Source organism: Streptomyces sp. NPDC007901 (genome assembly GCF_042959465.1).
GTDB lineage: Bacteria > Actinomycetota > Actinomycetes > Streptomycetales > Streptomycetaceae > Streptomyces.
This window is the reverse complement of record NZ_JBIBKW010000021.1, coordinates 114,065-201,047: the sequence shown is the minus strand read 5'-3', so window position 1 is coordinate 201,047 and position 86,983 is coordinate 114,065. Positions and strand designations below refer to the sequence as shown.

Below are 86,983 nucleotides of genomic sequence, written 5' to 3'. Positions count from 1 at the left end.
GGGGGGGCGGGGCCCGGGGGGGGGGGGTGGGGGGTGGGGGGTGCCGGTTGGTCGGGGTTGGTGCCCTCTCCCGGGGGGGGCGGGACGGACGCTGTCAGGGCGCGTCCGTACCGCCCGGCTGCTGGATGGCTACGACAGCGGGTAGCCGTCGTTGTCCGAGAAGTCCTGGTCGATGGCGCGGGCGGCCTTGGCCAGGGCGGTCTTCGGGTCGGCGCCGCCGTAGACGTCGCTCAGCGCCTGGCTGAACTTGGCGGTGACCGTCGGGTATCCGGCGGTGATCGGGCGGGTCACCGCGACGCAGGACTTGGTGATGTCGCTGGCACCGCAGGGCTTGGCGAGCTGGTCGGCGAAGAGCTGGAGCGGGCCGCCCTTCTTGTACAGCGTGCTCGCGGCCAGCGCGGACTTGGTGCCGGCCGGGGCGCCGTTGGCCGTGGTCATCGCGGTGACGTTGGTGTCGTTCAGGAGGGAGTCGAGGAAGGCGCCGGCGGCCTTGCCGTTCTTGGTGTCGGCGCCGATGCCCCACTCCCAGGAGCCCTGGCCGGTCTTGGCGCCGTTGCCGAAGTCCGGCAGCGGCAGCACGACCAGGTCCTTGCCGAGCGCCTTGCTGTACGCCGGGTAGTTCCAGTGACCGCCCCAGCTGAGCGCGACCCGGCCCTTGGCGAAGGCGTTCCCGTCGGTGTTGGGGTCGGTGTACTTCTTCCAGGACTGGAAGGTCTTCAGCGCCGAGGCCACGGCGGAGGTGTCGAGGGCGCCCGCCGCCTTGCCGTCCTTCAGCAGGGAGCCGCCGGCCGACCAGACCACGGGCGCGAAGGCGTAGGTGCCCCACTCGCTCGCGAAGCCGTTGTTCTCCTGGAGGTCCAGGCTCTTGCCGTCGGAGTCCTTGGCGGCGAGCTTCTGCACGGCGGCGGTGAACTCGGCCGCGGTCCAGTCGTCGGAGAGACCGGTGGGGTACTTGACGCCCGCCGCATCCAGCAGCTTCTTGTCGGCGTAGACGCCGAGCCCGGAGTCGTACATCCCGAGCCCGTACTGCTTGCCGCCGATCCGGCCCTCCGCCTTGATGGCGTCGGTGGCGTTGGACAGGGTCTTGGCGGAGACGTAGGTGTCGATCGCGGCGAGCTTCTTGTTGTAGACGAAGTTCGCCATCGTCGGGCCGTCGAACTCCATCACGTCCGGCAGCTTGGAGGCGTCGGTCGCGGTGATGGTCTTGGTGTAGTCGGCGTCGGGGATCAGCGTCAGCTTGACCTTGACCTTCGCTTGCGAGGAGTTGAAGGTCTTCACCGCGCTCTGCAGCGCGGCGGCCTCGCTGGCCTGGCCCTGGTGGGCCCAGACGGTGATGGTGCCCGTACCGCTGCCCTGCTCTGCGGACGTGCCGGTACCGCTGCCGCCACCGCAGGCGGCCACCGCGGTCAGGGGAAGGACGAGGGTCAGGGCGGTCAGGGCCGTACGGCGGGACCTTCTGCTGCCGGTGTTCATGAGCGGTGTGCCTCCGGAGTGCGGTGCGGGCGAGGGCGGGTGGTGCGGAGGTGCATGGGGGGTCTGTGGGATCGGCAGGTGGGGTACGGCGACATGGCCGACGGGTCGGTCATGTGCGCTGCCCCTGCTGCGGTTCGGTCTCGGCGCTCGGCTCCTTGACCACGAGCGGGAGCAGCTCCCAGGCGTCGACCGCGTACCCCAGGCGCGCGTCCGGCGCGGGGCGGGCCTGCAGTCGCCAGGGGGCGTCCCCGGTCGGGTAGAAGCGCAGGGTGAGCACCTGGCCGGTGGTGGTCAGGAAGAGCTCGGCGAGGGAGTGGTCGACGACCAGGCGCAGCTCGACCGGCCGACCGGCCGGGCAGGGCATCCGGTGAGCGCCGCCGCGGGCCCGGGCGTCCAGCGAGGCGTGGTCGCGGTCGACGACCAGTTCGCCGGTGGTGGCGTCGAGGCGGATGTCGAGATACTCGGAGCCATCCGCCTCGTCCGTGCCGGTGAGCAGCCGCAGGCCGGCCGTGCCGGTCGTCTCCAGGCGGGCCGTCAGATCGAAGGCACGGCCCACACCGCCCAGCTCCACGGGCTCCGGTCCGTCGGTCGTGCCCTCGGCACGGACGACGTGCTCACCCCGCAGGGCGAGCAGTTCGGCGGCGGGCTCCTGCCGCAGCGTGCCGTCGTCGCCGACCGCGATCTCGCGGGGCACGGTCAGCACGCCGGACCAGCCGTCCGCGACCGCCCAGGACTGCTCCCGGGCCTCCTCGGACCAGCCCCACAACAGCCACCGGTCTCCCGGTGCGCGCAGCAGCGCGGGTGCGTAGCAGTCCGGGCCGTGGTCCACGAGGACCGCCGGGCCGGCGTCGAGGGTGGTGCCGTGTTCCGCGCCGACCAGGGCCGCGACGCACCGTACGCCGTCGTGGTGGTTCCACGCGCTGAAGACGAGGGCGCCGGGCCGTCCGGCCTGCGCGGGCAGGTACTGGGGACACTCCCAGCCCTCGCCGGTGTGCAGTCCGGTGCCGGTGCCGACCGGCTGCTGCTCGCGGGCGTCGAAGGGGCCCAGGTACGTCCAGTCCTCCAGGTCGGGCGACTCGTAGAGCAGGGCCGCGCCGCGGCCGTCCGCGAGGGCGGCGCCGACCAGCATCCGCCAGCGGTCGCCGTCCCGCCAGACGTACGGGTCGCGGTACATGGTGCACTCGTGGGGCCATTCGGGGATGACCAGCTCACCCCGCGGGCCGAAGGTCCGGCCGCCGTCGAGGGAGGTGGCGGAGGTGACCGGCTGGTGCTGGGGCGAACGGTCCTCGCGGTGCGCGGAGTAGAAGGCGACCAGCCGGTCCCCGTCGGAGACGGCGTTGCCCGAGAAGCAGCCGTCGGCGTCCACGCCGCCCGGGGCCGGGGACAGGGCGATCGGCAGCTGCTCCCAGCTCAGCAGGTCGGGGCTGCGGAAGTGGCCCCAGTGCATGTTCGCGTGGGTCGAACCGTACGGGTTGTACTGGTAGAAGACGTGGTAGTGGCCGTCGTGGAAGACCAGCCCGTTGGGGTCGTTGATCCAGTTCCGGGGCGGGCGCAGATGCGCGACGGGCCGGTACGGATCGCAGGGCGCGGTGGACACACACGTGCCTTTCGGTATGTGCGGGGAGCAGGAGGGGACGGACGTCCACCGGACGGGGCCGGTCGTCACGATCCCCTCGTGGGACGTGATGAAGACGCCTTCCACCGGCACGGTTCGCGGGCCGCGGCGGCAGGGCGGCGGTGGCGGGGCGCGCGGAAGGCAGGGCGGAGTGCCGGCGAGGAGCGGGCGGCTCAGCACCCTCGCGGCGGGGCGGCCGGGGTGGTGGAGGAGCGCGACGGACGCGCGCGGACCGGCCCGGCCACGCCTATGCGCGCACCGGCGGCCGTAGGGGATTCAGCCGGCTGCGCCGGTGCCACGGCTCGCTGAACGTGTCGGCGGACATATGTGTACCCTCACTTTGTTCGAAGAACTGACAGGGATGACGACCGGTCGCAACGGTCGCCTGTCATGGTGTGAACTGCTTCGCCGTCCCGGGGTCAGAGTCGGGGCGGCGAAGCGACCGATGCCCGCGCCACCAGCGGGCAAAGCAGCTTCTCCTGGGTGTCCGGGCCCGGTGGCCGGCCCGGTGTCCTGGTGAGTGCGAGCAACTGGGCCACGGCCCGTGCCCCCATCTCGTAGTGCGGCAGCCGAACCGTGCTCAGCTGCGGGTGGACGGACTCGCAGACCAGTTCCTGGTTGTCGAACCCGATGACGGACAGGTCGCCGGGGATGGAGAGTCCCAGCTCGGCGGCGGCCCGGTAAGCACCCGCGGCCATCCGGTCGTTGAAGCAGAACAGCGCCGTCGGGCGGTGCTCCGCGGTCAGCAGCCGGCGGGCGGCCCGGTAGCCGGCGTCCACGTCACCGCCGACCGTGTTGAAGGGGACCGCGGTCTCGTCGGCGACCAGTGACGGGTCGTACGCCACCCCGGCCTCGGCGAGCGCCCTGCGGTAGCCCTCCAGGCGGCCCTGCCGGGCGGGGAGGTCGACGGGCTGCACGGTCACGCCGATCCTGCGGTGCCCGTGGTCGAGCAGTTCGCGCACCGCCGCGTACCCGCCCTGGACCTCGTCGGGCACCACGGAGGGGACGGCGGGGTCGGCGGAGCGGGCGTCGAGCAGCACGGTGGGCGTCGAGCGCAGGCTCTCCGGGAGTTCCACGACGCGGTGGTACATGGCCGCGTACAGGACGCCGTCCACCTGGCGCTGGAGCAGCATCTCGATGCTCGTGCGCTCCAGTTCGGCGTCGCCGCTCGTGTTGACCAGCAGCAGCACCAGGCCCTCGGCCGCGGCGGCCTCCTGGGCGCCGAGGATCATCCGGCCGGCGTGCGGGGTGGTGGCGATCTCGTCGCTGATGAGGGCGATGGTCTGCGAGCGCTGGGTGCGCAGTCCCCGGGCGAGTCCGTTCGGCGCGTAGCCGAGTTCCTCGGCGACCTGGAGCACCCGCTGCCGGGTCTCCGCGCTGGCCCGCTTGCCCTCGACGCCGTTCAGGATGTGCGACACGGTCGCGGTCGACACACCTGCCGCCGCGGCCACGTCCTTGATCCCGATCCGGCGCGCCATTGCCCCTGCCCAAAGTAGTGGATACCGGGTTGGTAAATCGTTTAGCCAACCGCGTTCCCATGAGGGTGCCCACGGCCGGGGCTCATGTCAATGGCTCGTTACGAACTCTTGGCCACGGGATGTCGGCCCCCTGGGCTCCGACCCGGCACCGACAGGCACCGGGGCCCTCGCACAGCCCGCGCGATCACCGACTGCCGGCCCGTCTCCAGGAGGGGGTTTCCCAGCAGGTCCCGCGGGGCTCAGCCCCAGGCCGGCCCGCATCCGCGACCGGGCAGTTCCGAAGACCGGCGCCGGCGCCGGACCACAACGTCCGCATGGGTGGGAGCGATTGGAATGAGAGCCGACGGCAGCGGCGTCGAACTCATGAGTAACGGATTCAGCCCGTTGGCCCGAAGCCCAGAACCCACGGCCGACGGATCACGAGTCCTTCGAGGATCTTGGCGGGCTTTGCCGATCAACGTCGATCCGTGAAGTATTCCCAGGTCAGACGCGTTGATCGCGGTCAGCCCCGCACGGTCTTTGTCTGTCCGCGCCTGCCCTTGTGGCCCCTGTTCGGCCCCTGAGGATGAGGCTCCGGTCCGAGTCGCTGGACTGGAGCCTCAACAGCCGTTCTGGCAGGGCAGGACGTCCGTGCAACGAGCTACTGCCCGGCAACGAGACAAGAGCTTCCTTCGGAGGCATCGAGGCGGGCGCGGACCTCAGCCGTGGTACAGCACGCGGACGGCGTAGGCGTCGGCCGGAAGCGCGTCCAGGTAGTCGTTGAAATAGTGGCGCCGCTCGGCGTTGGCGATGTCCAGCCAGCGTCCGTCCAGGGTCAGCAGGGCGTGGGAGGGCAGGGCGGAGTCCATGGCGTGGCGTACCAGGGCGTCGAGGTCGCCGCTCAGGCGGGCGATCGGGTCGCCGCCCACGATCTCCTCCAGTTCCGGGTTGTCCAGGAACGCCGCGATGACCGGCTGAGCGCGGTAGTCCTCCACGGCCTGCATCGGTGAATAGCTCCCGGGGTCGGCCAGGTGCCGGGCCCGGAAGTCCCCGAAGGCGCGGCCGGGCGGGTAGGCGGCGGCGAACTCCTGCCATGCCCCGAAGGCCCTGCGGGCCCGGGCGGCCGCCCGGGCCCGCGGCGTTTCGAGATCCAGCAGCGCTCGCGGGCCGCCGTCGCACAGTGCCGGCGGCACGTTGCGCGGCTCTCCGGACAGGGTCTTGGCACCCCGGAGGAGGCGCGGGTCGTCCTCGTGCCCCGGGACGACCAGGAACTCGCAGCCCCCGCCGTCGACCTGCCAGTAGTCCCACCAGGTCTCGCCGTCCGGATCGCCGACGCCGGCGTCACGGTTGTAGTCGTACGGCGCCATCGCCGCGGTGATGGCCCGGACGACGTCCCCCGGGTCGCCCGGGGGGACGCACACCGTCACTCGCTCTTTCGCCATAGCCCTTTCCTCGGTCTGTTCCCGACGCTCATGGTCACATCATCGGCGGCGGGTCACAGGACACGAGCCATCCGTCACAGCCCCGCTGCCACGACCGGGTGGCGTCCCAGATCATGTAGAGGTCACCGATCACCCCGAGACCGCCCATGAGCTTGCCCACCCGGCTTCCCGCCCCGCCCGTCCTGGGCTCGGACGGCGCATCGGGCATGCTGGGAGCCTTCTCGGTGACCTCGCCGGGGGTGATCCGGACGGTCCCGCCGTTGACCTTGCGCACCAGCGGCTGCACGCGTTGCGTGTCGAAAGCACCGTCCGGCCAGATCACGCGCACGTGCTTGTTGCCGATGAACCTGTCCCGGATCGCCTCCGCCTCGGCCTGGCTCTTGGCGACGTAGACGACGTTCTGGGTCTGCCCCTTGCCGGTGCTGGTGGTGTTCATCTTGTTGGAAACCGTCTTGGCGACGTCGTCGGCGTTGAACACCTTGGCGTTGCTCTCGTTGGCGTCCCAGGTGTCGACGGCCACGATCTTGCCGTTCTTCCACGTGACCTTGATGTAGTCCGCCGTGGTACCGGCCGCGACATGGTCGCCGTTGGGGCCGTGCATCAACCCCTTCCTGGGTATCACGCCCTTGTCGTCCTGCCACAGGTACCGGGAGCCGCTGCCGTTCTTGGAGCCGTCGTAGTACTTGCCGCCGTTGCGCAGGTCCGCGTTCATGTAGTCGAACGCGACCTTCTCCGAGGCGATCTTCGACTGCCCGCCCAGTGTGTGCGGGACGCCGCTGTCGTCGTAGATGACCTGGCGGCCGCTGACCGTGCGCTGGGTGAGCGCGTGAGCCGGTTTGATCTCCTCCGGGGGGTCTGCCGCGACGGGCACTCCGTTGCGGCACACCGCCGTGCCCTCCCAGCACTCGACGGCCTGCAGGCCGTCCGGGTCGCTCTTGGTGACCGGGTTGTTGTCGGCGTAGGAGTAGCCGTTGATCTGCAGCGGGTCGGACGGGTCGATGAGCGGGTCGGCGGAGAGGAAGCGGCCGGTGGACTGGTCGTACTCGCGGGCGCCGAGGTGGGTCAGGCCGGTGGCCGTGTCCTCGATTCCGGTGCGCAGGTAGGAGCGCCGGTCGGGCCAGCTGGACGGCTGGCTGCCGCGCGTCTCGCCGAAGGGCTTCGAGAAGCGGCGGGTGACGGGCTGTCCACTGGACTCGTCCACCGTGGTGGTGGCGGTGCCGAGCTGGTCGGTGAGCAGGATGCTCAGCCGGTGACCGGTGGTGCTGCCGTACTTGGTGGAGCGGACCACGGTGGGCGCCCCGGAGTGGGAGTAACCGCGCGAGGCGGCGACGATGTTGCCCTTGCTGTCCGCGCTCACCTCGGTCTCGCCGAGGTAGAGCACGCTGCCCGCGGCGGTGTGCTCCAGCAGCCGGTTGCCGGCGGCGTCGTACACGTACGTCGTGCGGTCGGCCGGCGTCCACTGCTGGGCGGTGCTGCCGTTGCAGGTGTAGAGCTGCAGGTCGGTACCGTCCGCGTCGTTGGAGCTGGGCACGTCGACGCACTTGCCGGAGGCGGGGTTGTAGAGGCTCTTGTCGGAGGTGCGGACGGTGAACTTCTGCGCGCTGCCGCCGTCGCAGGCGGCCAGCAGGATCTTGGTGCCGTTCGCGGTGCCGGAGGCGCTCGCGCACTTGCCGAAGATCCGCAGGGTGTCGCCGGTCGTCCGCCACTGCTGGGCGCGGGAGTTGTTGCACCGGTAGAGCTGGACGGGGTTGCCGTCGGCGGTGGAGGCGTTGGCGTCGTCCAGGCACTTGCCGGACAGGCCGACGACCGCTCCGGCGCCGTCGCCGAAGCCCTTGACCTCGGTGACCTTGTCCTCGGCGCTCCACAGGAGGCTCTGGGTGCCGCCGGGCAGAGTCCGGGTCTCGGCGTTGCCGACCGCGGTGTAGGTGTAGCTGGACGCGGTGCCCGTGGCCGGGGTGACCCTGGTCAGGGTGTGCGGCTGCGCGAGCGTGCCGCCGGTGCCCTGGGTGCCGTAGCCGTAGACGCTCTTGACGTCCTTGGCGGTGTCGGCGGGGTCGTGCTCGGTGAGGCTCGCCCGGTTGCCGATCGCGTCGAAGGTGAAGGACTGCCAGTAGCCGGTGGTGTCGGTGGAGACCGTGCCGGCGGCGGGTGCGGCGGCGGTCAGCGAGGCCGCCATGTCGCTGTCGGGCGCGGTGGCGTCCGCGGCGGAGTCCGGTGCCTCGGCGATGGGGCCGGCCGAGGACTGGCCGTCCTGCCGGTAGCCCCAGGCAGTGCCGCTCGCGGACTTGCAGCCGGTGCCCGCGGTGCCGCGCGCGGCCGCCGCGTACGAAGCCCATCGCGCCGAAGCCGAGCACTTCGGTTACGTCGGCGAACGCGCTATCGCCCCAGCCCACCGAGCCTGGGCGCCGGCATTCACCGACCCTGGCGTCGCCGACGACGAACTCGACCTCGCGCGACGGCTTCTGACCGGACACGACGAACGCGCCACCACCCTTACCGCTCAGATCGCTGTACTTGTCCGTGTCGCCGGAACGCGCGACACGGACGTCGAGAACCATGCCCAGCGGCTCCGCACGCAGATCCATAACGCCGGCATCAGGGCAGCTCAGACCTCCCTCGAACTCGCCCTCGGCTTCCACCACGCGGTGTGCGGCAATCCCGGTCAGGTGGAAGACGTCCTCGCGCGACTCCAAGTGCTGACCCATGGCGGCGACTACGCGTACTACATCGATCTCGTGTCCTTCATGGCTGGCCTACCGCTCGCCTCCGGCCGCCCCGACCCACCGCTCTGGCTCGATGGGAGACAAGCACGCGGGCACGATGGCGTTCGCTGGTCACGGCACGCCGGGAGTGGCACGGCATCACGTAGCTCCGCACCGTCGTCATGCCCGGTTCCCTCCGGAGAACGCAGATGATCCGTCTATGCACACTCGCCAAAACCGCCGACTGTCACACGCCCGTGGGGACTGGGCACCCGTCGACGGCCCTGTCCTCGTGGCCACCGACCTCGGGACGGCCCAGCAGAACAGGCCTCCCGAGCGGTCGTTTCCGCCAGTTCATAGGCCTAGTCGTGGTCAGAGCCCAGGAGTGAGGATCTCCGCGGGCGCGGTGCGGACGTCGTCGCCCGGTCGCGGGGGCTCGGCCGTCGGGCAGGGAGACGAAGGCGCTCTGCCCGCGCATCAGGATCATGAGATGTGCCACCGACCGCCCGGCGGGTGCGGATCGCACGGCCGCCGCACCGGGCGTCCAGGTCGTGTGCCGTGACCGCACCGGGGCCTACGCGCAGGCCCCAGGCGCAGTTGACGTCCCAACGTCCAAAAAGACGCTTCCACAGGTCACAGACCCGCACTGGTGGGGCGGGGGGGACTCGAACCCACGGCCGACGGATCACGAGTCCTTCGAGGATCTCGGCGGCCCTTGTCGATCAGTGCTCATATTGGCCGTTTTCCCAGCTCAGACTAGGTTTGACGCCTCAGTCCCTCTCGGCCCTTGTCAGTCTCTTCCGATCCTTGTGTCCAACCTGCGTCCCGAACGCGTCCCGGATGGACAAGTCAGGCCGCAGCGGGGTCCGTCCTCCCGGTTCGGCGCGAAGTCGTACTGGTGAAGAGGTGTTCTTGACGTGCGCGGTATTCCAGGCGCCGGCCGTCCCGGGGCGACGGCCGACGACCGTGCGTCACCCGTCGACGGGCTCGCGTCCGCCGCGTCGGGCTCGTCCGCATTCGGGCCAACCCACCGGTCGTACCGCAGCCTTTACGATGACTCCTGTTACCGCGGCGCAGAAGGAGACGCAGGGCATGCGACGGCTGGGTGATCTGGAGGCGGAGATCATGGACCGTCTGTGGAGGTGGAGGCGCTCGGCGACCGTGCGCGAGATCGTCGACGACATCAACCGGACCCGGCCCGTCGCCTACACCACCGTGATGACCGTGGCCAACATCCTCCACAGCAAGGGCTGGCTGGTGCGCGAGCAGAAGGACGGCCGGGCCTGGCTGTACGAACCGGTCCGCACCCGGGAGGAGTACGCGGCCGCCCTCATGGAGGACGCCCTGAGCGCCAGCGAGGACCGCCCGGTGGCGCTGACCCACTTCGTGGACCAGATGTCCTCCGCCGAGATCACCGCGCTCCGCAAGGCCCTGCGCAACGCGGGAAAACGCGCCGACACGTGACCGGCGCTGCCCGGAGATCGACCGCCACGTGGGCGTGCGCGAACCGCTCGGCATGAGTTGGCCCCGCGGACGGCCGTACCGCTGTGAGCCCGCCGGAGAGTCGTCGTCGCCGGCGGGATCACCCGGTGGGTCGAGCAGGACGAGATCCACCGGGCGACGCAGGTCCGCGGAGGCCCGGAGTTCCTCCCCCGGCGTCGACGCAGGGCATGCCGACCGATCCTGCGGCGCCGCCGGGAGCGGGGACCTGCCGACCCGGGGCGGGGTCGGGATCGCCATGCGCGAACGCCCGATGTTCGTCAGGCCTGGTAGGCCACCAGCGCCATCATCCCCGCCTCGCCGTGGTAGGCGTTGTGGCAGTGCAGCATCCACTGGCCCGGGTTGTCGGCGTCGAAGTGGACGGACACCGTCTTCTTCGGCAGCACGATGGTGGTGTCCTTGCGCGGGCCGTCGGTGCCGAGCTGGTAGGTGTGGCCGTGCAGGTGCATCGGATGCCACATCGTCGTCTTGTTCACGAAGTCCAGGCGGACCCGCTCGCCCTGCCTGACCAGGATGGGGTTCGCGGTCGGGTCGCTCATGTCGAACCGCTTGCCGTTGATGCCCCAGTTGTACTTGCCCATGCCTCCGGTCAGTTCGATACGGTGCACCCGGTCGGCCTTCTTCGTCGTCGGCCGGACGTCGTCCGCCGCCTTCAGCCGGGAGGCGGTCATGATCATGCCGTCGAGTTCCTCCGGGCGGACGGTCGGCATCGGGGCGCTGCCGGAACCGGTTCGGACCAGCGCCATACCGTTGGCATCCTTGCCCTCGGCGAGGGCGACCAGCGGGAAGACACCGTCCGCGAGGGTGACCAGGACGTCGTACCGCTCCCCCATGCCGACGAGCAGGGCGTCGACCTGCTGGTGCTGAACGGGGTATCCGTCGGTGTGGGTGATGGTCAGCTTGTGCCCGCCGAGCGCCACCCGGTAGGCCGTGTCCCCGCCCGCGTTGATGATGCGCAGCCGCACCCGCTTGCCCGGCTTGCCGGTGTACACGTCCGGGTCCGCCGGGACTCGTCCGTTGACCAGGTGGTACGGGTACTTCACGTCGCCCGCGTCGCCACCGAGCAGCTTGCTCCGTGCCCCCATGAGCGTGAACTTCATCGACATGCCGCCGGAGCCGGACGGCGAGGCGCTCGCGTCCGAACTCCCGCTGTTCATACTCATGTTGCTCATGCCGCTCATGTCCATGCCGTCCATGCCGTCCATGCCGTCCATGCCGTCCATGTCCATGCCGCCCATGCCCTGCTTGAGCTCGGCGTAGACCTCGTCGGGGGTGCCGGCGACTCCGTCGACCCAGTCGTCGAGTACGACGACCCACTCGTCGTCGTACCGGAGCGGTTCCCTGGGGTCTTCCACGATCAGCGGGGCGTGGAGACCCCGGTCGAGCTGGACGCCGACGTGCGGGTGGAAGAAGTAGGTGCCGGGGGCGTCGGTGACGAAGCGGTAGGTGAAGTTGCGGCCGGCGCGTACGGCGGCCTGGGTGGCCGGGGGTACCCCGTCCATGTCGGCACGCAGGGCTATGCCGTGCCAGTGGACGGAGGTGGTGGTCCTGTCCGGCAGCTGGTTCGACAGCTCGGCGGCAAGGGTGTCGCCCACGGACAGGCGCAGTTCCTTGCCTGGGGTCCGGCCGCTGAAGGCCCAGCTGTCGGCCATGACCCCGCCGCCGAGGTCGAGCATGGCGCGCGCGGCGGTCAGGGTCACCTGCTGCGTCCTGCCAGTGGTCTTGCGCTTCTTCTCGGCGGCGGCGACCGCCGCGTCATCGGGGCTGACCAGGGAGGGGGCGGAGCTGCCGGAGCCGCTGCTGCAGGCGGCGAGCGCGCCCGCGCCCGCGACGCCGAGCCCGGCCAGCAGGACGGAGCGGCGGTTGATGCTGTTCATGTGGTTCACGTGGGGAGTCCTCTACTCGATGTGCCGTCGGCCGGACCGCGCGCGGGCAGCACCGCTCACGTACCAGGGGGACGCGGCGGCGGCTCGCGGGATCCGGCCTAGATCAGCAGCCGGGAGAGGACGGAGAGATCGGGTGGCGCACGGTAGGACGTCCCGGTCGGATCGCGCTGGGCGGACACGGAACGGAAGGCATCCGACCGAAAGGCGGTGACAGCGGCAGGCGGCGGCAGGAGTTTCGCCATGCCTACGTCCCCGGCCGAGCAGTGCTGCATGCCGGGCCCCGAGCAGGCGCCGCCGTCATCGTCCATCGCCGTGTCCACGGCCTTGAGGACCGTGCCGTGCGCGGCCGGGGCGGCCGTCGGGGCCATGGCGGCGGAGGTGTGATCCAGGCCGGCCATCGCGCTCATGGAGTGGGCGGGCGTGACCACGGACGTCGTGTCGTGGTGGACGAGTACAGCGAGTGCGGCGAGCAGCGCGACGACCACGGCCCGCGCGCAGCGCGCTGCACCGCCTCGCGGTCCGGCCTGCCCGTCTGTCACTGTCGCCATCGCTTTCCGCGCTCTGTTCTGTCTGACACGACCCGCCCACTATACCTACTGGGGGTATATGGTTCTACTAAGTGAGCCACGTACACAACATCGGCCGATGACCGGCCTCCGCAGGGCACGCGGCAGCCGTCACCCCGAGGCGGCCGTGTTCTTGCCCGCCGGCGTCACGGCGAACCACGTGCCGTTCTTGCCCTGGCCGTTCATCTCGCCGGCCTTGGTGTCGCCCATGTAGCGGTACAGCGGCCAGCCGGCGAGGGTGACCTGCTTCATGCCGTCGTCGCGGGTGAGGACGCCGACCTTGGCCTGCACACCCATCCCCTGAGGGGTGCCGTCGGCCATGACCGGCATCCAGGTCTCCGCACAACTACCGGTGCACATCGACATGTTCACCTGGTCCTTGCCGTAGCGGTAGAGCGTGAAGCCCTGGGCGTCGGTGACCACCGCCCCCATGCCGGACATCGTCTTGGACATCAGCATGTTCGTGCTGACCATATGGCCCGTGCCGCTGCTCGCGGTGGACGTGCCGCCGTCGGCGGGTGCCGTGGTCTCGGCGGATGCGGAGGCCACCGGTGCGGCCGCGCCGGTGTTCGCGGAGTCGTCACCGGACGACCCGCACGCGGTGAGCAGCAACGCCGAGGCGACGCCCGAGGCCATGACGAGGGCAATGCGGTGCGGGGACACGGAGTTCTCCCTTGTTGTCGCGTGAGTTATCTACTGATGCCCTTAGTACGTTCGTGGACGGCGGACCGTTCAGGCACAGGAGACGCACATGGCGAGACCTTTACCGTTCCCCTTCACGACGCCACCGCCGTGAGCTCCCGTCCGGGACACGCCGCCAGGCGACCCGAGCGCGCCAGCAGTGCGACGCAGCCGGCGCAGAACGCGCCCGTCGCCGCGAGCACCCACCAGGTCAGTTCCGGACGTCCCAGACGGTCGGCGGCGTCCCAGACGGCGCCGGTGGTCAGGTTGCCCAGCGTGATGCCCAGACCGGCCACGGTGTTGTACAGCCCGTAGTGGGTGGCGACGAGGCGTCCGCCGGCCAGGGAGACGACGGTGTCCATCTCGAACGGGTAGACCAACGCTGTGCCCAGGCCCAGCAGGACCACCGCCGCGAACAGCGGTGCCAGTGCCACGGCCCAGGCCGCCGGGCCGGAGGTCCCGGTAGCCGTACCGGTGTCGACGAGCGGCGGGAGGAAGGCCGTACTCATGAGCGTGATGCCGTAGACGATGGCGCGCCGGGACGACCAGCGCGCCCGTGCCCATGCGGTGATCTTCAGCTGACCGGCCACGGCGACCGCGGCCGAGACCGCGAACAGGACGGTGGTCACCGCGTCACCCCGGTCCGGGGCGATGCGGTGCGCCTGCAACGGCAGTGCCAGGTAGACCTGGAAGGACAGGACGTACGAGCCGATCATGGCCAGGGCGAAGAGCAGGAACGGGCGGTTGGCGACGACCGTGCGCCAGTCGGCCGGCACCCCGCCGCGGTCGGCCCGCGATGTGCCCCCGTGGGCGGGCAGCATGCGCAGCTGAATCACCGTCAGGGCAAGGAACAGCAGGGCGGCCACGGAGCAGACGAGCCGGAAGTCCGCGGACAGCAGGGCGAGTCCGACCAGCGGGCCCACGAACATCCCGGCCTGGTAGAAGACGTTGAAGGCGGCGAAGGCCTCCACGCGCCGCTCCCCCGCCTCCTGCGCCAGATACGCACGGACGGCGGGATTGAACAGAGCGCCCGCGAACCCGGTCGCCGCCGACGCCGCGACCAGGGCCGGCAGTGAGCCGGCGAAGCCGAGCAGCCCGAAACCGGCGGTCCGCAGTACAAGCCCCGTCACGATCACGGGCTTGTAGCCGAGCCGGTCGGCGAGCGTGCCGCCGACGAGGAACATGCCCTGCTGGGCGAAGTTGCGCACCCCGAGTACCAGGCCGACCGCCCAGGCGGCCAGGCCCAGGCCGTCCGCGAGGTGGACGGCGAGGTAGGGCATGAGCATGTAGAAGGCGGAGTTGATGGTGAACTGCTGGATCATCAGCAGCCTGCTGCATCCGTTGAACGAACGGAACTGCGCGGCAAGGGACTTCATCGCGCCGCCCCTTCCGGCACGGTGACGTCGGTGCAGCGGGTCCACCGCTCCACCGTGCGCTCACCCGGGTGCGCGATCTCGTCCGGCTCGGCGGCGGGGTGGCCGCGGACGAGGTCGTGGGCGCGGCAGAACCGGTCGCTGTAGACGGTGTTCCAGTAGCGGTGCACGCCGTCGGGGAAGATCGCGGCGATCCGGGTCCGCTCCGGTTCGGTCCGGGCCAGCCAGTTCGCGACGAGTGCGACGGCGCCCACGCTCCAGCCGCCGCTGGCGTAGTGGCCGCGGGCCAGTCGGCGGCAGGCCCACACCGCCTCGCCCGGGGCCACCCAGTGGACCTCGTCGAAGGCCGCGTGGTCGACGTTGCCGGGGTGGATGCTGCTGCCCAGGCCGCGCATGAGACGGGGTCCGGCGGGCTGGCCGAAGACGGTGGAGTTCACCGAGTCGACGCCGACGAGCCTGAGTTCCGGGATGAAGCCGCGAAGGGTGCGGGCGATGCCCGCCGAGTGGCCGCCGGTGCCGACTGCCGCGACCAGGACGTCGATCCGTCCGAGCTGCACGATGAGTTCCAGTGCCAGCGAGGCGTAGGCGGCGACGTTGTCGGGGTTGTTGTACTGGTCGGGACACCAGGCCGACGGGGTACGGGCGAGCAGCTCGCGCACGCGCTCGCGGCGCGCCTCCTGCCAGCCGCCCACGGGACGCGGCTCGGTGACCACGTCGACGTGCGCTCCGAGCGCGCGCAGCTGGTGCACCATCAGCGGCTCCATGCCGGGATCGGTGACGAGGGTGACCGGATGGCCGTACGTGATCCCGGCCAGGGCCAGGCCGAGGCCGAGGGTGCCGCTGGTGGACTCGACGATCGGCGCCCCTGGCCGGAGGCCACCCCGTTCGCGGGCCGCGGCCACCATGTGGAGCGCGGGGCGGTCCTTGATGCCGCCGGGGTTGGCGCCCTCCAGTTTCGCCCAGAAGCCGCGGCCCGCCGGGTTGAAGGGCTCGCCGATCCACAGGACGGGGGTGTTGCCGACCATGCCGGCCGGTGAGCGTCGCGGCGCCCCGGCCGGTTCGGGAAGTTCGTGTGCCGCGAGGAACGAGGTGATGTCGTGCGACGTGACGTCGCGCAGGGCAGTGCTCATGTGGGGGTCCTCTCGCGGCCCCGCTCGCGCTGGGGCCGCGTGTCCGCCGTACGGGTGGGTGTGCCGGAGGGCCCGGCGGTGCGCGCCGGGCGGCACGGTCACGTACGGCTGACGCAGACCAGGTTCAGCAGATGGGGGCCGGCGGAATGCGGCACGGCTGCCGGGTCGCCGCCCCCTGGCGGGCCGCCCGACGGCACGGGATCCACCACGCGGTGCCGCAGGGAGAGCAGCGCGAGCAGCGTGAGCGCCAGAACCAGGGTCTGCGCGGGCACCCGCGGGCCGGCGGGCCGGTCAGCCGGATCGCAGCACAGGGTGCAATGCCCGTCGTGTTCGTCCGCCCCGTGGTCCGAGGCACAGTCCGCCACCGCCCACGCGGAGCGCGGGCTGTTCGCTCCGGCCTCCGGATGCACCGCCGGCGCGGCCACGGTCGTTGCGTGCGGATAGCCGTCATCCAGGTCCGCGGCGCACGCGACAGCGTGGGCCAGGAGCATCAGCACCAGACCCACGAGGAGGGCGAGGGCCGGCCTGCGCACCCTCGCGCAGCCGGCAGATTCCTGCGGCATGCGACAGATGGTAAGCACATCGTCACGATCCGGCAGCTTTCCTGCGCATATGGGCGAATCAGCCGGAGGCCACAGCGCGGGTACGCGTATCCGGCCACCGTCCCGGACGAGGCCGTGATCGCCGTGCGTGAGGTGTCGCGAGCCCGGCAGCAGGGGCCCGCCTGTCCCCCCGAAGAGCCGCCCGAGCAACTCGTCGAGGCCGCCGAAAACCGGCGAGTTCGGCACCGACGTCGCCGCGGGAGGACTGACGATCTACCGCCTGCACGCCCACACCGCGGGCGTCGGACCGGCGCCGCCGACCACGCAAGAGGATCGCCTGCGAGACCTCGAGTGAGCGCCGGAGGTCCTGGTTGTTCGTGCGCTTGGGCCGGTCGGCGTCTTCAGAATGGCGGTGGGGACCCGGCCAGGCGTTCCTGCCGCGCCAAACGCACAACCGTCGCAAACGGCGCGGGCCTTGTCGGAGTCATGGCACGCACGCCACCGTCAGGGGCAGCAGCGGAGCCACGACCGTGGCCACCACGATGCCCAGCCGGGCCACGCGGTGCGGCCGGGGCTGCGGCGCAAGGACGCGCCGCAGCCGGACGAGAACTCCCGATCCACCCGCCCCCAGGGCCGCCGCCGGCGCCCGTCCCGCCGCGACCTCGCACATCGCCGTCGCCAACGCCGCCCTGGAGTGATGCCGCAGGGCACGGTCGTCCGCGATCATCTCCAGCAGCAGGTTCGTCTGCTCCTTGGCGTGCCGGGCGAGCGGCAGACCGCCGAACGCGCGCGAGAACGCTGCCACCAGGATCTTCAACAGGTGGTGCCTGCCGGCGATGTGGGCGCGCTCGTGGTCCAGTACGGCGCGTAGTTGTTCCTCGGTGAGGACGTCCAGCGCACCGCTGGTGACGACCACGCGGGCGCGGCGTCCGCCCAGGCAGTACACGGCGGGAATGCCGTGGTGGACGATCGTGGCGCCGTGCTCGGGCGCGGGTTCGCCGACGAGTGTGAGCATGTCCAGCTGCCGGTTGCGGGCACGTCGCGCCCGCCAGGCGCACCGGACCAGCCATCCGGCCGGCAGCAGGACGACCACGACGGGTGCCGCGATCGCCAGGGCGTCGTCGAAGGTGGGCGGCGCGTCGCCCGCCGAGGAGGCGTCCGCGGGCAGTCCACACGCGGTGAGCAGCCCGATCACCCCGTCGTGCACGTGCTGTTCGGCCGTCACCACGTGGTACACCGAGAGGGCGGTGGCGACGACGAAGGTGACCATGAGGCCCTGCCACGCCAGGACCGCGGCAGCCGGCGCCCGGTGCGCCCACGGGGCCCTGGCCAGCAGGGGCGGCGCCACGGCACCCACCAGGGCCGCGTATCCGGCCAGCCCCGCGGCTGTGATCATGCGCTGCTCCGCCTCCTCACCGCTCGGAGCGCCGAGCGTAGCGCGCCTCCGCTTCCACCGTACTCATCTGCTCCACGAAACCGGCCGACGCACCCGCCGGGTCCGGCTTGTTCGGCTTGTTCGGCTTGTTCGGCTTGTTCGGCTTGTTCGGCTCCGAACCTCCGCTGCCCGCCGCCCTCGCCGGGGTCTCAGTGGACGTGCGGCCCTCCGGTCGTCTGCGGCTTCCCGCGCGGTACGAGCGCCAGGGCGGCCAGCGCGGTCGCCGCGGCCGCGACCGCGCTGAGCGTGAAGGCGTCCGGGAAGCCGCCGACCGCTCCGTGCTCGATACCGGCCGCGGCGACCGTCGACATCACGGCCACGCCGATCGAACCGCCCACTTCATGGAAGGTGTTGACAACGCCCGAGGCCAGTCCGCGTCGGCACGGGCACGGCGTCCGAGGGGGCCCTGGGCCGCACGGTGAGGGCGAACGGAACTTCGCAGAGTGGCGCACCGGCGTGCCGCGGTGCGATGGCCGAACGGGTCACCGACGGCATCGGCCCTCCCCGGGCTCGACGAACGGATGGCCGCGGAGTGCGACCGGTCCGGGCACACGGCCCGTCGCACCACCACAAGAAATGAACTGTACGGCACAGTTCATATGAACTGAACCGTTCAGTTCAGATGCGAGTACACTCCTGCCATGAGTCCCGAGAACGCCGTGCCACCCGCCAAACAGCCGCCCGCCGGACCACGGGCCGAAGCCAAACGCCGAGCCATCGCGAAGGCGGCCCGCGAGCTGTTTCTCCGGGACGGGTTCGACGTCAGCGTCGAGGCCATCGCCGACGCGGCGGGCGTGTCCAAGGTGACCGTCTACAACCACTTCGGCACCAAGGCGGACCTGTTCATCGGCGTCGTCAAGGACGCGCTGGACGCCCCGCTCGGCGGCACCCTCACCGAGGCGATCGACCGGATCATCGGCGCCGACGACCTCGGCGAAGCCTTCGTCGCCACAGGCCGGGCCTGGATCGAGGGCACCCGCGACAATCCGGACGTCCTCGCCCTGCGCAACCTCGTCGCCCGCGAGCTGCGCCGCTTCCCGGAACTGGGCGAGGCATGGCACCAGGCCGGCCCCGACCGCCACCACCCCGCGGTCTCGGAAACACTCAGACAGCTCACCGAACAAGGACGCCTCGACATCCCGGACATCGACGTCGCGGTCCTCCAGCTCTACTCGCTGCTGCCCTTCCCCCACCTGGTCTTCAGCGCGTACGGCACCGGCATCGACGACGACCTCACCGAACGCCTGCTCATCAGTGGCGTCGACATGTTCCTCGGCCGCTACGCACCACACCCGACCCGGGCGTAGCGGACCGGCCCCCCGCCACCCGCGGAGCCCTGCCCGACGACAACGGCGTCGAACCCACGAGCGACCCTTGCCGGCAAACGCCCTTCCCCATGCTCCCGAGATTCCCTCCCGGGCCCGGATTCGCCCGCCCGCTTCAAAAGCTTTCGCACGGAACACGGATCGGTACACACCGTCACCCGAATTCCCGCCGCAGAGGCCTCATCGAATATCCGCGTCCTTGTCCATCCGCATCCTTGTCCACCGGCCCACCTCCATCGCATCCGTGGGGATTGCAGCGCCGACGCGGACGCGACTAAAATTCAAGATCATCGGTAGCCGACCGTTTCAGCCTGAGCGGCGGCCCCATCGATGGAGGACGGCCATGGCGAAGATCCTTGCGGTGCTCTATCCCGACCCCGCGGGTGGTTATCCTCCCGATTACGCCCGCGACGAGATTCCGGTCATCACCGAATATCCGGGCGGTCAGACAACGCCGACCCCGCACACCATAGATTTCGTCCCGGGACAGCTCCTCGGCAGCATCTCGGGAGAACTGGGACTACGCCGGTTCCTGGAGGGCCGAGGCGACACCTATGTCGTCACCAGCGACAAGGAAGGGCCGGGCTCCACCCTGGACCGCGAGCTGCCCGACGCGGACGTGGTGATCTCACAGCCCTTCTGGCCCGCTTATCTGACCCCCGAGCGGATCGCCTCCGCTCCCCGGCTCAAACTCGCGATCACAGCGGGGATCGGGTCGGACCACGTCGACCTGCCGAGCGCCATCGACCACGGCATGACGGTGGCGGAGGTGACCTACAGCAACAGCATCAGCGTGTCCGAGCACGCCGTCATGCAGATCCTCACTCTGGTCCACAACTACATGCCGGCCCACGACTGGGTGACCGCCAAGAAGGGCTGGAACATCGCCGACAGCGTCTCGCGCGCCTACGACCTCGAAGGCTGGGACGTCGGCGTCCTCGGCGCCGGCCGTATCGGCCAGGCGGTGCTGCGCCGCCTCAGGCCGTTCGACGTCACGCTGCACTACTGCGACGTACACCGGCTGCCCAAGAACGTCGAGGAAGAGCTGGAGCTGACCTGGCATCCCGACGTTCGTTCGCTGGCCACTTCGGTCGACGTGCTGTCGATCCACACCCCCCTGCATCCGCAGACGCAGAACCTCTTCGACGACGACCTGATCGGTGCCATGAAGCGCGGTTCGTACATCGTCAACACCGCACGCGCGCTCATCGTCAACCGGGATGCCGTGGTGCGGGCCCTCAACAGCGGCCGGCTGGCCGGTTACGCCGGTGACGTCTGGTATCCGCAGCCGCCACCGCCCGACCATCCCTGGCGCACCATGCCGTACGAGGCGATGACGCCGCACGTGTCCGGTTCGACCCTCTCGGCGCAGGCCCGCTACGCGGCCGGTACCCGGGAGATCCTGGAATGCTGGTTCGACGGGCGCCCCATCCGTCCGGAGTACCTGATCGTCGACCGCGGTGGGCTTGCCGGGACGGGAGCGCGCTCCTACACGGTCGCCGGATAACGCATGTCGAGCCGGAGCGGCGCAGTTGCCCCCCTCGCGCTGGTCTTCTCGGTCGCGGTCCTCGCTCTCGCCGGTCCGCTCGCGGTCAAGGCCTCTGGGTGGCCCGGTGCACGAAAGCGGGCGGCAGATTCGCCCACACCGTCCTCGAGCGTCCCAACCGGTCGAAACGGCAGGCCAGTTCGGCGGTGAAGTGACGGGCGGGCGGGGTCCAGGCCGCGTGCAGGTGGGCGAAGGTGGTGAACCGGCCACCGGGCGCGAGGACTTCGGTCACGGCATCCAGGATGTACCCGCGCCGGTCCTGCGGCATGACCGTCCACGGCAGCCCGGAGACCACCGCGTCGACCGGTTCGCCCACCGCGGCGGCCAGCTCGGCGGCCGAGCCCTGGACCACGGTCAGCCGTGTGTCGCGCCGGGTGGCCGACAGCCGGGCCGCGAGCACCGGGTTGAGCTCGACCGCGACGAGCCGTGCGTCGGGTGCGAGCCGGGCGAGGACCGCGTCGGTGAACGCCCCGGTCCCCGGGCCGAGTTCGACGACGAGCCGGGCCCGCTCCAGGCCGATGCCCTCGGTCATCGCGTACGCCAGCCGCCGTGAACCGGCCGCCACGGCACCGGTCATGAGGGGCCACCGGCCCACTGACGTGGTGCCTTTCCCGTACGAGGACCTGGGCTCCCTCCTGCTGACTGTGCGGCGCAGAGGCCGGCGTTTCCGCCGCCGACCACGATGACGTCCCAGGGCGCCGCCATGAGTGGGGGTGCGCCTGAACACGAGAAGGGGCCGGTCCGGAGCCCACGGCTCCGGACCGGCGGTGAGGGGTGTGTCAGCCGGCGGCGGGCACCGGCTCACGGCCGCCCCCGGTCGCCGCCTTCGGGGCGGCCTCTTCGACCGCCTCGGGTTTCGCGTCGAGTGTCGGTTCCACCTGCGGCTCGGGGGTGTGGTCGTCCTCGGGCGCGGCGGAGAACGGGAGGTCGCCGCGGAAGACGGCCTTGGCGCGCTCCTCGTCCAGCTGTCCCTCCCACTTGGCCACCGCAAGAGTGGCGACGCCGTTGCCGACCACGCTGGTCAGGGCGCGGGCCTCGGACATGAACCGGTCGATGCCGAAGATCAGGGCCAGGGCGCCGACGGGCACGTGCGGTACGGCGCTGAGGGTGGCCGCCAGGGCGATGAAGCCTGAGCCGGTGACACCGGCCGCGCCCTTGGAGGTGAGCAGCATGACGGCGAGCATGGACAGCTGCTGGGTGAGGCTGAGGTCGATGCCGAGGGCCTGGGCGAGGAAGACCGAGCCCATGGTCAGATAGATGGCGGTGCCGTCGAGGTTGAAGGAGTACCCGGCGGGCAGCGTGATCCCGACGACCGGCTTCGAGGCGCCCGCGTGCTGGAGCTTGGCCATCAGACGCGGCAGCACCGGCTCGGAGGACGAGGTACCCAGGACGATCAGCAGTTCCTCCTTGATATAGCGGAGGAAGGGCAACAGGCGCAGGCCGTTGACGCGCATGACGGCGCCGAGCACGACCAGGACGAAGAACAGGGCGGTGAGCCAGAAGGAGCCGACCAGCAGGAACAGGTGGCGCAGGGTGTCCAGGCCGTAGTTGCCGATGGTGAAGGCCATGGAGCCGAAGGCGCCTATGGGAGCGAGCCGCATGATCCAGCGGATGAGCGTGAACAGGACCTTGGACAGCTTCTCGATGCCCTGGGTGATTCCCGCGCCCGCCTCGCCGGCGGCGTTCAGGCCGAAGCCGAACAGGACCGAGACCAGCAGCACCGGCAGGATCTCGTGGCCGGTCAGCGCGCTGAGCAAGGTGTCCGGGATCATGGCGAGCAGGAACGCAGAGAGGCTCTCGTGGCTCGCGGTCGCCTCCGGCGGCAGCCCTTTGGTCGACAGGGTCGAGGGGTCGACGTGCAGCCCGCTTCCGGGCTGCACGACGTTCACGACGACCAGCCCGATCACCATGGCGACGGTCGTCAGGACCTCGAAGTAGATCAGCGCCTTGAGACTGACCCGGCCGACGGCGCGCGCGTTTCCCATGGAGGCGATGCCGTGGACGACGGTACAGAAGATGACCGGCGCGATCATCATGCGGACCAGCGCGATGAACCCGTCGCCCAGGGGTTTGAGATCGGCTCCGAAGGAGGGCCACAGCCAGCCGACGGCAGCCCCGGCCAGGACGCCGATCAGGCACTGGACATAGAGCAGGGACAGCAGCCTGCGAGGGCGGCTCGGGGGAGCGTTGACGGTACCCGGGGCAGCGTCGTTGCGGCTCATACGGGGCGTCCTTCCAGGACGGGAACGAGGAGTTCGGCTCGGGCGATGCGGCGGGCGGCGCGGTGCAGCAGCACCGTGGGGGACGCGCCTTCCTTCGCGGGGACGGCTCGGGCGGTGATGACACCGGCCGGGGTGCCCAGGCGCAGCGTCCCGTCGGCGGTCTGCCGGGCGACACGGTGGGCGAGGGTGCCGGGGGTGGCGGCTGCGGTGGCCAGGGCTACGGCCGAGGTGAGACCGATCGCCGGGTGGGGTGCGTGCATGGAGACCATGCGGACGGCCAGGTCGTACTCGTCCTGTGGGACGAGGGTGCCATCGGTGGTGCGGTAGGCGACAGGGCGGGCGACCACTCCGACCTTCGGGACGGCGTGGCTGATGGGGTCGCTCTCCCGGACCAGTCCCATGGCCAGGGCGGCCTGCCGGCGCAGCACGGTGAGGGCGGGCACGGCGGTGGCGAAGTCGGCGAGGGACTCGGTGCCGTCGAGTCCGAACGCCTTGGCCTCGAACAGCGCGGCCGGGGCGCCGGCGTCGACCAGCGACGCCTCGACGGTGCCGGTGGGCCCGGTCAGTGTGTCCAGGGCGTGACCGGTCGGCAGGGTCCGGCCGGTCGAGGTACCCGCGGGGTCCTCGAAGCCGAGGAGCACCGGTACGCCGAGCGCGGCGGTGCCCGGCACCCGGGCCGTCCCCGCGTCGGAGGCGGTCCGCCCCGGGGTGGGGATGGTGCCGCTGAGCCGGGCTCCGGTGTTGATGTTGAGCATCCGCACCGTGGTCGAGTCCGACGTGAGAGGCACAAGGTGGTTATGGACGGCGTACAGGGCGACTGCGGTGGCGCAGTTGCCGCAGTTGCTGGTCCACTCCACCCGCGCGTCGCCGATGCCGACCTGCGCGAAGGCGTACTCGACGTCGACGTCCGGCTTCGCGGAGGTCCGGACGATCGCCGCCTTGGAGGTGGTGGAGGAGGCACCGCCGACGCCGTCGATCTGGCGGGGGTCGGCGGCGTTGTAGGCAGCGAGCAGCAGGGTGTCGACGTCCACGCCGGTCGCCACCACGTCGTGGTGGTCGAAGATCCAGCACTTGCTGGTACCTCCGCGGATCATCTCGCCCTGCAGACACAACACAACAGACTCCTCGTGAGAACCCGGCCCCGACGGCACTTCCGTGCGGGGTGCGATCCACAGTGGACGCGAGCAGCGTGAAGTACAATCTCGTAAATCTGCATGGGTATTAAGCTGTACTGAACGCTGGAGGTGGCGAGATGCTCGACATCCGGCGCATCCTGCTCTTCGCCGAGGTCGCCCGCCGGGGTTCGGTCACGGCGACCGCACGTGCCCTCAACTACACGCCTTCAGCGGTGTCGCAGCAGGTCAGCAGGTTGGAGACAGAGGCAGGACAGCCCCTCCTCGAGCGTCATGCGCGGGGGGTCACGCTCACCGACGCCGGGCGCGCGCTGGCCGAGCGGGGAGAGCGGATCAAGCGCGAACTGACGGCCGCGGAGAACGAACTCGCCGACTTCGCCGGACTGCGAGCGGGCACGCTCCGGGTCGGCACCTTCCCCACCGTCGGCGCGTCCCTCCTCCCCCGCGCCGTGATCGCCTTCCGCCACACGCACCCCGACGTACGGCTGACGGTGCGCAGCGCCCGGATCGCGGGGCTGTGGGCGATGCTGGAGAACCGCGAGATCGAAATGTCCCTGATGTGGGACTACGACTGGAACCGCATCGACCGCGAGGACATCGTCGTCACCTCTCTGGTCAACGACCCGCCGGCACTCCTCGTCGGTGCGGACCACCCCCTCGCCGGCCGTGCTTCGGCCGCCCTCGCCGACTTCGCCGACGACACCTGGATCACCCGTGCCGAGAACCACCCGGTGGCCGAGGCCCTCGCCCGCAGCTGCCGCACGGCCGGTTTCGAGCCACAGATCGCCTACGAGGCCCACGACTACCAGGAGGCCCAGGCCATGGTCGCCGCCGGCATCGGCGTCGCCCTGGCCCCCACCCTGGCCCTGGAGGGCATCCGAGGAGGCGTCAGCGTCCTGCCGCTGCTGCCCCCGGCCCCGGTGCGCCGCATCCTCCTCGTCCGCATGGGCGACCACGCCCTGACCCCGGCCGCCGAGGCCTTCACGGACTACCTGCGGGACAGCGCGGCGGTCGCCGGGGGGCGATGAAACGCCGTGCCGGTCACCGGCCGCGCTCACCGAGCCGTCCGCGTGCCGGTGCCGTAGGTGTGCGGGTCGACAGGCTGGTCGGCCTTGGGCAGGGGCAGATCAGAACCTGGTGGCTGAGCGCGGGAAAGGCGCGGTCGCGGGCGAGCAGTGCGGTCCCCGCCGCGAGGCCGCCGCCGGCACTGATTCCGGTGATCATGAGTCGCTCGGGGTCGATACCGAGCTCGGCCGCGTTCTTCGCCGTCCACGCCAGTCCCGCGTAGCAGTCCTCGACCGGCGCGGGGTCGGGGTGCTCCGGCGCCGGTCGGTACTCGACCGACACGACGACCGCGCTCCCGTCGATCACATGGGTGAGGAGATGACTCAAGTGCGCCCGGCGGTCCCCCGTGATCATCCCGCCACCGTGGATGTGGACGATGCCTCCCTTGGGGCCTCGGTCCTCGACGGGGCTGAGAATCAGCAGAGTGATGTCCGGCGCGCCTTCCGGCCCGGGTACCTGGCGCTCCTCCACCCGAACTCTGCCGCCCGCCGTCAAATCCTCCGGTTCCACCCCGGGGAGTCCCTCGGTCACCTGCCGTCGGATCTCTGGCAGGGTCTCGTCCGACACGGGCGGAAAACCGCGCCCAGCGTCTCCTCGACGGGCGCGAGCTCCGGGTCCGACGGAGGCCGGATGGTCGTGGCACCGAAAAAGTCTGCTGCTGTCTGGTCCGTCATCTGTTCTCGCCTGCTCACTGCGCACGATGTGCGGGTTCGAGTGGATCGACTCGTTGTGTGCGATGACCTTGTCGCGTCCCACGACCAGTTCCTCGAGGCCGGGTCGAAGTAGCTGACTTCTCGGCGCAGTTGTGGAGGCAGCCGCGGTTGTCGCCGACGCTCCACCGTTCGTCGAAGGACTTCTTCAACTCCAGGATGACCGTGCTGATCTCCACCTCGTCGGCGCCCGTATTCGGTTCCTGCGCCGGTTCCTCTGCCGGTTTCTCTCACGGATTCCGTGGCCGGCCGTTGTCGGCCGTCGCGCATCGGGGGTGGTTGGTTGCCGTTTCTCGTTGCCCAGGTCTCAGTCGTCCAGGACGACGACGTGCTTGCCCGGCGTGGTGCCGGACTCGACGTCGGCCTGGGCGTCACGGACCTGTTCCAGGCCCTGGTAGACCTTCGCGACCGGGACTTTGAGGCGCCCTGTGGCGATGGCCCGGAGCTGGTGGGCGAAGACGTCGGCCGGGAGGTCGGCGGCCTGACCGCCGTAGGACGTCAGCCGCACCCCGCCCGGGATCATGAACGGGGTGAAATCGGGGATCGTCCACTGGCCCGCCAGGGCTCCGGTGAAGCAGACCGTGCCGTGCCGGCGGACGGCGTTGAGGGTGTCGGCGAGGACCGAACAGCCCACCAGCTCCAGTACGGCGTCGACGCCCTCCGGCATCAGCTCGCTCACCTGGTCGGCGATCGTGCCGCTGTCGACGAGGGGATGGTCGACGCCCGCGGCCCGCAGTTCCCCGGCTCTTCCCGGGGTGCGGGTGGTGGACAGCACGGTGGCTCCGAGGTCCTTCGCGATCGTGGCCGCGCTCAGCCCGACCGTGGAGGTGCCGCCGCGGAGCAGCAGCGTCTGCCCGGCCTTGAGGTCCAGGCCGGTGGTCAGCGTCAAGATCGATCAGCTTGTCGGGGTTGCCCGCGACACCGAGTTCGGTGACGAACCGCTCCGCGAGCTCCTCGGCCCACCAGGCCGGGACGAGACGCGAGGGCGCGCCGGAGAACCCGGCCAGCCGCCGGTACAGGCCGTCCGCGGAGGAGGCCCCGAGCAGCCGAGGGTGGAGTAGGCGCCGGCGCTGTGGCCGAAGACGGTGACGTTGTCAGGATCGCCACCGAAGGAGGCGATGTTCTGCTTGATCCAGGTGAGCGCGGTGATGACGTCCTGCAGGCCCAGGTTGCTCGCCTCGGCGAGCCGCCCGCCGTACTGCGACAGCGAGAGAGCGCCCAGCGCGCCGAGCCGGTAGTTGACCGACGCACTCACCACGCGCCCCGTCGCAGCGAGACCGGCGGCGTTCGAGGTGGTCTGCGTGTTCGCACCGAACTCGAATCCGCCGCCATGGATGTACACGGCCACCGGCAGCCTCTTCCCGGCCGACTCCTCCGGAGCCCACACGTTCAGGTTCAGGCAGTCCTCGCCCGTCCCGCTGTCCGCTTCGAGCCAGTCGCCGCTGTCGGGCTGGACAGAGACGACACCCTTGCGGTCATAGGGACGGTCCGGATCGAAATCCGCGACCACGGGGCGGCGGTATCGCTCGGCGGTGGCGTACGGGATTCCCCACCAGGACCGCACCCCTGGTGCACTCGGAGCCTTGGGCGCGGTCATGGCGTGAGATTCCTTCCGGTGCGGTTCGGGTGTTTCACACGGCGTGTCGGCGGCTGATCGCTCGCGGGGACGCTCTCCAAGCATTCCCTGGACTCCGGTCAATCGCCGGACGGACAGCGGTCACCTGATGGTCACCAGGCGACAGCTGCCTGCCCCTCCTCTTCTCCTGGCCCGTCGCCGAGCAGGCGAGGGCGACCTGAGGCACTGCCGTCAGCGGGTTCCCTGACTCGACACGCCGACTTGCCCAGGAAGGCCGGTGCAGCTCGCGGGCCCGAGCATGCCCGCTGATCATGCTGTCGCATCGGGCGGTGGTCTTCTTGGCCTCGCCCAGGAACGCGAGCCGGCTACAGAAGGCGACGGGTGTGGTGTGACATGGCAGGGGAGGGCTTCGTTGATCTTCTGAGGTTCGTTCCCGGGGGGCCTGTCCCTGCCCTGGAAACAGTGCGGGGGCGACTGGCGGTTTCCTCTTGGGGTAGTTTCCCCGCCCCTGGACGTCATCGCAGATCGAACTACGCGAGGGCGACAGTGTCTGCACAGCGCGATGGCGGCCCCTGCCGCGCAACCGGCACATGGGACAACGAATCGCCCCGTAGACACCGTCGACTGGACACGACCGCGCCGTCCCGGCCCCTGTACGGCCCCTGGGACTTGTCCGCGGCCTCAAGGCAGCCCGCCCGTATCCCGAGCGACACCCTCGATCATCCACTCCGCCACAGGTCAGAGGGTTGGAGCTACCACGACCACCTCCGGACCCCACACCCACGAGCAGCGGATTCAGTCCGTCCAGGCAAAGTTGACGATCCGACACCCAAAATTGAACGTTCCCGCAGGCCGGAGACCTGTACAAGTGGGGCGGGTGGAACTCGAACCCACGGCCGACGGATTATGAGTCCTTTGAGGATCTTGGCAGTCCTTGCCGATCAGCGCCGATCCACGCCGTCCTCGCAGGTCAGACGTGCCACCCGAGGCCGAGCCCCACGGCTGAGGTTTCCTGCAGTCGGCCGGCCACACCATCGCGCGCTGCACCTCCATCCGCCAGGTGTATCCGGGGGACTGCTCTTCCACGACCGTCGACACCACCCGCCGGTCGTAGACCTCTGTGTGGAGGAATTGCCGCAGCCCTGCGCGCGGGTTCAATTTCGACCCTCCTGGTCAAATCAGGCCATGAAATCCTTAAGTAACAATCATGGAATGGCTGGGCAATTTGTGTAAGCCACTCTCGGCTTGGTCGTCCGGCGAGTCGCAGTCGGCGCTGAGCATGGAGGGAAGTGCGATGAGCTTCGCCAGCAAGTGCGTCACGGATCTCCGTTGCCGTGTCCATCAGTCGGCCTGGACGCGTGGGCGTGTGGCGCACGGTTCACATTCGGCATCCGAGCGGTCTGACGCCTGACCGCGTACCGATCGACCACGTACCGATTGTCTGAGGCCGGAGCCCCGCCCGGTCAGCGGCTCCGCAGGTGTCGCTCTTCTGACATCGGCCTGCCACCCGCCGCCTGTTCCACGCGTCTTCCTGTGCCGCCGACCTGGACTGTGCGCCCTGCGCGCGCCTGCCAGGCCGTGCCGGCCGCGTATCCGTAGAAGGACCTTCCGCATGACCACTGCTCTTCCCCGTCCCGCCCCGCCCCGGGACTGCACGTTCGACCCCGACGACTGGGCCGTCCTTGCCCGACACTGGTATCCGGTCGCCCTGTCGGGCGAGGTCGGCGACGCACCGACCGCCGTACGCCTGCTCGACGAGCCCCTGGTGGCCTACCGAGTGGGCGGCAACGTGATCGTGGCCCACGACATCTGCCCGCACCGGGGCGTACCGCTCAGCCTCGGCGGCGGCGACGGGAGCGGCATCACCTGTGCCTATCACGGTCTGCGCTTCGGTGACGGCGGGCGGTGCGTGCATGTGCCGGCGCATCCCGAGTCGAAGATCCCGTCGCGGCTGAACCTGCGGACCTATCCCGTCGTCGAGCGGTACGGGCTGGTGTGGACCTGCCTGCGGCCCGCCCCGGACGCCGACCCGGTGATCCCAGCCATGGCCCACTGGGACGACGAGGGATTCCAGCGGATCAACTGCCCCAGCATCGACATCGCCGCGTTCGCCGGCCGCCAGCTCGAAGGCTTCCTCGACGTCGCCCACTTCGGCTTCGTGCATCTGGACTCCTTCGGCGACCCCGACGACACCGTCGTGCCCGACTACACCCCGGTCCGCCACGATCACGGTTTCTCCGTCGACTACTGGAGCACGGCATCCAACTACCCGCACGGCAGCGACAAGCAGGCCCCGCCCGGCTTCCGGTGGCTGCGCCACTTCGACGTCCACCTGCCCTTCACCGCCACCCTGGTGGTGCACTTCCCCGGCGGCGGGCGGCTGAACATCATGAACGCCGCCTCGCCGGTGTCCGCACGCCGGACCCGTATGTTCGCCCCGATCGCCCGGGACTTCGACACCGATCAACCCGTCCAGGCGGTATACGACTTCAACCGGACGGTCTTCGAGGAGGACCGGGCCATCGTCGAGGTCCAGAAACCCGAGAACCTCCCCCTGGACCCCAGGCTCGAAGTACACATCCCGGCCGACCGCAGTTCGATCGCCTACCGGCGCGGACTGCGCGACCTCGGCCTGAGCCACTTCTTCACCGCGTAGGCGCCGGCCGTGAAGAGCATGCAAACCCTCGACGTCATCGTCCACGCGATCTCCCTCGCCTCCGCCACCAGCCGCAGCTACGAACTCCGGGCAGTGGACGGAGCCCTACCGCCCTTCGACGCCGGCGCTCACATCGACGTCCATCTCGGCCCCTCCCTCGTCCGCCAGTACTCCCTGTGCAACTCCCCCCAGGAAAGCGGCCGTTACCTGATCTGTGTGCGGCGCGAGGATGCCGGACGGGGCGGCTCCCGCACCCTGCACCGCGACATCACCGTCGGCCGGCGGCTGCGGATCTCGCCCCCGCGCAACCACTTCCCGCTCGTGACGGCGCAGCGCCACGTGCTCGTGGCGGGCGGCATCGGCATCACGCCCCTGCTGTCCATGGCCGAAGCCCTGGCCGCGCGGGGAGCCACGTTCGTCCTGCACCACTACACCTCCAGCACGGCGGAGTCCCCACTGCTGGAACGGCTCCAGGTCTCCGCCTTCGCCGAACGGACGACGGTCCACCACAGCGACCAGGGAGACACCATCCGCACCGGACTGCCCACGGAGCTGCTGACCCCGGCCCCGGACACGGCCGTCTACGTCTGCGGGCCCGACGGCTTCATGACCCACGTCGTGGCCGAGACAACCGCCGCCGGCTGGCAACCGGGGCAGATCCACACCGAACGCTTCGCCCCCAAGGCCCCCACGGCCGCCGGAGACGAAATCGCGACCGAATTCACCGCCGAATTCACTGTACGGATCGCGAGCACCGGCATCGGCTATCCCGTCCCTGCCGACCGCACCATCGCCGACGTCCTCACCGCCAACGGCGTCGAGGTCGAACTCTCCTGCGAGCAGGGCATCTGCGGCGCTTGCCTGACCCCCGTCCTGGCCGGCGAACCCGACCACCGCGACGAGATCCAGACCCCCGACGAGCGCGCCGCAGACAACCAGATCACCATCTGCTGCTCCCGCGCCCGCACCCCCGAACTCCTCCTCGGCCTCTGACCTCGGTCTCCGGCCGGCCCGAGGCCAGCCCGGCGGCGCTCATGCCCCGCCACATCCGTGTTCTTCATGTCCGCCATGAGCCGGGGCCCACCCGGCCAGGTGAAAGGAAAAGCGCACCATGACCAGAATCACAGGCAGCGACGACAGCGCGTTCGCGGCCACCGACCGTCGTCTCTTCCTCAGACGGGGACTGCTGCTCGGCGGTGCCGTGATGCTCGGTGGCCCGCTGCTCGCCGCGTGCGGCGACTCCGACTCGTCGTCCTCGGCCTCGTCCTCGGCCTCGGGTTCCAAGAGCTTCGGCGAGCTGACACTGCGCCTGTCCTGGATCAAGAACGTCGAGTTCGCGGGCAGCTACATCGCCGACAGCAAGGGCTTCTACACCGCCGAGGGCTTCTCCAAGGTCACCCTGATCGGCGGCGGACCGTCCGCGACTCCGATGGAGACCGACGTCGTCACGAAGAAGGCCCTCGTGGCGATCAGCGCCCCGGACATCACCGGCGCGGCTGTCGCCAAGGGCGCGCCGCTGAAGATCATCGGTGCGCAGTACCAGAAGAACCCGTTCTGCATCATGTCGATGGCCAAGGACCCGATCACCAAGCCGGAGGACATGTACGGCAAGAAGATCGGTGTCCAGGCCGGCAACGAGTCCGTGTGGGCGGCGTACATCAAGGCCACCGGACTGGACGAGTCGAAGATCACCAAGGTGCCGGTGCAGTTCGACCCGCTCCCGCTGACCCAGGGCACCGTGGACGGCTGGTTCTCCTTCGTGACCAACGAGCCGAACACGCTGCGGCTGAAGGGCTTCAAAGTCTCGACGATGCTGCTCGCCGACACCGGCTACCCGCTGGTCTCGGAGACCTACTGCGTCCGCCAGGACACCATCGACAAGCAACGCGACCTGCTCAAGGCATTCCTGCGCGCGGAGATCAAGGGCTGGAAGGCGAGCATCGCCGACCCTGCGCTCGGCGCGAGGCTCGCGGCCGAGACGTACGGCAAGGGGCTCGGGCTGACGACCAAGGAGCAGACCCTTGAGGCCGTGGACGAGAACAAGCTGCTCGTGAGCGCCGATACCAAGAAGAACGGCCTGTTCACGATCACGCCCGAGCTGATCGAGGAGAACATCAAGACGCTGAAGTACGGCGGCCTCGACATCACCGCCGCCAAGCTCTTCGACCTCTCGATCATCGAAGAGATCTACAAGGAGAACCCCAGCCTCATCTGATGCTCCGGCGTTACCGGTGCGGCCCGTCGGCCCGCCGGTACCGGACTTCCCCTACCCGCACCCCACCGCACACCGCACACCGAGGTCGCCAACTGATGAGTACCGCAGCCGCTGTTCCCGACGCATCCGACGGCTCCCTGCCGTCCGGCACCGGGCTGTCCCTACGTGGGCTGAGCAAGGAGTTCAAGCTCGGCCGGAACCGCGTTCCCGCACTGGCCGGCGTCGACCTGGACACGGCCGAGGGCCAGTTCCTCGCGCTGCTCGGGCCGTCGGGCTGCGGCAAGTCGACCGTTCTGCGGATCCTCGCCGGGCTCGACAGCCCCACCTCCGGTACGGCGCTCGTACACGGCGAGGACCCGGAGGCGGCCCGCAAACGGCACCACCTGGGCATAGCCTTCCAGGACGCCGCGCTACTGCCGTGGCGCTCGGTCGCCGCCAACATACGGCTGCCGCTGGAGATCAGCGGCATCAAGGCCGACCCGGCGGCGATCTCCGACCTCATCAGGCTGGTCGGCCTCGAAGGTTTCGAGAAGGCCCGCCCCGCCCAGCTCTCCGGCGGCATGCGGCAACGCGTCGCCATCGCCCGCTCGCTGGTCGTCGACCCCAAGGTGCTCCTGCTGGACGAGCCGTTCGGCGCCCTGGACGACATGACCCGCCAGCGGCTCAACCTCGAACTCCAGCGCATCTGGCAGGCCCGCGCGGTGACCACCCTGCTGGTCACCCACTCCATCAACGAGGCCGTACTGCTCAGCGACACCGTCGCCGTCATGTCCCCCAGGCCCGGCCGGATCGTGGAGGTTGTCACCATCGACCTGCCCCGGCCGCGTACGCCGGAGATGATGCGCTCGGCAGAATTCCACGCGTATGCCGACCAGTTGTCGGAACTCCTGTTCGGCCGCGCTGACGCCCCCGCCGGGGAGGCGTCATGAGTGCGCCGCGTTCCGCCTGGACCGGCGGGGCCGTCGGCATCGCGGCTCTGATCGGGGCGTGGTCGCTGCTGTCCACCACGGTCTTCGGCCCCGGGGACGGCGTGCCCACCCCCTGGGCGGTGGTGGCGAGCGTGCTCGACGACGGCTGGACCTTCTACAGCCCGCATGTCACGCAGACCGTGGGCGAGGCCCTGACCGGGTATCTGGTCGGCAACGCGCTGGCGCTGGGCTTGGCGGTGCTGGTTCTGCTGGTGCCCGTACTGGAGCGGGTGATCACACAGATAGCGGTGGCCTCCTACTGCCTGCCGATCGTGGCGATCGGCCCGATCCTGTCCCTCGTCCTGGACGGGGACAAGCCGATGTCGGCGATGGCCGGGCTGTCGGTCTTCTTCACCACCCTCATCGGCGCGCTGCTCGGGCTGCGCTCGGCCGACCCGGCCGCGCTCGACCTGGTACGCGCCTACGGCGGCGGCCGCTGGCAGCAGATGCTGCGGGTCCGCCTGATCGCCGCGCTGCCCAGCACGCTGGCCGCGCTCAGGATCGCCGGGCCGGCGGCGCTGCTCGGCGCGATCATCGGCGAGTACCTCGGCCGCGTCGACAGTGGGCTCGGCATCGCCATGACCATCGCCCAGCAGCAGCTCGACGTGCCCCGCACCTGGGGCATCGCCTTGGTCTCCGGCGCGGTGGCAGGCATCGCATACGGCGTGGTCGGGCTCATCGCCCGCTACGCCCTGCCCTGGTCACGCACGACGACAGTGGAAGGCGGAGGCGCATGAGCACCGCGACGGAGACGGGGACGGCCCCCGCGCTGCGCTTCGCGGCAGGCGTGCTGCGCCCGCTGATGAACGTGGTCGTGACGATGACGGCCGTCGTCGTCCTGTGGGTGATCTTCCTGCAGGTCTACGACCTGGACCCGCTGGTGGCCAAGTCACCGGTCGACATCTACGACTACCTGTTCACCGGCGCGGACGCGGGCGCCCACCGCTCCCTGGTCGCCTCGGGTCTGGGCCGTACCCTGCTGGACGCCGGGCTCGGCTTCGTCGCCGGGCTGGTGGCGGCGGTCGCGGTGGCGGTCGTCTTCGTCCTCCTGCGGAGCGTCGAGCAGGCGCTGCTGCCGATGGCGGTGGTCGTACGGTCCGTACCACTCGTCGCGATGACCCCGCTCATCACCCTCGTCTTCGGCCGGGGCCTGATGGCCACCACCGTCATCAGCGGTCTGATCGTCTTCTTCCCCGCCTTGGTCACCATGTCCTTCGGCCTGCGATCCGCCTCCCGGCAGGCGGCCGACCTGTGCCGCGCGTACGGCGCCGACGGCTGGACCGTCGCCCGCAAGGTCATGCTGCCCAGCGCGGTGCCCGCGTTCTTCGCCAGCGCCCGCGTCGGCGTGCCGGGCGCGCTGATCGGCGCGATGCTCGCCGAATGGCTGTCGACGGGACAGGGCCTGGGCTACGCGATGCTCAAGGACTCCTCGACCTTCGACTACGACCACCTGTGGGCCTCCGTGGCCGTGCTCACCGCCGTCTCCGCGGTCTGCTACAACGTCATCGCCGCCATCGAGACCGTTGCCCTGGCCCGCTTCGCGCCCAACATCCGCACCGGTGTGTGACGCAGGCCGCCAGGGCAGCCCGTTCCGCTGCCCTGGCGCCTGAACTCCTTCTCGGCCTCCGACTCCGTTCTGCCCAAGATGGGAACCCCGCCCCATGGATACTTCCGCCCTCGCGACCACCTTCGGCGCTCGACTCCCCGCATGGGTGCTGTCCGAACTGGCCGACGTACCCGAGACGCTGCCGACCGACGAGGACCGTGTCCGGCTCGCCAACCGACTCGCCGAACGCAACCACCGCGAGAACACCGGCGGCCCCTTCGCCGCACTGGTCGTCGAGACGGTGACCGGACGGCTCGTCTCGGCCGGGGTCAATGTCGTCCTGTCCTCCGGGCTCTCCTCCACCCACGCCGAGGTCGTCGCGATCTCCCTCGCCCAGACCCGGTTGGGTGCATGGGACCTCGGCGCCCCCGATGGCCCCGATCTCGAACTGGTCGTCAATTGGCGCCCCTGCGCCATGTGCTACGGCGCCGCGATGTGGTCCGGGGCCCGGCGTCTGGTCGTCGCCGGAGAGGGCCCCGAGCTGGAACAGCTCACGGGCTTCGACGAAGGCCCCATGCGCGAGGACTGGGCGGAGCAGTTCGAGCGGCGCGGCATCCAAGTCGTCTCCGGCGTGCTGCGTGACGAGGCGGTCGCTGTCTTCCGGGCCTACGGCGAACGCGAGGACGCCGTCGTCTACAACGCGCGCGGAGCAGTGACCGTCACCTCGTAGCCGGTCCGGTCGGCAAGCACTCCGACCAACAGGCCGACGGCGACAGCACCGTGCCCGGCCACCCAGCGCGGGCATGCAGTTCGGCATGAGAAGGCCCACGGTCGGTGGGGGTCCCGTGTACGCCGCAGCCTCTGGCGCCCGAGGCTGCCACGCAACGAGTGCCCGGCCTCAGCCACCTCCCCCTGCGGAAGAGGCCGAGGGCCTCGCGGAGGGCGGTTCGTCTGCGTTCCGGGCCATTTCCTCTTCGTACTGTTTCCTGACCCCTTGGCCATCGCCAGACGCTCTCTCAGCGGCCACCTGCTGCCACTGAACACCAGGTGCACTACCGGCCCGGGGGCACCGTTGGCCGGGACACGGCTGCGCCGTCCCGGCCCCCGCACGGCCCCTGGGTCTTGGCATCGGCCCTCAGTGCGCTCGCCCGGAAGGCGAGCGACGACCTCGATCGATCACTCCGCTGCAGGTCAGACGCGTTGCCGCTGTCCCGAGCACCGCCGAACTCCAAACCCACGAGCAGCGGATTCAGTCCGTCCAGCAAAGTTGCCGCTCCGACACCCAAAAAAGAACGTTTCCGCAGGTCACAGCCCTGCGCAAGTGGGGCGGGTGGGACTCGAACCCACGGCCGACGGATGATGAGTCCTTCGAGGATCTTGGCGACCCTTGCCGATCCATGCTCATCTTGGCCGTTTTCCCAGGTCAGACGAGGTTTGGCACATCAGTCCTTCTCGGCCCTTGTCCACGCACACCCGGTTCAAGGACCCTCTCCCCAGTTGGGGAGAGGGTCGCGAAACCATGCGCAGCGGATTTCCTTTCCAACGCGCAGCGACTCAAAGGCAGGTGGATCGACTCCCAAGCACGCGGGGACAGGGTGCCAGGAACCAGTGGTACAGCCGTTGGCTCCACGCATTTGATCTTGATCTTGGGGACTCGGAAACCCGGCTGAAGCACTGGCTACCCATTCCTGCCAGGCCCTTCACGTGTGTAGGAGGGCCTTCAGTCGTGCTCTTCCTCCTCGGTCTTCGTGTGCCGGATTCCCTTGCGCCAGGTGATGCCGACGAGGCGGTGACCGCGTCCTTCCCCCTGTGCGGGGGTGGGTTCCGGGGCCCGTGGGGGCCCGTGGGGGGGCTCTCAGGTCTCGTCGGCGTGGGCGCCGGTGCCGACGGAGCTCCGGCTGGCGGCCAGCCAGGAGCGGGCGGGGCCGGCGGGTGCTGCAGTGTCCACGGTGAGGTGGAGGCGGGTGGCACCGTCCAGGCCGGGATAGCTGCGCTGTTCCGCTCCGGCGAAGCAGTGGCGAAGCGCCTCCGCGACCGCTCGGGCGGCTTGGGGCGTGTGCGCGATGATCCGTACCTCGGCGTGCCCGAGCGAGGCCAGTGTCTGGGTCTCGATGTACTTCACGTGGGCGGATTCCCTTCGGGGTGGGGAAAGCCGGGAGGTCTCGGCAGGGGGTTGCTGAAGTGGTAGGCCGCGATCCGTGCGCCGTGCTGGGCATTGAGCAGGTGGATAAGGCGCATCCCGATGCCGATCGCGAGGACGATCACCGCGATGATGACGAGGGTCTCCACAGAACTCACCTCCGGCCGTTTCCGGACAGTGGGAGAGCGCTTCGCCTCATTGGCATCCCGAAGGGGGACATGCAGGCCCCGCCTTCGTCCTCCCAGGTGGCTTCCCGGATCACGGCGTCACGGATGCCGCGCCCCATGACGGATTCGTTGCTCATCAGGACGCCCGCGGTGAGGACGCTGCCTGGGATCGCTGCGGCGGACATCAGCCGGGCCGCTGCTGCGGGTGCAGTCTCGGGCGGGACGACGAGGAGGTCCCAGCGCCCGACGGTGTAGGAGAGCAGGATGAGCTTGTCGGGGTCCTGTTCTGTGAACCAGCCCACGTGCAGCTTGCGCCCGTCAACGGCAACCGTGTGCGGGACGACGGGCCAGCGGGTGGGGTTCACGGTCACGCGCGTGATGCGCCCCCAGGGATTCTCCACGGCGGCGGCGAGCGCTGGGAGCTCGGCTTCGAGGTCGCGGGAGTAGGGCCACCAGGCCCCGTCCAGCTGGCCGGCGAGCGTGGTCTTCGGGGTGAGGGACAAGCGTGCCGGAAGCTCTGGGGCGAGGTCGCGGGGCGCAGTCCGGTCGAGGGTCGTGGTCATGATGCGGACCTGCCCCCGGGCTGCCCGTCGACAGCCCGGTTTTTCGTGATCGCCGGAAATGACACCCGCGTGAAAGCCGGTGCGCGAAGTACCTCCGGTGCTTTCACTGTACGCCTGTTCGGCGGACCTTGACCGCCGTGACCAGTTATTTTCCGGCGGATGCCGGATCGGGCGGCGGGAGTATCGTGAAACGACGGCGGGCTCGTGCACGTCGCCGGGCAGACACCGGCGTCGGCCGCGCACTGCGACGACGCACGGCCGCACCCCGTAGACGGGCAGACTCACATGGCTGACACCGACCTTCCCCACCCGCCCCGACTGCTGCTGCCGGATACGATCCAACAGGCGGTCAAACCGGGTACGGCCCTGCTGCGGCTGGAGACCACGCGGTCCCGAGAGGGGCTCCTGGACGGCGCGTGGTGGCCCCGTACCCGCGACATCGAGACCGAGCTGCCCGCGCTGATCAGCGTGTTGACCGGGCATCTTGGACCGATCACCCGCGTGGGCGTGGACGCGGCCGCCTGGAACGGCCTCCCGACTCGCCTGGTCATCGACGACCAGGTCGTGCACCTCGACTCCGACCCGGTCGGCGACAGCACCGTCCTCATCACCCGCGGCCACAACGACCACTTCGCCCTGTTGGTGGTTCCCCCGGACACCACCGCCGACGCCGCCCGCGAAGCGATGGCCCGCGCCGTCCGCGCCGACAACATCACCGAGGCCGCTCAGATCCTCATCGCCACCACACCCAAACCTGAATAGGACATCCGGGAGAAGAGCCTCGAAGGCCAGGTCACCTCAGCGGCCAAAGGAAACCACGGCGGACGCCCGAAGGTAGTTGCACTCGATCTGCCCGGCGACGGCGAGGACGGCGAAGAACACAGTTCGGTCAGTTGTGACGCTCTACCGCCAATGCGGCCTGATCGGCGTGAGATCCATGGCGGCAGTCTCTCAGAAGTGCCTCGTACAACATGTCGGTTTCGAGAGGACTTTCGCAAACGGCGACCTGCGGAAAATGAGATCACTTCCCGGGCTCTCGCAGAACTCTCGCAGATACCGTTTATGAGAATGACCGTGCGTGACACCTGTGGCCCGGGGGGGCACCCGGTGGCTGGCCGCAGCACCGGTTTTCGTTCCGGTTACCCGCTCACCGTGAGAATGACGTCCTCTGTGGCGGGGCCGGGCCCGGTGGGACACCGCGGCGGTGTCGGGATTGGCGAGGGATGCGAAGTACTACGGCGACCGTCTCGTGTACGAGGCTCACCGCCCATGCCATCCCTGCCGGGTCCACCGTGCCGCCCGGGGCAGGACCGGCTCCTACGGGCTGGTGAGGTCCCGTGACGGAGGGCGTCCACGAGAGCGTACTGACCGCCGACGCCCTTTGGGCGGCGGTCACCGGTAAGCCCGGCACGGGCTGGACGGAGACTGTGCAGGTCACCGACCGTCGGCCGGGATCGAGTGGTTCGACGCCGAGTCGTGACCGCGCCGGCACGCTCAGCGCGATCCCCCAAACGGCCCCGGTGAAACCGCCGGGGCCGTCCTTTCAGGCGCAACACGTGAGAGTGCGCAACCCGCAATCCACGGTACTCCTAGGTAGTTTCCGACGCGATTCCGTAGGATGACGCGAAGCATGAGCACATTCTGCTCGGACCTCAAGCACCGACGACCGGGCCCAGAAGCCGGCACGCGCCCAACCGTCGCAAAGGTGCTTGCTATTCCGCATTGATGCGCCACTGCCCCCGGACACGGAACCAGAGTCCGGGAGCGTAGATCGATTCGACGACCGCGGCTTCGCCTTTGGTCACCCTGAGGATCCGCAATGCGCCGCTCGGAAGCAGGTCGTACTCGTACGTGGCGGGCGACTCACCTTCGGTGATGTCGTCGTAGGAGATATCCGCAGCCGCCGGCTCCGCGTATTCCTTGGGGGGCCGGTTCTCCACCAGTTTGATGAACACGCTCATACCTTCACGATAGACCTCGCGGCTTTCTCGCGTGACATGCCAGAGCCATCGCCGACGGCGCACCACCAGTCGGGCGGTATCGGCTCATTCCAGGTCTTCGAAGTCGAAGACACCTCATGCCAGGGTGGCAAGGTGGTCGGCGGCACCCCCGCGCCACTCGATCAGGAAGAGGGTCGCGTCGTCGCTGGTGACCCCGCCCCGCTCCCGGATCAGGGTGCGGGAGAGGGAGCGCACCACCGCCCGAACCCCTTCCTCGGCGTGCTCGATGCGGTTGACCCAGGTGATGAGTTGCTCCTCGCCGAACTGCTCGCCGCGGACATCGTGCTCCTCGATCAGGCCGTCGGTGAAGCACAGCACCCGGTCGCCGACCTGGAGCGTCTGCTCGCTGAGCTGGGGCTCGTCGCCGCCGAAGCCGACCGGCAAGGTGGTGGGGCTGTCCAGTTGCCGGACGACCTGGTGGTTGCGAATCAGCAGCGGCGCGGGGTGACCGGCGTTGACCCATTGCAGCTGGCCTGTCGCAACGTTCAGGCGCATCATCTGGGGCTTGACCACATGCGCAGCGGACTTCCTTACCTTCCACCATTGCCGCTCGGCCTTGCCCGCCGACTCACAGCGGACCAACCCACAAGCGGACAGCAGGGGTTCCCCGGTTCCTGCCGCGGTTGCCGTCAGCTCACGAGTGCTGTCCCCTTGGTTCGTTCGATCGGTACGCGGCTGCTCAGCGCGGTCTGTAGCTGTTCGTCAAGGAGTGTGACGGCCGGGCCGACCGGCCGTCAGTCGTCACACGTCACGCCGGCCGCCACGCCGCTCATCCGGTGATCGCCTCGGTCCCCACCAATTCCGCGCCGGCCTGCCGGGGGGCGCACGCGAACCGGGCGCCGCCCAGGGGCTGGCTGGTCAATGCCTGAAGGCTTCCTTGACCTTGTCTCCGGCCTGCTCCAGGCTCCCGGAGACCCGGTCGGTCCTGCCTTCGCGCTGCAGTCGCCGATTGCGGGTGATAAGGCCGATGCGTGCGGTGATCCGGCCCTTGATTTCCTGTGTTCTGTGCTTGATCGTCTGTCCGACGCTCATGACGGTCCTCTGCATGTCGACAGGAAGGGCCCCCGCGCGATCGTCGTACAGGCCGTCGTTCCCACGAGGCGAGATCGGGCGTGGTGCGGATTACCTGCGACCCCGGCTGTAGCGGCGGCGGCCACCGCTCCGCCCGCGCTTGGCGAAGCCGACGATCCAGACGACCAGCAGAACGGCCGCGACCCACCACAGGATCTGCATCGTGAAGCCGAACCCGAAGACCACCAGGATCAGCACAAGGAGAAGAATCCAGATCATTGCCGGGCCTCCAGATCGCGGGGATTTCCTGGTTCCGCGGGGTCCGGGCGAAGCGGGAAGGCGGAATGCTGCGCCCGAATGATCCGGAGTGGCATGGCCCTACGCCGTGTTGCCAGTCAACGCCCGGCATCCGCCCTTGTCAACGCAGCGTCGACACTGCCGGGTTCTGGGAGCGGTACTGGGGCCACCGGGGTGAACGGAGCCTCGGCAAGGGCTTCGACCGGCCCGGCCGGTGGTGTCGGCAGGATGTGGTCCTCCCACCAGGACAGGCCCAGCACGGTGGCGAGCAGTACGAAGGGGGTCGAAGCGGGAATGATCAGCGCATACATGTGTACCGCCTGGTGTGGGACGCGTGCGACGCGGCAGGCAGCAGATCGATGCCCGCTCGGGGTGCGCCGGGGTGCGCCGGGATCGTGATGATGGGCGCGCGCGGGAACGGCCTCGCTCGTGACGCGGCGGGTTCCGGCACCGATGCGCGGTGCGCCCCCTGGGGAGCGCGCTGGCGGTGCGACGCTGCCGGGGGCAGGGGCGGCATGGCGCACGCTAGCCCTCGCAGCAGTTCCCCGACAGGTGTCAAGCAGCCATCCGTGCCGGGCAGGCAGAACGCGCTGACGCCACACGGTATCCGCAACCTTTGGGCAGGACTACGCTGCGGGGTGAGGCCCCAGTCCCCGGTATCGAAGCTGTGTCCCGCTCCAGGGGAGGCCCGTCGTGTTCGTCCTGCTCCTCATCCTCATCGCGGTCTTGTTCGGCTTCGGCTTCCTCCAGCCCATCTGGTGGGTGGCCGCGGCGGTGCTGGTCTACGGCGCCACCCGCCACGGCCGCGGTCGCGGCGGAGGCCGGAGCCGTAGCGGCGGTTCCGACCTCGGGGATTACCGGGACTACCGGGAGCGCCGGGACCGTCGCGAACGCTGGGACCGTCGCTACAGCCGCCAGAACCGGGCGCGCTGGCGGCGCGAGGACCGTCGAGACCACGAACACCACAGGTGACCGTGAGGTGGACCGGCAGCCACGGCTTCCGGGACGGCTCACGCCAGGCCGGACACGTCGCGATCGTCAAGGAGTTCATGCCTGCGGCGGGCGCTGGCCGGGCGCGCGGTCATCGACCAGGCCCGCGGCATGCCGATGGTCCTGGCCCTCTGCCGCCGTGGGCCGGCCAGGATGCTTCTGGTGGATGTCACGGCAGTGCGACGCCGGACTTCCGGAGGTGGCCGCGGCCCTGGTCGCCGCCTGGGAAGGCAAGCCGCCCCCGGAGCACATGCAGCGGGCAATGTGCCGTACGCTGCGGCGATTTCACGCAGAAAACCAGGGGTGCAACTCGCGCCTCAGGCCAGTCGCCCAGGTAGGGAGAGGCCATGATTCACACAGCCGACGTCCGAGAATGGCGCGACCGCGACGTCCTCGACACCGAGTCGCACAAGATCGGCGTCCTGGAGGCCGTCTATGTGGACACCACCACCGACGAGCCGGCCATGGCCACGGTACGGACCGGACTGCCGACCCGGCACCGCCTGGTCTTCGTCCCCCTTGAGGACGCGATCGCCGGACCCGACTATCTCAAGGTCGGCTATGTCAGAACGCTGGTGAAGCAGGCCCCTTCGATCGGCACCGACGACGTCCTGCCCGCCGAACAGGAGGAAGCGATCTTCAAACACTACGGACTGCCCTACAAGCCCGGCGCGGCCGGCGAACGGCAACTGGCGCGCCGCTGACCACCTACGGACAGGATGACTGCCCTGTGAGGTACGCACTGTGAACCAGGTGATCACGCCCCGCAAGGAACAGCGACCGTTGAGAACCGTGCCTCCAGCGGGGGACGCGGCCTTGCTGGCCGAGGTCCTCGAACTACGCGCCAGGAACCAGCAGTTGGGGCGGGCACTGGCCAGCCGCGCGGTGATCGACCAGGCGCGCGGCATGGTGATGGCCCTGGCGCCATGTCCCAGCGACCGGGCCTGGGACCTGCTCGTGGACGTGTCGCAGCACTGCAACATCAAGCTCCGTGACGTGGCTGGGGCTCTGGTCGCCACGACGAAGGAACGGACGCTCCCGGAACCGATACAGCGGGAGCTGTGCCGAGCACTGAGGCGCCGCCACGCGGCGGACCGGAGATGACGGCGCACGCGCCCAGCGGACGGCACCGGAAGCTGTGAGCTCAACTCTCCGGCGACTTCGTCCAGAACGGCCGTCGGACGCCCTCGTCGTGCAGCCCGCGTCGTGGAACTCAAACGCCGGCCTGACTCCACCACTCGCCAGCCATGGAGGACTGATCCTGATCCTGTGGATCGTCCTCCACCTGTTCGACGCCCCGCCAACACCGCCAACACCGCCAACACCGCCAACAGCACGGTCTCCTGGGTCCACAACACGGCGAACCGGCTCTCGGGCTGTCGCACCATCTGTTCACCGTCCGCTCGGACGAGGGTGGATCGGGCCGCGCATGGCTCGTCACACTCTTCCGTCTCACTCGCGCCACCGTTCCGGGACTGCGCGAGGTCTTCTAGGCGCATGTCACAGTCCCGGCCGTACGGACTCTGCCCAGCTGTCGCGGTGAGCCGGGGCCGGTTACCCGAGTCGACCGGTCCAAGATGGCGAGTTGATGAACAGTTCCGGCGGGCCGTTCCCCGGACGCCATCCGTGCAAGTGTGGGAAGCGGACGGGCCGCCGCCGAGCACCCGAATACCGAACGGCTGCCGCGGTCGGCCGTCCGTAACAGTGAGGAGCGCGCCATGGGCGCGAACACGGCCGACACCGCGTTACCCGACACCCTTCAAGAGCTCACAGACCATCTGACGGCCACCTATGCCGGCCTGCTGACGCCCGCGGTCGTGCGGGAGGTGGTGCAGGACTGCTACCGGCCGCTCAGCAACGCCCGTATCGCCACCTACGTGCCGATCCTCGTCGAGCACAACAGCCGCACCAAGCTACGACAACTCGCACGACGCCCCGATCCCACGGCTCCCCTTCGCGAGAAGTCCGATGGGGCACGACGCCACTTGGTCACCACGGCTCTGCGAAGGCTTCGCATTGCCCTGACCCGCTCCTCGGCATAGACACCGCGCCGTTCAGGGCACACCGGCCGACTGCTCCCGCCGACCCCACACCCGTTCCAGCGAGGCGGACGCCGCACCCGTGATCAGTACGACAACGGGTTCTCAGGACAACGCCGCCCGCTTCCCCGGCGGGGGCAGCCGCTGAAGCAGCTCCCAGAACGGCCGTGAACCTCCCGCCCACTCCGCGAGCGTTCCCCGGTCGGCCAGATGCAGCTTCTGGGACTCCGCTAGATGATCTGTTCCAAGGTGTCAGTGGTCATACGAAGTCAGCGGACGGATGGTGTCTTTTCCGGTGTGGTCGTTGTGCCAGACCACGGCGGTCAGCGCGAGTATGCGCTGCATGACACGGGCGATGACACCGCGGGGTGTGCGCCCTCGAGTGCGGCCGCGGGCGGGTCGAGGGCGGCCGTCGCGGGGCCGTGAGAGGCCGTACGACGGGCGCCCTGCCCGCCTTCGGAGTCCCGGACTCGCTCCCGGGTCGGGTGCTCGGCGGGCAGGATGTCGTCCGTGCCGATCGAAGGAGCCTTCCTGACCAGGCTCCTGGTGTAGGCGATCTTTACGTAGCCCGGCCCCAGGAGTGCGTCGTAGAGGGGCAGGAAGACCAGGCGCGGGCGAGTGGGCAGCCCGGTCCGTACGGTGACCACGGCCGGTTCGTCGGTGGTGGTGTCCACGCACCGCTTCGAGCACGCCGATCCTGTGCCCCTTCGGGTCGACGACGTCACAGGTGCCGCCGCTCGCGGACGTCGGCTGTGTGGATCATGCGCTGTCCCTCCTGAGCGGGACACCGGTCGACGCGGGCGGCGTCCCTTGGAAGGCGCCGACTGGCCGGAAACGGCACTACGGCTGTGTCAACGACTCCGGCGCAAACACGCCGGAGTCGCCCTTCCGGGCGGCTGCACGTGAGAGTGAGCCAACCCACTGTCCACGGTACTGCGGCTTGCGCTTCTCCGCCTCGTGCCCGCGCCCGTCAGCCGATCCAAGCCCTGCGACGCCGGGACCCGTCCGGCACCGAGTGACGCAGGACCCGGCCCCACATGGACGCGTACTGGTGCCACAGCGGCCCGCTCACGTACGTGATCCCGTGCCGGGCGCAGATCTCACGCACCCTTGGCGCGAGTGCGGCGTAGCTTGCTGGGCAGGTCGGGGAAGACGTGATGCTCGATCTGGTGGCTCAGGTTGCCGGTGAGCACGTGTAGGTGGGAACCGCCCTCGATGTTCGCCGAGCCCTGGAAGGCGGTGACCGTCGCTGGTGGTGATCGGGGCGGCGGCGTAGAAGCGCACCCGGGCCGGACCGGTCACCAGGGAGTGGGCGCGGGCCACTGGGTCGTCGAGTGTGTCGGGGACGGCCAGAGGGCCGCCGGTGAGGATCGTCCAGGTGCACTGCCCCGGGTCCCGGCCGATCTGCGTGACCCCCGCCAGACCATACGCGGCCTTGCACCAGACCCGGTCGGTGTCCACGGTCGTCACCGTGGCGGCCGGCGCGGCGATCCGGTCGAAGGCACCGTCGGGTGGAGTGTCCAGGGATGTCGCAACGACGCACCGCGGCGATCCGCCGCGCCTCCTGCTCCGGAGACAGATCCACCCGCTCCTCCGCGCCTCGGTACGCGCCGTGTCCGGCCGCTGCGGGCTGCTATTCGGGCCGTTGGGTGCGGTCGTTGTGGGCGAGGCCGTCCGGATGGTCCTCCGTGCGCTCGCCAAGGGGAAGAACCAGTACGCTCAAAGCCGTTGGGCCAGGTGGGCGGTGGATCTGCCCCGCCTCCTGCCAGCCCCAGTCCCTGAAGGCGGCACAGGCCGAGCGGGCGGACCGATCCACCAAGGTGACACCGAGCGAGGACTGGTGGTCGGCGAGCAGCCGCTCCTGGAGCCGGCGGGCGAGCCCGTGGGCGTGCCGGTGCGGATGGACGACGGTTTCGAGAATCGCGAAGACATGCCCGGACGCGGTCAGTTGCTCCAGGTTCTGCGGCATCGGCCCGTCGAACCCCTCCCACCAGGAGCCGTCGCGCGGCACGGGGATTCCTGAGACACAGCCGGTCAAGCCCACTGCCTCGGCGACCAGCATGTCGAATCCCGGCAGTTGTACATGGTGCTCCAGTCGGCGCAGGAACTCCTGCCGGCCGCGGAACTCCTCGCCGGGCGGGGTGACGGACGATTCCACGTACAGATCCGCCAGGTCCTCCCGCAGGCCCTCGGCCTGCCAGCGGTTCAGCCGGCGCAGCCGCACCGTGTCCAGGACGGGAGGCTCTGAGCCTTCGGGGTCGTGCGGGTGCCGCGGGCTGCTCATGGGGCGCCTCGGTTCAGAAGGCCGGGAGATGTACGGGAGCACCATCGTGGCCGATGGGCGGTGCGGCGCCTGGGTCCGGGACGTCTGTACGCCAGCATAGCCCCGGATCGGCGCCGCGCCGGGGTCCGTTGGGGGCACGGGGCCGCTGTGGCCCAGGCAGCTGGACGGTGAGTGGCCGACCGGGTGTCGCCGCTCGCGTCGCCTTCCCCGTACGCCCTCCGTGGGCACCCGCGGTGGTGTCGCGGAAGCCTTGTTCGAGAGCGGGCTGTCCGGGAAGCCGTTCGCGGTGCTTCAGATGCACGTCTCCCGCCTGATCACCCGCACCTGTGCACGTCTGCACGACCAGGTGATGGCCGACCCGCGTTCCGAGGAGGACCGCGTGACGACGTCCCGGGTGCACGGGCGGCGGCTTCGAACGGCCCTGTTCCGCTTCGCCTGTATCTGCTCTAGGCTCCACACAGGGAAGACGGGACTGCGACCGTGTCAGGTACCAGCAAGTCTTCCCACCCAGGCTCCCAGCCCCCGAGCCGGAAACCAGGCCCGGCCGGAGCCGCATCGCCGCAGTGCGCGGCTCCAGCCTCCGTCCTCCAGGCATTTCCAGACGGGGTGTTCCCACCAAGTCCCGCCGCCACGGAGGACAGCGCGCGAGGACACGGTGGAGGGGGGCCTCCCATCCTCGCGCCACGTACGGCCGCCGCCGCAGTGCGGCGGCGGCCGTACGGACCGCAAGCCCGGGTGCGGGGGCCGCGTGCGGCGCGGAGTGGGTCAGGATCCCAGACCGGGGAGGGGTTCGGAGTCGTGGATGAAGGCGCGGGCCAGGTCGGACAGGCGCCGGTTGTGCGCGCGGGCGTAACCGCGCAGCGCGGTGAACGCCTGCTCCATGTCGATGCCCTGGCGTTCGGCGAGTTTGCCCTTGGCCTGTTCGATCAGTACGCGGCTGTTCAGCGCGGTCTGCAACTGCTCGTTGAGGACGCTGCTGCGCTGAGCGGTGCGTTGTTGCAGGAGGCTGATGGTGGCGACGTCGGCCAGGGCCTGGGCGATGTGCGTGGCGAGCGTGTCGAAGGGGCCGGGGGCGGCGCGGAAGAGGTTCAGGGCGCCCACGGTCTCCTCCCGCAGGCGCATGGGCAGCGCCTGGACCGCCCCGAAGCCGCTGCGGTGGGCCGCCGTGACGAAGCGCGGCCAGCGGTCGATCTCCCGGGTCAGGTCGGGGACGACCACGGGGGTGTCGGTGTGGAAGCACTCCAGGCAGGGGCCCTCGTCATTCTGGAGCTGGAAGAGTTCCAGCAGCCGTACCTGTTCGTCGGAGGCGGCCATCACGCGGAGTTCGCCGTCGCGGTCCGCGAGCAGCACCCCGGCGGCACTCGCGCCGAGCAGCCCTACGCAGCGGTCGGTGAGCAGGCGCAGGAAATCGATGAGGTCGAAGTCGGCGACCAGGTTGTCCGCCAGCTCGACGAAGGTCTTGGCCAGGAGCTGCTGATTCATCGTGTCACCCTCGATGGAGACTATTCCCGCCGGGAAGGGGCGGGAAATGCGGCACGTTCGTCGGATGGCACCCGTACATCAGGGCTCCTCGTCGGTCCGTCTGAGTTCCGTGTCCGGGGAGAAGCGGAGCCGACGGGCCACCACGTCGGCGGCCACGTCGGCGAGCCGGCGTCCCTGTAGGAAGGTGTAGGCGCGCAGCCGGACGAAGGCCTCGTCGATGCCGACGCCGAGCTGGACGGTGAGCATGCCGGTTGCCTGGTCGGTCTCCGCCCGGTATCCGCCCAGGTCCTCGAAGCCGCGGTCCGGCGACGGTCCGCCGGCCGGCGCGCCCGCCTCCTCGATCCGCGCATCGAGCAGGAGCAGCGTCGCGAGATCGGCGAAGGCCAGCGCGTCGGCCAGTTCCTCGGCGTCCAGTACGGTCGGCACGTCGGCGTACAGGTCCAGGACTCCCGGGCTGATCGCCCCCATCTGCAGAGGGAGCGCGAACACCGCGCGTGCCCCGGCCTCCAGGGCCGCATCTGCGAACACCACCCAACGGTCCTGCAGGTCACGGATGAGCAGATCGGGTGTCAGGACAGCCGAGCCGTACAGAAAGGCGTCCACACAGGGCCCCTCACCCAGCGTGAGCTGGAGCTCTTCCAGTTGCTCGCTGATGTCGTCGGTGCTGCACAGCGGATGGCTCGGCGCGGCCTTGGACATCGCCGACAGCCCGGCCCCGCCGACCGGCAGCGCGGCCACGGCCGCGGTGCACACGTCCACCACACCGACCCGAACACCGCGCCGGGCCGCCTGCTCGGCCACCAGCACCCGAATGCGGGCCGAGCGGCTGTCGGACCTCATCCAGGCCACCGTGTCCAGGCATCGTGCGCAAGTTCCTCCAGCCGCGCCGCGGTTCGCTCCCCGACCGGAAGGACTGGCACCCGGAGCAGCGTGGCGCTGATCGGCCTCCAGATCTCTCCCACGTCCAGCCATCCCCAGGAACGGAGCGCAGCGAGGACGAGGTGATCGGCCCGGTGCACCAAGGTGGCGCCGAGTGACGCCTGGTGGTCGGTCAGCAGCCGCTCCTGCAACCGGCGGGCCACGTCATGCTCCTGGTTTCGCGGGTGCGGGCGGACCAGGATGTCGGTGACCGCGAAGGCTCCGCCCGGCTCGGTGAGTTGCTCGATGCCACGCGGCAGTGCTCCTTCGAAGCCAAGCCACCAGAAGCCGTCGCCGCGCACCGGAAATCCGAAAGCGCATCCCACCAGGCCGTCCGTCTCCGCGATCACCATGGCGAACCTCGGCCGACGGATCTCGGTGGTGAGACGGTCCAGAAAGTCCTGGCGGCCGAGGGCGGTGCGGCTCACGGGGAGACGTCTCGCGGGAGTCCACGTTCAGATCCGCGAGCTCCCGGCTCACGGCCTGCGCCTGCGCCTGCGCCTGCCAGCGGTTCACCCGACGCAACAGGACCGCGTCCATGGCGGCCGACTCACTGCCACGGGGCTCTCGTTGCTGCCCCCGCTCCGACCGGGCCGTCACCACGCATCACCCGAGAGGACGGAGTCCAGCGGAATGAGCCGGTGTGGCGGGGCTTGGGTGGTCGGGGCTGCGACATCCCCGAGAGGAGGTGCCAGCTGCCCGGGCGCAGGGCCGAGGAGCAGGAACCCGGAGCCGGTGAGGTCGAGTATCAGGCCCAGGGGCGGTGGCGGGTGGTGCAGTCGCAGGGTCCCACCGGCCTCGGCGGCCTTCTGCGCGGCGTACAGGAAGACGTTGAGGCCGCTGCAGTCGCAGAAGGTGACGGGGGTGAGGTCGACATCGACGGTGCGAATGCCGTCGCTCAGGCACCCCGCAAGTGCCGTGCGCACCAGCGGGGCCGATTCCAGGTCGATCTCACCGGCCAGGGTGATCAGCGCCCCGTTCCGTCGATCACGGCGGTAGATGGTGAGCTGTGGGAAGGGCATGACGCCTCGGTTCAGAAGACCATCCGGCAGCGCACGCGGTGACGCCGGCATTCCCGGGCCTCCAGGCGCGCCCCTGACAGGGGCGTACGTTCGACGGAGACGGAGCAACGGCCGACCCGGCAGCCTGTGCGACAGGACAGCGGACCCACCCAGTTCCCTCCAGGGATGCGCCGGGTGACGGACGAAAGATCCGCTCCCCGCAGCCATCTGTATCGAGCAACGACAAGCCGCCGGGGTCTGGGACGTCCGTACAGCAGCATAGCCCTCAACCTGGTCCGGCGGGCGGCCGGAAGCCGTCCGTTCCTCGTACCCGAGAGCGACGCCTCGACCCTCCGCTGCGTGAGGGGTGAACACGGCAGTCTATGAGGTTCCCCCGCCTCACGTGGAGGCTGGGCCTCGAGCCGCTCTTGGCCAGCGGCACGGAAGCCGGCCCCGGTATCAGCCGGGGCCGTGACACCGGGGCGGCGGCAGACTGCCAGCGCATTGAGGCAGGTCATTCCAGACAGGCAGTTGGGGGTTGAACTCCCTCGCAGCGGAGTGCCCCGTGCGGGCGCCCTGATGAGCGTACGGCCCGCACCCTGCTCCCCCGGCCCTACGCCGCGTCCCGCGCCTTCGGCCATGTCGGCACACCGGGTGCCCGTCCGGCCTGACGAACCTCGGTTCCGTCGTGAGCGATCAGCTTCGGCTCCCTGCGAAGGGCGAACACCGCAGCGCGGGCCCCATCGATCTCCTCGTCGCCGCTGCCGCCGAAGAGGCGGGACTCACCCTGCTCCACTACGACCGCGACTTCGAAACCATCGCCCGGACGACGGGGCAGCCGGTACGGGCGATCGATCTCAAGTAGCAAAGCCCCGTGGGCGCTCGCTGGGATCTGGTGGGTCGGCTTCCGCGAGCACCGACGCCTACAACACCCAAGAGCAAGAACGGCCCCGACGCCGCCCAGGCCGACGACATCGTCACCGCGCGCCTCGGCAGGAACTGACGCTCACCACATGCAGAGGCCGACGAGGCAATCATGCGCGAACAGCCACGACCTGACGAAGAGACAGTCGCCGACACCCAACGCGCCCACTGGCAGGCCCGCCGGCGCCCGCACCGTCCTCGGACTCAGCGCCGCGGCAAGAAAGTCCGGCCTCGCCGACCGGGTCACGGCCACCGGCCACGACGCACGCGACCCGCTGCCACGAACTGCCACGTCGACCGTGGCGGATCATCCAGACCAAGCGACAGCCGACGACGTTGTACGAAGGGGCGGGCGCCCGGCGGCGCCTCCGGGTCAGGTCGCCCGACCTCCTGCGACCCGTTCCATTTCCTCGTGTCCACTGAGCGTCCACTGGATCGTGCTTTTCGGCTTCACCACGTAACTTCCAGCAGCCGAGCTTGTTCCGCATCGCCGCAGGTCAGAGCTTCGTCAGGAGCACCCAGGCACCCACCGCGACACCTCAACCAGCACTCGTGAGCAGCGGATTCTCTCCGTTGGGCTCGAGTTGTGACTCAGAGCCGCCGAAGATGCGTTTGCGCAGGTCAGGGCACGTTACTAGTGGGGCGGGTGGGACTCGAACCCACGGCCGACGGATTATGAGTCCCTTGGGGATCTTGGCGGCCGTTGCCGATCATTGCCGATTCACGCCGTTCTTGCAGGTCAGACGCGCTGATCCGTGTCAGCCCTTTGCAGTGCTTGTCGGCCTGTTCCTGTCCTTGTGGCCCCTCAATGGCCCCTGGGGGGCGATGAGTCAGACGGCTTCTACGGCAACGGCCGCGTCCGCCCATTCCAGCCAAGGGGACAGAACCCCGCACAGCGGATTCCCCTTCCACCGCGCAGAGGCTCCGCACGCTCCAGTTCCAGGTCAGTTGGTACGCGTATCCGGCGCCGCATCAGCGGCCGGACCGGCGCGGAGCATGGCCCTGTAGAGGGCGTCATGCTCGGTTGAGGCGGGCAGGGCGCCGCGGGCGGGGGCCTCGAAGGACTGGATGAACAGGGCGACAACGCGACGCCAGGCGTCGGGGGCCGCGTCGCCGGTGGCGTTGACGACACCAGCGTTGGCCATGTGCAGCAGCACCAGGTCCGAGGAGTCGAAGTCCTCACGCAGCCGACCCGTCGCCTTGGCCCGGCCGATGAGCTCCACCATGCCCTCATAGGCCTCGTTGCGCCGCCGCTCCAGCGCCTTGGCGGTCGGGAAGGTCGTGATGAGGACGTCGGCGAAGCCGCTGTCGGCGGCCTGCATCGCGCAGGCGGTCTCGATGTAGCCGACGAACCCGTTCCAGGGGTCGGGGTCCTCCAGGGCGACGGCGACGGCATCGGCGTAGGCGTCCATGCGGTCGATGAAGACGGCGTCGACCAGCTCCTCCTTCGTGGGGAAGCGGCGGAACATGGTGGCGATCCCCACCCCCGCCTCACGGGCCACGGAGGCCATCGAGGCACCCAGACCGTCACGCGCGAACACCTTGCGTGCCGCGGCGGCGATCCGCTCCCGGTTGCGCTCGGCGTCGCTGCGCAGGGGCTGGCCGGCAGGGCCGTCGGGATGCTGGGCGGCAGGGGTCATACCGGGGAGTCTAGCAATCGGATTGCCCTATCCATTTTTGGTGATACGGTGGCAGCAGCTAACCGGAGCGACCTATCCGGATCTTGATATGGATAGACCTATCCGGATGGCTTTCCTCCTTGACCAGCTTTTTGGAAAGGATCGCTGTGACCAGCATCGCCATCGTTGGAGCCGGCCCCCAGCTGGGCCTGGCCATCGCCCGCACCTTCGGCTCCCAGGGCTTCGACGTCGCCCTGATCTCCCGCAACCGCGAGAAGCTCGACGGTCTTGTCGGCGAGCTCGCCGCCGACGGCATCACCGCCGCCGCGTTCTCCGCGGACGTGCTCGACCGCGACGCGCTCACCCAGGCACTCAAGGACGCCGCCGCGCGGTTCGGCGGGATCGACGTCCTGGAGTACTCCCCGGTGGGGTCGTTCGGTGTCATAAAGCTGACCGCTCCGGCCGAGACCGAGCCGTCTCATGTGGAGTTCGAGATGAACTTCCAGCTCTACGGAGCCATCACCGCCACCAAGGCGGTACTGCCGGCGATGCAGGAGACCGGCGCGGGCACCCTGCTCTACACCACCGGCGCCGGCTCGATCTGGCCCGACCCACGGGTCGCCAACGTCAACGCCGCCGCAGCGGCGCTGCGCAACTGGGCGATGAACCTGCACAAGGAGCTGGACGGCACCGGCATCCAGTCCGCCCACGTCGGCATCGACTCGTCGATCGGCGTCTCCGTCATCCCCGGCGTCGAGGCGGCCAAGCCCGAACAGATCGCCCCCCTCTACTGGGACCTGCACACCACCAAGCGCGACGAGGCCGAGCTCGTCTTCCGCCTCGATGCCGAGGGCTTCTCACGCGCCTGACACCACGCCGGCTCTGCCGACTCGGCCCCTCGCCGAACCCCGATCGCGTCGCGGCGCCCCAGCGCCGCGACGCGACTCTGAACCCAGCTGCAGGGGAAGGCCCGTACACCAAGCGTCGGCCGCCTGTCGCGGCCAGGGCAAGACGGCTGAGAAGGATGCGTTCGCCATCGCCGACCAGGCACGCATGCGCCAAGATCTTGGTCGCCTGCGGCAGGGCGACGAGATAGCCGTCGACCTGCGCACTCCGCCCCCCGTCTCGACCTGGTCAACGACCGGACCCGTCAGACCACTCAGATCCGTTCGCACCCGCAGACCGTCCGGCCGGCCGGCGCCGCGAGGCTTCAGTTACTCGGCCAGGTGCTGAGTGCCTGGTCGGCGACGCGGTGCATGTCTTCTCGGCCGGCGCCACCGGCGGCCTGTACGGCGAGGCCCTGCCCGACGGTGTGCACATAGCGGGCGAGGGTTTCCGGGTCGGCGGTGAGGGGCAGGTCGCCCTCGGCCTGGGCTTGTTCGAACCGTTTCCGCAGGGCGGCTACTCCGGCCTCGCGGCGTTCGGCCAGGTCGCGGCGGACCGGTTCGCTTTCCGGGCCGGCGGCCAGCGCGGACTGGACCAGCAGGCAGCCGCGCGGGCAGCCGGGCGCGGTGTGGGCCTCCACGCCTCCGTGCAGCATCGCCTCGGCCACCTGCCGGGCGGTGGGCAGCTCAAGTGCCGGGGCCACAAAGGCTCCCGGGCCCTGCACATAGCGGTCGACGGCCTTGCGGAACAGCTCCTCCTTGTTGCCGAAGGCGGCGTAGATGCTGCGCCGGTTGATCCCCATGGCCTCGGTCAGCGCGGCGAGCGAGGCACCTTCGTAACCCTCGGCCCAGAACACCCGCATCGCCACCTCCAGCGCCTCGTCGGTGTCGAAGGACCGGGGCCGTCCCGTGCTGGGCATCGAAGCCTCCTTGAGAAAAGTTCGCCGCCACGGAAGGAATCCCGTGGTTGCTCAGGTTAGTGTCATCCTGGATATAGTAACCGAGCGGTTCGGTTCGTAAGTGAAGTGCTGAAGAATCGGAGACACCTATGGGCACCCAGCTCGCCCCCGGCACCACCCGGTCCGGCGTACGGCCCCTCGACGGCAAGACCGCCCTGGTCACGGGCGGGTCCCGGGGCATCGGTGCCGGGATCGTGCGCCGTCTGACCGCCGACGGCGCCCAGGTCGCCTTCACCTACGCCAGCGCCAAGGACCAGGCCGACGCCGTGGCCGAGGCGACGGGCGCCCTGGCCGTGCAGGCGGACAACGCGGACCACGAAGCCGTCCGGGCCGCGGTCAGCCGCACCACGGAGCATTTCGGCGGACTGGACATCCTCGTCAACAACGCCGGTGTCTCCCACGCCGCGCCGATCGAGGACTTCCCGCTGGAGGAGTTCGACCGGCTCATCGCGGTCAACGTCCGGGGCGTGTTCAGCGCCGTCCAGGCCGCCGCTCCCCACCTCGGCCAGGGCGGTCGCATCATCACCATCGGCAGCGTCATCGTCGACCGCGTCCCCTTCCCCGGCGCAACCGTCTACGCCCTGACCAAGGCCGCCGTCGCCGGCCTCACCCGCGGCCTGGCCCGCGAACTCGGTCCGCACGGCATCACCGTCAACAACGTGCAACCCGGCCCCACCACTACGGACATGACCCCTGACTCCGGCCCGTACGCGGAATCCCTGAAGCAGCTCATGCCGCTCGACCACTTCGCCGAGCCTGCCGACATCGCCAGCGCCGTCGCCTATCTCGCCGGCCCCGAAGCCCACTTCATCACCGGCACCAGCTGGAACGTCGACGGCGGCATCGCCGTCTGACCGCCCACCCCGGGCGGCCGCAAGCAGGCGCGGCCCACCGGCCTCCAGCCGCACCGCCGTGCACGACGACACCCTCTTTCACAAAAAGGACGTAACACCACCATGAACGCCATCACCACAGCCTCCACGACCGCCGCAGCCGTCGGGGCGGAGGAGCCGCTCAGCCCCGGCTACGACGCGGCGACCAGGGACGACGCCGAGTTCAACAAGCTCTTCCGGCACGGCTTCACCACCATCGACGACGTGCAGATGCACTACGTCATCGGAGGCGACGGCCCGCAGGTCATGGTGCTGCTGCACGGCTGGCCGCAGAGCTGGTACGAGTACCGCCAGATCATGCCCTCCCTGCTGCCCGGCCGCACCGTCATCGCCATCGACCTGCCGGGCATGGGCGACTCGACCGGGAACCCGCACTCCAGGACCAAGGCGGTCCTGGCCACCTACGTCCACAAGCTGCTCGACCGTCTCGGCCACCGCGAGAACGTGCACGTCGTCGCCCACGACTTCGGCGTCAGCGTCGCCTACCCGCTGGCCGCCCAGTACCGCGAGCAGGTGTCGGGGCTGTTCCTCATGGACTACGGCCTGGTCGGCAAGAACCTGAAGTTCGCCACCATCGAGTCGATGTTCTGGCACTTCTCCTTCAACAAGCAGAACCCGCTCGCCGAGGAACTGGTCACCGGCCGGGTCGAGACCTTCCTCACCCACTTCTTCCAGGGGATGAAGACCGCCGGCGAGAACATCTCCGACGACGAACTGGCCGAGTTCGTCCGACTGTTCTCCCGCCCTCAGGTCCTGCACGCCGGCTTCGAGCTCTACCGGACCGAGACCCAGGACGAGGCCGACAACACCACATTCCAGGAGACCCCGCTGACCATCCCGGTCCGCATGATCACCCAGGCCGGCCTCGCCGAGATGGTCCTGCCGCCCCTCCAGGACGCCGCGCCCCACGCCACCTCCGCCGACGTCCCCGGCGCCGGACACTTCCTCCTCCACGAAGCACCCGACCGCGTCCTGGCCGAGATCAACGCCTTCTACCCCACCCCCACAGCCTGACCGACTTCGAAAGCCGGCACACCGAAGTGAAAGGAAAGCCCCTGATGAACAGTCACATCACTTCCGCTCGCGATGTTCCTGCCCGCCTGTTCGCCGCCTTCGACGCGGGCGATATCGATGCGCTGGACACCCTGGTCTCGCCCGATCTCGTCGACCACAACCTGCCCCCAGAGGCTCCCTCGGCGATCGAGGGGATGAAGGGGATGGTCGCTGCCATGCGCGACGGGTTCACCAACCCTCACCACGAGATCGTCTACCAGGCCGAGACGGATGACGGCTGGGTCGTCTCCCAGTGGGTGGTCACAGCGACCCACACCGGTCCTTGGTTCGGACTGCCCGCGACCGGCCGTGAGGTGACCTGCTCCGGCATCGACCTCGCGCGGGTGGTCGACGGCCGGATCGTCGAGGTCCGGCACGTCGAGGAGCTGCTGCAACTGCAGATGCAGATGCAGATGCAGCTCACCGACTGAGGCAGCAGCAAAGACGCATCAGCGCGGCGTGAGCCGACCAGACAGGGGACCCCCGGCGAAGAGTCGAAGTTGATCGCTTCACAGACCCTTCGCCGGGGGTTCTCATGGCTCACGCTGTTGCCCCGTCGGCTCCTGAAGGCCGTCTGACGACATACCGGAGGCGCTCGCTCGATTGACATGGTGCAGAGAAAGATCAAGGGGCGGTCCCGCACACCATCACCGGCACGAAGCTCCAGGTCCCGGTCAAGCGCATCATGCAGGGCACCGAGATCGAGCAGGCGGCCGACCGCGGCTCGGCCGACAATCCGTCCGCACTCCAGCGGTTCGCCAGGTACCGCGCCGAACGCGCCCGCAAAGGCCGTATGGCTGAGGCCCGGCGCTGAGCCCCAGCCATAAAGACCTGGACCCAAGTCCAGGACGCACTGCCGCACCGCGCGGCCAAGAGAACCGAGGAAAGAGATGTCGGGCAAAGAACCGGATCCCACGGACTTCAGCGTGGTGAACACCTTGCTGGCCGCGATCGAGAAGGGCGACATGGACGAGGTGCGCCGCTGCTTCGCACCCGACGCGCTCACCTGGCACAACTTCGACGAGATCGAGCAGGATGTCGATGCCATGGCTGCGATGCTCGGTCACCTCTGTGCCCACTCGACGAGCCGCAGCTACGAGGACCGACGCATCACGACAGTCGGCTCGCAGGCGGTCCTGCAGTACACGCTGACCGCGGCGCTCCACTCCGGAGGCCGGTTCCGAATGCCGGCGATGATGCGACTGGAGATCGACTCCGACGGGCTCGTGGCACGGATCGAGGAGTACTTCGACTCGCGCGTGCTCGACAGCCTCGCCGAAGTGTCGTGACGGCCTCCGCGTTCAGCGAGAACGAGAGCGTGCTCCCCGGGGGCCCGAACCTCGCCCGCCTCGCCACCGTCATGCAGAAAGGACGGCCCCACGCCGGTCCCGTCATTGTCGGCTTCGACGCCGACTCCAACACCCTGCCGGCCATCGAGGCGGGCGCAGGTCAACTGCTCAAGGACGCCCCGCGCGACGAGTTCTTCACGGCCGCCCGCGCTGCGGCCTACGGCCGCACCGTTGGCCCAGGATCGCGATCCATGGCCCACGACAGAACTGACTCACCCGTCTGCGATGTCCTCACACGTGCATGATCGGCTCATGGACCGCCGCGGGCCATGTCCACGGGAGGGGATGCCAGTTCGCAGCGACAGCTGGTTCAGACCTCCTGTGCGGCCCCAGCCGGCTCACCGGGCGGACACATCGGAAACAGGCCGCCGACGACCCTGCAGGGCCGTTTCCCCTTCGGGCAGTTTCCTTGTCCCCCACCCTGCGAACCAGACGTACCGGTGGCGGCACCCTCTCTACTGGTCCGGCATGCGAGTGGCCGCGCCAAGGACGTCGACCCGATGCCCACACAACAGGTAAATCGGACAACGAATCGCCCCGGAGACACCGTCGCCCCGGACACGCCCGCGCCGCCCCGGCCCCTGTACGGCCCCTGGGTCCTGGCATCGGCCCTAAGGGCAGCCGCCCAGACCGCGAGCGAGACCCTCGATCATCTACTCAGCCGCAGGTCAGATGGGTTGGATCTCCCCCGACCGCCGCCGGACTCCAAACCCACGAACAGCGGATTCAGTCCGCTCAGGCAAAGTTGACGCTCCAACACCTGAAAATGAACGTTTCCGCAGGCCAGAAGCCTGTCGAAGTGGGGCGGGTGGGACTCGAACCCACGGCCGACGGATTATGAGTCCCTTGGGGATCTTGGCGGCCCTTGCCGATCATTGCCGATTCACGCCGTTCTTGCAGGTCAGACGCGCTGATCCGTGTCAGCCCTGTGCAGTGCTTGTCGGCCTGTTCCTGTCCTTGTGGCCCCTCAATGGCCCCTGGAGGTCTATGAGTTGGACGGTCGTCACGGAAGCAGCCATGTCCGTACAGTTCAACCAAGGGGATAGAACCTTCGCACAGCGGATTTCCCTTCCAACGCACAGAGGCTCCGCCCCTCCACTCCGGGCGGAGCCTCTGCGGCCATTTCCGCAGACCAAACGTTGCCTCGTCACCCTATCCAGCTCAGTCGCCTTCTCCCAGAGTGAGCTGAAGGGATCGGGCGGACGTCGTCTTCGAGCGCGCGGTGTGGAGGTTACCCCTCCGCCGGGGACTCTCCCGGCTTCATGCCGATCAAAGGGCGGAGCGACGTACGGGCGGAGAAGTTGCCGGGCTGCCAGCGGTCGACGTTGCGCATGTCGGTGACGTCGCATTCGCCAGCGGGTTTGGCGGTGCCGCTGATGAAGCCGCGGCTGAGAGGTGAGTAGGCGACGAAGCCGACGCCCAGTTCGTCGAGGATCGGGAAGAGCTGCTCTACGTCCCGCTCGAACAGAAGTACCCGGCCTGATGGACGGGACCGGCTGTACAACTTGCGCCCTGCGGGTGGTCTGCGGGCCGGTCTCGCTCAGGCCGAAGCACTTGGCCTTGCCCGCGTCGATCAGCTCCTTGACGGTGCTCCGGCAAGGTGCCCGGCGCAGCGTCGTTCACCAGGCGGATTGGTTGCGATCACTGACTCAACCTGCTTACTATTACGAACGTAATTCAATAGATCTGAGCCACGCCATGCCACGCCATCCGTGCTCTGGTCATCTCCTCTCCACTTCACCGGGAACCGTTATGGACCTCTCCGCCAGCACCGCCCTTGTCACCGGAGCGAACCGGGGCTTCGGCCGGGCCCTCGCCGCCGAACTGCTCAGCCGTGGCGCCACCGTCTACGCCGGCGCCCGCAACCCCGACCAGGTCGACCTGCCCGGCGCCAGGCCGATCGCCCTCGACATCACCGACCCCGCCTCCGTCGCGGCCGCCGCCGCGGCCACCGGCGACGTGACCATCCTGGTCAACAACGCGGGCTCCTCCACCGGCGCCGACCTGCTCACCGCCGACCTGGACGACATCCGCCTGGAGATGAACACCCACTACCTCGGCACCCTGACGGTGGCCCGCGCCTTCGCACCCCAGATCGCGGCCAACGGCGGCGGGGCCATGCTGAACGTCCTGTCCGGCCTGTCCTGGGTCAGCTTCCCGGAGTTCGGCGCCTACTGCGCCGCCAAATCCGCGGAGTGGTCGCTCACCAACACCCTGCGCGTGCAACTGGCCGACCAGAACATACGGGTGGCCGGACTCCACGTCGGCTACATGGACACCGACATGGTCCGAACCGTCGACGCGGCCAAGTCCGACCCGGCCGACATCGCCCGGATCGCCGTGGACGGCATCGTCGCCGGCGCCTACGAGATCCTCGCCGACAACGCGGCCCGCCAGGCACAGGCAGCACTGTCCGGGGGCGTCTCGGCGCTCTACCCGCAGCTCCCCTGAGGAGCACCCGCCCCACTGGCCAACCGCCAGGCACGTCCGCCAAGGGAACGCCACGGCACAGCATCTGCGATTCGTCGGTCGGCCAAACGTGCCAAACGGCCGGCGATGGTTCCCCCGCGTGTCGGGTCTTGCCTGCTGAGCGTTTCTCGGCCTATTGTATTACGACCGTAAGGTAAATGGTGGGGACCGAGCGGTGGCACGCCATCAGTGCGAACGAACGGAGCCCCCACCATGCCGCACAGGTGCAGGCGGGACCGGCCCAGCCAATGCCGCTCCGACGGACAAGTCGGCGACACCTGCACCCCACCAGGCACAACGGCTCCGTGGTCGCCGGACGCGATCACGGCCACGCAAGCCCAAGCCCAATCCCCCTACGAAACACGAAACGGAAACCACGCCATGAGCCAGCCCAGCACGATCCGCCTGGAGCGGACGACCCCGCAGACCGCGAGGATCACGTTCTCGAATCCCCCCGTGAACCTGGTGGTTCCCGAGTCCATCGTGACCCTGCACAAGATCGTCTCGGAGCTGGAGAACGACCCGGACATCCAGGTCGTCGTCTTCGCCAGCGAACTTCCCGACTTCTTCATCAACCACTTCGACGCTGCCGCGGCCGCCGACCTTCCTTTGCCCGAGCACGAGGACGACAACCCGTTGTGGACCGACATGGTCCTGCGGCTGAGCAAGGCTCCGTTCGTCAGCATCGCGGCCATCCGGGGCCGTACCCGCGGCGCCGGCAACGAGCTGGCCCTCGCCTGCGACCTGCGCTACGCCAGCCGCGAGAAGGCGTTCTTCGGCCAGCCCGAGGTCGGCCTCGGCCTCGTCCCCGGCGGAGGCGGCGGCGAGCGGCTTCCGCGCTCCATCGGCCGCGACCGCGCGCTGGAGGCGATCCTGACCAGTGCCGACTACGACGCCGACCTGGCCGAACGCTGGGGATGGGTCACCCGCACCCTGCCCGACGCGGAACTCGACGCCTTCGTCGACGCGACCGTCGCCCGCCTCGCCTCCTTCGACCGGCAGGCAATTGCGACCGCGAAGTCCCAGGTCAACCGGGCGACACTGCCGCCGGACGCCCACCTGGTCGCCGCCTTCGGCGAGTTCGCGGGCACCCTGACCCAGCCCGGATTCGCCGCACGCGCGGTCGGGCTCGGCGCCCTGGCCGCCGAGAAGGGCCTCGACGTGGAATACCAGCTCGGCGAGTACATCGGCCGGGTCAACGAAGCCCTCTGAACGCCCCCGGCCGCGCCCACGACCGACCACAGCGCCCCACAGGGCGCCGCGCGTGCCACGACACCCTCGGCGGGTTCCATCTTCACGGCCAACGCCCCACCCCGCAGGGTCGTGACGTGCAAGTCGACCGTTCTCGCGTCCGGTGGTCCGCGGTGGTGCAGCCGTCGCTCCGCCCGTCGCGATGCTCCCCGGAGACATAGCTCTTGGCGGGGCCCAGACCTTCTGTCCGTGCCGCGATCCGCGAGAGCCCCCTCGCGGACCCGGCGACTCAAGCACACATGGATGTCGGTCGACATCTAAGAGATTGACTTTTTATTACGACCGTCATCGTGTTGCTCGCGGCCTCTGGAAAAGCTCAGGCCATGAGTGACACGCGTGTGACCGCACCGACCCAGTACATCGAGGTCGACGGCGACCGGTTCGCCTATCGGCGCTGGGGCAAGCCCTCCGGGGTCCCGATCTTCCTCGTCCAGCACTCCTGGATCTGGCCAACGCCAGCGCCGACGGCGCGATCACCAAGGCCCCGTGCGGCGGCGACCGGGCCGGTCAGTCCCCGGTCGACCGCGCGGCGGACGCGGGCGGGAGTCAGCCGCCCGGGCGGGGCGGGCTGTTCCCAGGGCCGTCGCAGGGGTGAGTCAGGTCCACCGGTCAGCGGCCTGAGGTCACGGCGAGCGGGCCGAACAGGTTGGCCTCCAGTTCGAGACGCAGACCGGAGGTGTCGGTGTCGAGCACGGAACCGACGCGGGCGATCCCGGCGTTGTTCACCATACGCTCACGTCCTGCGCGATCCCGGCGGCGCGGGCCACCTAGGCGGGGTCCGTCACGTCGAGGTGCAGCGGGAGCAGCCGGGGGTCGTCGGCGACGATCGGGCGAGGGTCGCGGGCGGCGGCGTAGACCTTCGCGGCACCGCGGTCGAGCAGTTGCCGGACGAATGCGCGGCCGAGGCCCCGGTTCGCGCCGGTGACCAGGGCGATCTGGCCGCCGAGCTGAGTCACGAGACCTTCTCCGTGAGTGAGGGCGCCGGTCGGGCGCTGATGTGACGATCACGCCGCTGTACGGGTTGTGGGGCGGTATCCGGCGCCACGATCCACCTGCGGTTGGTGGGAAGCGTGACGCCGGATACGGCCGGCTGGGCGTGGAATCCGGAAGATCGCCTGACGGTGACGAGCGAAGTCTGGTACTCAGGCGCCGAGATGCCGGCGCAGCCACTGGCCCATCTGCTCGATCGCCTGGTCGACCTCGGGCACGCGTCCGGCGCCGAGGACGAAGGAGTGTTGTCCCTCGGGCATCGGGTGGACCTCGGAGGTGACCTTGAATTCGGTGAGCGGTTGTGCGAGTTCGGCGCCGTCGCCGGCGAGGGTCTCGTACTCGCCGTAGTGCACGACGGTGGGCGGGAGGCCGGTCAGGTCGGCGTTGACGAGGCTGATCCGCGGGTCGGCGAAGTCCAGGTCCGGGTCCTGCAGAAACGCTGCCCGCATCCCCTCGAGGGTGTTGCGGCTGAGCATCTTGTCGTGTTCCTCGTTCTCATCCACCTTGGGGTTGGCGAGGGTGAAGTCGGTCCATGGCGAGATGCTGACGATCGCACCGGGGGTGGGCTCGCCCTTGGCGAGCAGCCGCAGGGGCAGCATGACGGCGAGGGTGCCGCCGATGGAGTGGCCGGTGCTGCCGATGTGCTGCGGCTGGTAGCCCTGTGCGAGCAGCCATCGGTAGGCGGTCTCGACGTCGTCGAGCTGTGCCGGGTAGGGGTGTTCGGGGGCATGGCGGAAGTCCACGACGAGCGAGCGGATCCCGGCGGCCTTCGCGATGTGCCCGGCGGCCTTGCGGTCCGAATGCATGGAGGCGGTGACTGAGCCGCCGAAGTGGAAGTGCAGCAGCGCCCGGTCGAGGTCGGCGCCGGCGGGGATGGCCCAGAGGGCGGGGACGCCGTCGGCGTCGACCTCGGCGTAGGTGACGCCTTCCGGTTCGGTGGACGCCAGGTGGTACGTCTCGGCGATGTCGCGCACGATGCCCAGGTCCAGGCCCGGCGTCAACCACTTGGCGCGCACGCTTTCCAGGAACTGCGCGAACTGCTGCGCCTGCGGACTGATCCCCTTGATGACACTCCTGTCTGTGCTGGTCACGCTCGTCGTGCCCAGCCGGTTCGGTGACGCGACAAGGTGCTGGTGTGCCGCACGGTCTTTTGTATTACATTCGTACGTTAATAGGGTGAGGCGAGCCGGTCGGCAAGAGGTCGGCGAGAATTAAATTATGGTCGCACGCTCAATGGGGGCCCGGAGGCGGCGGCCGGCGGCCGGCTGGACGAGTGAAGGAGAGTGCGGGGCCCGATACGGGCGAGAGCGCAAGCAGGAGACGCGGCGGCGGATCATCGAGACGGCTGGGCGTCGGTTCAAGAGCGACGGGATCGACGGTTCGGGGATCGCCGCGCTGATGGCCCAATGCCGGTCGCTCTTGTGGGGGCTGGACACGATTCGCCCCGCCCCCGGCGGCTGTCAGAACATCGTGTTGTCGTTGGCGGCGGTCTCGGGCACGGCCTGTTCGGAGCTCCAGTGCTCGACGATCCTGGCATCGCGGACCCGGAAGAGGTCGATGACCGACCGGCCACGCTCGCCCGGCGTGTCGACGTAGTGGCTGTGCACGGCGACCAGGTCGCCTTCGGCGATGACGCGTTTCGGTGTGACACTCGACTGCGGGAACTTGTCGAAGTAGCTGCCCAGGTCGGCCTTGAGGCCGGCCGCGCCGTCGGAGATGGTCGGGCTGTGTTCGTGGTAGTCGGCGCCGACGTAGGCGTCGATGGCGGTCAGGTCCTTGCGGACCAGCAGCTGGTCGACGAACGCGGTGACCAGTTCCTTGTGGTAGGCGGTGAACCAGCGCTGCCCGACCGCGTCGGTCCGCGGCTCGCTGAGCGTGGCGAACATGTCGTTGCCGCTGGCCGTGGTGGCGGGCACTTCCTGAATGACGTCCCAGTGCTCGGCGATCTTGCCGTCCTGGAAGCGGAACAGGTCGAACACGGCCAGACCCTCGGTGCCCGGCACCATGACGTAGCGGGAGTGCAGCAGCACCAGATCGCCGTCGGTGATGATCCGGCGGGGCTCGAAGGCGGCCTGCGGGAACTGCTGTCGCATGGCGCCGCTGAAGTACTTGAGGGCGTCGGCTCCGTCGGGCGCCAGGGGGTTGTGCTGGATGTAGTAATCGGGCCGCACGACCCGATCGACGATGGCCGTGTCCCCGAGGACGAACACGTCATGCAGCAGTTGGCTGGCAAGGTGTGCCTTGCTGTCTCGGACGGTCAGCACGATCTTGCCGGTGGTGCGGCCGGTCTCGCCGAGCGTGTGCGCCTTCGCGGCCTCGGCGAGCGGGAAGGTGGCGTCGACGTGGGCGCGCAGTGCGCCGGTCTCGACGAGGGCGGCGATGGCCTGCATGCCGGCGTGGTCGGCCTCGACCAGCAGCGACTCGTAGCGGATCCCCCGCTCGGCGATCGCCGCCAGTTCGCCGGCGTCGACGGGTACCGGAAGGATCGAGACGAGGGTGCCGCCCGGGCGCAGCACGGCCACGGATCGGGCGCGGGCGGCGGAGTCACGGGAGACAGGGTCGAGGACCACGTCGATGTCGCTGAGCACCTCGGTGAAGTCGACGCTGTGGTAGTCGATGACCTCGTCGGCACCGAGGGATCGCAGGAAGTCGTGTTTGGCGGCGCTGGCGGTGCCGATCACGTACGCGCCGCGGTCTTTGGCGATCTGCACGGCGAGGTGACCGACGCCGCCGGCCGCCGCGTGGATCAGGACTCGCTGCCCGGCCCGGACACCGGCGGTGTCGACCAGTGCCTGGTAGGCGGTCAGCGCGGCCAGCGGCAGCGCACCCGCCTGGACGTGGTCGATGCCCGCGGGCTTGTGCGTGAAGACGCGGGCCGGCCCGGTCACGTACTCGGCGTGCGAGCCGACTCCGCCCGGGTAGGGCAGCATGCCGAAGACCTCGTCGCCGGGCTTGAACAGGGTGACGCCCACGCCGACGGCCTCGACGACGCCGGAGACGTCCCAGCCGAGCACCAGCGGCAGCCGGGCGATGGTCGCGGACTGGGCACGGTTCCCCCAGTCGGTCGGGTTGACCCCGGCCGCGTGGACGGCTACCAGGATCTCGCTCACCCCTGGCGCCGGTTTGGGCAGCAGGGTCTCCTTCAGAACGTCGGGGGTGCCGTAGGTGTCCTGGCTGATGGCTCGCATGGTTTCGGTGTCCGTCATGGGCCCAGCCTGGCCGCCGGTCACAGGCCACTACAATGGCGTGATCGCCAATTTTCGACGGGATCCTGCCGTGATCAAGGTGCACCGCGTCGTTGTCCTCGCCTCACACGGGGTGTACCCGTTCGACCTGGGCATTCCCCACCGCGTCTTCGGCGCCGCGGACGGCCGCTACGAGGTCGTGACCTGCACCATCGACGGTCACCCGGTGCGCACCAACGCGGACTTCTCCATCACCGTCGATCATGGCCCGGAGGCGTTGCGGACCGCCGACACCGTCATCATCCCACCGTTCCACACCGGCAACCCCCGCCGTCAAACGCCGGTCGACCTGGCGCAAGTCCTCGCGTACGTGGCCCCCGGCACCCGGATCGTGTCCACCTGCACCGGCGCCTTCGTGCTGGCCGCGGCGGGGCTGCTCGACGGGCACCGGGCCACCACGCACTGGCACGCCACGGGCCTCTTCCGGGAGTGGTACCCGCAGGTGGAACTCGACCCGAACGTCCTGTTCGTCGACGAAGGCGACGTGCTGACCTCGGCCGGTGCCGCTGCCGGCATCGATGTCTGCCTGCACCTTGTCCGCAAGGACCACGGCAGCGAGATCGCCAACCGTGTGGCCCGCACCTGCGTCGTCCCCCCGTGGCGCGACGGAGGCCAGGCGCAGTACATCGAACACCCGGTTCCCGATGCAACGGCGAACGACACGTCCGCCGCCCGGCAGTGGGCGCTGCAGAACCTGCACAAGCCGCTGACTCTGAGCGACCTTGCCGAGCAGTCGAACATGAGCCAGCGCACCTTCGGCCGCCGCTTCAAAGAAGAAGTCGGCTTGAGCCCCGGACGCTGGCTCATCCAGCAACGCGTCGACCGGGCCCGGCAGTTGCTGGAATCCACCGACCTGCCGGTCGACGAGATCGCCGGCCAGGTCGGCTTCGCCGGCGGCACCTCGCTGCGCGAACACCTGCACGCCGCTATCGGCGTCACACCACTGGCCTACCGGCGGACCTTCCGAGGCGCACCGGCAACGAGCCGTGCCGCCGCGGCGGATGCTCGGCGGGACGGGCAAGCATGTCGCCCTGGACCGTAAAATTATGTACGTCATACCATCGGCTGTGCTGGGGACCGGTATCGGTCGCGGGTATGACAGCAAACGCACCCGTGAGTTGCTCGACGAGATCGGCTTCGACGCCCAGATCGCCTGCAAGGGCATGCCCGCCCCGATCCAGATCGGCAAGAGGTGGGTGGTGGAGCGGACCAACTCGTGGATGAACGGCTTCGCAAAATCCGCCGCTGCACCCGACCGTAACGCCCAGGTCATCGACTTCTACGGGTGGGCTCGATGGCACTCGCCAACCCCGACCCGGTCGAGCGCATACGCGCGGGCGCACCCCTGAACACCCCCGACCCCGCGACCTTCTGCGGCGGCGGCGCGGCCGGCTACACCGACTACCCCACCCACACCGCCTGACCAGGACGCCCAGCGCCCGGGGGAGTCGCCTCCCTCGGGCGCTTTCGGCGTACGCACGGCACAGCCAGGCAGCCGTGAGCATGCGCTCGCGACGCCGGCCGTGTGCCGGTGATGACGACGAGGTCCCGCCCCACGGCTCGGAATCCGGACTCGCCGCACCGGACGTGGACTCGGCTCACTTCCCATGACGACTCTGCGGCGAGGGTCTCTCCCAAGATCACCTGTCGACCGTAATATTACGTACGTCAGACCATAGATTAGGATGAGAGGCAATGGCCCGGCAAAGATGAGGGAGGAACCCTGTGGCGCGCTACGCCAAGGAGCACAAGCAGGTGACGCGGCAACGGATCATCGAGACCGCCGGCCACCGGTTCAAGCAGGACGGCATCGACGGCTCCGGCATCTCCACGCTGATGTCCGACGCCGGACTCACCAACGGAGCCTTCTACGCCCATTTCGAGTCCAAGGACGACCTCGTCGCTCACGTCGTCGCCGATCAGCTGCGCGCGCAGGTGGAGCAGTACGGCACGCTGCGGCCCGGCCGCGAGGGACTCGAGGATTTCCTTCGCTGGTATCTGTCGCCCGAGCACCGGGACAACCCCGGCGACGGTTGCCCGTCCGCAGCCCTGCTCGACGAGATCGGCCGCTGCGGTGACGCGACCAAGGACGCCTACACCGACGGCGCCAAAGCCATCGTGGACGAGCTCGCCGCCCGCCTGAATCCGGAGGATCCGCAGTCCGCCCGCGGCCAGGCCATCGGGCTCTACGCCATGGCGGTGGGGACATTGCAGCTGTCCCGGGCGCTGTCCGACCGGAAGTTCTCCGACGAGGTCCTCGAGCAGGGAGTCGAGAACGTCCTCGCCTTGGCGCGTTGCCGGTCGGTACCGGCTGGGTGACCACCCGGCAAGGGCCAGGATGCTGGTGCCGTGCACCCGCGTTTCCGTCGTCAGCGTGAGTGGGTGGCCCCGGCGGTACCTGCGATCTCGGATGCGACACCGACGCGGCGCTCCTGCGCCCGTACCGCGGATGGCGCTCCGCACATTCGACACGCCGGGGCGGCAGCTCAGGTCCCGGACCTGGGTCCTGGCGCCCGGACGGGGCGTCGACCACACCGTTCTCCGCATCGTTGTCCTGCGCGACAATCGCCTCGGCGCCGTATAGCCGGGAAATGGGCAGGCCGGTTACGTCGAACAGGTGACGAGAGCCGTGACGCCCGGCGGGCGTCACGGCTCTAAGTCGGCGTCCTCGGCCCGAGTGCCGATCACACCGCGCCCCTACGGTCGGCCGAAGAACTCGAGAGCCGTCGGCACGAACTGCTCGTGGTACTGGAAGATGCCGCCGTGACCACCGTCGGGGTAGATCACCAGCTCGGCGTTCGGCAGTCGCCGGTCCAGGTCGTACGAGTTGGACGTCGGAACCATCCTGTCGTCGTCACCGTTGGCGACGAGCACGGGCTGCTTGATGACGGACAGATCCTGCGGCTGTGCCAGCCCCCAGCGGTGGATGGCCTTGAGCTGGGAGAAGTAGGACTTGAGAGCGATCGCCTTGTCCCGGTCCTGGGTGCGCTCCTTCAGACGGGCCAGGAACTCCTTGCCGGCCCGAATCCCGTTCGGCGTGCGGGTGAAGAAGAGGAACTGCTTCACGTCCTGAAGGGTGAGCAGTGCCCGGACGGTGTCGAAGTGGGAGATCCGGGTCACGTTCTTGATGCCCTCGCCGCCGGCCGGACCGGTGCCCGCGAGGATCAGCCTGCGGATGAGCTGCGGGTCGGTCTGGGCGATCACCTGGGCGACCATGGCGCCCATCGAGAAGCTGAGGACGTCGACCTGCTCGAAGCCCAGCGCCCGGATGAAGGTGACGGCATCCTTGGCCATCTCCTCGATGGTCTTCGGCGTCACACCGGTGGACGCGCCCACACCCCTGTTGTCGAACGTGATCACCCGGTGCTTGGCGGCGATTCCGTCGACGACCCGGGGGTCCCAGTTGTCCAGGACCGCGGCGAGGTGGGTGATGAAGATGACTGGCATGCCGGTCCGGGGGCCGAGGTCGCGGTAGGCGAAGGTCACTCCGTCGGCGGTGACGGTGCGGGTCTGTGCGTTCTTGTACGAGGTCACCACGTCGCCTCGCGTTTCGTGTGCGTTCACGGTCGTGCCCTTCGATGTGTGGGTGACCGCCAATGTGCGCCAATTTCTGCTTCCTCGCAGGTGGGCGCAGAGCGGTTCCCGGTCTCCCGGCTGCGACTGCAGTCCGGAGTCGGCGGCCAGAGGAGGCCCCGGAAGTGGGAAACCCGTTGGATCAGGTCCCTGAACAACCCGTCGACCATTGAAGTATGACCGTACTTTCATCAGGGTGCAAGTGGTGGGGCCGAACGAGATGCGCAGCTGTGGAATCACGGGTTCCGCCGAGCGTCGCGGCGCACAGCACAGCGCACCCCCAGGGCAGGAGCGGCTCAGCTACGCCGACGGCCACGAGCTGCTGGTCGTGACCGACAAGTCATGGACGTCCGACCCCGGACCGGTGACAGCCGACGATCTCTACAGCAGTCAGGACATCGATGCCGGCATGAGGACGACGCCTGGCTGCGCCCCGGATTCCAGGACGAGAGCCGCGTCCACACCATCGACCTACGACAACGCCCGCCTCACCCCCGATCCCGCGCCGCCGGTACAGCGCATCGCCCACCTGTACCCGCAGTGGACCTGACGTGGCGCTTACGGCGCCCTTCTCCTCGACTTCGTACAGAACATCGTGGGCTGGCTCAAGCTCCGTGCGCGCGGAGTGGCCGGGACGGCATCACGGCGCGGCACCCGGGGTCCTTCAGGACGGCGAGCTGTGCGTACGGTCGCTGCGTTCGGCCCTGGCGACCGACCCCTTCATCTCGAGCGGCGGCGACACACCTTCGAACCAGCCATGACCTTCCACGGGTTCCGCTGCGCCGAGCTCACGGGCCGGCCCAGAGGCTTCCCGGCCGGTGACGCGAGTGAGCGCCGTCGTCATCGACGTCCGCCCTGTCCTCGAACTGTCGTGGTGTTCACTCGTGCTCCTGCGCAACACCGTCGTGGTGCGCAGATCGGCCGGCTGATCCCCGATCCGGTCGACCCTGCCCGCCAAGGTCGGCGAAGCCGAACTGCCTGAGGCGATGGCGGTCGCGTCCCAGGCGGACTACGTCGTCGCGGCCGTCGGCGACACCGCCGGCCTGACCGGGGAAAGGCCGCTCCACGGCGACGCTGGAGCTCATGGTGAGTCAGATCGCGCTCCTCGACGCCCTCCAGAAGCTCGACCGGCCCCTCGTCGTCGTCCTGATCCAGGGCAAGCCCTCGACGCTGCCCACCTCGGAACACGGCGCGGACGCCATCGTCCAAGCCTTCACCCCGGGGATGCAGGGCGGTCGGGCAATCGCCGAGCTCCTGCTCGGGCGCATCGAGCCGAGCGGGCGGCTGCCGCTCAGCATTCCCCGCCATGCCGGACAGCCGCCGGTCAACTGCGGCCAGTTCCGGGGCATCACGGCCGCTTCGGCGAGGGCCTCAGCTGCACGACGGTGCACTGCTCGGAACCGACAATCCAGAATCCCGTCATGTCACCGGTACGCACCGACTGCCCAGCCTCGATGGTGATGACGGCCGGCAGTCGTGCAAGTGCCGCCTCACGACTGTGAGGCGGCACTTGCACGATGGTTGACCGGCCAGCCGCCGGGGTTCGGGATCGGCGGCGCGGTCGGCGTGCTCAGGCGGCGAGGAAGTCGGTCACCTGCTTGGTGAAGGCCTTGGCGTGCTGGAAGAGGAAGGCGTGGCCGGCGTCGCCGTAGAGGAGGAGGGTGGCGTCGGCCAGGTGCTGGACGGCGACGTAGGACGCGTGGGCGGGGACCATCACGTCGTGCAGGCCGTTGGCGTACAGGACGGGGTGCTTGATGGACTCCAGTTCGGCCCGTACCTCGTCGAAGGGGGCCGCCAGGAGCTGGCCGATCGCGGCGAGCATGCCCTGCGCCGTCGCCTCGGTGACCGCGGGGCCGCCGGCGGCGAGCCGGGTCGCGACGTGGGCGAAGTGCTCGTGACCTGAGGCGCGGGCCGCGTCCGTCTCCGGGTAGAACAGGTACAGCATGTCCTCCTGGTCGGCGTCGGGCTTGGCCATGATGCCCAGGACCTTCTCGCTCGCCTCCGGCGCACCGGGCACCCAGCCGGTCGGGCCGCTGCCCGCCACGATGATCTTGCGCACCAGCTCCGGGCGGCGCGCGGCCAGGCGCTGGGCCACGAAGCCGCCCAGTGACCAGCCGAGCAGGTCGGCCTGCGTGAGGCCGAGGGCCTCGATGAACTCGGCGGCGCCTTCGGCGAATCCGTCGAGGGAGTCGCGCGGCTCTCCGGTGGTGTAGCCGACGCCGGCGTTGTCGAAGACGATCACGTCGTGGTCGGCGGCCAGGTAGTCCAGGAACTCCGGGTCCCACCAGTCGATGGTCGCGCGGAAACGCTGCAGCAGGACCAGCGGGACACCGCCCTGCGGACCCATGCGCCGGTAGGTGAAGGTCGCGGAGGGCCCCTCCACGGTGAGGTTCTCGGCCTTGTCGGCCAGATATGTGCTCATGACGTCCTTCTCTTGTCGGCGGGTGCCCGTCAGTTCTGGCGGGTCTGCTCACGCAGCACACGGGGAGACGTGCTGGGCCTGTGGGGCCGCTGCCGTTGGCCGGCGCTCGAAGAGGCGAGCCGGAGGTGTGGATCAGGCCGACGATCCGATCCGCTCGGATCGCTCGATCACCTCGGAATCCACCGCACCGAGCCGCGAGCCAGTTAAATTATGACCATAATACTAAGCGGCGCAACCTTGGCGCGCAAGGGGGGGTTTCCGTGGTGGGCGCAGTTCGCGGCCGGCCGGGCCGCAGGCGGTCCAGCGCGGCGGAGGCGCAGGGGGCGGCAACCGGGCCCCGACTGTGAGGCTGCCGGAATCCGGGGCTATTGAATTACGTTCACAATACAATACATTGGAGGAGCCGCTGGAGGGCGAGCAGCCCTCCCGGCACGCAGAGGAGTGTGTGGTGCGATACAGGAAAGAGCACAAGCAGGCCACCCGGCAGAGGATCATCGAGACGGCGGGCCGCCGCTTCAAGGAGGACGGCATCGACGGCTCGGGCATCGCGGCGCTCATGAGGGACGCCGGGCTGACCAACGGCGCCTTCTACACCCACTTCACGTCCAAGGACGACCTGGTGGCCACCACGATCGCCGACCAGCTGCAGGCCCAGAACGCGAGCATCGTCGCGCACGCGGAACCGGGCCGCGCCGGCCTCGAACAGATCGTGCGCTGGTACCTGTCCCCATGGCACCGTGACAGCCGTGACGTCGGCTGCCCGTCCGCCGCCCTGCTCGACGAGATAGGGCGCTGCACGCACCCGACCAAGCAGGCCTACACCGAGGGCGTACTGGTGGTCGCCGACGGCATCGCCGCGCGCCTGGCGCCGGACGACCCGCTCTCGGTCCGCCCCATGGCACTGAGCTCGTACGCCATGATGGCCGGCACACTCCAGCTCTCACGGGCCCTCGCCGACCCGCAGCTCGCTGATCAAGTCCTCGAACAGGGCATCCACAACGCCCTTGCCCTCCTGGGCATCGAGCACGAAGGGGACACCAGGACGGCGCACTGACTGGCGTACACACGGACACTGCGGAGCGCGCGCCGCGCCCTCCGCCTGCCGGTGACGCTGCACGAATGGCCGTCAGAGCAAGGGCATGAGGACGCCGTCGACGATCGCCGCGATGTCGTCGCCGCTGACCCGCCGGTCACGGACAAGCCCCCAGTGGAGCAGCAGAGCGACGGCGGCGGAGACCGCCATCGAGTGACCTCCTGATGGATCGGCCTGGCGCGGGGGGAGATCGCCGCGCTCCACCGCGTGTGCCAGCACGCCCTCGATGGCCTGGTGCAGGGAGTCGACATATCGCTGCCTGACGAGACCGCACAGTTCCGGCTCCTGGCGAGCCGAGTCATGCAGGGCCGTGAGCAGGTCGACGCGGGAAGTGTTCTGGCTCCCAAAGGGCGCGGGTCATCGTCGCAACGAGCTCCTCGCGGAGTCGGCCCGGACCGATGATGACCGGCACGAGGCAATCGGTGAGACCGGCGTGGTCCAGCGCCTCCGCGGCGAGCTCCGCCCGGGACTTCCAGCGCCGGTACACGGTCGCATCGCGGACCGTGATGTGGTCCGGCCGTGCCACGCCCCCGCCCGGAGGGATTCCAGCGGTCGTTGCAACACGTGGTCAGTGTGAGGCGGTCGTGAGGAGTGTATGCAGGCGCTCGGCTGGGGTTTGCTCCATGCCGCCGAACCAGCAAACGGGACAACGAAATCGGCCCGGAAACCCTCTCGGCCTGACCCCGGCCGCGCCCTCCCGGCCCCTGTATGGCCCCTGGGTCTTGGGGACGACCCGCAGCGCAGTCGCCCGGACCGAGAACGGCAACCTTGCACAACTACTCCGCCGCAGGTCAGAGGGGTTGGATCTCCCCCGAACGCTGCCGGCCCCCAAACCTACGAGCAGCGGATCCAGTCCGTTCAGGCAAAGTTGACGATCCAACACCTAAAAATGAACGTTTCCGCAGGTCAGAGACTTGCACAGGTGGGGCGGGTGGGACTCGAACCCACGGCCGACGGATTATGAGTCCTTTGGGGATCTTGGCGGTCCTTGCCGATCAACGCTCATCCATGACGTTTTCGCAGGTCAGATGGGTTTATCCAGGTGGGTGCTCCTCAGTCCTTGTCAGTCTGTTCCTGTCCTTGCGGCCTCAACTCGGCCTCAATGAGGCCCGACAGGATCGCGCTGAAGACATAGAGGACGTTCGCGCCAGCTCAAAGACGGGATTCGAACTCACCCGCAGCGGAATGTCCTTCCGACGCGCAGAGGCTGTGTCCCCGAGTACCGAGGCAGAGCCTCGCGGCCGGTGTCGCCGGCCAAGACGTCTGCACCGGCCTTGAGCACCGACGCAGGGTGGGGTGGTTGCCCTTGCGGGCGGTGCGTCAGCAGCCCATTCCGCGATTGCGGCCACGGACTTCGCCCCGGCCAGTGCCAGGCCAGGACAAAGGCGAGCTGGTGGTGGCGACCCGGACAGGCAGGTCTTACACCCCGTATGAGCCTCACCCTTGCCCCGAAGCCGCATTAATCCGGACACAGCGCCCGAACCATGCCACCCTACGGCTGAGACTGCTCAGGCATGGGAGACGGAGAGTGCGCTCGTTCCCTTTCGTCAGCGCGGGCGCGGATCCCTTCATCCGAACAGTAGCCGCTTCCGTCTCGCTTCAGACAGAGCAGCCCGAGCAGTCGACCGGAATCGTCGACCACCGCCAACCGACGTCGCGCCTCGAATATCATCACTGTTGTAGCAGCCTCAAGTGGGTACGACGCCTGCACCGTTCTGCCGACAAGAGTCCCGAACCCCGTGACGGCCGCGGAATTCGAAGCGGATTCGGGGATATCCGGTCGCTCGATCGTCGTTATGAGCCGTCCGTCCAGGTCGACGACCAGGGCCATGTGGAGGTGGTCGTCGCTGAAAAGAGCTCGGAGGTCGTCCACCCTGGAGAGCGGTCCCAGGGTCTTGGGACAGGTGACCATGACATCTGCAACGCGATTCCGTACAGCGGCTTCACTGCTCATGGATCTGCCCGGGACACTGCTCATTACGGGTACCTTTCTTTCATCTTGGATTCCTCACCTCACGGGCCTTGATTGAGGAGAATCGGCGACTTCGGAGCAGTAGACCCGCCCGCGGCAACGGTGTGGGCGCGGGCACGAACTGGTCGAAGCGGCCAGGACGTTGAACGGAGCCACCGCGGACAGCTGCAAACCCGTCGGACACGTCCTCGGTCATGACCACGTCCCACGGACCGGGTCCGGCGGCCGGGCGACCCGGGGTCGCCCGGCCGGGTAGCGCCGACAGCGCGGCGCGGTAACCGTCGGCGGAGAGCAGGACCATGTGCGGTCATCCACCGCTGATCGGTGGCAGCACGGCGATCTCGTCGCCGTCCTCGCATGGGGCGCCGCGCATGTCGTCGTACGGCGTCTCTCCATTGAGCCACACCCGGGAGTTCGCCAGCACTTGGGCGAACTCTCCGCCGTAGCGCCGGCGTGCCTCGTCGAGAACCTCGCCGAGCGTGCTGCCGGGAATCACGTCGCAGGCTCGGCCTGCCGCCTCCCGCGCGGCCGCGAACAGCAGCATTGTGGGCATGAGGCGATCCACCTTTCTCCAGTTCACCCGCCGATGTAGGACATCTCGACCCGATCGCCGCGCGCTCGTGTGCGGCGCCCGCGCAACTCCGAATAGCGGTCCTCCCGGGCGCTCCAGAGTGCGCCGACGGCCTGGCGCAGTTCCTCGTCGGAGGCGCCCGCTCGCAGCAATGCCCGCAGGTCGGTCCCGCCGGAGGAGAACAGGCACGTGTGCACCTTCCCGTCGGCGGACAACCGGGCTCGCGTGCAGTCCCCGCAGAACGGCCGCGTCACGGAGCCGATGACACCGATCTCCCCAGCGCCGTCCCTGAAGCGGTAGCGGGTGGCCACCTCGCCGGGGGCGGTCGCGCCGAGCGGTTCGAGCGGGTAACGGTCGTCGATCAGGCGCACGATCTCGGCGGCGGGCAGCACCTCGCCGAGTTGCCACTCGTTCGTGGCCCCCACGTCCATGTACTCGATGAAGCGGAGGATGTGGCCGCTGCCCCGGAACCGCTCCACCATCGGCAGTACGCACCCGTCGTTGACCCCCCGCTTCACCACCATGTTCACCTTGACGGGGATGAGGCCGGCCCGTGCGGCGGCGTCGATGCCGTCGAGGACCCGGCGCACCGGAACCGCGGTGTCGGCGAGCGCCCGGAACACGGCGTCGTCGAGCGAGTCCAGGCTCACCGTCACCCGGCGCAGCCCGGCTTTCGCCAGACGTTCCGCCATCGCCGGTAGCAACAGCCCGTTGGTCGTCATCGCGAGATCGAGCCCGGGTACCGCGGCGAGCAGCGCCACGAGGTCCGCGACGCCCCGACGCAGCAGCGGCTCGCCCCCGGTGAGGCGGATCTTGCGCACGCCGAGGGAGGCGAACACCCGAGCCAGGCGCGCGATCTCGTCGAAGGTCAGCAGGTCGGCGGGCTTGAGGTATGGGTGCCCCAGGCCGAAATGCTCGCGCGGCATGCAGTACCGGCACCGGAGGTTGCACCGGTCAGTGATGGAAATCCGCAGGTCGCGAAGCGGACGGGACCGGCGGTCTGCGACAGACGGAATCATCACGCCGCCGGCTCCGGGTTACGGGCGAGGCACCAGCGGCGCGCTGAGGCGGTCACGTTGTCGATCTGGTTCCCGGTCGCCACCCAGCCGCTCGTGCCGTCCCCGCTGTGTTCGCGTTTCCACACCGGAAGGGACTCCTTGAGGACGTCGATGCAGAAGCGGGCCGCGGTGAACGCCTCGCTGCGGTGGGGTGCGGACACCACGACCAGGACGCTCGCCTCGGTGACCGGCACCGGCCCGATGCGGTGGAACAACGCCACGCGCCCGAGGACGGGCCACCGGTCTCGGGCGGCGAGGGCGATCTGGCGAAGTCGCGGCTCGACGTGCCGGTCGAACGCCTCGTAGTCGATCCCGACGATCCCGGTATGGTGCCCTGCCAAGTCGTCGTTGTTGTCGCGTACCGTGCCGGTGAAAGTGACGACCGCGCCACAGTGCGGCACGGTCGCCCACTCGATCGCCTCGGCGACCGGGACGCGGTTCCGAGTCAGACCCACTCGGATGTTTTCGATCGATTCTTCCCGTTCTTCCGGACAGCGGATCTGATCATTCACGACGGCTATCACGATGCGTTCCCTCGGGTTCTTGATCGGCACTGGCGTTCATCTTCACCGGCCGAGGCCGCCCGCACAGGACTCCGTGCGACAGGCTTTTGACCAGCGGCGACCGGAAAGCGTCACTGAGCGGGGGTTTTCCGGCTTTTTACATTGCGACAACGATCCGCCTATGGAAATGGCCGAGAATCTCCCCCACCAGCACTCGTCCAGCGCCGGGTGGGCACCGGATACGAGCGAGGTGGAGCCATGACAGCAGGGGGGTCGAACGAGACGAATACCAGTCGGCGGGAGGTCTGGCGGGACCTCCTTCGGGACCATTTCGTCAGCCTCGACGTGGACGTCGAACGGGACTGTGGCACGTTCGACGGCGCCGTGCGCAGCGACTTCCTCGGTCACCTCCGGGTGTCGGGAGTCCGCTCGGTGGACCAGGACGTCGTCCGCACGCAGGAACTGCTGCGGCGCGATGGCGAGCGATACTTCCAGGTCTGCCTGGTCCGCCGAGGTGAGGCGCATGCCGCGCAGGACGGGCACGAAGCGACCCTTCACCCCGGCGACTTCGTCATCTACGAGACAGAACGACCCTTTCACTGGGCGCTTCGTTCGGGTGCCGCCTCCCCCTACTGGGACCTCGCTGTCTTCACCTGGCCTCGCGACACCATCCAGCTCAGCGACAGCGAGTCCGTCTCGCTCACCTGCCGGACGCTGGACGGCGGCAGCGGCATCACCGGGGTGCTGAGCAGGATGCTGACCGACCTGCTCGTCGAGAAGCCGGCCATCAGCGAAGGGGGCGCCATCCGGATCGCCGACGAGATCGGCGACCTGGTGGCGACCATCGCGACAGAGGCACATGGCTTCGGCGCCGGCACCGACCGCCACGCGAGCCTGCTGCGGCAGATCGACACCTACATCGCGGAGCATCTCGGTGATCCGGACCTGTCCCCGGAACGCGTCGCGCAGGCGCACTTCGTGTCAACGCGCCAGCTCCAGCGGATGTTCGCCGGCCGGGGACAGATGGTGTCCCAGGTGATCCGGCGGCAGAGGCTGGAGCGGTGCCGACGCGACCTGCTGACCCACCGGGGAGGCGAAGCCACCCTCACCGAGATCTGCGTCCGCTGGGGGTTCACCGATCTCGCCGTGTTCAGCCGGGCGTTCCGCGAGGTGTACGGCACCTCGCCGACCGCCTACCGCGCTCGGGCCCGGGCGTAAGGGCCGCTCACAGGCCGTCGCTGGAGTGCCCCGGCACGGTGCCCAGCGTGGGATCGACCACGGGGGCGAGGTGGTTCACCGCGAGTGCGGCCTCGCCGAAACCGACCGAGATCAGCGCGACCTTGCCGTCGTAGTCCGCGATGTCGCCCGCGGCGTACACGCGCGGCCGGCTGGTGCGCATGGTCCGGTCGACCGCGATGTGCCGGCCCCGCATCTGAAGCCCCCACGTCGCGAGCGGGCCGAGGTTCGCGACGAAGCCGAGCGCGGCCACCACGGCGTCCGCCCGCAGGCTCTCGGTCGCGCCGGTTTCGAGGTTGCTCAACTCCACCTGTTCCACGCGCGTCTCGCCGCTGATCCGCTGTACCTCGTGCGGGGTGTACAGCCGCACCGACGACGTGCGCAGCAGCCGGACGCTGTGCTCGTGTGCCCGGAACCGCGGCCGGCGGTGGACCAGCGCTACCGAGCGGGCGAGGGGTTCGAGCGCCAGCGCCCAGTCCACCGCGGAGTCCCCGCCGCCGACGACCACCACGTCGGCGCCGGTGAGTTCGGCCGGCTTCGGCACGAAGTAGCGCAGGCCTCGGTTCTCGTACTCGGAGCCCGCGGGCAGCGGGCGCGGCGTGAAACTGCCGATCCCGCCGGTGACCAGCACGGCCCTCGCCGTCACCACGATGCCCCGATGGGTGGTGACGGCGATGCCGTCCGCCGTGTCCTCAAGGGTCCGCGCGGTGTGGCCCAGCAGGTACCGGGGCTTCGCCTGCGACGCCTGCTGGACCAGGGCGTCGACGAGGTCCTGCGCCTTCACGGCGGGGAATCCGGCGACGTCGTAGACCTTCTTCTCGGGATACAGCGCCGCCATCTGGCCGCCGGGCTGGTCGAGCGCGTCGATCACCGTGACCGACATGCCCCGGAACCCGGCGTAGTAGGCCGCGTAGAGACCGACCGGCCCGGCGCCGACGACCAGCAGGTCGCTGTCGTATCCGTCGTCGCCGCAGCCGGTGTCGTACTCAGCCTTCACCGGTGGCACGCCTTTCCCGCAGCAGGGGGTGGTCGACACCGACCGGTCCGCGCGAGGACGCACCACCGGCCGCGTCCTCGTGCTCTTCGAAGAACTCGACGGCGGCCGTGGTGAACGGGGCCAGTTCCACGGGGATCTTGTGTTCCCAGTGGATCGCGTCGCTCGGGCAGACGGCCATGCACTTCCCGCAGTCGACGCATTCGTCGGGGTGGATGTACATCATCCGGTCCCCCTGGTAGATGCAGTCCACCGGACATTCCTCGACGCAGGACTGGTCGAGGATGTCCACGCAGGCGTCGGTCACGATGTAAGCCATGGGTCAGGCCTTCTCTATCTGGACGAGGGTGTCGGAGAACGTGGGCGCGTTGCCCAGGTCGGCGAAGGCGGTGGGGTTCAGGGACGCCATCGTGGACAGCGACTTCGTGTGCATGCGCCAGCCGCCGTACGCCGACACGGCGACGCCCGCCAGGACGGACTTGTCCGCCTTCGCCTTCACCACGAACGAGCCGCGGTCGTTGAACACCCGCACGTCGTCGCCGGTGGCGATACCGCGCTCGGCGGCGTCGTCGGGGTGGATGAGGACGGTGGGCTCCCCCTGCACGCGCCGGTGGAGCGGCAGGTTGGCGCTGCTGGAGTTCAGGTAGGCATGCGGCTTCGGGGTGACCAGGTTGAGGGGGTGCCGCGCAGCCAGCGCGGGGTTCGCGCGCGCCGATTCGCGAGGCGGGATGTAGTGCGGCAGCGGATCGACCGGCGTGCCCGGCTGGTGGTCGTTGGAGCCCTGCCGGAACAGCGGGACCACGAAGTTCCCGACGGCTTCCGCGATGGAGGACTTGAGCTCCACCTTGCCGGACGGGGTGGGGAAGTTGCCCTCCGCGTACGGGGCGTACTGGTCCGGGGGCGGCACGGTCAGCCGCTGCCAGCCCTTCTCCTGCAGTGACTCGAGGGTGATGCCCTGCATGGCGGGCGCCGACCAGTCGAACGCCTCGGCGATCATCTCCTCGTCCGTGCGCCGGAACACCGGCTCGGTGAAGCCCATGCGCACCGCCAGCCGCCGGAACAGCTCCGTGTTGGGCACAGCTTCGCCGAGCGGCTCGATCGAGCGGTGGTTGTAGGTGACGTAGAGGTGGCCCCAGGAGAACATGATGTCGTCCTGCTCCAGCTGAGTGGTGGCGGGGAGCACGATGTCGGCGAACTGCGCGGTGTCGGTCATGAACTGCTCACTGACCACGGTGAACAGGTCGTCCCGCTGCAGCCCCTCGATCAGCCTCTCCTGGTCCGGGCACACGACCACCGGGTTGGAGTTGTAGACCACCAGCGCCTTGATGGGCGGGTCCAGGTCGAGACCGCCGGTCAGCGCCTGCCCCAGCAGATACTGGTTCACGACCCGCTTGCCGGGCTCGAGCATCTCCGGGTGCATCATCGCGCCCCAGTTGACGGGGAACGCCCACAGCGGCAGCTGAAGAATCCCGCCACCGGGCTTGCGCCACGCGCCGACCAGTCCGGGCAGGCAGGCGAGCGCCCGTACCGTCTGGCCACCGCCGGCGTGCCGCTCGACGGCCACACCGATCCGGATGACGGACGGCTGCGCTGTGGCGTACGCGCGGGCCAGCTTGCGGACGTCCTCGGCCGGAACGCCGGTCTCCTCGGCGGCCCACTCCGGTGAGTACTGCCGTACGCGCTCGGCCAACTCCTCGTATCCGACGGTGTGGTTGGCGATGTAGTCGTCATCGGTGAGTCCCTCTTCGATGATCACGTTCATCATCGCCAGCGCGAGAGCTCCATCGGTGCCCGGCCGGATCGGGATGTGCCAGTCGGCCGCCTTCGCGGTACGGGTCTTCACGGGGTCCACCACGACCACGGTGGCGCCCCGCTTGCGGGCTTCGGCGATGAACGGCCACAGGTGAAGATTGGTGCTCATCACGTTGCAGGCCCAGATCAGGATGAACTTGGAGTGGACGAGGCTTTCGGGGTCCACTCCCGCACAGTCGCCGATGGTCATCGTGTACGCGGTGCACGAGCCGGAGTCGCAGTAGGTGCGCTCGGCGATGGTGGCGCCCAGCTTGGCGAAGAAGGGGTCGCCCACGTTGAGGCCGTTGAGGATCCCCTGCGTGCCGAGGTAGCTGCACGGCATGACTGCCTCGGGCCCGAACTCCGCGGAGATCGCCCGGAACCGGTCCGCGATCTCGTCCAGCGCCTGATCCCAGGTGATCCGCTCGAACTGTCCGCTGCCCTTCGGCCCCGTGCGCCGCATCGGGTAGAGCACACGGTCCGGGCTGTACACCCGGTCGAGGTAGTTGTCGACCTTCACACACAAGCCACCGCGAGTGTACGGATGCTCCCGGTCACCGGTCACGCTCACGGCCTTGCCGTCCGTGACGGTGATCCTCATCGCACAGGTATCGGGGCAGTCGTGCGGACACGCACCCCGCACCTCGACACCGGTCGCTGCTGTTGCGCTCATCTGTCTTCCCCTCGGATCGTGTCTGTCTCGATCGTCGAAGTTCCGGCAGCCGGCGGGTAGGCAACAGGCGACAGGCTCTTGGCCAGGCGCGACAGACCCGGGTCACGCGTCTGTGCGCTGACGGTATGTCCGCGGGCAGCGTCGCCACGCCTGGGCCGTGGTTCCCGAGGTGTTCAGTCACTGGCCTCACGAAGCCAAGACCGTCTTCGTCGCCTTCGTCGCGCCGCAAGACTCGATCGCGGCACCCCGCTGCGCGCCGATCAGCTCGGTTTCGAGTCCGGTGCTCAAGCTGGTCGGCTTCGGCACGGCAGAAGCCGTGGCGGGCGAAGACCACGCGAACATCGCCGCCGACTCTCCCACCCCGCCAGCGACGCTTTCCGCCCCCTCGCCATCCTCCACATCACGTGATCAAACCGGATACAACCCCTTGCGTACCGGTCCTGCGGCGAGCAGGCTCTCGAACGTGCACTTGCTCGGTTCGGCATCGAAAAGACCGCCAGGCAGAACCCACGGGAGCACCCCAGAACGGGTGTGGCTGAGGCGGTAACGCGCCCCCCCGGATCCAGAGCGTGAGACAACCCTTGGTTCGTGGCGCGCGGAGAACCGACGGCTGGCGGAGATCGGACTGCTGACAGTGAGCCGCCCGACGGTTGGTCCCGCCGCCATCGACACGCTTCCCCGGTACCGTCGGCCTCAGGATGGCCTCAATTCATTGCCCTGTCGCAGCAGAGCCGACCAGAACACGTCTCACCAGCCACGCATCCGCGCGCATACGTGCAGGTCAGAAGAACGTCAGCCGACGCAGACCAACCTGGCCCCAAACCTACGAGCAGCGGATTCAGTCCGTTCAGGCGAAGTTGACGCTCCGACACCCAAAAATGAACGTTTCCGCAGGTCAGTGACCTGCACAGGTGGGGCGGGTGGGACTCGAACCCACGGCCGACGGATTATGAGTCCATTGGGGATCTTGGCGGCCCTTGCCGATCATTGCCGATTTACGCCGTTCTTGCAGGTCAGACATGCTGATCAGTGTCAGCCCTGTGCAGTGCTTGTCGGTCCGCTCCTGTCCTTGTGGCCCCTCAATGGCCCCTGGAAGTCGACGAGTTGGACGCTTACCACAGCAGCAGCCGCGTCCACCCAGTTCAGCCAAGGGGATAGAACCCTCGCACAGCGGAGTCCCTTACCGACGCGATGATGCTCCATCCCAGGCACCAGGGTGGAGCACCATCCCTGACGTCAAGATGCGATCCCGTCCACCGGACTGCGCATCGACCTGGGTAGCGGCGCGCCGATCGGGTCAGCCGAGCACGTACGTCTCATCACCGAAGTCAGCGACGATCTTCAGCTTGCCGCCGAGCGCCTTGACGTAGGCGGCGAGGGTGTCGACCTCACTGCGCTCCAGTTGACCCTTCTCGATGCGCGAGACGCGGGCCTGGGTGACACCCATGGCGGCGGCAACCTGGACCTGCGTGGTGTGCTGGCGCTTCCGCAACTCAGCGAGGCGGTGGACACGGGAGGCCAGGACCATTGCCTGCGCCCCCTTCTGGATCTGGTCCTTTTCGGCGTCGGTGAAGGCGAAATCCTCAGTCAGGTCTCCCCAGGAGAGGGCCTGCGGGTCCTTGAGGTGATCAGTCATCGTGCCCCGTCCTCTCCGTCGATTCGCTTCAGATGCTCCGCGTACGCCTGCTCCGCCTGGGGTACCGCGACGCGGTACCAGCCGGACCAGTTGCCCGCCTTGTCACCGCCGACCAGGATCACAGCCTGGCGGTCCAGGTCGAACACGAACCTCAAGGAACTCCGCCCCTGCCGAGCCGGGGCGAAGCTCCTTGAGGTTCGGCAGCGCCGAGCCCTTGATCGTGTCCACCAGAGGCCGGCCCATCGCGGGTCCTTCCTCCTGGAGAGCAGTGACAACCTGGCTGACCTGAATCAGGGTGTCGCGGTCAGTGCGGCGCAGGCCGTGAAGCCACGAAAGAGCCGGCTCGACCACGACGATCTTCCAGGCCATATATGCGCCCCCATCTGCAAATTATTACACTGGCAGCATACACCACTGACGTCATAATGGGAGTGGCTGCGGTTCTCACGGTCCCCTCGGTGCTCGACGACCCGGGTGACGCACTGCACGTGGCCCCGCACGAGCGCGGCAATCTGCAGCACGCTTTCCCGAGCCGCCCTCAGGCGGGGGGACTCGGCATGGCAAGGGGTTGTGCAAAACGTTTTGGGTCCTTAGCGTCCGTTTCGAACGGAAGGATCCGCATCATGCGCCGACTGATCGTGACCTCCTGCTCGGTGCTCGTCGTGCCCGAATCGGGCCCCTGCCGGGTGGAGGAGGACCAGGACATCCTGGTCGAGGACGGAGTGATCGCCTGGCTGGGCCCGGCCGGCTCCGGGCCGGACGCCGCCGGGGCGCAGACTGTGGGCGGCACGGGACTGATCGCCGTACCAGGTCTGGTGAACGCCCACACCCACGGCCCGATGACGCTGATGCGCGGCGCCGCCGAGGACGTGAGTGTGGAGGCCTGGTTCAACGAGCGGGTGTGGCCCATGGAGGTCAACCTCACCCCCGCGGACATCGGCCTCGGCGCGGAGCTGGCCTGCGCGGAGATGCTGCTCAGCGGCGTGACCACGTTCGCCGACCACTACTTCCACGCCGAGCGGATCGCCGACGCCGTCGTGCGTACCGGAATCCGGGCCGACATCGCACCGACCTACTTCAGCAGCCGGGGTCGCGCGGCTCTTGAACAGAGCGCCGAGACCGCCGCCGCCCTGCACGGCACCGCCGGCGGGCGGATCACCTCGTCGCTGGGCCCGCACGCGCCGTACACCGTCGAGGACGCGGACCTGGTCCGGCTCGCCGAGCTGGCCCGGGAGGCGGGCCTACGGATCCACATCCACGCCGCCGAGCACCTGGAGCAGACCGAGTCGAGCCTGGCGCGGCGCGGCATCACCCCCATCGGGGTGCTGGAACGGACCGGCGTGCTGGAGGCGGGCGCGCTGATCGCCCACGGGTGCGGCATCGTCCTTGAAGATCTGCCGCTGCTGGAGGCGCACCGGGACCGTACCGGCGTGGCCTGCTGCCCCAAGGTCTACCTGAAGCACGCCCTGCGTCCGCTGACTCCGGTACGGAGCCTGCTGGACGCCGGTGTCGCCGTCGGGGCCGGGACGGACGGGGCGGCCGGGCACAACACGCTGGACGTGTGGGAGGCGATGCGGCTGGTCGCGCTGACCCAGAAGCAGGCGGAGCGGGACGCCACCTGGATGACGGTCTCCGACACGGTCCGACTGGCCACGCGCGGCGGGGCCCGGGCGCTCGGACTCGGGGACCGGATCGGCGCGCTCGAACCGGGCCGGGCCGGTGACATCGTGCTGGTCGACCTGGGCGGAGTCCACTGCCGCCCGGTGCACGACCCGGTGGCGGCCCTGGTCTACAGCGCGCGGGCGAGCGATGTGCGCACGGTCGTGGTGGACGGGCGGGTCGTGGTTCGGGACGGCCGGCTGCTGACCGTGGACCTGCCGGGGCTGCTGGCCGAGGTCGAGGCACGCGTGCCCGCGCTGCTGGACACCTCGCACGGGAGAGCGGTGCAGCACTATGACCCGTGAACAGGACGAGGCCGCGGGCCGCCGCCGGATGCGGCGGCCCGCGTCGATCAAGGACGTGGCGGCGGCCGCCCGGGTCAGTGCGACCACGGTGTCGCACGTGCTGAGCGGCAACCGGCCTGTCGCGGAGGAGACGGCCGAGCGGGTCCGCACGGTCGTCAGCCGACTCGGCTACGTTCCCGCTTCCACGGCCCGCAATCTCCAGGCCGGTTCGACCAACGTGATAGGGCTGCTGGTGCCCGACATCACCAACCAGTTCTTCGCCGAACTCGCCAAGGGAGTCGACGACGCCGCCCACGACCTGGGCTACGGGGTCATCCTGTGCAACACCGAATTCGACCCCGACCGCGAGGACCGCTATCTGGAAATGCTCCGCGGCCGGTTCATCGACGGCATGGTGTACGCCTCCGGCTCGCCGCCCTCGCGTGGCCGGCTGGCGTCACTGCTCGGGCGGTTCCCCATCGCCCTGGCCGACGAGGTCGTCCCCGGTCTGTTGGAGCAGACCATCCTGGTCACCGCCGACCACCGGGCGGGCGGGCGGCTGATCGGGCAGCACCTACGGGAGCTGGGTCATCGCCGGATACTCGCGATCAGCGGCCCGGTGGACCTGGTGAGCAGCCTGGAGCGGATCGCCGGTTTCCGTGAGGCGTTCGGCAGCGCGGGGGTCACCGAGGTCGAGGGCGCCTTCGTCGAGCGGTCCGGCTACAACCTGGTCGCCGCGGCCCTGGAGGACGGCGGCCCGCGTCGCTTCACCGCGGTGTTCGCCGCCAACGACCTGATGGCGCTCGGCGCGATCGCGGCTCTGGAGGACGCGGGCCTGCGCGTCCCCGACGACGTCTCGGTGGCGGGCTTCGACGACATCATGCTCGCCTCCCGCGTCCATCCCCGCCTCACCACCGTCCACCAGCCCGCCTACGACATCGGCCGCACGGCCGGGGCCCAACTCCTGAGCTACGTCCACCGGGACGAGGTGCCCCCTGCCTCCCGGCACATCCTGCCGGTCCGGCTGAAGGCCCGCGCCAGTACGTCTCCCGTGCGCCCGGCCCCCTGACCGGCTCACACGAAAACCACCGCACACCAAAACCACCGCACACATCACAGGAAGGTCGTGCCGCGATGCCCCATGTCCTCGTCGTGGGTGAGTCCTGGTTCACCCACTCCGTCCACCAGAAGGGGTTCGACTCCTTCTTCACCTCCGAGTACGTCGAGGGCGCCCAGGTCTTCCTCGACGCGCTGCGCGACCGCGGCCACACGGTGACGTACGTCCCGGCGCACGAGATAGCGACCGAGGTGCCCGCCACGGCCGAGGGCCTGGAGGCCTACGACGTCGTCGTGATCAGCGACGTCGGAGCCAACAGTTTCCAGCTCCCGCCGCAGACCTTCGCCCACTCTGTGCCCTCCCCGGACCGTACGGAACTGCTACGGGCCTACGTGGAGCGCGGCGGAGGCCTGCTGATGGTGGGCGGCTATCTCACCTTCACCGGCATCGACGCCAAGGCCCGTTGGGGACGCACCCCGCTGGCCGCGGCGCTGCCGGTCGGTCTGCACGACCGGGACGACCGGGTGGAGCTGCCCGCCGGGGCCGCGCCGCGGGTCGTCGCCCGGCACCAGCTGGTCGACGGACTGGACGACACCTGGCCGGATCTGCTCGGCCTCAACGAGGTGACGGTGAAGGACGGGGCGGACCTGCTCGTCGAGTGCGCGGGCCATCCGCTGCTGGCGGTGGGCGGCTACGGCGCGGGAAGGTCTGCGGCCTTCACGTCCGACCTGGCGCCGCACTGGGCCCCGCCCGCCTTCCTGGACTGGAAGGGCTACCCCGAACTGTGGGACCGGCTGGTCCGCTGGCTGGCACGGACTCCGGTGGAGGAGGATGTCTGATGGTCACCGCCCATCTCTCGGCCGCACCCGGCGACTTCGCGCCGGACGTACTGATGCCGGGCGACCCGCGCCGTGCGCGCCGTATCGCCGAAACGATTCTCCAGGACGCCCGGCTGGTCACCGACGTGCGCGGCATCGAGGGATACACCGGAACGCACCGAGGCGTGCCCCTGTCCGTCCTGGCCTCCGGGATGGGGATGCCGTCCGTCACGATCTACGCCACCGAGCTCTTCCGCCACTACGGCGTGCGCAGCATCGTGCGCGTGGGCACGGCGGGCGCTCTGCCCGCCTCGGTGGGTCTGCGGGACGTGGTCGTGGCCACGGCGGCCC

Annotated in this window: 85 protein-coding genes and 8 pseudogenes (1 of these 93 only partly in view); 40 read left to right on the top strand and 53 right to left on the bottom strand. The window is 69.4% G+C overall.

Going from position 1 to position 86,983, the window contains the following annotated elements; genetic code table 11:
- Positions 1–129 precede the first annotated feature (129 nt).
- The 5 genes from ACFZDK_RS44425 to ACFZDK_RS44405 all read right to left on the bottom strand — a co-directional run bounded on the left by ACFZDK_RS44425 (position 130) and on the right by ACFZDK_RS44405 (position 8,163).
- Complete coding sequence (locus tag ACFZDK_RS44425) at positions 130–1,473, bottom strand: ABC transporter substrate-binding protein (RefSeq protein WP_390981703.1); 1,344 nt, start codon at positions 1,471–1,473, stop codon at positions 130–132.
- Positions 1,474–1,582: 109 nt separating this feature from the next.
- Positions 1,583–3,070 carry a GH32 C-terminal domain-containing protein gene (locus tag ACFZDK_RS44420; protein WP_390981701.1) on the bottom strand — a complete coding sequence of 496 codons (1,488 nt, stop codon included), beginning with the start codon at positions 3,068–3,070 and terminating at the stop codon, positions 1,583–1,585.
- A 437-nt stretch (positions 3,071–3,507) separates the two neighbouring features.
- Complete coding sequence (locus ACFZDK_RS44415; protein ID WP_390981699.1) at positions 3,508–4,566, bottom strand: substrate-binding domain-containing protein; 1,059 nt, start codon at positions 4,564–4,566, stop codon at positions 3,508–3,510.
- 698 nt (positions 4,567–5,264) lie between these two features.
- Positions 5,265–5,987, bottom strand: coding sequence for a hypothetical protein (locus ACFZDK_RS44410; RefSeq protein WP_390981697.1), 723 nt, complete (start codon positions 5,985–5,987; stop codon positions 5,265–5,267).
- A 34-nt stretch (positions 5,988–6,021) separates the two neighbouring features.
- Positions 6,022–8,163 carry a ricin-type beta-trefoil lectin domain protein gene (locus ACFZDK_RS44405; protein WP_390981695.1) on the bottom strand — a complete coding sequence of 714 codons (2,142 nt, stop codon included), beginning with the start codon at positions 8,161–8,163 and terminating at the stop codon, positions 6,022–6,024.
- A 94-nt stretch (positions 8,164–8,257) separates the two neighbouring features.
- On the opposite strand from ACFZDK_RS44405, the gene ACFZDK_RS44400 reads away from it, so the two are divergent.
- Positions 8,258–8,902 carry a hypothetical protein gene (locus tag ACFZDK_RS44400; RefSeq protein ID WP_390981693.1) on the top strand — a complete coding sequence of 215 codons (645 nt, stop codon included), beginning with the start codon at positions 8,258–8,260 and terminating at the stop codon, positions 8,900–8,902.
- An 879-nt stretch (positions 8,903–9,781) separates the two neighbouring features.
- The gene (locus ACFZDK_RS44395; RefSeq protein WP_355728671.1) at positions 9,782–10,153 is read left to right on the top strand and encodes a BlaI/MecI/CopY family transcriptional regulator; all 372 of its coding nucleotides are present in this window, start codon (positions 9,782–9,784) and stop codon (positions 10,151–10,153) included.
- Positions 10,154–10,449: 296 nt separating this feature from the next.
- Here the strand turns inward: ACFZDK_RS44395 and ACFZDK_RS44390 are convergent, their stop codons facing one another.
- The 8 genes from ACFZDK_RS44390 to ACFZDK_RS44355 form a co-directional block, all read right to left on the bottom strand.
- Positions 10,450–12,066: a multicopper oxidase domain-containing protein gene (locus ACFZDK_RS44390; RefSeq protein ID WP_390981717.1), complete on the bottom strand. Its 1,617-nt coding sequence runs from the start codon at positions 12,064–12,066 to the stop codon at positions 10,450–10,452.
- Between the two features lie 107 nt (positions 12,067–12,173).
- Positions 12,174–12,623, bottom strand: coding sequence for a hypothetical protein (locus tag ACFZDK_RS44385; protein ID WP_390981690.1), 450 nt, complete (start codon positions 12,621–12,623; stop codon positions 12,174–12,176).
- Positions 12,624–12,752: 129 nt separating this feature from the next.
- The gene (locus ACFZDK_RS44380; RefSeq protein WP_390981688.1) at positions 12,753–13,304 is read right to left on the bottom strand and encodes a hypothetical protein; all 552 of its coding nucleotides are present in this window, start codon (positions 13,302–13,304) and stop codon (positions 12,753–12,755) included.
- 113 nt (positions 13,305–13,417) lie between these two features.
- Positions 13,418–14,698, bottom strand: a complete 1,281-nt coding sequence (locus ACFZDK_RS44375; protein ID WP_390981686.1) for an MFS transporter — start codon at positions 14,696–14,698, stop codon at positions 13,418–13,420.
- Positions 14,695–15,825 carry a pyridoxal-phosphate dependent enzyme gene (locus ACFZDK_RS44370; protein WP_390981684.1) on the bottom strand — a complete coding sequence of 377 codons (1,131 nt, stop codon included), beginning with the start codon at positions 15,823–15,825 and terminating at the stop codon, positions 14,695–14,697. The genes ACFZDK_RS44375 and ACFZDK_RS44370 overlap by 4 nt, the downstream gene beginning before the upstream one ends.
- A 98-nt stretch (positions 15,826–15,923) precedes the next feature.
- A complete protein-coding gene (locus tag ACFZDK_RS44365) occupies positions 15,924–16,388 on the bottom strand; it encodes a hypothetical protein (RefSeq protein ID WP_390981682.1) in 465 nt (154 codons plus the stop codon).
- A gap of 463 nt (positions 16,389–16,851) precedes the next feature.
- Positions 16,852–17,763: a M48 family metalloprotease gene (locus ACFZDK_RS44360; protein WP_390981680.1), complete on the bottom strand. Its 912-nt coding sequence runs from the start codon at positions 17,761–17,763 to the stop codon at positions 16,852–16,854.
- A 188-nt stretch (positions 17,764–17,951) separates the two neighbouring features.
- Positions 17,952–18,140 carry a hypothetical protein gene (locus tag ACFZDK_RS44355; protein ID WP_390981678.1) on the bottom strand — a complete coding sequence of 63 codons (189 nt, stop codon included), beginning with the start codon at positions 18,138–18,140 and terminating at the stop codon, positions 17,952–17,954.
- A gap of 303 nt (positions 18,141–18,443) precedes the next feature.
- Here ACFZDK_RS44355 and ACFZDK_RS44350 point away from each other — a divergent pair, with 303 nt between their 5' ends.
- Both ACFZDK_RS44350 and ACFZDK_RS44345 read left to right on the top strand, forming a co-directional pair.
- On the top strand, positions 18,444–19,109 hold the full coding sequence (locus ACFZDK_RS44350) for a TetR/AcrR family transcriptional regulator C-terminal domain-containing protein (RefSeq protein WP_390981676.1): 666 nt from the start codon (positions 18,444–18,446) through the stop codon (positions 19,107–19,109).
- A gap of 361 nt (positions 19,110–19,470) precedes the next feature.
- Positions 19,471–20,634: an NAD-dependent formate dehydrogenase gene (locus tag ACFZDK_RS44345; RefSeq protein ID WP_390981674.1), complete on the top strand. Its 1,164-nt coding sequence runs from the start codon at positions 19,471–19,473 to the stop codon at positions 20,632–20,634.
- Between the two features lie 85 nt (positions 20,635–20,719).
- On the opposite strand, the gene ACFZDK_RS44340 is transcribed toward ACFZDK_RS44345, so the two are convergent.
- The 3 genes from ACFZDK_RS44340 to ACFZDK_RS44330 form a co-directional block, all read right to left on the bottom strand.
- Positions 20,720–21,250 (bottom strand): methyltransferase domain-containing protein, encoded by a 531-nt coding sequence (locus ACFZDK_RS44340; protein WP_390981672.1) that lies wholly within the window; start codon positions 21,248–21,250, stop codon positions 20,720–20,722.
- 202 nt (positions 21,251–21,452) lie between these two features.
- Entirely contained in the window at positions 21,453–22,895 is a 1,443-nt protein-coding gene (dctA, locus tag ACFZDK_RS44335; RefSeq protein ID WP_390981670.1) for a C4-dicarboxylate transporter DctA, read from the bottom strand.
- Positions 22,892–24,010, bottom strand: coding sequence for a PrpF domain-containing protein (locus ACFZDK_RS44330; RefSeq protein WP_390981668.1), 1,119 nt, complete (start codon positions 24,008–24,010; stop codon positions 22,892–22,894). The genes dctA and ACFZDK_RS44330 overlap by 4 nt, the downstream gene beginning before the upstream one ends.
- Positions 24,011–24,147: 137 nt before the next feature.
- On the opposite strand from ACFZDK_RS44330, the gene ACFZDK_RS44325 reads away from it, so the two are divergent.
- Positions 24,148–25,056: a LysR substrate-binding domain-containing protein gene (locus ACFZDK_RS44325; RefSeq protein ID WP_390981666.1), complete on the top strand. Its 909-nt coding sequence runs from the start codon at positions 24,148–24,150 to the stop codon at positions 25,054–25,056.
- A gap of 13 nt (positions 25,057–25,069) precedes the next feature.
- On the opposite strand, the gene ACFZDK_RS44320 is transcribed toward ACFZDK_RS44325, so the two are convergent.
- The 3 genes and pseudogenes from ACFZDK_RS44320 to ACFZDK_RS44310 form a co-directional block, all read right to left on the bottom strand.
- Positions 25,070–25,660 carry an alpha/beta hydrolase fold domain-containing protein gene (locus ACFZDK_RS44320; protein WP_390981664.1) on the bottom strand — a complete coding sequence of 197 codons (591 nt, stop codon included), beginning with the start codon at positions 25,658–25,660 and terminating at the stop codon, positions 25,070–25,072.
- 450 nt (positions 25,661–26,110) lie between these two features.
- Positions 26,111–26,689, bottom strand: a pseudogene (locus tag ACFZDK_RS44315) (zinc-binding dehydrogenase); the annotation flags it as partial.
- 9 nt (positions 26,690–26,698) lie between these two features.
- Positions 26,699–27,400 (bottom strand): carboxylesterase family protein, encoded by a 702-nt coding sequence (locus ACFZDK_RS44310; RefSeq protein WP_390981662.1) that lies wholly within the window; start codon positions 27,398–27,400, stop codon positions 26,699–26,701.
- 1,591 nt (positions 27,401–28,991) lie between these two features.
- On the opposite strand from ACFZDK_RS44310, the gene ACFZDK_RS44305 reads away from it, so the two are divergent.
- The 7 genes from ACFZDK_RS44305 to ACFZDK_RS44275 all read left to right on the top strand — a co-directional run bounded on the left by ACFZDK_RS44305 (position 28,992) and on the right by ACFZDK_RS44275 (position 35,494).
- Positions 28,992–30,035, top strand: a complete 1,044-nt coding sequence (locus ACFZDK_RS44305) for a Rieske 2Fe-2S domain-containing protein (protein ID WP_390981660.1) — start codon at positions 28,992–28,994, stop codon at positions 30,033–30,035.
- Positions 30,036–30,053: 18 nt separating this feature from the next.
- On the top strand, positions 30,054–31,028 hold the full coding sequence (locus tag ACFZDK_RS44300) for a 2Fe-2S iron-sulfur cluster-binding protein (RefSeq protein ID WP_390981715.1): 975 nt from the start codon (positions 30,054–30,056) through the stop codon (positions 31,026–31,028).
- Positions 31,029–31,146: 118 nt separating this feature from the next.
- Complete coding sequence (locus ACFZDK_RS44295; protein ID WP_390981658.1) at positions 31,147–32,250, top strand: ABC transporter substrate-binding protein; 1,104 nt, start codon at positions 31,147–31,149, stop codon at positions 32,248–32,250.
- Positions 32,251–32,345: 95 nt separating this feature from the next.
- The gene (locus ACFZDK_RS44290; RefSeq protein WP_390981656.1) at positions 32,346–33,179 is read left to right on the top strand and encodes an ATP-binding cassette domain-containing protein; all 834 of its coding nucleotides are present in this window, start codon (positions 32,346–32,348) and stop codon (positions 33,177–33,179) included.
- Positions 33,176–33,955, top strand: coding sequence for an ABC transporter permease subunit (locus ACFZDK_RS44285; RefSeq protein WP_390981654.1), 780 nt, complete (start codon positions 33,176–33,178; stop codon positions 33,953–33,955). Before ACFZDK_RS44290 ends, ACFZDK_RS44285 begins: the two co-directional genes overlap by 4 nt.
- Positions 33,952–34,785, top strand: a complete 834-nt coding sequence (locus tag ACFZDK_RS44280; protein ID WP_390981652.1) for an ABC transporter permease subunit — start codon at positions 33,952–33,954, stop codon at positions 34,783–34,785. Before ACFZDK_RS44285 ends, ACFZDK_RS44280 begins: the two co-directional genes overlap by 4 nt.
- A gap of 94 nt (positions 34,786–34,879) precedes the next feature.
- On the top strand, positions 34,880–35,494 hold the full coding sequence (locus ACFZDK_RS44275; RefSeq protein ID WP_390981650.1) for a nucleoside deaminase: 615 nt from the start codon (positions 34,880–34,882) through the stop codon (positions 35,492–35,494).
- Positions 35,495–36,619: 1,125 nt separating this feature from the next.
- Here ACFZDK_RS44275 and ACFZDK_RS44270 read toward each other — a convergent pair.
- From ACFZDK_RS44270 to ACFZDK_RS44260, 3 genes are read right to left on the bottom strand one after another with little or no spacing between them, the layout of a single operon-like run.
- Positions 36,620–36,886 carry a hypothetical protein gene (locus ACFZDK_RS44270; protein WP_390981648.1) on the bottom strand — a complete coding sequence of 89 codons (267 nt, stop codon included), beginning with the start codon at positions 36,884–36,886 and terminating at the stop codon, positions 36,620–36,622.
- A complete protein-coding gene (locus ACFZDK_RS44265) occupies positions 36,883–37,053 on the bottom strand; it encodes a hypothetical protein (RefSeq protein WP_390981646.1) in 171 nt (56 codons plus the stop codon). Before ACFZDK_RS44265 ends, ACFZDK_RS44270 begins: the two co-directional genes overlap by 4 nt.
- Positions 37,054–37,058: 5 nt before the next feature.
- Positions 37,059–37,634, bottom strand: coding sequence for a DUF5994 family protein (locus tag ACFZDK_RS44260; RefSeq protein WP_390981644.1), 576 nt, complete (start codon positions 37,632–37,634; stop codon positions 37,059–37,061).
- 285 nt (positions 37,635–37,919) lie between these two features.
- On the opposite strand from ACFZDK_RS44260, the gene ACFZDK_RS44255 reads away from it, so the two are divergent.
- Positions 37,920–38,396, top strand: coding sequence for a DUF5994 family protein (locus ACFZDK_RS44255; RefSeq protein WP_390981642.1), 477 nt, complete (start codon positions 37,920–37,922; stop codon positions 38,394–38,396).
- A gap of 950 nt (positions 38,397–39,346) precedes the next feature.
- Here ACFZDK_RS44255 and ACFZDK_RS44250 read toward each other — a convergent pair.
- From ACFZDK_RS44250 to ACFZDK_RS44230, 5 genes and pseudogenes are all read right to left on the bottom strand, one after another.
- On the bottom strand, positions 39,347–39,595 hold the full coding sequence (locus tag ACFZDK_RS44250) for a hypothetical protein (protein ID WP_362716723.1): 249 nt from the start codon (positions 39,593–39,595) through the stop codon (positions 39,347–39,349).
- 114 nt (positions 39,596–39,709) lie between these two features.
- Positions 39,710–40,150: pseudogene (locus ACFZDK_RS44245) on the bottom strand (PP2C family protein-serine/threonine phosphatase); the annotation flags it as partial.
- Positions 40,151–40,492: 342 nt separating this feature from the next.
- Positions 40,493–40,666, bottom strand: a complete 174-nt coding sequence (locus ACFZDK_RS44240; protein ID WP_390981640.1) for a CsbD family protein — start codon at positions 40,664–40,666, stop codon at positions 40,493–40,495.
- Positions 40,667–40,756: 90 nt separating this feature from the next.
- Positions 40,757–40,924: a hydrophobic protein gene (locus ACFZDK_RS44235; protein WP_390981638.1), complete on the bottom strand. Its 168-nt coding sequence runs from the start codon at positions 40,922–40,924 to the stop codon at positions 40,757–40,759.
- Positions 40,925–41,040: 116 nt separating this feature from the next.
- A complete protein-coding gene (locus ACFZDK_RS44230) occupies positions 41,041–41,253 on the bottom strand; it encodes a hypothetical protein (RefSeq protein ID WP_390981636.1) in 213 nt (70 codons plus the stop codon).
- A gap of 382 nt (positions 41,254–41,635) precedes the next feature.
- Here ACFZDK_RS44230 and ACFZDK_RS44225 point away from each other — a divergent pair, with 382 nt between their 5' ends.
- The 4 genes from ACFZDK_RS44225 to ACFZDK_RS44210 all read left to right on the top strand — a co-directional run bounded on the left by ACFZDK_RS44225 (position 41,636) and on the right by ACFZDK_RS44210 (position 43,974).
- Positions 41,636–41,914 (top strand): hypothetical protein, encoded by a 279-nt coding sequence (locus ACFZDK_RS44225; protein ID WP_390981634.1) that lies wholly within the window; start codon positions 41,636–41,638, stop codon positions 41,912–41,914.
- A gap of 365 nt (positions 41,915–42,279) precedes the next feature.
- The gene (locus ACFZDK_RS44220) at positions 42,280–42,636 is read left to right on the top strand and encodes a PRC-barrel domain-containing protein (RefSeq protein WP_390981632.1); all 357 of its coding nucleotides are present in this window, start codon (positions 42,280–42,282) and stop codon (positions 42,634–42,636) included.
- A gap of 88 nt (positions 42,637–42,724) precedes the next feature.
- On the top strand, positions 42,725–43,036 hold the full coding sequence (locus tag ACFZDK_RS44215; RefSeq protein WP_390981630.1) for an ANTAR domain-containing protein: 312 nt from the start codon (positions 42,725–42,727) through the stop codon (positions 43,034–43,036).
- A 614-nt stretch (positions 43,037–43,650) separates the two neighbouring features.
- Positions 43,651–43,974 (top strand): three-helix bundle dimerization domain-containing protein, encoded by a 324-nt coding sequence (locus ACFZDK_RS44210; protein WP_390981628.1) that lies wholly within the window; start codon positions 43,651–43,653, stop codon positions 43,972–43,974.
- 485 nt (positions 43,975–44,459) lie between these two features.
- On the opposite strand, the pseudogene ACFZDK_RS44205 reads toward ACFZDK_RS44210, so the two are convergent.
- The 6 genes and pseudogenes from ACFZDK_RS44205 to ACFZDK_RS44180 all read right to left on the bottom strand — a co-directional run.
- Positions 44,460–44,734: pseudogene (locus ACFZDK_RS44205) on the bottom strand (PRC-barrel domain-containing protein); the annotation flags it as partial.
- Positions 44,735–45,604: 870 nt separating this feature from the next.
- Positions 45,605–46,255, bottom strand: coding sequence for a hypothetical protein (locus ACFZDK_RS44200; RefSeq protein ID WP_390981626.1), 651 nt, complete (start codon positions 46,253–46,255; stop codon positions 45,605–45,607).
- 765 nt (positions 46,256–47,020) lie between these two features.
- Positions 47,021–47,737, bottom strand: coding sequence for an ANTAR domain-containing protein (locus ACFZDK_RS44195; RefSeq protein ID WP_390981624.1), 717 nt, complete (start codon positions 47,735–47,737; stop codon positions 47,021–47,023).
- 78 nt (positions 47,738–47,815) lie between these two features.
- On the bottom strand, positions 47,816–48,577 hold the full coding sequence (locus ACFZDK_RS44190) for an ANTAR domain-containing protein (protein ID WP_390981622.1): 762 nt from the start codon (positions 48,575–48,577) through the stop codon (positions 47,816–47,818).
- Complete coding sequence (locus ACFZDK_RS44185; protein ID WP_390981620.1) at positions 48,574–49,083, bottom strand: hypothetical protein; 510 nt, start codon at positions 49,081–49,083, stop codon at positions 48,574–48,576. Before ACFZDK_RS44185 ends, ACFZDK_RS44190 begins: the two co-directional genes overlap by 4 nt.
- Positions 49,084–49,251: 168 nt before the next feature.
- Positions 49,252–49,677: an STAS domain-containing protein gene (locus tag ACFZDK_RS44180; RefSeq protein WP_390981618.1), complete on the bottom strand. Its 426-nt coding sequence runs from the start codon at positions 49,675–49,677 to the stop codon at positions 49,252–49,254.
- A 685-nt stretch (positions 49,678–50,362) separates the two neighbouring features.
- On the opposite strand from ACFZDK_RS44180, the pseudogene ACFZDK_RS44175 reads away from it, so the two are divergent.
- A pseudogene (locus tag ACFZDK_RS44175) lies at positions 50,363–50,521 on the top strand (PIN domain-containing protein); the annotation flags it as partial.
- Positions 50,522–51,524: 1,003 nt separating this feature from the next.
- On the opposite strand, the gene ACFZDK_RS44170 reads toward ACFZDK_RS44175, so the two are convergent.
- A complete protein-coding gene (locus ACFZDK_RS44170) occupies positions 51,525–52,220 on the bottom strand; it encodes a TetR family transcriptional regulator (RefSeq protein WP_390981616.1) in 696 nt (231 codons plus the stop codon).
- A 146-nt stretch (positions 52,221–52,366) separates the two neighbouring features.
- Here ACFZDK_RS44170 and ACFZDK_RS44165 point away from each other — a divergent pair, with 146 nt between their 5' ends.
- Positions 52,367–53,068 carry an SDR family NAD(P)-dependent oxidoreductase gene (locus ACFZDK_RS44165; RefSeq protein ID WP_390981614.1) on the top strand — a complete coding sequence of 234 codons (702 nt, stop codon included), beginning with the start codon at positions 52,367–52,369 and terminating at the stop codon, positions 53,066–53,068.
- Complete coding sequence (locus ACFZDK_RS44160; protein WP_390981612.1) at positions 53,043–53,432, top strand: transposase; 390 nt, start codon at positions 53,043–53,045, stop codon at positions 53,430–53,432. Before ACFZDK_RS44165 ends, ACFZDK_RS44160 begins: the two co-directional genes overlap by 26 nt.
- On the opposite strand, the gene ACFZDK_RS44155 is transcribed toward ACFZDK_RS44160, so the two are convergent.
- The gene (locus tag ACFZDK_RS44155; RefSeq protein WP_390981610.1) at positions 53,410–54,003 is read right to left on the bottom strand and encodes a TetR family transcriptional regulator; all 594 of its coding nucleotides are present in this window, start codon (positions 54,001–54,003) and stop codon (positions 53,410–53,412) included. The genes ACFZDK_RS44160 and ACFZDK_RS44155 overlap by 23 nt on opposite strands.
- Positions 54,004–54,131: 128 nt before the next feature.
- On the opposite strand from ACFZDK_RS44155, the gene ACFZDK_RS44150 reads away from it, so the two are divergent.
- The 6 genes and pseudogenes from ACFZDK_RS44150 to ACFZDK_RS44125 form a co-directional block, all read left to right on the top strand.
- Entirely contained in the window at positions 54,132–54,896 is a 765-nt protein-coding gene (locus ACFZDK_RS44150) for an SDR family oxidoreductase (protein WP_390981608.1), read from the top strand.
- Positions 54,897–54,998: 102 nt separating this feature from the next.
- Positions 54,999–55,949 (top strand): alpha/beta fold hydrolase, encoded by a 951-nt coding sequence (locus ACFZDK_RS44145; RefSeq protein WP_390981606.1) that lies wholly within the window; start codon positions 54,999–55,001, stop codon positions 55,947–55,949.
- 44 nt (positions 55,950–55,993) lie between these two features.
- Entirely contained in the window at positions 55,994–56,419 is a 426-nt protein-coding gene (locus ACFZDK_RS44140; protein WP_390981604.1) for an ester cyclase, read from the top strand.
- Between the two features lie 254 nt (positions 56,420–56,673).
- Positions 56,674–56,802: a hypothetical protein gene (locus tag ACFZDK_RS44135; RefSeq protein WP_390981602.1), complete on the top strand. Its 129-nt coding sequence runs from the start codon at positions 56,674–56,676 to the stop codon at positions 56,800–56,802.
- A 76-nt stretch (positions 56,803–56,878) separates the two neighbouring features.
- Positions 56,879–57,277, top strand: coding sequence for a nuclear transport factor 2 family protein (locus tag ACFZDK_RS44130; RefSeq protein ID WP_390981600.1), 399 nt, complete (start codon positions 56,879–56,881; stop codon positions 57,275–57,277).
- A 116-nt stretch (positions 57,278–57,393) separates the two neighbouring features.
- Positions 57,394–57,510 (top strand): annotated as a pseudogene (locus ACFZDK_RS44125) (DNA-binding response regulator); the annotation flags it as partial.
- A 1,058-nt stretch (positions 57,511–58,568) separates the two neighbouring features.
- Here the strand turns inward: ACFZDK_RS44125 and ACFZDK_RS44120 are convergent.
- Positions 58,569–58,841 (bottom strand): hypothetical protein, encoded by a 273-nt coding sequence (locus tag ACFZDK_RS44120; RefSeq protein WP_390981598.1) that lies wholly within the window; start codon positions 58,839–58,841, stop codon positions 58,569–58,571.
- A gap of 248 nt (positions 58,842–59,089) precedes the next feature.
- Here ACFZDK_RS44120 and ACFZDK_RS44115 point away from each other — a divergent pair, with 248 nt between their 5' ends.
- The gene (locus ACFZDK_RS44115; protein ID WP_390981596.1) at positions 59,090–59,788 is read left to right on the top strand and encodes an SDR family oxidoreductase; all 699 of its coding nucleotides are present in this window, start codon (positions 59,090–59,092) and stop codon (positions 59,786–59,788) included.
- 399 nt (positions 59,789–60,187) lie between these two features.
- A complete protein-coding gene (locus ACFZDK_RS44110) occupies positions 60,188–61,018 on the top strand; it encodes an enoyl-CoA hydratase-related protein (protein ID WP_390981594.1) in 831 nt (276 codons plus the stop codon).
- A gap of 806 nt (positions 61,019–61,824) precedes the next feature.
- Here ACFZDK_RS44110 and ACFZDK_RS44105 read toward each other — a convergent pair.
- The 4 genes and pseudogenes from ACFZDK_RS44105 to ACFZDK_RS44090 all read right to left on the bottom strand — a co-directional run.
- Positions 61,825–62,013 (bottom strand): SDR family NAD(P)-dependent oxidoreductase, encoded by a 189-nt coding sequence (locus ACFZDK_RS44105; RefSeq protein WP_390981592.1) that lies wholly within the window; start codon positions 62,011–62,013, stop codon positions 61,825–61,827.
- 186 nt (positions 62,014–62,199) lie between these two features.
- Positions 62,200–63,138, bottom strand: coding sequence for an alpha/beta hydrolase fold domain-containing protein (locus ACFZDK_RS44100; RefSeq protein WP_390981590.1), 939 nt, complete (start codon positions 63,136–63,138; stop codon positions 62,200–62,202).
- Between the two features lie 369 nt (positions 63,139–63,507).
- Positions 63,508–64,266: pseudogene (locus ACFZDK_RS44095) on the bottom strand (nuclear transport factor 2 family protein); the annotation flags it as partial.
- Between the two features lie 33 nt (positions 64,267–64,299).
- A pseudogene (locus tag ACFZDK_RS44090) lies at positions 64,300–65,235 on the bottom strand (NADP-dependent oxidoreductase); the annotation flags it as partial.
- Between the two features lie 88 nt (positions 65,236–65,323).
- On the opposite strand from ACFZDK_RS44090, the gene ACFZDK_RS44085 reads away from it, so the two are divergent.
- From ACFZDK_RS44085 to ACFZDK_RS44070, 4 genes and pseudogenes are all read left to right on the top strand, one after another.
- The gene (locus ACFZDK_RS44085; protein WP_390981589.1) at positions 65,324–66,334 is read left to right on the top strand and encodes a helix-turn-helix domain-containing protein; all 1,011 of its coding nucleotides are present in this window, start codon (positions 65,324–65,326) and stop codon (positions 66,332–66,334) included.
- 40 nt (positions 66,335–66,374) lie between these two features.
- Positions 66,375–66,575, top strand: a pseudogene (locus tag ACFZDK_RS44080) (IS5/IS1182 family transposase); the annotation flags it as partial.
- Between the two features lie 11 nt (positions 66,576–66,586).
- Positions 66,587–66,715: a hypothetical protein gene (locus ACFZDK_RS44075; RefSeq protein WP_390981722.1), complete on the top strand. Its 129-nt coding sequence runs from the start codon at positions 66,587–66,589 to the stop codon at positions 66,713–66,715.
- A gap of 302 nt (positions 66,716–67,017) precedes the next feature.
- Complete coding sequence (locus ACFZDK_RS44070; RefSeq protein ID WP_390981588.1) at positions 67,018–67,611, top strand: TetR family transcriptional regulator; 594 nt, start codon at positions 67,018–67,020, stop codon at positions 67,609–67,611.
- 378 nt (positions 67,612–67,989) lie between these two features.
- On the opposite strand, the gene ACFZDK_RS44065 is transcribed toward ACFZDK_RS44070, so the two are convergent.
- Entirely contained in the window at positions 67,990–68,856 is an 867-nt protein-coding gene (locus ACFZDK_RS44065) for an alpha/beta fold hydrolase (protein ID WP_390981587.1), read from the bottom strand.
- A 214-nt stretch (positions 68,857–69,070) separates the two neighbouring features.
- Between ACFZDK_RS44065 and ACFZDK_RS44060 the strand changes: the two genes are divergently transcribed.
- Both ACFZDK_RS44060 and ACFZDK_RS44055 read left to right on the top strand, forming a co-directional pair.
- Positions 69,071–69,415, top strand: a complete 345-nt coding sequence (locus tag ACFZDK_RS44060; RefSeq protein ID WP_390981586.1) for an alpha-L-rhamnosidase N-terminal domain-containing protein — start codon at positions 69,071–69,073, stop codon at positions 69,413–69,415.
- Between the two features lie 533 nt (positions 69,416–69,948).
- Entirely contained in the window at positions 69,949–70,326 is a 378-nt protein-coding gene (locus ACFZDK_RS44055) for a glycoside hydrolase family 3 C-terminal domain-containing protein (protein ID WP_390981584.1), read from the top strand.
- 109 nt (positions 70,327–70,435) lie between these two features.
- Here the strand turns inward: ACFZDK_RS44055 and ACFZDK_RS44050 are convergent, their stop codons facing one another.
- The gene (locus tag ACFZDK_RS44050; protein WP_390981582.1) at positions 70,436–71,287 is read right to left on the bottom strand and encodes an alpha/beta fold hydrolase; all 852 of its coding nucleotides are present in this window, start codon (positions 71,285–71,287) and stop codon (positions 70,436–70,438) included.
- Between the two features lie 445 nt (positions 71,288–71,732).
- On the opposite strand from ACFZDK_RS44050, the gene ACFZDK_RS44045 reads away from it, so the two are divergent.
- Positions 71,733–72,341, top strand: coding sequence for a TetR family transcriptional regulator (locus ACFZDK_RS44045; protein ID WP_390981580.1), 609 nt, complete (start codon positions 71,733–71,735; stop codon positions 72,339–72,341).
- Positions 72,342–72,413: 72 nt separating this feature from the next.
- On the opposite strand, the gene ACFZDK_RS44040 is transcribed toward ACFZDK_RS44045, so the two are convergent.
- The 5 genes from ACFZDK_RS44040 to ACFZDK_RS44020 all read right to left on the bottom strand — a co-directional run bounded on the left by ACFZDK_RS44040 (position 72,414) and on the right by ACFZDK_RS44020 (position 76,436).
- Complete coding sequence (locus ACFZDK_RS44040; protein WP_390981713.1) at positions 72,414–72,698, bottom strand: TetR/AcrR family transcriptional regulator C-terminal ligand-binding domain-containing protein; 285 nt, start codon at positions 72,696–72,698, stop codon at positions 72,414–72,416.
- A gap of 1,174 nt (positions 72,699–73,872) precedes the next feature.
- Positions 73,873–74,358, bottom strand: coding sequence for a hypothetical protein (locus ACFZDK_RS44035; RefSeq protein ID WP_390981578.1), 486 nt, complete (start codon positions 74,356–74,358; stop codon positions 73,873–73,875).
- A gap of 301 nt (positions 74,359–74,659) precedes the next feature.
- Positions 74,660–74,905 carry a MoaD/ThiS family protein gene (locus ACFZDK_RS44030; RefSeq protein ID WP_257561896.1) on the bottom strand — a complete coding sequence of 82 codons (246 nt, stop codon included), beginning with the start codon at positions 74,903–74,905 and terminating at the stop codon, positions 74,660–74,662.
- 23 nt (positions 74,906–74,928) lie between these two features.
- Entirely contained in the window at positions 74,929–75,942 is a 1,014-nt protein-coding gene (moaA, locus tag ACFZDK_RS44025) for a GTP 3',8-cyclase MoaA (protein WP_390981711.1), read from the bottom strand.
- Positions 75,942–76,436: a molybdenum cofactor biosynthesis protein MoaE gene (locus ACFZDK_RS44020; RefSeq protein ID WP_390981576.1), complete on the bottom strand. Its 495-nt coding sequence runs from the start codon at positions 76,434–76,436 to the stop codon at positions 75,942–75,944. Before ACFZDK_RS44020 ends, moaA begins: the two co-directional genes overlap by 1 nt.
- A gap of 306 nt (positions 76,437–76,742) precedes the next feature.
- On the opposite strand from ACFZDK_RS44020, the gene ACFZDK_RS44015 reads away from it, so the two are divergent.
- Entirely contained in the window at positions 76,743–77,702 is a 960-nt protein-coding gene (locus ACFZDK_RS44015; protein WP_390981574.1) for a helix-turn-helix domain-containing protein, read from the top strand.
- 7 nt (positions 77,703–77,709) lie between these two features.
- Here ACFZDK_RS44015 and ACFZDK_RS44010 read toward each other — a convergent pair whose 3' ends face one another.
- From ACFZDK_RS44010 to ACFZDK_RS43985, 6 genes are all read right to left on the bottom strand, one after another.
- The gene (locus ACFZDK_RS44010) at positions 77,710–78,717 is read right to left on the bottom strand and encodes an FAD-dependent oxidoreductase (RefSeq protein WP_390981572.1); all 1,008 of its coding nucleotides are present in this window, start codon (positions 78,715–78,717) and stop codon (positions 77,710–77,712) included.
- On the bottom strand, positions 78,707–79,033 hold the full coding sequence (gene fdxA, locus ACFZDK_RS44005) for a ferredoxin (protein ID WP_390981570.1): 327 nt from the start codon (positions 79,031–79,033) through the stop codon (positions 78,707–78,709). The genes ACFZDK_RS44010 and fdxA overlap by 11 nt, the downstream gene beginning before the upstream one ends.
- 3 nt (positions 79,034–79,036) lie before the next feature.
- On the bottom strand, positions 79,037–81,178 hold the full coding sequence (locus ACFZDK_RS44000) for a molybdopterin-dependent oxidoreductase (protein ID WP_390981568.1): 2,142 nt from the start codon (positions 81,176–81,178) through the stop codon (positions 79,037–79,039).
- Between the two features lie 186 nt (positions 81,179–81,364).
- Positions 81,365–81,577, bottom strand: a complete 213-nt coding sequence (locus ACFZDK_RS43995; RefSeq protein WP_390981567.1) for a hypothetical protein — start codon at positions 81,575–81,577, stop codon at positions 81,365–81,367.
- A gap of 898 nt (positions 81,578–82,475) precedes the next feature.
- The gene (locus tag ACFZDK_RS43990) at positions 82,476–82,814 is read right to left on the bottom strand and encodes an XRE family transcriptional regulator (RefSeq protein ID WP_390981565.1); all 339 of its coding nucleotides are present in this window, start codon (positions 82,812–82,814) and stop codon (positions 82,476–82,478) included.
- Entirely contained in the window at positions 82,811–82,969 is a 159-nt protein-coding gene (locus tag ACFZDK_RS43985) for a hypothetical protein (RefSeq protein WP_390981563.1), read from the bottom strand. Before ACFZDK_RS43985 ends, ACFZDK_RS43990 begins: the two co-directional genes overlap by 4 nt.
- A 468-nt stretch (positions 82,970–83,437) precedes the next feature.
- On the opposite strand from ACFZDK_RS43985, the gene ACFZDK_RS43980 reads away from it, so the two are divergent.
- The 4 genes from ACFZDK_RS43980 to deoD form a co-directional block, all read left to right on the top strand.
- A complete protein-coding gene (locus ACFZDK_RS43980; protein WP_390981561.1) occupies positions 83,438–84,778 on the top strand; it encodes an amidohydrolase family protein in 1,341 nt (446 codons plus the stop codon).
- A complete protein-coding gene (locus ACFZDK_RS43975) occupies positions 84,768–85,826 on the top strand; it encodes a substrate-binding domain-containing protein (protein WP_390981559.1) in 1,059 nt (352 codons plus the stop codon). Before ACFZDK_RS43980 ends, ACFZDK_RS43975 begins: the two co-directional genes overlap by 11 nt.
- A 65-nt stretch (positions 85,827–85,891) precedes the next feature.
- Positions 85,892–86,653 (top strand): glutamine amidotransferase, encoded by a 762-nt coding sequence (locus tag ACFZDK_RS43970; RefSeq protein ID WP_390981557.1) that lies wholly within the window; start codon positions 85,892–85,894, stop codon positions 86,651–86,653.
- Positions 86,653–86,983, top strand: the beginning of a protein-coding gene (deoD, locus tag ACFZDK_RS43965) for a purine-nucleoside phosphorylase (RefSeq protein ID WP_390981555.1). 386 nt of this gene lie beyond the right edge of the window; 331 of the gene's 717 nt are visible here — the first part of the coding sequence; the start codon lies at positions 86,653–86,655; the stop codon falls past the right edge of the window. The genes ACFZDK_RS43970 and deoD overlap by 1 nt, the downstream gene beginning before the upstream one ends.

Bases quoted from the DNA above. Each gene is read 5' to 3' on its own strand.
- ACFZDK_RS44425 (WP_390981703.1), bottom strand. From the start codon at position 1,473: ATGAACACCGGCAGCAGAAGGTCCCGCCGTACGGCCCTGACCGCCCTG.
- ACFZDK_RS44415 (WP_390981699.1), bottom strand. From the start codon at position 4,566: ATGGCGCGCCGGATCGGGATCAAGGACGTGGCCGCGGCGGCAGGTGTG.
- ACFZDK_RS44410 (WP_390981697.1), bottom strand. From the start codon at position 5,987: ATGGCGAAAGAGCGAGTGACGGTGTGCGTCCCCCCGGGCGACCCGGGG.
- ACFZDK_RS44405 (WP_390981695.1), bottom strand. From the start codon at position 8,163: ATGGCGGCCTCGCTGACCGCCGCCGCACCCGCCGCCGGCACGGTCTCC.
- ACFZDK_RS44395 (WP_355728671.1), top strand. From the start codon at position 9,782: ATGCGACGGCTGGGTGATCTGGAGGCGGAGATCATGGACCGTCTGTGG.
- ACFZDK_RS44390 (WP_390981717.1), bottom strand. From the start codon at position 12,066: ATGAACAGCATCAACCGCCGCTCCGTCCTGCTGGCCGGGCTCGGCGTC.
- ACFZDK_RS44385 (WP_390981690.1), bottom strand. From the start codon at position 12,623: ATGGCGACAGTGACAGACGGGCAGGCCGGACCGCGAGGCGGTGCAGCG.
- ACFZDK_RS44375 (WP_390981686.1), bottom strand. From the start codon at position 14,698: ATGAAGTCCCTTGCCGCGCAGTTCCGTTCGTTCAACGGATGCAGCAGG.
- ACFZDK_RS44370 (WP_390981684.1), bottom strand. From the start codon at position 15,825: ATGAGCACTGCCCTGCGCGACGTCACGTCGCACGACATCACCTCGTTC.
- ACFZDK_RS44365 (WP_390981682.1), bottom strand. From the start codon at position 16,388: ATGCCGCAGGAATCTGCCGGCTGCGCGAGGGTGCGCAGGCCGGCCCTC.
- ACFZDK_RS44360 (WP_390981680.1), bottom strand. From the start codon at position 17,763: ATGATCACAGCCGCGGGGCTGGCCGGATACGCGGCCCTGGTGGGTGCC.
- ACFZDK_RS44350 (WP_390981676.1), top strand. From the start codon at position 18,444: ATGAGTCCCGAGAACGCCGTGCCACCCGCCAAACAGCCGCCCGCCGGA.
- ACFZDK_RS44345 (WP_390981674.1), top strand. From the start codon at position 19,471: ATGGCGAAGATCCTTGCGGTGCTCTATCCCGACCCCGCGGGTGGTTAT.
- ACFZDK_RS44340 (WP_390981672.1), bottom strand. From the start codon at position 21,250: ATGACCGGTGCCGTGGCGGCCGGTTCACGGCGGCTGGCGTACGCGATG.
- dctA (WP_390981670.1), bottom strand. From the start codon at position 22,895: ATGAGCCGCAACGACGCTGCCCCGGGTACCGTCAACGCTCCCCCGAGC.
- ACFZDK_RS44325 (WP_390981666.1), top strand. From the start codon at position 24,148: ATGCTCGACATCCGGCGCATCCTGCTCTTCGCCGAGGTCGCCCGCCGG.
- ACFZDK_RS44310 (WP_390981662.1), bottom strand. From the start codon at position 27,400: ATGACCGCGCCCAAGGCTCCGAGTGCACCAGGGGTGCGGTCCTGGTGG.
- ACFZDK_RS44305 (WP_390981660.1), top strand. From the start codon at position 28,992: ATGACCACTGCTCTTCCCCGTCCCGCCCCGCCCCGGGACTGCACGTTC.
- ACFZDK_RS44300 (WP_390981715.1), top strand. From the start codon at position 30,054: ATGCAAACCCTCGACGTCATCGTCCACGCGATCTCCCTCGCCTCCGCC.
- ACFZDK_RS44295 (WP_390981658.1), top strand. From the start codon at position 31,147: ATGACCAGAATCACAGGCAGCGACGACAGCGCGTTCGCGGCCACCGAC.
- ACFZDK_RS44290 (WP_390981656.1), top strand. From the start codon at position 32,346: ATGAGTACCGCAGCCGCTGTTCCCGACGCATCCGACGGCTCCCTGCCG.
- ACFZDK_RS44285 (WP_390981654.1), top strand. From the start codon at position 33,176: ATGAGTGCGCCGCGTTCCGCCTGGACCGGCGGGGCCGTCGGCATCGCG.
- ACFZDK_RS44280 (WP_390981652.1), top strand. From the start codon at position 33,952: ATGAGCACCGCGACGGAGACGGGGACGGCCCCCGCGCTGCGCTTCGCG.
- ACFZDK_RS44275 (WP_390981650.1), top strand. From the start codon at position 34,880: ATGGATACTTCCGCCCTCGCGACCACCTTCGGCGCTCGACTCCCCGCA.
- ACFZDK_RS44260 (WP_390981644.1), bottom strand. From the start codon at position 37,634: ATGACCACGACCCTCGACCGGACTGCGCCCCGCGACCTCGCCCCAGAG.
- ACFZDK_RS44255 (WP_390981642.1), top strand. From the start codon at position 37,920: ATGGCTGACACCGACCTTCCCCACCCGCCCCGACTGCTGCTGCCGGAT.
- ACFZDK_RS44250 (WP_362716723.1), bottom strand. From the start codon at position 39,595: ATGAGCGTGTTCATCAAACTGGTGGAGAACCGGCCCCCCAAGGAATAC.
- ACFZDK_RS44240 (WP_390981640.1), bottom strand. From the start codon at position 40,666: ATGAGCGTCGGACAGACGATCAAGCACAGAACACAGGAAATCAAGGGC.
- ACFZDK_RS44235 (WP_390981638.1), bottom strand. From the start codon at position 40,924: ATGATCTGGATTCTTCTCCTTGTGCTGATCCTGGTGGTCTTCGGGTTC.
- ACFZDK_RS44230 (WP_390981636.1), bottom strand. From the start codon at position 41,253: ATGTATGCGCTGATCATTCCCGCTTCGACCCCCTTCGTACTGCTCGCC.
- ACFZDK_RS44220 (WP_390981632.1), top strand. From the start codon at position 42,280: ATGATTCACACAGCCGACGTCCGAGAATGGCGCGACCGCGACGTCCTC.
- ACFZDK_RS44210 (WP_390981628.1), top strand. From the start codon at position 43,651: ATGGGCGCGAACACGGCCGACACCGCGTTACCCGACACCCTTCAAGAG.
- ACFZDK_RS44200 (WP_390981626.1), bottom strand. From the start codon at position 46,255: ATGAGCAGCCCGCGGCACCCGCACGACCCCGAAGGCTCAGAGCCTCCC.
- ACFZDK_RS44195 (WP_390981624.1), bottom strand. From the start codon at position 47,737: ATGAATCAGCAGCTCCTGGCCAAGACCTTCGTCGAGCTGGCGGACAAC.
- ACFZDK_RS44190 (WP_390981622.1), bottom strand. From the start codon at position 48,577: ATGAGGTCCGACAGCCGCTCGGCCCGCATTCGGGTGCTGGTGGCCGAG.
- ACFZDK_RS44180 (WP_390981618.1), bottom strand. From the start codon at position 49,677: ATGCCCTTCCCACAGCTCACCATCTACCGCCGTGATCGACGGAACGGG.
- ACFZDK_RS44170 (WP_390981616.1), bottom strand. From the start codon at position 52,220: ATGACCCCTGCCGCCCAGCATCCCGACGGCCCTGCCGGCCAGCCCCTG.
- ACFZDK_RS44160 (WP_390981612.1), top strand. From the start codon at position 53,043: ATGCCGAGGGCTTCTCACGCGCCTGACACCACGCCGGCTCTGCCGACT.
- ACFZDK_RS44155 (WP_390981610.1), bottom strand. From the start codon at position 54,003: ATGCCCAGCACGGGACGGCCCCGGTCCTTCGACACCGACGAGGCGCTG.
- ACFZDK_RS44150 (WP_390981608.1), top strand. From the start codon at position 54,132: ATGGGCACCCAGCTCGCCCCCGGCACCACCCGGTCCGGCGTACGGCCC.
- ACFZDK_RS44145 (WP_390981606.1), top strand. From the start codon at position 54,999: ATGAACGCCATCACCACAGCCTCCACGACCGCCGCAGCCGTCGGGGCG.
- ACFZDK_RS44140 (WP_390981604.1), top strand. From the start codon at position 55,994: ATGAACAGTCACATCACTTCCGCTCGCGATGTTCCTGCCCGCCTGTTC.
- ACFZDK_RS44135 (WP_390981602.1), top strand. From the start codon at position 56,674: ATGCAGGGCACCGAGATCGAGCAGGCGGCCGACCGCGGCTCGGCCGAC.
- ACFZDK_RS44130 (WP_390981600.1), top strand. From the start codon at position 56,879: ATGTCGGGCAAAGAACCGGATCCCACGGACTTCAGCGTGGTGAACACC.
- ACFZDK_RS44115 (WP_390981596.1), top strand. From the start codon at position 59,090: ATGGACCTCTCCGCCAGCACCGCCCTTGTCACCGGAGCGAACCGGGGC.
- ACFZDK_RS44110 (WP_390981594.1), top strand. From the start codon at position 60,188: ATGAGCCAGCCCAGCACGATCCGCCTGGAGCGGACGACCCCGCAGACC.
- ACFZDK_RS44075 (WP_390981722.1), top strand. From the start codon at position 66,587: ATGGCACTCGCCAACCCCGACCCGGTCGAGCGCATACGCGCGGGCGCA.
- ACFZDK_RS44055 (WP_390981584.1), top strand. From the start codon at position 69,949: ATGGTGAGTCAGATCGCGCTCCTCGACGCCCTCCAGAAGCTCGACCGG.
- ACFZDK_RS44050 (WP_390981582.1), bottom strand. From the start codon at position 71,287: ATGAGCACATATCTGGCCGACAAGGCCGAGAACCTCACCGTGGAGGGG.
- ACFZDK_RS44035 (WP_390981578.1), bottom strand. From the start codon at position 74,358: ATGAGCAGTGTCCCGGGCAGATCCATGAGCAGTGAAGCCGCTGTACGG.
- ACFZDK_RS44030 (WP_257561896.1), bottom strand. From the start codon at position 74,905: ATGCCCACAATGCTGCTGTTCGCGGCCGCGCGGGAGGCGGCAGGCCGA.
- moaA (WP_390981711.1), bottom strand. From the start codon at position 75,942: ATGATTCCGTCTGTCGCAGACCGCCGGTCCCGTCCGCTTCGCGACCTG.
- ACFZDK_RS44015 (WP_390981574.1), top strand. From the start codon at position 76,743: ATGACAGCAGGGGGGTCGAACGAGACGAATACCAGTCGGCGGGAGGTC.
- fdxA (WP_390981570.1), bottom strand. From the start codon at position 79,033: ATGGCTTACATCGTGACCGACGCCTGCGTGGACATCCTCGACCAGTCC.
- ACFZDK_RS44000 (WP_390981568.1), bottom strand. From the start codon at position 81,178: ATGAGCGCAACAGCAGCGACCGGTGTCGAGGTGCGGGGTGCGTGTCCG.
- ACFZDK_RS43990 (WP_390981565.1), bottom strand. From the start codon at position 82,814: ATGACTGATCACCTCAAGGACCCGCAGGCCCTCTCCTGGGGAGACCTG.
- ACFZDK_RS43980 (WP_390981561.1), top strand. From the start codon at position 83,438: ATGCGCCGACTGATCGTGACCTCCTGCTCGGTGCTCGTCGTGCCCGAA.
- ACFZDK_RS43975 (WP_390981559.1), top strand. From the start codon at position 84,768: ATGACCCGTGAACAGGACGAGGCCGCGGGCCGCCGCCGGATGCGGCGG.
- ACFZDK_RS43970 (WP_390981557.1), top strand. From the start codon at position 85,892: ATGCCCCATGTCCTCGTCGTGGGTGAGTCCTGGTTCACCCACTCCGTC.